At 62.5% G+C, this 113,981-nt stretch carries 103 protein-coding genes (1 of these 103 cut by a window edge); 45 read left to right on the top strand and 58 right to left on the bottom strand.

The features are described 5' to 3' along the window. Positions 1-182, top strand: the 3' portion of a protein-coding gene (locus AC0L3C_RS04030; protein WP_473259389.1) for an antibiotic biosynthesis monooxygenase family protein. 136 nt of this gene lie to the left of the window's left edge; only the last 182 of its 318 coding nucleotides appear in the window; its start codon lies beyond the left edge, outside the window; the stop codon is at positions 180-182. 30 nt (positions 183-212) lie between these two features. Here the strand turns inward: AC0L3C_RS04030 and AC0L3C_RS04025 are convergent, their stop codons facing one another. Continuing rightward, positions 213-656, bottom strand: a complete 444-nt coding sequence (locus AC0L3C_RS04025) for an RbsD/FucU family protein (protein ID WP_473407247.1) — start codon at positions 654-656, stop codon at positions 213-215. Between the two features lie 164 nt (positions 657-820). Between AC0L3C_RS04025 and AC0L3C_RS04020 the strand changes: the two genes are divergently transcribed. After that, the gene (locus AC0L3C_RS04020) at positions 821-2,623 is read left to right on the top strand and encodes a caspase family protein (protein WP_473407246.1); all 1,803 of its coding nucleotides are present in this window, start codon (positions 821-823) and stop codon (positions 2,621-2,623) included. Between the two features lie 74 nt (positions 2,624-2,697). Here the strand turns inward: AC0L3C_RS04020 and AC0L3C_RS04015 are convergent, their stop codons facing one another. The 4 genes from AC0L3C_RS04015 to thiD form a co-directional block, all read right to left on the bottom strand. Further along, positions 2,698-3,681 (bottom strand): threonine/serine dehydratase, encoded by a 984-nt coding sequence (locus AC0L3C_RS04015; RefSeq protein WP_035994560.1) that lies wholly within the window; start codon positions 3,679-3,681, stop codon positions 2,698-2,700. Between the two features lie 63 nt (positions 3,682-3,744). Further along, entirely contained in the window at positions 3,745-4,788 is a 1,044-nt protein-coding gene (locus tag AC0L3C_RS04010; protein ID WP_473407245.1) for a glycosyltransferase family 4 protein, read from the bottom strand. 13 nt (positions 4,789-4,801) lie between these two features. Continuing rightward, positions 4,802-5,614 carry a UDP-2,3-diacylglucosamine diphosphatase gene (locus tag AC0L3C_RS04005; protein ID WP_007602023.1) on the bottom strand — a complete coding sequence of 271 codons (813 nt, stop codon included), beginning with the start codon at positions 5,612-5,614 and terminating at the stop codon, positions 4,802-4,804. Between the two features lie 184 nt (positions 5,615-5,798). After that, complete coding sequence (gene thiD / locus AC0L3C_RS04000) at positions 5,799-6,599, bottom strand: bifunctional hydroxymethylpyrimidine kinase/phosphomethylpyrimidine kinase (RefSeq protein WP_473407244.1); 801 nt, start codon at positions 6,597-6,599, stop codon at positions 5,799-5,801. A 129-nt stretch (positions 6,600-6,728) separates the two neighbouring features. Here thiD and AC0L3C_RS03995 point away from each other — a divergent pair, with 129 nt between their 5' ends. Beyond that, positions 6,729-6,974 (top strand): Lrp/AsnC ligand binding domain-containing protein, encoded by a 246-nt coding sequence (locus AC0L3C_RS03995; protein WP_007602021.1) that lies wholly within the window; start codon positions 6,729-6,731, stop codon positions 6,972-6,974. 23 nt (positions 6,975-6,997) lie between these two features. On the opposite strand, the gene AC0L3C_RS03990 is transcribed toward AC0L3C_RS03995, so the two are convergent. Continuing rightward, the gene (locus tag AC0L3C_RS03990) at positions 6,998-7,927 is read right to left on the bottom strand and encodes a c-type cytochrome (RefSeq protein WP_473407243.1); all 930 of its coding nucleotides are present in this window, start codon (positions 7,925-7,927) and stop codon (positions 6,998-7,000) included. A gap of 154 nt (positions 7,928-8,081) precedes the next feature. On the opposite strand from AC0L3C_RS03990, the gene AC0L3C_RS03985 reads away from it, so the two are divergent. After that, the gene (locus AC0L3C_RS03985) at positions 8,082-8,498 is read left to right on the top strand and encodes a CHRD domain-containing protein (RefSeq protein ID WP_473407242.1); all 417 of its coding nucleotides are present in this window, start codon (positions 8,082-8,084) and stop codon (positions 8,496-8,498) included. A 78-nt stretch (positions 8,499-8,576) separates the two neighbouring features. On the opposite strand, the gene AC0L3C_RS03980 is transcribed toward AC0L3C_RS03985, so the two are convergent. The 11 genes from AC0L3C_RS03980 to AC0L3C_RS03930 form a co-directional block, all read right to left on the bottom strand. After that, positions 8,577-9,872 carry a cystathionine gamma-synthase family protein gene (locus AC0L3C_RS03980; RefSeq protein WP_473407241.1) on the bottom strand — a complete coding sequence of 432 codons (1,296 nt, stop codon included), beginning with the start codon at positions 9,870-9,872 and terminating at the stop codon, positions 8,577-8,579. A gap of 342 nt (positions 9,873-10,214) precedes the next feature. After that, on the bottom strand, positions 10,215-10,661 hold the full coding sequence (locus AC0L3C_RS03975) for a c-type cytochrome (RefSeq protein ID WP_473262118.1): 447 nt from the start codon (positions 10,659-10,661) through the stop codon (positions 10,215-10,217). Positions 10,662-10,747: 86 nt separating this feature from the next. Continuing rightward, positions 10,748-13,057, bottom strand: a complete 2,310-nt coding sequence (locus AC0L3C_RS03970; RefSeq protein WP_473407240.1) for a xanthine dehydrogenase family protein molybdopterin-binding subunit — start codon at positions 13,055-13,057, stop codon at positions 10,748-10,750. A gap of 114 nt (positions 13,058-13,171) precedes the next feature. Next, positions 13,172-14,107 carry a DUF1152 domain-containing protein gene (locus AC0L3C_RS03965; RefSeq protein ID WP_473407239.1) on the bottom strand — a complete coding sequence of 312 codons (936 nt, stop codon included), beginning with the start codon at positions 14,105-14,107 and terminating at the stop codon, positions 13,172-13,174. A 38-nt stretch (positions 14,108-14,145) separates the two neighbouring features. Next, a complete protein-coding gene (locus tag AC0L3C_RS03960; RefSeq protein ID WP_473407238.1) occupies positions 14,146-14,412 on the bottom strand; it encodes a DUF1127 domain-containing protein in 267 nt (88 codons plus the stop codon). 299 nt (positions 14,413-14,711) lie between these two features. After that, complete coding sequence (locus tag AC0L3C_RS03955; RefSeq protein ID WP_473407237.1) at positions 14,712-15,128, bottom strand: SRPBCC family protein; 417 nt, start codon at positions 15,126-15,128, stop codon at positions 14,712-14,714. Positions 15,129-15,291: 163 nt separating this feature from the next. After that, entirely contained in the window at positions 15,292-16,818 is a 1,527-nt protein-coding gene (gene murJ / locus AC0L3C_RS03950) for a murein biosynthesis integral membrane protein MurJ (RefSeq protein WP_473407236.1), read from the bottom strand. A gap of 226 nt (positions 16,819-17,044) precedes the next feature. Continuing rightward, the gene (locus tag AC0L3C_RS03945) at positions 17,045-18,232 is read right to left on the bottom strand and encodes a DegT/DnrJ/EryC1/StrS family aminotransferase (RefSeq protein WP_473407235.1); all 1,188 of its coding nucleotides are present in this window, start codon (positions 18,230-18,232) and stop codon (positions 17,045-17,047) included. Between the two features lie 9 nt (positions 18,233-18,241). After that, on the bottom strand, positions 18,242-19,246 hold the full coding sequence (locus AC0L3C_RS03940) for a Gfo/Idh/MocA family oxidoreductase (RefSeq protein WP_473407234.1): 1,005 nt from the start codon (positions 19,244-19,246) through the stop codon (positions 18,242-18,244). A gap of 183 nt (positions 19,247-19,429) precedes the next feature. Next, entirely contained in the window at positions 19,430-20,842 is a 1,413-nt protein-coding gene (locus tag AC0L3C_RS03935) for a mannose-1-phosphate guanylyltransferase/mannose-6-phosphate isomerase (RefSeq protein WP_473407233.1), read from the bottom strand. A gap of 96 nt (positions 20,843-20,938) precedes the next feature. Then, complete coding sequence (locus tag AC0L3C_RS03930) at positions 20,939-21,169, bottom strand: hypothetical protein (protein WP_473407232.1); 231 nt, start codon at positions 21,167-21,169, stop codon at positions 20,939-20,941. A gap of 215 nt (positions 21,170-21,384) precedes the next feature. On the opposite strand from AC0L3C_RS03930, the gene AC0L3C_RS03925 reads away from it, so the two are divergent. Both AC0L3C_RS03925 and AC0L3C_RS03920 read left to right on the top strand, forming a co-directional pair. After that, positions 21,385-22,344, top strand: a complete 960-nt coding sequence (locus AC0L3C_RS03925) for a lysylphosphatidylglycerol synthase transmembrane domain-containing protein (RefSeq protein ID WP_473407231.1) — start codon at positions 21,385-21,387, stop codon at positions 22,342-22,344. Beyond that, complete coding sequence (locus tag AC0L3C_RS03920; protein WP_473407230.1) at positions 22,341-23,360, top strand: MraY family glycosyltransferase; 1,020 nt, start codon at positions 22,341-22,343, stop codon at positions 23,358-23,360. The genes AC0L3C_RS03925 and AC0L3C_RS03920 overlap by 4 nt, the downstream gene beginning before the upstream one ends. Positions 23,361-23,518: 158 nt before the next feature. Here the strand turns inward: AC0L3C_RS03920 and AC0L3C_RS03915 are convergent, their stop codons facing one another. From AC0L3C_RS03915 to rfaD, 5 genes are all read right to left on the bottom strand, one after another. After that, the gene (locus tag AC0L3C_RS03915; protein WP_473407229.1) at positions 23,519-24,739 is read right to left on the bottom strand and encodes a glycosyltransferase family 4 protein; all 1,221 of its coding nucleotides are present in this window, start codon (positions 24,737-24,739) and stop codon (positions 23,519-23,521) included. A 2-nt stretch (positions 24,740-24,741) separates the two neighbouring features. Next, positions 24,742-26,655 (bottom strand): SDR family NAD(P)-dependent oxidoreductase, encoded by a 1,914-nt coding sequence (locus tag AC0L3C_RS03910; protein WP_473407228.1) that lies wholly within the window; start codon positions 26,653-26,655, stop codon positions 24,742-24,744. 93 nt (positions 26,656-26,748) lie between these two features. Further along, the gene (locus AC0L3C_RS03905) at positions 26,749-28,038 is read right to left on the bottom strand and encodes an O-antigen ligase family protein (RefSeq protein ID WP_473407227.1); all 1,290 of its coding nucleotides are present in this window, start codon (positions 28,036-28,038) and stop codon (positions 26,749-26,751) included. Beyond that, on the bottom strand, positions 28,035-29,519 hold the full coding sequence (rfaE1, locus tag AC0L3C_RS03900) for a D-glycero-beta-D-manno-heptose-7-phosphate kinase (RefSeq protein ID WP_473407226.1): 1,485 nt from the start codon (positions 29,517-29,519) through the stop codon (positions 28,035-28,037). The genes AC0L3C_RS03905 and rfaE1 overlap by 4 nt, the downstream gene beginning before the upstream one ends. An 11-nt stretch (positions 29,520-29,530) precedes the next feature. Further along, on the bottom strand, positions 29,531-30,511 hold the full coding sequence (gene rfaD, locus AC0L3C_RS03895) for an ADP-glyceromanno-heptose 6-epimerase (RefSeq protein ID WP_473407225.1): 981 nt from the start codon (positions 30,509-30,511) through the stop codon (positions 29,531-29,533). A gap of 159 nt (positions 30,512-30,670) precedes the next feature. Between rfaD and waaF the strand changes: the two genes are divergently transcribed. Together waaF and AC0L3C_RS03885 are read left to right on the top strand one after the other, a co-directional pair. Next, positions 30,671-31,741, top strand: coding sequence for a lipopolysaccharide heptosyltransferase II (gene waaF / locus AC0L3C_RS03890; RefSeq protein ID WP_473407224.1), 1,071 nt, complete (start codon positions 30,671-30,673; stop codon positions 31,739-31,741). Beyond that, a complete protein-coding gene (locus tag AC0L3C_RS03885; protein ID WP_473407223.1) occupies positions 31,734-32,264 on the top strand; it encodes a D-glycero-alpha-D-manno-heptose-1,7-bisphosphate 7-phosphatase in 531 nt (176 codons plus the stop codon). Before waaF ends, AC0L3C_RS03885 begins: the two co-directional genes overlap by 8 nt. Positions 32,265-32,486: 222 nt before the next feature. Here the strand turns inward: AC0L3C_RS03885 and AC0L3C_RS03880 are convergent, their stop codons facing one another. Continuing rightward, positions 32,487-33,524: a glycosyltransferase family 4 protein gene (locus tag AC0L3C_RS03880; protein WP_473407222.1), complete on the bottom strand. Its 1,038-nt coding sequence runs from the start codon at positions 33,522-33,524 to the stop codon at positions 32,487-32,489. 125 nt (positions 33,525-33,649) lie between these two features. On the opposite strand from AC0L3C_RS03880, the gene galE reads away from it, so the two are divergent. The 3 genes from galE (at position 33,650) to AC0L3C_RS03865 (ending at position 37,321) form a co-directional block, all read left to right on the top strand. Next, complete coding sequence (gene galE / locus AC0L3C_RS03875) at positions 33,650-34,663, top strand: UDP-glucose 4-epimerase GalE (protein ID WP_007612473.1); 1,014 nt, start codon at positions 33,650-33,652, stop codon at positions 34,661-34,663. 118 nt (positions 34,664-34,781) lie between these two features. After that, entirely contained in the window at positions 34,782-36,584 is a 1,803-nt protein-coding gene (locus AC0L3C_RS03870) for an ABC transporter ATP-binding protein (RefSeq protein ID WP_473407221.1), read from the top strand. Between the two features lie 35 nt (positions 36,585-36,619). Then, a complete protein-coding gene (locus AC0L3C_RS03865; protein ID WP_473407220.1) occupies positions 36,620-37,321 on the top strand; it encodes a fumarylacetoacetate hydrolase family protein in 702 nt (233 codons plus the stop codon). Positions 37,322-37,398: 77 nt separating this feature from the next. Here AC0L3C_RS03865 and AC0L3C_RS03860 read toward each other — a convergent pair whose 3' ends face one another. Further along, positions 37,399-37,857: a YybH family protein gene (locus AC0L3C_RS03860; protein ID WP_473407219.1), complete on the bottom strand. Its 459-nt coding sequence runs from the start codon at positions 37,855-37,857 to the stop codon at positions 37,399-37,401. Positions 37,858-37,987: 130 nt separating this feature from the next. Between AC0L3C_RS03860 and AC0L3C_RS03855 the strand changes: the two genes are divergently transcribed. Then, positions 37,988-38,527 (top strand): hypothetical protein, encoded by a 540-nt coding sequence (locus AC0L3C_RS03855; RefSeq protein WP_473407218.1) that lies wholly within the window; start codon positions 37,988-37,990, stop codon positions 38,525-38,527. 33 nt (positions 38,528-38,560) lie between these two features. Beyond that, positions 38,561-38,725, top strand: a complete 165-nt coding sequence (locus tag AC0L3C_RS03850; protein WP_473407217.1) for a hypothetical protein — start codon at positions 38,561-38,563, stop codon at positions 38,723-38,725. A gap of 89 nt (positions 38,726-38,814) precedes the next feature. On the opposite strand, the gene AC0L3C_RS03845 is transcribed toward AC0L3C_RS03850, so the two are convergent. Together AC0L3C_RS03845 and AC0L3C_RS03840 are read right to left on the bottom strand one after the other, a co-directional pair. Beyond that, positions 38,815-38,970 carry a hypothetical protein gene (locus AC0L3C_RS03845; RefSeq protein WP_007612486.1) on the bottom strand — a complete coding sequence of 52 codons (156 nt, stop codon included), beginning with the start codon at positions 38,968-38,970 and terminating at the stop codon, positions 38,815-38,817. Between the two features lie 146 nt (positions 38,971-39,116). Beyond that, entirely contained in the window at positions 39,117-40,040 is a 924-nt protein-coding gene (locus AC0L3C_RS03840) for a LysR family transcriptional regulator (protein WP_473262048.1), read from the bottom strand. Positions 40,041-40,254: 214 nt separating this feature from the next. Here AC0L3C_RS03840 and AC0L3C_RS03835 point away from each other — a divergent pair, with 214 nt between their 5' ends. Both AC0L3C_RS03835 and AC0L3C_RS03830 read left to right on the top strand, forming a co-directional pair. Next, a complete protein-coding gene (locus tag AC0L3C_RS03835; RefSeq protein WP_473407216.1) occupies positions 40,255-40,965 on the top strand; it encodes an SDR family NAD(P)-dependent oxidoreductase in 711 nt (236 codons plus the stop codon). Between the two features lie 31 nt (positions 40,966-40,996). Further along, positions 40,997-42,232: a YbfB/YjiJ family MFS transporter gene (locus tag AC0L3C_RS03830; RefSeq protein WP_473407215.1), complete on the top strand. Its 1,236-nt coding sequence runs from the start codon at positions 40,997-40,999 to the stop codon at positions 42,230-42,232. 19 nt (positions 42,233-42,251) lie between these two features. Here AC0L3C_RS03830 and AC0L3C_RS03825 read toward each other — a convergent pair whose 3' ends face one another. From AC0L3C_RS03825 to AC0L3C_RS03810, 4 genes are all read right to left on the bottom strand, one after another. Further along, positions 42,252-43,712 (bottom strand): flavin-containing monooxygenase, encoded by a 1,461-nt coding sequence (locus AC0L3C_RS03825; protein WP_473407214.1) that lies wholly within the window; start codon positions 43,710-43,712, stop codon positions 42,252-42,254. Positions 43,713-43,872: 160 nt separating this feature from the next. After that, a complete protein-coding gene (gene ahcY, locus AC0L3C_RS03820) occupies positions 43,873-45,294 on the bottom strand; it encodes an adenosylhomocysteinase (RefSeq protein WP_473364329.1) in 1,422 nt (473 codons plus the stop codon). Between the two features lie 120 nt (positions 45,295-45,414). Continuing rightward, entirely contained in the window at positions 45,415-46,611 is a 1,197-nt protein-coding gene (gene metK, locus AC0L3C_RS03815; protein WP_247290184.1) for a methionine adenosyltransferase, read from the bottom strand. Between the two features lie 60 nt (positions 46,612-46,671). Next, on the bottom strand, positions 46,672-48,027 hold the full coding sequence (locus AC0L3C_RS03810; protein ID WP_473407380.1) for a hypothetical protein: 1,356 nt from the start codon (positions 48,025-48,027) through the stop codon (positions 46,672-46,674). A 170-nt stretch (positions 48,028-48,197) separates the two neighbouring features. Between AC0L3C_RS03810 and AC0L3C_RS03805 the strand changes: the two genes are divergently transcribed. After that, positions 48,198-49,916 carry a caspase family protein gene (locus AC0L3C_RS03805; RefSeq protein ID WP_473407213.1) on the top strand — a complete coding sequence of 573 codons (1,719 nt, stop codon included), beginning with the start codon at positions 48,198-48,200 and terminating at the stop codon, positions 49,914-49,916. A 177-nt stretch (positions 49,917-50,093) separates the two neighbouring features. On the opposite strand, the gene AC0L3C_RS03800 is transcribed toward AC0L3C_RS03805, so the two are convergent. The 6 genes from AC0L3C_RS03800 to AC0L3C_RS03775 form a co-directional block, all read right to left on the bottom strand. Next, the gene (locus AC0L3C_RS03800) at positions 50,094-51,212 is read right to left on the bottom strand and encodes a cobalamin-independent methionine synthase II family protein (protein WP_473407212.1); all 1,119 of its coding nucleotides are present in this window, start codon (positions 51,210-51,212) and stop codon (positions 50,094-50,096) included. A gap of 19 nt (positions 51,213-51,231) precedes the next feature. Continuing rightward, a complete protein-coding gene (locus AC0L3C_RS03795) occupies positions 51,232-51,948 on the bottom strand; it encodes an ABC transporter ATP-binding protein (RefSeq protein ID WP_473407211.1) in 717 nt (238 codons plus the stop codon). Beyond that, the gene (locus AC0L3C_RS03790; RefSeq protein WP_473407210.1) at positions 51,941-52,696 is read right to left on the bottom strand and encodes an ABC transporter ATP-binding protein; all 756 of its coding nucleotides are present in this window, start codon (positions 52,694-52,696) and stop codon (positions 51,941-51,943) included. The genes AC0L3C_RS03795 and AC0L3C_RS03790 overlap by 8 nt, the downstream gene beginning before the upstream one ends. Next, the gene (locus AC0L3C_RS03785) at positions 52,693-53,721 is read right to left on the bottom strand and encodes a branched-chain amino acid ABC transporter permease (RefSeq protein ID WP_473407209.1); all 1,029 of its coding nucleotides are present in this window, start codon (positions 53,719-53,721) and stop codon (positions 52,693-52,695) included. Before AC0L3C_RS03785 ends, AC0L3C_RS03790 begins: the two co-directional genes overlap by 4 nt. 8 nt (positions 53,722-53,729) lie before the next feature. Further along, positions 53,730-54,599 (bottom strand): branched-chain amino acid ABC transporter permease, encoded by an 870-nt coding sequence (locus tag AC0L3C_RS03780; protein WP_007612509.1) that lies wholly within the window; start codon positions 54,597-54,599, stop codon positions 53,730-53,732. 164 nt (positions 54,600-54,763) lie between these two features. Then, positions 54,764-55,954, bottom strand: a complete 1,191-nt coding sequence (locus AC0L3C_RS03775) for an ABC transporter substrate-binding protein (protein ID WP_473407208.1) — start codon at positions 55,952-55,954, stop codon at positions 54,764-54,766. A 524-nt stretch (positions 55,955-56,478) separates the two neighbouring features. On the opposite strand from AC0L3C_RS03775, the gene AC0L3C_RS03770 reads away from it, so the two are divergent. Then, positions 56,479-56,763, top strand: a complete 285-nt coding sequence (locus AC0L3C_RS03770) for a hypothetical protein (protein WP_473407207.1) — start codon at positions 56,479-56,481, stop codon at positions 56,761-56,763. A gap of 39 nt (positions 56,764-56,802) precedes the next feature. On the opposite strand, the gene purU is transcribed toward AC0L3C_RS03770, so the two are convergent. Then, positions 56,803-57,666, bottom strand: a complete 864-nt coding sequence (purU, locus tag AC0L3C_RS03765; RefSeq protein ID WP_085348724.1) for a formyltetrahydrofolate deformylase — start codon at positions 57,664-57,666, stop codon at positions 56,803-56,805. Positions 57,667-57,822: 156 nt separating this feature from the next. On the opposite strand from purU, the gene AC0L3C_RS03760 reads away from it, so the two are divergent. Both AC0L3C_RS03760 and AC0L3C_RS03755 read left to right on the top strand, forming a co-directional pair. Then, the gene (locus AC0L3C_RS03760; protein WP_473407206.1) at positions 57,823-58,662 is read left to right on the top strand and encodes a uroporphyrinogen-III synthase; all 840 of its coding nucleotides are present in this window, start codon (positions 57,823-57,825) and stop codon (positions 58,660-58,662) included. 127 nt (positions 58,663-58,789) lie between these two features. After that, positions 58,790-60,052, top strand: a complete 1,263-nt coding sequence (locus AC0L3C_RS03755) for an MFS transporter (RefSeq protein ID WP_473407205.1) — start codon at positions 58,790-58,792, stop codon at positions 60,050-60,052. Here AC0L3C_RS03755 and AC0L3C_RS03750 read toward each other — a convergent pair. Then, positions 60,049-60,723 (bottom strand): Crp/Fnr family transcriptional regulator, encoded by a 675-nt coding sequence (locus tag AC0L3C_RS03750; protein WP_473407204.1) that lies wholly within the window; start codon positions 60,721-60,723, stop codon positions 60,049-60,051. The genes AC0L3C_RS03755 and AC0L3C_RS03750 overlap by 4 nt on opposite strands. Positions 60,724-61,055: 332 nt before the next feature. On the opposite strand from AC0L3C_RS03750, the gene AC0L3C_RS03745 reads away from it, so the two are divergent. After that, the gene (locus AC0L3C_RS03745) at positions 61,056-61,877 is read left to right on the top strand and encodes an ABC transporter ATP-binding protein (protein WP_007601963.1); all 822 of its coding nucleotides are present in this window, start codon (positions 61,056-61,058) and stop codon (positions 61,875-61,877) included. Then, positions 61,874-63,805, top strand: coding sequence for an AMP-binding protein (locus AC0L3C_RS03740; protein ID WP_473407203.1), 1,932 nt, complete (start codon positions 61,874-61,876; stop codon positions 63,803-63,805). Before AC0L3C_RS03745 ends, AC0L3C_RS03740 begins: the two co-directional genes overlap by 4 nt. Before the next feature lie 68 nt (positions 63,806-63,873). On the opposite strand, the gene AC0L3C_RS03735 is transcribed toward AC0L3C_RS03740, so the two are convergent. Continuing rightward, the gene (locus tag AC0L3C_RS03735; protein ID WP_473407202.1) at positions 63,874-64,239 is read right to left on the bottom strand and encodes an endonuclease domain-containing protein; all 366 of its coding nucleotides are present in this window, start codon (positions 64,237-64,239) and stop codon (positions 63,874-63,876) included. 83 nt (positions 64,240-64,322) lie between these two features. Between AC0L3C_RS03735 and AC0L3C_RS03730 the strand changes: the two genes are divergently transcribed. From AC0L3C_RS03730 to AC0L3C_RS03715, 4 genes are all read left to right on the top strand, one after another. Further along, a complete protein-coding gene (locus tag AC0L3C_RS03730) occupies positions 64,323-65,216 on the top strand; it encodes a branched-chain amino acid ABC transporter permease (protein WP_473407201.1) in 894 nt (297 codons plus the stop codon). Positions 65,217-65,219: 3 nt separating this feature from the next. Beyond that, the gene (locus AC0L3C_RS03725; protein ID WP_473407200.1) at positions 65,220-66,293 is read left to right on the top strand and encodes a branched-chain amino acid ABC transporter permease; all 1,074 of its coding nucleotides are present in this window, start codon (positions 65,220-65,222) and stop codon (positions 66,291-66,293) included. Positions 66,294-66,339: 46 nt separating this feature from the next. Further along, complete coding sequence (locus AC0L3C_RS03720; protein WP_473407199.1) at positions 66,340-67,623, top strand: ABC transporter substrate-binding protein; 1,284 nt, start codon at positions 66,340-66,342, stop codon at positions 67,621-67,623. Between the two features lie 160 nt (positions 67,624-67,783). Next, on the top strand, positions 67,784-68,626 hold the full coding sequence (locus tag AC0L3C_RS03715) for an ABC transporter ATP-binding protein (protein WP_473407198.1): 843 nt from the start codon (positions 67,784-67,786) through the stop codon (positions 68,624-68,626). Here AC0L3C_RS03715 and AC0L3C_RS03710 read toward each other — a convergent pair. Then, positions 68,623-69,777 carry an AGE family epimerase/isomerase gene (locus AC0L3C_RS03710; protein WP_473407197.1) on the bottom strand — a complete coding sequence of 385 codons (1,155 nt, stop codon included), beginning with the start codon at positions 69,775-69,777 and terminating at the stop codon, positions 68,623-68,625. The two genes, AC0L3C_RS03715 and AC0L3C_RS03710, sit on opposite strands and share 4 nt — an antisense overlap. 86 nt (positions 69,778-69,863) lie before the next feature. On the opposite strand from AC0L3C_RS03710, the gene AC0L3C_RS03705 reads away from it, so the two are divergent. The 4 genes from AC0L3C_RS03705 (at position 69,864) to AC0L3C_RS03690 (ending at position 74,933) form a co-directional block, all read left to right on the top strand. Then, positions 69,864-71,090: a phenylacetate--CoA ligase family protein gene (locus tag AC0L3C_RS03705; protein ID WP_473407196.1), complete on the top strand. Its 1,227-nt coding sequence runs from the start codon at positions 69,864-69,866 to the stop codon at positions 71,088-71,090. A 215-nt stretch (positions 71,091-71,305) separates the two neighbouring features. Then, complete coding sequence (locus AC0L3C_RS03700) at positions 71,306-72,274, top strand: NAD-dependent epimerase/dehydratase family protein (RefSeq protein WP_473407195.1); 969 nt, start codon at positions 71,306-71,308, stop codon at positions 72,272-72,274. Between the two features lie 125 nt (positions 72,275-72,399). Further along, positions 72,400-73,836: an MBOAT family O-acyltransferase gene (locus tag AC0L3C_RS03695; protein ID WP_473407194.1), complete on the top strand. Its 1,437-nt coding sequence runs from the start codon at positions 72,400-72,402 to the stop codon at positions 73,834-73,836. After that, complete coding sequence (locus AC0L3C_RS03690) at positions 73,836-74,933, top strand: hypothetical protein (RefSeq protein WP_473407193.1); 1,098 nt, start codon at positions 73,836-73,838, stop codon at positions 74,931-74,933. The genes AC0L3C_RS03695 and AC0L3C_RS03690 overlap by 1 nt, the downstream gene beginning before the upstream one ends. Positions 74,934-74,951: 18 nt before the next feature. On the opposite strand, the gene AC0L3C_RS03685 is transcribed toward AC0L3C_RS03690, so the two are convergent. From AC0L3C_RS03685 to AC0L3C_RS03675, 3 genes are read right to left on the bottom strand one after another with little or no spacing between them, the layout of a single operon-like run. Beyond that, positions 74,952-76,049, bottom strand: a complete 1,098-nt coding sequence (locus tag AC0L3C_RS03685; RefSeq protein ID WP_473407192.1) for a DegT/DnrJ/EryC1/StrS family aminotransferase — start codon at positions 76,047-76,049, stop codon at positions 74,952-74,954. Positions 76,050-76,061: 12 nt separating this feature from the next. Further along, a complete protein-coding gene (locus AC0L3C_RS03680) occupies positions 76,062-76,529 on the bottom strand; it encodes an acyltransferase (protein ID WP_473407191.1) in 468 nt (155 codons plus the stop codon). Then, on the bottom strand, positions 76,526-77,587 hold the full coding sequence (locus AC0L3C_RS03675) for a Gfo/Idh/MocA family protein (RefSeq protein ID WP_473407190.1): 1,062 nt from the start codon (positions 77,585-77,587) through the stop codon (positions 76,526-76,528). Before AC0L3C_RS03675 ends, AC0L3C_RS03680 begins: the two co-directional genes overlap by 4 nt. A gap of 432 nt (positions 77,588-78,019) precedes the next feature. Here AC0L3C_RS03675 and AC0L3C_RS03670 point away from each other — a divergent pair, with 432 nt between their 5' ends. The 5 genes from AC0L3C_RS03670 (at position 78,020) to AC0L3C_RS03650 (ending at position 83,680) form a co-directional block, all read left to right on the top strand. After that, positions 78,020-78,976, top strand: a complete 957-nt coding sequence (locus AC0L3C_RS03670) for a hypothetical protein (protein ID WP_473407189.1) — start codon at positions 78,020-78,022, stop codon at positions 78,974-78,976. Positions 78,977-79,034: 58 nt separating this feature from the next. After that, the gene (locus AC0L3C_RS03665) at positions 79,035-80,366 is read left to right on the top strand and encodes a hypothetical protein (protein ID WP_473407188.1); all 1,332 of its coding nucleotides are present in this window, start codon (positions 79,035-79,037) and stop codon (positions 80,364-80,366) included. Positions 80,367-80,575: 209 nt separating this feature from the next. Beyond that, a complete protein-coding gene (gene rfbB, locus AC0L3C_RS03660) occupies positions 80,576-81,688 on the top strand; it encodes a dTDP-glucose 4,6-dehydratase (RefSeq protein WP_473407187.1) in 1,113 nt (370 codons plus the stop codon). 7 nt (positions 81,689-81,695) lie between these two features. Next, positions 81,696-82,889, top strand: a complete 1,194-nt coding sequence (locus AC0L3C_RS03655) for a CgeB family protein (RefSeq protein WP_473407186.1) — start codon at positions 81,696-81,698, stop codon at positions 82,887-82,889. Positions 82,890-82,978: 89 nt separating this feature from the next. After that, a complete protein-coding gene (locus AC0L3C_RS03650) occupies positions 82,979-83,680 on the top strand; it encodes a class I SAM-dependent methyltransferase (protein ID WP_473407185.1) in 702 nt (233 codons plus the stop codon). A 29-nt stretch (positions 83,681-83,709) separates the two neighbouring features. On the opposite strand, the gene AC0L3C_RS03645 is transcribed toward AC0L3C_RS03650, so the two are convergent. The 4 genes from AC0L3C_RS03645 to AC0L3C_RS03630 are packed head-to-tail and all read right to left on the bottom strand — an operon-like array spanning position 83,710 to position 87,548. After that, complete coding sequence (locus tag AC0L3C_RS03645; protein WP_473407184.1) at positions 83,710-84,408, bottom strand: NDP-hexose 2,3-dehydratase family protein; 699 nt, start codon at positions 84,406-84,408, stop codon at positions 83,710-83,712. After that, entirely contained in the window at positions 84,408-85,577 is a 1,170-nt protein-coding gene (locus AC0L3C_RS03640; RefSeq protein ID WP_473407183.1) for a DegT/DnrJ/EryC1/StrS family aminotransferase, read from the bottom strand. Before AC0L3C_RS03640 ends, AC0L3C_RS03645 begins: the two co-directional genes overlap by 1 nt. Then, positions 85,508-86,488, bottom strand: a complete 981-nt coding sequence (locus tag AC0L3C_RS03635; RefSeq protein WP_473407182.1) for a Gfo/Idh/MocA family protein — start codon at positions 86,486-86,488, stop codon at positions 85,508-85,510. The genes AC0L3C_RS03640 and AC0L3C_RS03635 overlap by 70 nt, the downstream gene beginning before the upstream one ends. Before the next feature lie 28 nt (positions 86,489-86,516). Beyond that, positions 86,517-87,548 (bottom strand): hypothetical protein, encoded by a 1,032-nt coding sequence (locus AC0L3C_RS03630; protein WP_473407181.1) that lies wholly within the window; start codon positions 87,546-87,548, stop codon positions 86,517-86,519. 308 nt (positions 87,549-87,856) lie between these two features. Here AC0L3C_RS03630 and rfbA point away from each other — a divergent pair, with 308 nt between their 5' ends. Beyond that, entirely contained in the window at positions 87,857-88,735 is an 879-nt protein-coding gene (gene rfbA / locus AC0L3C_RS03625; RefSeq protein ID WP_473407180.1) for a glucose-1-phosphate thymidylyltransferase RfbA, read from the top strand. Between the two features lie 10 nt (positions 88,736-88,745). Here rfbA and AC0L3C_RS03620 read toward each other — a convergent pair whose 3' ends face one another. After that, positions 88,746-89,876 (bottom strand): polysaccharide biosynthesis protein, encoded by a 1,131-nt coding sequence (locus AC0L3C_RS03620; RefSeq protein ID WP_473407179.1) that lies wholly within the window; start codon positions 89,874-89,876, stop codon positions 88,746-88,748. 621 nt (positions 89,877-90,497) lie between these two features. On the opposite strand from AC0L3C_RS03620, the gene AC0L3C_RS03615 reads away from it, so the two are divergent. The 6 genes from AC0L3C_RS03615 (at position 90,498) to AC0L3C_RS03590 (ending at position 97,773) form a co-directional block, all read left to right on the top strand. Further along, positions 90,498-91,853 carry a hypothetical protein gene (locus tag AC0L3C_RS03615; RefSeq protein WP_473407178.1) on the top strand — a complete coding sequence of 452 codons (1,356 nt, stop codon included), beginning with the start codon at positions 90,498-90,500 and terminating at the stop codon, positions 91,851-91,853. A gap of 93 nt (positions 91,854-91,946) precedes the next feature. Next, positions 91,947-93,059 (top strand): acyltransferase family protein, encoded by a 1,113-nt coding sequence (locus AC0L3C_RS03610; protein WP_473407177.1) that lies wholly within the window; start codon positions 91,947-91,949, stop codon positions 93,057-93,059. A 55-nt stretch (positions 93,060-93,114) separates the two neighbouring features. Further along, positions 93,115-94,557, top strand: coding sequence for a MaoC/PaaZ C-terminal domain-containing protein (locus AC0L3C_RS03605; protein WP_473407176.1), 1,443 nt, complete (start codon positions 93,115-93,117; stop codon positions 94,555-94,557). A gap of 67 nt (positions 94,558-94,624) precedes the next feature. Further along, entirely contained in the window at positions 94,625-95,515 is an 891-nt protein-coding gene (locus AC0L3C_RS03600; protein WP_473407175.1) for an AAC(3) family N-acetyltransferase, read from the top strand. A 15-nt stretch (positions 95,516-95,530) separates the two neighbouring features. Further along, positions 95,531-95,797 (top strand): acyl carrier protein, encoded by a 267-nt coding sequence (locus tag AC0L3C_RS03595; RefSeq protein ID WP_473407174.1) that lies wholly within the window; start codon positions 95,531-95,533, stop codon positions 95,795-95,797. After that, entirely contained in the window at positions 95,794-97,773 is a 1,980-nt protein-coding gene (locus AC0L3C_RS03590) for an HAD-IIIC family phosphatase (RefSeq protein ID WP_473407173.1), read from the top strand. The genes AC0L3C_RS03595 and AC0L3C_RS03590 overlap by 4 nt, the downstream gene beginning before the upstream one ends. A gap of 92 nt (positions 97,774-97,865) precedes the next feature. On the opposite strand, the gene AC0L3C_RS03585 is transcribed toward AC0L3C_RS03590, so the two are convergent. Further along, positions 97,866-98,849: a class I SAM-dependent methyltransferase gene (locus AC0L3C_RS03585; RefSeq protein ID WP_473407172.1), complete on the bottom strand. Its 984-nt coding sequence runs from the start codon at positions 98,847-98,849 to the stop codon at positions 97,866-97,868. 204 nt (positions 98,850-99,053) lie between these two features. On the opposite strand from AC0L3C_RS03585, the gene AC0L3C_RS03580 reads away from it, so the two are divergent. Further along, entirely contained in the window at positions 99,054-100,832 is a 1,779-nt protein-coding gene (locus tag AC0L3C_RS03580) for a hypothetical protein (protein WP_473407171.1), read from the top strand. Positions 100,833-100,877: 45 nt separating this feature from the next. On the opposite strand, the gene AC0L3C_RS03575 is transcribed toward AC0L3C_RS03580, so the two are convergent. Then, positions 100,878-101,438, bottom strand: a complete 561-nt coding sequence (locus AC0L3C_RS03575; protein WP_473407379.1) for a class I SAM-dependent methyltransferase — start codon at positions 101,436-101,438, stop codon at positions 100,878-100,880. Between the two features lie 330 nt (positions 101,439-101,768). Here AC0L3C_RS03575 and AC0L3C_RS03570 point away from each other — a divergent pair, with 330 nt between their 5' ends. Then, complete coding sequence (locus tag AC0L3C_RS03570; RefSeq protein WP_473407170.1) at positions 101,769-102,644, top strand: glycosyltransferase family 2 protein; 876 nt, start codon at positions 101,769-101,771, stop codon at positions 102,642-102,644. Between the two features lie 8 nt (positions 102,645-102,652). Here AC0L3C_RS03570 and AC0L3C_RS03565 read toward each other — a convergent pair whose 3' ends face one another. The 6 genes from AC0L3C_RS03565 to asnB form a co-directional block, all read right to left on the bottom strand. Then, positions 102,653-102,991, bottom strand: a complete 339-nt coding sequence (locus tag AC0L3C_RS03565) for a hypothetical protein (protein WP_473407169.1) — start codon at positions 102,989-102,991, stop codon at positions 102,653-102,655. Positions 102,992-103,003: 12 nt separating this feature from the next. Continuing rightward, complete coding sequence (locus AC0L3C_RS03560) at positions 103,004-104,059, bottom strand: radical SAM/SPASM domain-containing protein (RefSeq protein WP_473407168.1); 1,056 nt, start codon at positions 104,057-104,059, stop codon at positions 103,004-103,006. A 12-nt stretch (positions 104,060-104,071) separates the two neighbouring features. After that, entirely contained in the window at positions 104,072-105,112 is a 1,041-nt protein-coding gene (locus tag AC0L3C_RS03555; protein ID WP_473407378.1) for a radical SAM/SPASM domain-containing protein, read from the bottom strand. Between the two features lie 158 nt (positions 105,113-105,270). Beyond that, positions 105,271-106,410, bottom strand: a complete 1,140-nt coding sequence (locus AC0L3C_RS03550) for a DegT/DnrJ/EryC1/StrS family aminotransferase (protein ID WP_473407167.1) — start codon at positions 106,408-106,410, stop codon at positions 105,271-105,273. Continuing rightward, positions 106,407-106,922 carry a GNAT family N-acetyltransferase gene (locus AC0L3C_RS03545; RefSeq protein WP_473407166.1) on the bottom strand — a complete coding sequence of 172 codons (516 nt, stop codon included), beginning with the start codon at positions 106,920-106,922 and terminating at the stop codon, positions 106,407-106,409. Before AC0L3C_RS03545 ends, AC0L3C_RS03550 begins: the two co-directional genes overlap by 4 nt. Before the next feature lie 40 nt (positions 106,923-106,962). Continuing rightward, positions 106,963-108,795: an asparagine synthase (glutamine-hydrolyzing) gene (asnB, locus tag AC0L3C_RS03540; RefSeq protein WP_473407165.1), complete on the bottom strand. Its 1,833-nt coding sequence runs from the start codon at positions 108,793-108,795 to the stop codon at positions 106,963-106,965. Between the two features lie 96 nt (positions 108,796-108,891). Between asnB and AC0L3C_RS03535 the strand changes: the two genes are divergently transcribed. Continuing rightward, positions 108,892-109,575 (top strand): WbqC family protein, encoded by a 684-nt coding sequence (locus AC0L3C_RS03535; RefSeq protein WP_473407164.1) that lies wholly within the window; start codon positions 108,892-108,894, stop codon positions 109,573-109,575. Here AC0L3C_RS03535 and AC0L3C_RS03530 read toward each other — a convergent pair. Beyond that, entirely contained in the window at positions 109,567-110,604 is a 1,038-nt protein-coding gene (locus AC0L3C_RS03530; protein WP_473407163.1) for a lysylphosphatidylglycerol synthase transmembrane domain-containing protein, read from the bottom strand. The two genes, AC0L3C_RS03535 and AC0L3C_RS03530, sit on opposite strands and share 9 nt — an antisense overlap. A gap of 96 nt (positions 110,605-110,700) precedes the next feature. On the opposite strand from AC0L3C_RS03530, the gene AC0L3C_RS03525 reads away from it, so the two are divergent. Continuing rightward, on the top strand, positions 110,701-111,735 hold the full coding sequence (locus AC0L3C_RS03525; protein ID WP_473407162.1) for a dTDP-glucose 4,6-dehydratase: 1,035 nt from the start codon (positions 110,701-110,703) through the stop codon (positions 111,733-111,735). Positions 111,736-111,779: 44 nt separating this feature from the next. Here the strand turns inward: AC0L3C_RS03525 and AC0L3C_RS03520 are convergent, their stop codons facing one another. Further along, positions 111,780-113,825, bottom strand: a complete 2,046-nt coding sequence (locus AC0L3C_RS03520; RefSeq protein ID WP_473407161.1) for an NF038122 family metalloprotease — start codon at positions 113,823-113,825, stop codon at positions 111,780-111,782. Positions 113,826-113,981 lie beyond the last annotated feature (156 nt).

Below are 113,981 nucleotides of genomic sequence, written 5' to 3'. Positions count from 1 at the left end.
AGGCCGACGACGGCGAGGAGCTCACCGTGTTCCGTTTTGCCTCGGAGCAAGCGCTCGAAGCCTGGCGCACCCATCCCGAACATGTCGAGACGATGAAGCGGGGCCATGCCGAGTTCTACGCCAGCGGCTTCCTGCAGATCTGCAAGGTGATCCGCGAGGTCGGACCGTTCGAGCACGCGTGACGCAGTACCGCATCGTTCGTTCGTGCGCTTCTAGTTGATCACACCCTTCCTGATCAGGAAGCATCCGTACCCCCGGCTGTCGCCGACCTGCACGATTCCAAAACTCGCCGCCGCCGCGCGATAAAAATCCGGCCGGGAGAGTTTTCCGGGCGTAACGGGGCGGCCGGCGGCGCGTTCGATCTCCGCGAGCACCGCGCGCTGCACGTCGGGGACGCCGTCGGGATCGTCGACCGGCATCATCACGCGCACCGGATCGGGATCGAAATCGTCGAGCGGATAGACCGACATGATGGCGCGGATCGCGGTCTCCATGCTCATGCCGGGCAACTGGATCAGGCGCCGCGAATGCGTGCTCTGCGCGATGCGTGCCGCCGGGTGATTGGCATCGACGAAAACGAGGTCGTCGCCATGGCCCATGGACGCCAGCAGCCAGAGCAGGTCGGGCGTGAGGATCGGATCGATCGATTTCAGCATGTGACGGACTGTCCTCCCATCGTGCACCCACCTTGGCAGGTTCCAAACGTGATTCAGATCACGCAGCCTACCATGGTGATGGCGATCACGGACCTCAAACTCGAACGCGGCCAAGCTCCCCGGCAACCAATCTCGTATCGAGATCAGTGCCAAAGGAGCACGCCATGTTCCGCCTAAAACCTTTCCTGATGACGGCCAGCCTGCTGGGAAGCCTGTTCGGCTTCGCCTGCGGCCCGGTTTCCGCGCAAGTCGCCCCGGTGGAGCCCGCCCCCACCGCGCTGCAAGGCCCGGAGCAGCGCGTCGCGCTGGTGATCGGCAATTCGAACTACCAGAACGCGCCGCAGCTCGCCAACCCCGACAATGACGCGGAGTCCATGGCGAAATTCCTGAATTCGGCCGGGTTCGAAGTGGTCGCCGCGACCGACCTGACCCAGAACGACATGCTTCGCGTGGTGCAGGACTTCTCCGCCAAAGTGTCAGCGCGCGGTCCGAACACGGTGGCGATGGTCTACTACGCCGGTCACGGCGTGCAGCTCGCCGGCGAGAACTACCTCGTTCCCGTCGACGCCAAGGTCTCCAGCCAGACCGAGCTCGTCAACAACTCCGTCCGCCTGGTCGACGTGATGTCGACGCTGGAGACGATCCCGAGCCGCATGCGCATCGTGATCCTTGATGCCTGCCGCAACAACCCGTTCCCGAACGTGAATGATGCCGGCCGTGGCTTGGCCATCGTCGATGCGCCGAACGGTTCGATCGTCGGTTACTCGACCGCGCCGGGCGCGGAAGCGCAGGACGGCACCGGCGGCCACAGCCCCTACACGCAGGCCTTCCTGAACGTCGCGCGCGAGCCCAACGTGCCGATCGAGCAGCTGTTCAAGCGCGTGCGCCTCGAAGTGAACCAGACCACCAGCGGCGCGCAAATCCCGTGGGAGAGCTCGTCGCTGACATCCGACTTCACCTTCTTCGGCGACACCGCTGTTGCCGCCAACCGCGCGCCGGTGAATGCGCCTGTGGTGCAGATGGCCTCCAACCTGCCGAGCCGCTCGACCCGCCAGGCCTATGACTACGTCGTGTCCGAAGCGCGGCCGGAGTACTATCAGGAGTTCATCACGATGTATCCGCACGACCCGCTGTGCGATCACGTCCGCTGGCTGCTCAACAACCTGCTGCTCACGCAGGCCTGGCACAAGGCGGTGCTCGCGAACTCGCCGCTCGGCTACAAGAACTTCTACGATAGCTACGGCAACACGCCCTATGCACAGGTCGCGCTGAAGCTCCAGATGCAGCCGAAGCAGATCCCATTGATGCAGGCGACCAAGTTCCTGGCGCCGCAGAATATCGCCCCGACCTTCAAGATCGGCAATCTCGGCCAGCCCAAATACATGCCGCTGCAGCAGGGTAATGGCGGCGCGCAAGTGAATGGCAATTTGCCGATCGTGCAGAAGTCGGGCGACAACAACGGCATCGGCAAGCTCGGCAATAGCGGCCAGATCGTCAACCTGCCGGCGGGCAACAATCAGCCCAACCCGCAGAACGGCACGCCGTCGCAGACCCCGGGCAAGATCGTGACCCTGCCCGCGCCGACCAATAGCACCAACAACAATGGCGGCATCGGCAAGATCGTGACGCTGCCTGCGACCAACAAGACGCCGAATGGCACTGCCAACGGCACAACCAGCGGCAATCCTGGCAAGATCGTGAGCATGCCGGTGAATGTCGGCAAGGGCGGCACGACCATCGAGACGAAACCCGTCAACGTTCAGACCCAGAACAACCCGATCCGCATCAACAACGGCGCGAAGATCAGCAACAACCCGGTGAACAAGGTGCAGGTGCAGAACAACAACCGCCCGCAGTTCAATGAGACCAATCGCATGGTCAACAATGGCGGCAACAACTTCCGCCAGTCGATGAACCAGAGCCAGGGTGGTAACGGCGGCAACAACCACCGCGGCTTCATGCACTGATCGCGATCAGCCACACACGACAAAGGGCAGAGCGGCGACGCTCTGCCCCTTCTTCATGTCAGAAGATTAGAATATCAGGCCACGAGCTCCGCAAACAGATCGGCGTCGACATTGCCGCCGGAGAGCACGATGACGACGTTCTTGCCGGCAACATCGAGTCGTCCCGCAAGCAGCGCGGCCAAGCCCACCGCTCCGCCCGGCTCGACCACCAGCTTCAGCTCGCGATAGGCAAACGCGACTGCCGCGCCGACTTCCTTGTCCGAGGCGGTGACGCCGCGCGCAAGCAGCTTGCTGTTGATCGCGAATGTCATCTCACCGGGGATCAGGGCCATCAGCGCATCGCAGATGGTGCGGCCTGCCGGCCCATGCGGCTCGCGGTGACCTGCGGTCAGCGACAGGCCGTGATCGTCGAACGCCTCAGGCTCGGCCACGACGATTTGGGCCAGCGGATAGCGTGCCTTCACGGCGGTGGCGACGCCCGCGATCAGGCCGCCGCCGGAGGCCGGCGCCACCACGATGTCTGGGGCGAGACCGAGCGCCGCCATGTCCTCGGCGATCTCGCGGCCGGCAGTGCCCTGGCCGGCGATCACGAAGGGATCGTCATAGGGCCTGACCAGCGTCGCGCCGCGCTTCTCGGCGATGCCGCGCGAGATCGCCTCGCGGTCGTCGCGGTCGCGGTCGTACAGCACGACCTCGGCACCGTAGGATTTGGTGCGCTCGCGCTTGGACAACGGCGCATCCGCCGGCATCACGATGGTCGCCTGCATGTCGAGGATCTTTGCCGCCGCCGCCACGCCCTGGGCATGATTGCCGGAGGAGAACGCGACCACGCCGCCGGCGCGCTTGTCCTGCGGGATCGAGGCGACCTTGTTGAAGGCACCGCGGAACTTGAACGAACCGGTGCGCTGGAGCATCTCCGGCTTGAGATAGACCTTTGCGCCGACGCGTTCGTTGAGCACGGGAAAGGACAACAGCGGGGTGCGGACGGCGAACGGTGCGATCACGCGTGCTGCGGCATCGATATCGGCAGGGCCGATCGGGAGGAGCTGTTCTGTCATGCCTGATGTTATCGCGGCGGATGAGGCGCGGGCAAGGCATCTCCGCGCGAGGGCTTCTTCCCCTCAGGCGACGAATCGCGCCGGTTCTGCCCCGTTCCGGCCGGGCAGCACCGCGCCGACCGCCAAAATGCTGTCAATAAAGGCCCGGGCCGAGGCCTCCCAGGTGTAGTTGGCGGCGAATTCGACGCAGTCCTGCCGGGAGATGTCCAGCGCGGCGAAGCAGGCGCGGCGCAGATCGTGATCGAGCGCGCCGACCGGTGCATCGCCGATCACGTCGCGGGGCCCCTTCACCGGAAACGCCGCGACCGGCAGGCCGCTCGCCAGCGCTTCGAGCAGGACCAGGCCGAAGGTGTCGGTTTTGCTCGGAAACACGAAGACATCGGCGGCAGCGTAAATGTCCGCCAGTTCCTCGCCGTGCTTCTCGCCGAGGAAGATCGCGTCCGGATAGACCTCCTCCAGCGCGACACGCGCCGGACCGTCGCCGACGATCACCTTGGTGCCGGGCAGGTCGAGGTCGAGGAACGCCTCGAGATTCTTCTCCACCGCGACCCGGCCGACGGAGAGGAACACCGGTGCCGGCAGACACAGATCGATCGCCCGGGGATGGAACAGATGGGTGTCGACGCCGCGCGGCCACAGCACGACATTGTCGAAGCCGCGCTCGGTCAGCTCGCTGGCGAGCGCCGGCGTCGCCGCCATCACGGCGCGGCTGGGGCTGTGGAATCGGCGCAGCGCCCGCCAGATCAGCGAGCCCGGCACCGGCACGCGGGCGCGGACATATTCGGGAAAGCGGGTGTGGAAGCTGGTCGTGAAGGGCAGCTTGCGCTGGCGGCAATAGCGGCGGACCATCAGGCCGATCGGCCCCTCCGTCGCGATGTGGATGCTGTCCGGGTGCGCCTCCTCGATCAGCTTTGCGATTCTGCCCGGCCGCGGCATGGCCAGCCGCACGTCCCGATAGCTCGGCATCGCAAAGGTGCGGAACGATTGCGGCGTCAGGAACGAGAATTCGACGTCGAGGCCTTTGGCGGCGTCGGCAAGCTTGGTCAGCGTCCGAACCACACCGTTGACTTGCGGGTGCCAGGCGTCGGTCGCGACCAGGATGCGCATCAGGCTGCCTTTGTCATGCAGCTCTGGCTGCAACCTGCGGGACCTGTGCCGGCTTCTCGGCCTGATCCGCCCAGGTGATGATCTCGAAATGGCCGTCGTCGTGCTCGACCAGCGCCGTGCAGCTCTCCACCCAGTCGCCGCAATTCATGTAGCGGATGCCGCCCTCGTCGCGGATCACCGCATAATGGATGTGGCCGCAGATCACGCCGTCGGCGTCGTGGCGCCGCGCTTCGGCGGCGAGCGCCTGCTCGAACGCGCCGATATAGTTGACCGCGTTCTTGACCTTCTGCTTGGCCCATTGCGACAGCGACCAATAGGGCACCTTGAACATGCGCCGGAAGAAGTTGACGAAGCGATTGAGCTGGATCGCGAAATCGTAGGCCTTGTCGCCGAGATGGGCGAGCCAGCGTGCGTTCTGCACCACGAGGTCGAAGATGTCGCCGTGGATGACGAGATAGCGCTTGCCGTCCGCGCCGGTGTGAACGGTGTTCTCGACCACATCGATGCCGCCGAAATGCGTGCCGTAATAGTTGCGCAGGAACTCGTCGTGATTGCCGGGGATGTAGATCACCTTGGCGCCCTTGCGCGCCTTGCGCAAAAGCTTCTGGACGAGGTCGTTATGCGATTGCGGCCAGTGCCAGCTCGATTTCAGCGCCCAGCCGTCGACGATATCGCCGACGAGATAGATCGTGTCGGCATCATGGAAACGCAGGAAGTCGAGCAGAAGGTCGGCTTGAGAACCGCGGGCTCCGAGATGAACGTCGGAGATGAACAACGTGCGAAAGCGCCGCTCCGGGCTCTCGTCACTCACATCGTAACTTCCCATGCGCCAGCCTGTAACAATGTCCCGTGACAGGGGGATGACCAATTGAACCTTTGAGGCACCTTCGGATACGAATCGCGCTTGCCTCGCCCACCCCGCGAATATCAGTCGCATGCGACAATCAGGCGACATGGCGTCGCAGCGGCCTCCGCAAGAACCCGGAACCGCGGCGCGCTCGCGAGCGGCCTCAGTAGAATTTCTGGAAATGATGGATCGGGCCGTGGCCGTGGCCGACGCTGAAGCGATCGGCAGCCGCGATCGCGGCGCTGATCCAGGTCTTGGCGTTGCGCACGGCGCGCTCGAGATCCTCGCCTCTGGCGAGCCCCGCGGCAACCGCCGAGGACAGCGAGCAGCCGGTGCCATGGGTGTTGCGAGTGGCAACGCGCGGCGCGGCGAGTGCGATCGTGGTGCTGGCATCGACGAGATAGTCGATGCTCTCGGCGCCCTCGCCGTGCCCGCCCTTGATCAGGACTGCCCGGCAACCGAGCGCCAGCAGCCGGCGCCCCTGGCCCTCGATCTCGGCCTCGCTGGCCGCGACCGGTTCGTCGAGCAGAGCCGCGGCCTCCGGCAGATTGGGTGTGATCACCGAGGCCAGCGGCATCAGTTTGACGCGCAGGGCGTCGACAGCTTCGGACGCGAGCAGGCGATCACCCGATGTCGCCACCATCACGGGATCGAGCACGATATGGCGGGGCGCCCAGCGCGACAGCGCGGCCGCGATCGCATCGATGCTGGCGGCTTGCGCCACCATGCCGATCTTGACCGCGCCGACCTCGAGATCGGAAAACACCGCGTCGATCTGCGCGGTGACGAATTCGGCCGGCACCGCATGAATGCCTGTGACGCCGCGGGTGTTCTGCGCCGTCAGCGCCGTGATGGCGGACGCGCCAAAAACGCCCAGCGCGGCAAAGGTCTTCAGGTCGGCCTGGATGCCGGCGCCGCCGCTCGAATCGGAGCCGGCAATGGTCAGCGCGACGGGCGTCGTCATGGGGCGATTTTCCGCATTTTCGAAGCCATGGCCCGTCCTAGCGCGCCTCCCCCAGCCCAGCAAGTTCGCTTGCTAAATCCGGCCGGGTTTGGCCTATTAGCCGTCAGATATGCTTTCGGAGTGACCGCGATGGTTCCCTTTTTCGTCCAGATCAAATGCAAGCTCGGTCAATCCTATGTGGTCGCCAATGCGCTTGCCGAAGCCGAGATCGCCTCCGAGATCTATTCCACGGCCGGGCAATACGACCTTCTGGTGAAGTTCTACGTCGACAACGACACCGATATCGGCCACTTCGTCAACGAGAAGGTGCAGGTGCTGCCCGGGATCCAGGACACCCTCACCATCATCACCTTCAAGGCGTTTGGCGCGAGTTGATCGTCCGGAAAAGTGCCGGCTGATCAGGCGCCGCCCGCCTTGCGCTTGGGGCGCGGCGGACCGTCCACCGGCGGCAGCGATTTGAGATAGTCCGCCATCGCCGCGAGATCGTCGTCCGGCAATTGAGAGGTGTTCTTGATCACCCGCGTCATCGCGCCGCCGACGCTGTCGCCGTCGGGCAATTCGCCGGTCTTCAGAAAATAGGCAATATCCTTCGCGCTCCACTCGCCAATGCCCTTCTGGGTGATGTTAGGGACCCATCCCTCGCCTTCCGGATTGGGACCGCCGGCGAAGCGTTGTCCGGCCATGATGCCGCCGAGCGCGTTGCGCGGGCTGTGGCATTCCGCGCAATGGCCAAAACTGTTGACGAGATAGGCGCCGCGATTCCACTGCGGCGACTTCCCGCTGTCGGCGACGAAGGGCATGCCGTCCAGAAATAAGAATTTCCAGATGCCGACGTTGCGGCGGATGTTGAACGGAAAGCGCACGTCGTGGTCGCGCACCTTGCCTGCAACGGCCGGTAGCGTTTTCAGGTACGCAAAGAGATCGAGCACGTCCTCGCGCCTGGCGTGCTGATAGGACGTGTAGGGAAAGGCCGGAAAATAATGCCGTCCATCCGGCGAGACCCCGTGCATCACCGCGTTGACGAATTCGGCCTCGCTCCATTTGCCGATGCCGTCGGTCGGATCGGAGGAGATGTTCGGCGCGTAGAACGTTCCGAACGGCGACTTGATCGCGACGCCGCCGCCGAGCCTGAGACGATCGGGCTGGTCGGGAACGGCATGACATGAGGCGCAGCCGCCGGCGTTGAACATCACCTGGCCATTGGCAAGATCAGGCACGCGGACAGGCGCGGTGCCGGCGGCCGCCACCACCGGCGCGCTGAGCCACCAATAGACGCCGGCTGCGGCGAGTGCGGCGAGCAGCGCCACGGAGATTGTTCGTCGCAACATGCGGTCCTTTCGTCGTCGCGGCGAGCTTATGAGCGATGTCCTCGCGGCTCCAGCCACGAAGAATTTAGCCCACCGCGGCCGGAAACGGGAATAAACTGAAATGCCGGCTGTTGGAAGTTTGGCAGCCCAAACGGGTTCAGCAGGGAGAAAAATCATGAACAAGATGGTCATCGCCATGTCAGTGCTTGGCGCCGTTGCTTTTGCGGGTTCGGCCAGCGCGGAAAAGCTGAAAGCAACGCTCGACGCCAAGTCCGAGGTCCCCGCAACGACCAGCAGCGGCACCGGAACGGCCGATCTGGACTACGACGCCGCCAGCAAGAAGCTCTCCTGGAAGGTCACCTATTCCGGCCTGTCTGGCCCCGCCACCGCGGCGCATTTCCACGGACCTGCCGAGCCCGGCAAGAACGCCGGCGTCGCGATCCCGATCCCAGGCGCGGCCACCAGCCCGGCCGAGGGCTCGGCGACACTGACCGACGCGCAGGCCGCCGATCTGCTCGGCGGCAAGCTCTACGTCAACATCCACACCGCGGCCAATCCGGGCGGCGAGATCCGCGGTCAGGTGACGAAGTAAACTTTCGAACGATCCAACAAAAGGGGCGGCTGCTTGCGCAACCGCCCTTTTCGATTCCGCGTGGCGCTGGCGCAGGCGTCACACGTCAGGTTCGGCCGCGTTCAGCGCCTGCGCGAGGTCGGCGATCAAATCCGACGGGTGTTCGATTCCGATCGACAGCCGGATCGTGGAATCGAGCACGCCGATCTTGCGGCGGATGTCGGCGGGAACGCCGGAATGAGTCATGGTGGCGGGCAGGCTCGCAAGCGACTCCGTTCCGCCGAGACTCACCGCCAGCTTGAGGATCTGCAGCGCGTTGAGGAATTTCATGGCGGCGGCCTTGCCGCCGATGATGTCGAACGAGAACGTGGATCCCGCCCCTGTGCATTGCCGCGCAAACACAAGTCCGTCCGGCGACGCCGCGTCGTGATGACCGAGATAGTGCACCTTCGCCACCTTGGGATGATCGCGCAGAAAATCCGCCACGAGGCGCGCATTCGCATCGGCCTTTTCCATGCGCAGGCTCAGCGTCTCGAGCGAGCGGTTGATCATCCAGCAGGAATGCGGATCGAGCTGGGTGCCGATGGCGCCCCGCAGCGCCTTGATGCCTTTCACGACCGCCTTCGCGCCGAGCGCGGCGCCCGCGATCAGATCTGAATGACCGCCGACATATTTCGTGAGCGAGTACAGCGAAATATCGGCGCCGTGCTCGATCGGCCGCTGAAACACCGGCCCGAGCAGCGTATTGTCACAGGCGATGATCGGAACGTGTCCTTGCGTCTTTCCGATGGTCTCGGCGACGCGCCGCATCATCGCGATGTCGACCAGCCCGTTGGTCGGGTTCGCCGGGGTTTCGATCAGGATCATCGAAACCCGGCCCTTGCGCATGGCCTCCTCCGCGGCCTGGCCGACCACGGCTTCGTCGACGCCATCGGCGAAGCCGACGGCGCCGCTCGCCAGCCGCGCCAGCGTATTCGTCAGCAGGGTTTCCGTGCCGCCATAGAGCGGCTGGGAGTGCAGGATGACATCGCCGGGGCGGACGAACGCCAGGATCGTGGTTGCGATGGCCGCCATGCCGGACGAGAACAGCGCGCAGCTCTCGGTACGCTCGTAGATCGCGAGCCTGTCCTCGACGATTTCGCTGTTAGGGTGATTGAATCGTGAATAGACCAGGCCCGCGCCCATTCCTTCCGGCGGCTCGCGCCGGCCGGAGACGAAATCGAAGAAGTCCTGGCCGTCCTCGGCCGTCTTGAACACAAAGGTCGAGGTCAGGAACACCGGCGGCTTGACGGCGCCTTCCGACAATTGCGGATCGTAGCCATAGGTCAGCATCAGCGTTTCCGGATGCAGCATATGGTTGCCGATGTGCGTCTTCGACGGGAACGGTTTGACCATGGCTTGTCTCGCTGTTGCTGATTGAGCTGCTCGCCGCGGGTTGGAACTCCTGATGTCGCAACGCAGTCAGGAGCAGGATGCATCAGCGTCGAAAAGCTCACGCCGATGCCGCGGCGGCTGCAGCCAAGATAACTGCTTCGGCGGCGATCCGTCAGGCCTTGCGGATAGAATTTCCAGCGGCGCCACGAGACGCAATAAAAAGGGCGGCTGCTTTCGCAGGCCGCCCTTCTGAAACTCTGGTAGCCCGGATGGAGCGAAGCGCAATCCGGGGCAGTCTGTCAGCTCGGATGGATTTCCCGGATTGCGCTGCCCTCCATCCGGGCTACTTGCTTCTTGTGCGCCTCAACCGTTCTTCACACGAAACGTCTCGTGGCAGCCGCCGCATTCCTTGCCGACCGCGGGGAAATTCGCCTTCAGCGAGTCGATATCCTTGATCTTGCCCTTGGCCTCGGCGACGACCTTGGCGAAGCTCGCGACCTTGGCGTCGAAGCCGGCCTTGTCCTCCCAGACCTTCGGCGAGGCGCTGTAGTCGCCCTCGGGCTTCATGCCCTTTGCGCTCGCCGGAAACAGGTTCGGCAGCTTCTTGGCGGTGTCCTCGAACTGCGCCAGCGCGCTGTCCACCGTGGCCTGATCGTAGGGCTTCTCGCCCTTGACGATCGCCGCCACCGCGCCGGCGTTCTTGCCGTTGGCCTTCATCAGCATCTGGACCTCCTTGACGGAGTCCTGCTGCGCCCAAACCGCGCCCATACCGAGCAAAAGCGCGCCCCCAACAACCAACACTCGCTTCATTCGCAAAATCCCTTTCCTTGATGCAGGATCGTGCTGACCCTCAATGGGCCAACACCGCTCGGCAGATTTCATTCCGTGAAAAATTGTCACAGGCTGTGACGGCGATGGTGCTCGTTGACGGCGATCCACACCCGCTCCGGCGTTGCCGGCATGTCGATGTGGTCGATCTTGTACTCGCGCCAGAGCCCGTCGACGATGGCATTGACGACCGCCGGGCAGGACCCGATCGCGCCCGCCTCGCCCGCCCCCTTCACCCCCAGCGGATTGGTCTTGCAGGGAACGTTGGCCGTCTCGAACACGAAGTCCGGCCCGTCCGCCGCGCGCGGCAGCGCGTAGTCCATGAACGTCGCGGTGACGAGCTGGCCGTCGCCCGCGCCATAGACCGCCTGCTCCATCAACGCCTGCCCGATGCCCTGCATGGCGCCGCCATGGACCTGGCCGGCCAGCAGCAGCGGATTGAGCGTCATGCCGAAATCGTCGACGATCACGTAGTTGACGATTTTGATGATGCCGGTGGCCGGATCGATCTCGACCTCCGCGACATGGGTGCCGTTCGGATAGGTGCCGTCGGCACTGGCAAACGTCGCGCTGGCGTTCAGCTTCGACGAATCCGCGCCGGGTCGCTTGGCGAGATCGGCGAACGAAATCGAACGGTCGGTGCCGGCGATGCGCACGATGCCGTCGGTGATCTCGAGGTCGCCGGCGCTGGCTTCCAGCGCCTGCGCCGCGATCTCCTTCAGCTTTTGCCCGAGCTCGCGCGTGGCGCGCTCGACGCTGACGCCACCGGAGGGGATCGAAGCCGAGCCGCCGGTCCCGAGTCCGGTGGCGATCATGTCGGTGTCGCCCTGGTGGACGTGCACGCGCTCGGGCGCCACGCCGAACTGCTCGGCAACGATCTGCGCATAGGCGGTCTGATGGCCCTGCCCGCTCGACTGCGTGCCGATCAGGACAGTGATATCGCCATTGGGATCCATCCGCACATTGGCGGTCTCCTCGCCCATGGTGCCGCAGACCTCGACATAGCTCGCAAGTCCGATGCCGCGGATCAGGCCGTTCTTCTTGGCCGCCTTGGCGCGCTTGCCAAACTCCTTCCACTCGGCGATCTCCATCGCGCGCTTCAGATGCGCGGCGAAGTCGCCGGAATCATAGACCTTGCCGGTCGCGGTCTTGTACGGCAGCGCCTTCGGCTGAATGAAATTCTTGCGGCGGATGGCATCCACCGTCATGTCGAGTTTTCGCGCGCAGGCGTCCACCAGACGTTCGATGACGTAAGCAGCCTCAGGCCGCCCGGCGCCGCGATAGGCATCGACCGGCACGCTGTTGGTGAAGATGGTGCGCACCCGGCAGTGGAACGCCTGGATGTCGTAGAGGCCCGGCAGCATGCCGGCGCCGCCATGCGGGATATAGGGTCCGAAGGTCGACAGATACGCGCCCATGTCGCCCATCAGGTCGCAATCCATCGCGAGGAACTTGCCGTCCTCGGCCAGCGCCATCCTCGCGGTGGTGACGTTGTCACGGCCCTGCGCGTCGCCCATGAAATGCTCGGTGCGGTCGGCCGCCCATTTCACGGCCTTCTTCAGCTTTCGCGCGGCGACTGCCAGGAGGGCGTATTCCCGATAGGGAAACAGCTTCGTGCCGAAGCCGCCGCCGACGTCGGGGCAGATCACCCGCATCTTGTCGGTCGGAATGTTGAGCACGTTCTGGCAGAGGATATCACGCAGCCGATGGCTGCCTTGGCTGCCGACGGTCAGGGTCAGATGGTCGCGCTTGGCGTCGTATTCGCACACCGCCGCGCGCGTCTCCATGAAGTTCGCGACCACGCGCGGATTGACGATGGAGATCTCGGCCACCGCATGCGCCTTGGCAAAGGCCGCTTCGGTCGCTTTCTTGTCGCCGATCGAGACATCGAACAGCACGTTGCCGGGCTTGTCCGGCCAGACCTGCGCGGCGCCCTTCTTGACGGCGTTGACGACGCCGGTCACCGCTGGCAGCGGGCTCCATTTGACGTCGATCGCCTCGATCGCGTCTCGGGCCTGGTCGATGGTCTCGGCGACGACGAAGGCGATGGAATCGCCGACATGGCGCACTTCATCCTTGGCGAGGATCGGGTAAGGCGGACCCTTGAACGGGTCGGTCTCGAGATTGAACAGGCACGGCAGGTCGCCGAGATCGGCGACGTCGGCCGCGGTCAGGATCAGCGCGACGCCGGGAAGGGTGCGGGCGCGGCTCGCATCGATGGTGTATTTGGCATGCGCATGCGGCGAGCGCAGCATCAGGCAGCGCAAAGCGGCCTGCGGCGCATAATCGTCGGTATAGCGGCCCTTGCCGCGTATGAGCGCGTCATCCTCCTTGCGCAACACACTTTGGCCAACGCCGAACTTGATGGGAGCCGCCATTTTCTCGTCCCGTTTCTCATGGTTGTTTTGCCGGCATATTGCCGTGGAAAAACTGGCAAGGCAAACGGCTTTAGCTGGACGCAGTCCGCGAAAATTGTCCGGCACCCTTGTATTTCAGAGCGGGATACGACGGAAAGGCCGCGGCTCACTCGTCTCCCTGTGAAGATCGATGATCCTGCGGACGTCCTCGGCACGCTCGGTCGCGGCCAATTGGCTCGCATAGGCCATGCGGCGAACCACCGCTGAGGATTGAAACGTCCAGTATTGCGTCATCAGCGGGTTGATGAACAGCTCGTTCCCACTGGTCCGGTTGGTGGCATGATAGTTGCCGAACTTACCCCGCAGTGCACTCGCGATCGAATTGCAGACGATGCTCGGGTGCTGGGGCTGACGCTGGTTGGCGTAGTCAACCAGATCGAGGAATGCATCGGCCTCCTTACTGCCCTGCGACAGCGAAAACATGCCGAGAAACCCACCATCGCGAATCAGCCGGGCCGTGTTCTCCAGGAACGCATGATGCGAGACACCGTGATAGTGATCCACGCCGAAGCCGATCGCAGCGAGCAGCACGCGTTCGCCCGCGGCCTGATCGGCGGCGATGAGCGAGACCGCGTCCTCGACGACGCTGCCGACGCCGGGCTCGTCGCCGAACACGAGACTGTCCGTTCCGCCATCGACCAGGACGACCATGTCGATGTCGTGGCGGTCGATAATCGCGCGATACGCAGCTGCGAGCGGACGAACGCCGCTCTTGGCAAAAGCGTAGATCGGCACGAGCTGCTCGCGGCGGCCGAGCCATTCAGCCAGCCACTTCTCCGGAAAGTACGGAATCTCGGCGGCGCGCTGATCGACGCGCCAAATCGTCTCCCCGATACGCTCACCGCCGCACAGCCACAAATTCGTGAAGGAGAAGCTGGCGAACACCACCTGCTTACCCTGCGCCGTCAGATGCTGGGCGAGCGGAACCCCGGCGAAAACGTCGAAGCCGCCGCCACAGCCAGCAACAAGCACTTTGCTTGCGTGATCGAGTCGCTCAAGAAACGGAATCATGCTTGAAAAACCGTACGTTTGATCATTTACATCCCCGCTCAGCTCCATAGAGCCGTGGCGCGATCTCTCAGCCTGTCGATTGCGCGTTCCGGCGTGAGGTAGTCAATCTCGCCACGCGTCAGGCCGATATCCATCAGCTCCCTGTCACTCAGGTCCTGCAAGGCGATTTGTGGACCCTGCCGCCAGCGCCAGTCCTGGAGCGCACGCCAGTATTGCGCGAGCAAGCCTGGGATGCTCCACGTCGAGGCAAGTTCGAGAGGGAGCCTCTCGGTCTCGGATGTCATGTTCGTCTGTTGGGGTGGCATCGGACGCTCCTGCTGTTGTGCCGGCAGGGAGCGTGGCCAAACAAAAGGCCCCGTCCGATGCCGGCGGGGCCTGGTGGAAAGATGTCGTCGTTGAATTCTTAGCGCACGACTCCTTCCACGGCCCAGCCGAAGCGGGTCATGTGAATGCAGTTGAGTTTGCGCACTGATTTGATCATCCGCTGCGATTACCACAGCAATCGCGCAAAATCAAGAGATGTGTAGAGGTTCGCTGCATCCTGGAGGCGAGTTCCTACCTGAGGGTGCCGGGCGCCGAAGCCGACGACGCCCGTCAAAGCCCTTCACGACTTCGTCTGCTTCGCTTCCACGTATCGTGCGAAGTTTTCGAGGATGGCCTGCCAACCGCCTTGCTGCTGCTCGACCGAGTGCGTCGATTCGCCATCGAAGACAACCCGGATCAGAACGCCCTTCGGGCCGGGCACAAACTCGACTTCGGCTTTTCGCTCGCCGAACGCGTATTCGATCCGCTTGTGCTCGATGATTTTCGTGTAGGTACCGGCGAAGTCGAAGCCCATGCTGCCGTCCTTGGCCTCCATGCGCGATGAGAAGACACCGCCTTCTCGCAGGTCGACGGTCGCCTTGGTCGTATGCCAGTCGTCGGACGCGGCGTTCCACTTCATGATGTCGGCAGGCGTCGTATAAGCGCGCCAGACCTGATCGATGGGGGCTGCTACGTTGGTTTCGACGGTGATCCTCATAAACAGTGCTCCTGGTTCGATTTTTGCCGGCTCAAGGTGACGGCATCACGTCAATTGTGCGGGGTCCATCCGCCGCACTTCCGGGATGTGTCCATCCAAGGACGATCGAGACTGGCCCATGCCGACAGGGTCGAGCCGTCAATGCGTTGAAAATATGAAAAAGTTAACCCCGCACCAGCGAGACCAGCCAGCGGCGGCCGAACAGCGCGAGGATGGCGAGCGCATAGACGATCGTGCCCCCGACGGCCAGCAGAAGCAGCGTCAATTCGTCCCGGAAGTGCATCGACCCCAACGAAGGACCGCCAAAGCGCGCGATCAGCCAGAAGGCAGCGGCCAGGATGATCCCGGTCAGCAGAAATTTGGCGAGCGACAACAGCCAGGCGCGGTCCAGCACGAGAAAGCCTCGCCGCACCGCGAAGAACAGCACCAGCATCAGATTGGTCCAGACGCCGACGGCAGTGGCCAGCGCAAGCCCGATCTGGGCCAGCGATCCCATCAAGGCGACCTTGAGGGCGACGTTGACCGCGATGCCGGTCAGCGACGCCCGCACCGGCGTCGCCGTGTCCTTGCGCGCATAGAAGGTCGCGACCGCGCTGCGGATCAGCACGAAAGGAATGAGGCCGATGGCATAGGCCGCGAGCGTGGCGCCTGCGGCGGCGGCATCGGCTTTCGAGAACGCACCACGGGCGAACAGCGCGCGCATGATCGCGTCGGGCACGGTGAGGAAGGCGGCGACGAACGGCACCGAGAACAGCAGCGTGAAATCGAACGCACGGCGCTGCGCCTTCATCGCGCCGTCATGGTCGTTGGCCGTGATCCGCCGCGACATCTCCGGCAGCAGCACCGTGCCGATGGCAATGCCGATCACGCCGATCGGGAGCTGGTTGAGCCGGTCGGCATAATACAGCGCCGACAACGCGCCGGCGGGCAGGAAAGTCGCGATGATGGTGTCGGCGAACAGCGCAAGTTGCGTGCCCATCGAGCCCAGCGTCGCAGGTCCCAACGCCCTGAAGAAAGCGCGGACGTCTTCGTCGAGCTTGAGTGGTGCAAAGCGCGGCAGGCCGCCATGGCGGGCGAGATCGCCGGCGAGCAGGACATACTGCAAAAAGCCGGAGATCAGGACGCCCCAGGCGGCGGCGTGGCCCGCGCTGGGAAACCAGGCGGCAAGCGCCAGCGTCATCATCATCGAGATGTTGAGGAAGATAGACGCGGCTGCGGCGCTGGCGAAGCGCTGCATCACGTTGAGCATGCCGCCATAGAGCGTCACCAGCGTGATCAGCAGCAGATAGGGAAAGGTGATCCGGGTCAGCTCGATCGCGAGCTTGCGCTGTTCGGCGTCATCGGAAAAGCCGGGCGCCAGAATGCTCATGGCCTGCGGCATGAACAGCCAGGCCACGATCAGCAGCAGAACCTGCGAGCCCAGCAGCAGCGTGAAAATGCGGTCGGCGAACAATCTTGCCGCCCCCTCCCCGCGCTCGCCATGGACGTGCGCATAGGCCGGCACCCAGGCGGCGTTGAAGGCGCCCTCGGCGAAGATCGCACGGAAATGATTGGGCAGCCGCAGCGCCACGAAAAAGGCGTCGGCCACGGGCCCGGCGCCGAGAATCGCCGCAAGCATGATGTCGCGGGCAAATCCCGTCAGCCGCGAGAGCAGCGTGTAACCACCAACCGTGAAGATACGTCCGAGCATGCGTCTGTTTTAGAGACTTATCGAACAGAGGTCGATTGCATCTTGCGATGCGCATTGCTGTGCCCTCTCCCCTTGTGGGAGAGGGCAGCGCCGCAAGTAGACACAAACTCGATAGGGTGAGGGGTCTCTCTCCCAGCTTTCGATGCGGAGAGAGACCCCTCACCCGTCTCGCCGCTTTGCGGCGAGCCACCCTCTCCCACAAGGGGAGAGGGTAAGAACGGTGAACTCAGCCCGCGATCGCGCCGCGCACGGCCGCGATGATTCGCTCCTGATCGGCCTCGGTCAGATAGGCATGCATCGGCAGGCTGATGACGTCCTGCGAGAGGCTCTCGCAGCCCGGCAGGCCGCCCTCGGCAACCGGGTACTGCTTGTAGGCCGTCTGCTGATGCATCGACTTGCCGTAGTAGATCGCCGTCGGCACACCCTGGGCCTTCAACGCGGCGGCAAAGCCGTCGCGGTCGGTGCCCTCAGGAAGGCGGATCGTGTACTGCGCCCAGACCGACGTATTGCCGGGAGCCACGCGCGGCACGGTGACCACATTGCTGAGACCGCGCGCGTAGCGCTCGGCGACCTTGTTGCGGGCGGCGATCTCGTCGTCGAAGATCTTCAGCTTCTCGATCAGGATCGCGGCCTGCATGGTGTCGAGCCGGCCGGTCAGGCCGAGACGGACGTTGTCGTATTTGTCGACGCCCTGCCCGTGCACGCGAATGCTGCGCAGCGTCGCCGCGAGCTCGTCGTCATCGGTGAAGATCGCGCCGCCGTCGCCGAAGCAGCCGAGCGGTTTTGCGGGAAAGAAGCTGGTCGCGGTGGCGAGCGCCAGGGTGCCGAGCTTGCGGCCCTTGTAGCTCGCGCCAAAGCCTTGCGCGGCGTCGTCGAGCACGAACAGGCCTTCGGCCCTGGCGATCTCGGCAATGGCGTCGTGATCGGCCGGCTGGCCGAACAAATCGACCGGAATGACCGCGACAGGCTTGAGGCCGGCCTGGCGGGCAGTCGCGATGCCGCGCTTGAGCGATCCCGGGCTCATGTTGAAGGTGGCTTCGTCGACGTCGACATAAACCGGCGTCGCGCCGGTCCGCGCCACCGGCGAAGCCGTCGCTATGAAGGTGAAGGACGGACACAGGACGGCGTCGCCCGGCCCGACATTCTTCGCCATCATCACCATCAGGATCGCATCGGTGCCGCTGGCGCAGCCGATGACGTGCTTGGCGCCGCAATATGCCGCAAGCTGCTTCTCGAGCTCGGCGACCTCAGGGCCGTTGACGAACTGACAATGGTCGAGAACGCGCTTCACGGCTGCATCGAGCGAATCGCCCAACCGGCGGCGCTGCGAGGCGACATCGATGAAGGGAATGGGGTCGGAACGCAAATGCTGGTTCATGGCCTGGTTCTTGGCGCCTTCTTGGCTGGTCGACATGGAAAGAGTTCAGCCGGCGACGCGGCGCGGACCCTTGCGGGCCGACGACGTGGCCGCGGGCCGTGACGGCGTTTCCAGGCACTGCGTCGCGATCTCGAGGCTGGCGACGCCTTCGTCGCCGGTGACCGCCGGCGTCTCGCCGTTGCGCACGGCCTTGAGGAACGCGATCAGTTCGGCGCGGAGCGGCTCGTCATGGCCGACCGGCAGATGCCGCATCGAATAGCTGCCGTCAGGCTTGAAGCCGAAGCATTCGGTGACCTGGCGCGTCAGGAGATCGCCCATCACGTATTTGCCGCGGGTCGCGACCGTGACGCTGCGCGCCTTGAACGGGGTCAGCCAGTTGGTGTTGATGTGCGCGAGCACGCCGTTGGCAGTGCGGAACTGCAAGAGCGCGATGTCCTCGCGCTCGGCGACCGCACTCGACAATTGCGGCTGCACCTCGACGATGTCGGATTCGGTGAACCAGCGGATCAGATCGATGTCGTGCACGGCGAGATCGATCACGACGCCGACATTGGACATGCGCGGCGGGAACGGGCCGACGCGCGTGATCGCGATCGACAGAATATCCTCGCCCGCGATCGCCTGCTTGACGGCCGCGACCGCCGGATTGAAGCGCTCGACATGGCCGACCATCAGCGTCACGCCGGCCTTTTGCGCAGCCGTGACGATCTCGCGGCCTTCCGCGACCGTGGACGCAATCGGCTTCTCGACCAGCACGTGGATGTTCTTGGCGATGCAGGCGAGCGAGACCTCGTGATGCAGATGAGTCGGCGCCGCAATGGTGACGGCATCGACGCCTTCGGCCAGCAGCTGGTCGAGCGTCTCGAAGCTCGCGCAATTGGCAAGCTCCATCGCCCGGGCGCGATGTGCCGGCGAAGGATCGACGACGCCGACGAGGTTGACGCCGGGAAGACCCGCGAGCACGCGTGCGTGGTTGCTGCCCATCACGCCGGCGCCAATGACGCCGACGCGCAAGCCGGCCTTTGCCGGTGCCGATCCTGTGGAACTCATGTGAGCAAACCCCGATTCAACGCAAATCCCCGAGGCGCTTCTAGCACGGTCGCCACATTTGTGGCGAATGCGGAGCTAGCGGTCCGGACACGATTTGATTCAAAAAGTTACACGTTTCCCGGGCCTTAAGCCTCTGAAGAGACCAAGCTTTTGGCCCGGGTCGCGTGATTCGGAGTGTGCTGGTTACGACCTTTGGTAGTCGTCTTCAATCCGGATGATGTCGTCTTCCCCGAGATAGCTTCCAGTCTGGACCTCGATCAGCTCCAGCATGATTTTACCGGGATTCTCCATCCGGTGCACCGCGCCCATCGGGATGTAGATGGACTCGTTCTCGTGCACACTTTTGACGGTCTCGTTAACGGTGACGCGGGCTGTGCCGCGAACGACGATCCAGTGCTCGGCACGATGATGGTGCTTCTGCAGCGACAGACGCCCGCCCGGCTTCACCACGATGCGCTTGACCTGGTGGCGCTCGCCATTGTCGACCGATTGGTAGCTGCCCCAGGGCCGATGCACCTTGAGGTGCTCCTCGGTGACCTTCGGCGCGACCGCCTTGAGTTTCGTGACCAGCCGCTTCAGCCCGTTGGCATCCTTTTGACGCGAGACGAGAACCGCGTCCGCAGTCGCGACCACGATGAGATCGTCGACGCCCTCGAGTGCGACCAGAGCAGAGTCTGTGGTGACGTTGCAGTTGCGGGAATCCTCGAACACGGCGGTGCCATGCGAAGCATTGCCTTGCGCGTCCTTGTCCGACAATTCCCACACCGCGTGCCAGGAGCCGACGTCGGACCAGCCGCACGACACCGGCACGACCGCTGCGCGCGCGGTCTTCTCCATCACCGCATAGTCGATCGAGATCGCCTTGGCCGCACCGAACGCCTCGGGCTCCAGCGTCACGAAGCCGAGATCGCGGCCGGCATTGGTCACGGCATTGGAAATCGCCTCCACGCTCGCCGCATCGACCTTGCGGTATTCGTCCAGCAATACGCTGGCCGGGAACATGAAGTTGCCGCTGTTCCAGAGATAGCCGGAATTGACGTAGTCGGCCGCCTTCACGGCATCCGGCTTCTCGACGAAACGCGCGACCGCGTGCACCTCGCCGGAGATGACCTCGCCCGGGCTGATATAGCCGTATTCGGTCGCCGGCCGCTCCGGCTTGACGCCGAACGTGACGATGCGCCCGGCGCTCGCGGCGGTGAGGCCTTGGCGGCACGCTGCGACGAACGCGGCATTGTCCTGCACCACGTGGTCGGCGGCGAGCGCGAGCACGATCGCTTCACTCGCGCGGTTCTGCGCGAACACCGCGCCGGCGGCGATCGCCGGGCCGGAATCGCGCCGCATCGGCTCGAGGATCACGTCGGCCTCGATGCCGATCTCGGCGAGCTGCTCCAGCACCATGAAGCGATAGGAGGCGTTGGTGATGACGATCGGGCGATCGAACAGCGAGGCCTCCGAGACGCGCAACAGCGTGTCCTGGAACGTCGAGCGCGTGCCGAACAACGGCAGGAACTGCTTGGGGCGCACCTCGCGCGAAGCCGGCCATAGCCGCGTTCCGGCACCGCCGCACATGATCAGGGGGATAATGCGTTTGTCCATCGTCATTTCAAACCTTGAACTCGTCCCGATACCAGGTGACAAAATTACGAACTCCGTGCGCGCTCGGCGTTGACGGTGCAGCGCCGGTGTCGCGCATCAGATCATCGACATCCGCGAACGTTTCCAAAAGGTTCTCGGCAGCAATTCTTTGATCGCCGTCCGGGTCAGCCCCTGCTCCAGAAATCCGACGCCGTGCGTCAGCTCTTCCGGATGGTGGTTGCCGACATTGTAGACCTTAGACGGCGCATTTGCGGCAGCCGGGTCATCCGCGGGCGCCAATCCGATGAAATCGGCGGCACCCGTGACCAAAATCGCCTGATCCCTCATCCTGTTCCCAACGTCTGCTTCGCCCGATCCGTCACTCGATCGTTCGCCCGCGTCGCCTCTTTAGCCTCCGCCTCGACGGGGTCGCAATAGCTCCGCTGCCCCCATGAGGGCTCTCGATCACCGCTATTGCAAGATCGACGCCAAAACCATACCAAAGCGGCCGAATTCGGCGCCTTGCGTCGGGTTGCTTCAAAACCCTGGTTCATGCGGGCGAAATGCGCCGAATCCTGCTGTCGACGGCCAAGATCCTGATTTCCGGAGCGCTGCTCTACCTGGCGCTGCGCAAGGTCGATCTGTCCGAACTGTTTTCGCGCTTCACCGTGACCAGCCTGTTCTGGATCGGCTTGGCGATCGCGGTCGCGTTCCTGCAAATCTTCGTCGGCGTGTTGCGCTGGCGCGAGGTCAGCGACACATGCGGCGCCCCGCTCGAGCTCGGCCGGGCCATGCGCTACAACGTGATCGGATCGTTCTTCAACCAGACCCTGCCCTCGGCGATCGGCGGCGATGCGGTCCGGCTGTGGCTCGTCGCGCGCGCCGGCGCCGGCTGGCGCGCTGCGACCTACTCGATCTTCGTCGATCGCGCGATCGGTTTGATCGCGCTCGCGATCATCATCGTCGCGAGCCTGCCCTGGAGCTACAGCCTCATCGCCGATCCACACGGGCGCTCGGCGCTGCTGCTCGTCGACCTCGCGGCGCTCGCGGGTGGTCTCGGCTTCCTGGTCTTCGGCGCGCTGAAATGGCACTGGCTGAGAACCTGGTGGGCCACGCATCACATCCACGCCTGTGCCGTGATCGCCAACCGCGTGATCTTCAGCCGCTCGCGCGGACCAGCCGTCGTGATCCTGTCGCTCGCCGTGCATGTGCTGGCCGTCGTGGTCGCCTGGTGCGTCGTGCAGTCGATAGCGGCGCCGGTCGGCTTCAGCGACGTCTTTATGCTGGTGCCGCCGGTGATGCTGATCACGATGATGCCGATCTCGATCGCCGGCTGGGGCGTGCGTGAAGCCACCATGAGCCTCGCGTTCGGCTTCGCGGGGCTGGCCGCCAACGAGGGGGTCAACGTCTCGCTGCTGTTCGGCGTCGTGTACTTCATCGTCGGCGCGATCGGCGGCCTGGTCTGGATCCTCAGCGCGGAGAAAGCCGCGCAGGGATCGGCGCCGCTCGGGGTACCGGAGTGAACGCGGCCGTTGACGCGCTCGGCGCCGTACCCTCGCTGCTTGCCGTTGCGATTGCCGCGCTGGTGTCGGGCGTCATCACCTGGACCAGCCGTCCCCTGCTCCAGCGTTACGCATTGGCGCGGCCCAACGCGCGGTCCTCTCATCGCATCCCGACCCCGCAGGGTGCGGGCATCGCCGTGATATCAGCGACGCTGCTGGTCGCATCATCCTGGGCAGCCTGGGCGAACATCGCGATTCCGCCGGCGCTGATCGCTGCAACGGTCTTGATCGCCGTGGTCGGATTTGCCGACGACATCAAGTCGCTGCCGGTGCTCGTGCGCCTCGTGCTGCAGGCCGCAGCTGTCGGCGCCGTCGTGTTCACCACGCCCGAGACCGCGCGCATCGTGCCGGCGCTGCCGCTCGCGCTGGAGCGCGGACTCATCCTGCTGGCGGGCGTGTGGTTCGTGAACCTCGTCAATTTCATGGACGGGCTCGACCTGATGACGGTGGCGGAAGTGGTGCCCGTCACCGCCGCGCTGCTGCTGCTGGGACTGCTCGGCGATGTGTCGTGGCCGGCCGCGCTGATCGCCGCGGCGCTGTGCGGCGCCATGCTCGGCTTTGCGCCGTTCAACAAGCCGGTCGCGAAAGTCTTCCTGGGCGATGTCGGCAGCCTGCCGATCGGCCTTTTGCTCGGCTGGTGCCTGCTCGAGCTCGCCTGGCGCGGGCAGCCCGCCGCGGCGCTGTTGCTGCCGGCCTATTACCTCGTGGATTCCACCATCACGCTGTTCCGGCGCATCGCAAGGCGCGAGCAATTCTGGTCGGCGCATCGCTCGCATTTCTACCAGCGCGCCACCGACAATGGTTTCACGGTCCCGCGGGTGATTGGCGAGGTCTTCGCTCTCAATCTCGTGCTTGCCCTGCTTGCCGTTGTCACGATTCGTGCTAGTGCGACGGCGATCACGATCGCAGCGGCGCTGGCCGGTGCAATCGCAGTCGGATTCGTGCTGCGACGATTCGCGCGGCCTCAGGCGTCCTGAACCGTCAGTGCGAGGCACGGGCGTTCGTCGAGCGTAACCTGCGGTAGTGCGAATGCCTTGGCGCTGCGCCACGGAGCAGCGCCAGGCCGATCATCGAGATCTTCATGTCGCTTTCGTTCGCGGGCTGCGCAATGCGCCAGCACGACCGATTCGCGCGCTCATCGTTGCTCCGCCATTTCGGGGTTGCGCAACAATTCCTCGATCAGGGCGGCATAGGCGTTCATCGCTTTGGTCCGATCGAATCTCGCTGCGGCCTTGACCGCGCGCTCCGCCATGGCACGGTCGCCGCAACTGGACGCCGCACGGATCACTGCGGCCAGATGGTCGGAACGGCCCGGCGGCACGACCCAGCCGAGCCCGCTTTCCACGACGGTCAGCGCGGCCTCGGCCTCGGGTTCGGAGACCAGCACGACGGGACGACCAACCGCCAGCAAATTGTAGAAGCGGCTCGGCACCGACACCCCGGCAACATCCTTTCGATACGGAATGATCCAGACGTCGGCAGCCGCCAGAAACGTCTCGAGCTCGGCATCCTCGACACGCGCCACGAAGGTGATATTGGGCAGATTCGAGGCCCCCTGCAACTGTTTCAGGCGCTCGAAGCCGATGCCCCAGCCGGAGAGCAGGAAGTGAATGTCCGGTTCGTCCCTCAGCAGGCGCGCCGCCTCGAACACGATCTCCGGATCGTGCGTGAAGCCGAGATTTCCGGACAGGCCGACGACGAAGCGGGCCGCAAGCTTCTTGCGAAATGGATTGTCCTCTGTCACCGGCCGCACCGCGGGAACGAGTGTCGCCCAGTTCGGGATGAAACGGATCTTGTTTCGCGTCATGCCGCGATATCTCAGCAGCGGCCGCTCCGCATCGCGCCCGATGGTGATGACGGCATTGAGCGCGCGGAACATCAGGGCGTTGGCAGCGCGCATCGCTCGGGTCACGATCGAACCGGGCTTCAGAATCCCCGCCGTCACGAGCACGTCGGGGAACAGGTCGTGCAGGATCAGCGCCGAGCGCGCGCGCTTCAGCCGTGCTGCCGCTGCGACCGCGTAGGGCAGCATGAACGGCGCGGTGACGGTGACCACGACGTCACCGGGCCGCAGCTCGCGCATCAACGCAAGGAAGATGCGCGTGACGAACAGCAGTTCGGCCGCGCCGCGACGCAGCAGCGCCGCCTTGCCCGCCATGCGGTTCTTGATGGCGACGATGCGCGGCTTGCCCGGTCCGGTCTGCGAGGACGGCAACACGCCGGGCGAGCCCGACAGCACGACGACCTTGTGCTCGCTGGCGAGACGGTAGGCAATCTCGGCCATGATCGCCGCTGTCGTGCTGGGATCCGGTGGATAGTGCTGGCTCGCGACCACGATCTTGCCTTCGGATTGCATGGTCAGGCCGCGGTCGACCCGAATTCCGGGACCGCATCCTTCAGGATGGTCCTGATGGTGGCCCGGTCGTCGCGCGCGATCGCCTGCTCCAGCGCGGTGATCCATTTGCGCAGGGTCTGCATCGGCGGCTCGTTCGGCTGCGCGGCCATGATGCCGGCGACGCCGATCTCGCGGGTCGGCTCCTCCGAGGCGAACAGGATCTCGTGCAGGCGCTCGCCCGGCCGCATGCCCGTGAACACGATATCGACGTCGTAGCCGGGCTGCAGCCCGGAGAGGCGGATCATGCGCTCGGCGAGGTCGACGATCTTGACCGGCTGGCCCATGTTGAGCACGTAGACCGACACGTCGGGACGCTGCGTTCCGAGCGCATGCGCCGCCGCGGTGATGACGAGGTCGCAGGCTTCGCGGATGGTCATGAAGTATCGGACCATGTCGGGATGCGTGACCGTCACCGGCCCGCCGGCCTCGATCTGCGCCTTGAACTTCGGCACCACCGAGCCGTTCGACGCCAGCACGTTGCCGAACCGGACCGAGATCAGCCGCATCGGCGGCTTGGCGCCGCCGGCCGCGGCCGCAAGATCGTGGTCGAGCGCCTGACAATACATCTCGGCGAAACGCTTGGTCAGGCCGAGCATCGACACCGGTTCGATCGCCTTGTCGGTCGAGATCATCACCATGGCCTCGGCGCCGGCAGCAAGCGCTGCATCGGCGACGTTAATCGAACCGAAAATGTTGGTCTTGACCCCCTCGCTCCAGTCGCGTTCGAGGATCGGCACGTGCTTGAGCGCCGCGGCATGGAACACGATGTCCGGCTTGAACTCGGCCATCAGGCGCACGATGCGCTCACGGTCTCGGATGTCGGCGATCCGCCCTTCGATCGAAGCAGCGCTGCCGAGCACCGCGAGCGCTTCCGTGATCGCGTAGAGTGCCGGCTCGGAATTTTCCACGATCAGAAGGCGCGCGGCGCCGAACGCGACGACACGCTCGCAGATCTCGGAACCGATGGAGCCGCCCCCGCCGGTAACGATCACCGCCTTGCCCTCGATCAGGGCCTCGAGCCGCGCATAGTCGATCTTTTCGCTCGGCCGCAGCAGCAGGTCCTCGACGGCGACGGCCATGAGCCGTGGCGTATCGCCACTCTCGAGCGAGGGCATGCGGCTCACGATCACGCCGAGCTTGCGCGCCCGCATCAGGATCGATTCGGGGTGGGCCTCCGGCTCGAACGCCGTCGGCGTCATCACGACGCGCGCGATTCCCTTGCCGCGCTTGGTGAAGTCGGCGATGACATCCTCGATGTCGTCGACGCCGCCCAGGACAGGGACGTTGCGGATGGACTGGCCGCGATCGGAACTCGACGGCGAGAGCACACCGACCGGCCAGATGTGCTTGATCGCCCCGCTCTCGATTCCGCGCAACAGCACCTCGGCGTCCGCGGCGCGGCCGATCAGCAGCGTCGGCGCGGCATCTCCGGTACGGGCGTGACGCCGAACCCGCGTATAGCGGAAATAGCGGTAGGCCATGCGCAATGCGCTGAGGAAGGTGATCTCGAGGAACCAATAGAGGACGATGGTCACCTTGCCGAGGAAGAAGGCGCCGCGGACGTTGGGGGCGACAAAGATGTAGTCGAGCACCAGGAGTGCAACCGTCAGCACGGTGGCGACGCGGATGATGTTCAACGCGTCGGGCAGCGAGATGAAGCGCCATTTCGTCGTGGTCAGGTTGAAGACGAAGAACACGACTACGCTAAAGGCGAGGAAATAGGGCAGGATCTGGATCAGCAGCGGCAGGCGATCGAAGAAGCCGTCGCCGCCCTCGAAGCGCACATATAAGGCGGCAAACAGCGCCGCCGCGGTCGCCAGCAGGTCGTGGAGCGCGATCAGGAGATTGCGCAAAGTGAGATGCGAGAGCCGCGTCACGACCGATGAAAATCCAGTTAGGTTCAACCTGACCGCGCTGATAGCCCATCTCGGCAAGAGTTGCCAGTCAGGCCTTGCCGGCCGTGCGGCGGCTCAGGAACCGTTTTCCCCCACCTCGCCGCGCCGCGCCGCGCCGGCCCGGATCGCCATGCCGCCGGCAACGCCAACGCCGATGACGTACATCCAGCCTTCGTGAAAATCGAACAGATGGGAGTTGAATAGGGAGGTGAAGACGTTCTGGATCACGACCAGCAGGCCGATCCAGTTGGCAATGCCATGGCCGCGAAACAACAGCAGGTGCGCGATCCAGATCGTATAGAGAACCGCGATGCCGATGACGCCCCATTGCACGGCGACATGCAGCGTCTGGTTATGCGGATTGGGAAAGACCCTGACCCCCTGGACCCATTCCTCGCCCTTGGAAACCTTCTCGAACAGCTCATAACCGGACCCCGTGCCGTGCCCTGCGACTGGAGCTTGCGCAAAAAAATGAATTGAATTTTGCCAGTACACAAGTCGCTCGCCCATGGAGGTCGGGACTTTCTGCTGGGTGAAAAGCCGATAGTCCCTGGAAAACGTGTCCGCGGTCTTGCGCAATTGCGGCGAGGCCTGCCAGGCGAGTGCGGCACCGGCGAGCAGGACGGCGGAGATGATCGCGATGCTGCGCCGGGTCAGGTGCAGCAACGCGAACACGGCGACCATGATCGGTACGGTGAGGAGCGCGGTACGGGACACCACCACGAAGGCCATATTGACGAAGAAGCTGAGCGCCAGGGCCGTCACCCCCCCCGCGAGCCAGTAGCGCTTGTCGCGCAGCAGCGCCACGACCGGATAGGCCAGCGCGATCGCGCAGAGGGTAAATTCCTGGCTCTGGTCGATGTAGTTCTTGACGAAGATGCCACGCTCGAGCGGATCACCGGGTTTCAGCGACAGGCCGGGGTAGAAGGCCACCAGCCACGACATCACGGACAGCAACGCACAGGATACCAGGAAGGCGATGAAGACCCAGTGCCCGCGCGCCGAACGCTCGAAATGATACAGCAGGACGGGAATTACGAGTAGCTTGACGGTTGGACCGACGGCATAGAAGCGCGTGCCCCAGGCGACATCCGACCACAGCGTTCCCAGCAGCGCGAGGAGGAACAGCGCGATCGGCGCTGCCGAGATCGGGCGCTTCAGCGACTGCAGAAATGCCCTGACATCAAGGAAGGGCACCATGCAGATCAGCATCAGGACATTGAATATCGCCGCAAGCGACGTCGACCATGGCAGCGAGGCCGCGGTCAGGATCGCAAACAGATCGACCGTCTCGGACCAGGCCGCCGGACTGCGCAGACGCCGCCACAGCACCTGGCCGGTCGTCTCCCCCGCGAGCGTCGTCACTTGCCCCCTCCCCGCGCGCGATGAACCAGCGCCGTCGTGCTGAAGCCCTGGAGAATGTCGACCAGCACGACCGTCCCGCCCGCGGCCTCGACGACCTCGTGGCCGACCACCTGCTCGCGGCTGTAATCGCCCCCTTTGACCAGCGCGCTCGGCTTGATGCGGATGATCAGGTCGATCGGCGTATCCTCATCGAAAATAACCACGAGATCGACGGCTTCGAGTGCCGCCAGCACTTCGGCACGCGCTCGCTCGTCCTGAACGGGGCGGTCGGCGCCCTTCAGCCGCCGCACCGAGGCATCGCTGTTGAGGCCCACGATCAGGCGGTCGCAGGCGGAGCGCGCCGCTGTCAGCACCTTGACGTGGCCGGGATGCAGGATGTCGAAGCAGCCATTGGTGAAGCCGACGCGCTGGCCTTGCTTCTTCCATTCCGCGAGCTGCGCGTCGAGCGCACCAGGCTCGAGCACGATCTTCTCTTCGGCCGCGAGATAGGCATGCGGCAATATCTTTCGCTTCAGCTCGGCCGCACTCACGCTTGCGGTGCCCTGCTTGCCGACGGCGACGGCGGCCGCGGCACTGGCCATGCGAAGCGCCGTGTCCCAGTCCGCGCCCGTGGCCAGCGACACCGCGAGTGCCGCGGCGACGGTGTCGCCGGCGCCGGAAACGTCGCGCACCTTGACCGGGAACGCCGGAACGTGAACGGCCTCGCCGTTGCGCGGCACCAACGTCATGCCGTGCTCACCTTGGGTGACCAGGATCGCTTCGCAGTCGGCGAGCCGCATCACGTCCTCGCTGGCATCGACGATGCTCTGCGGCGTGTCGGCGCGGCTTCGGGTCGCTTCCGAAAACTCCTTGCGATTGGGCGTGAGCAGCGTGGCGCCGCGATAGATCGCCCAGTTCAGGCTCTTGGGATCGACGATCACGGGCTTGCCGAGTTTTCGCGCGGCGTCGATGGTGTGGCGGATGACGCGGGCGGTCAGCACCCCCTTGGCGTAGTCGGACAGCAACACGACGTCGGCGCGCGCGATCTGCGGCAAGATCGCTTCAATCAGCTTGGTCTCGATCGTATCGGAAGCAGGCTGTGCCTGCTCCCAATCCGCACGCAGCATGTGCGTGGAAAAATGCTCGGAGACGAAACGGACTTTTCGCGTGGTCGGACGCGAGGGATCACACACCAGAACGCTTTCGATTGCGCCCTGCTCCGCAAGCGTCGAGGCGAGCTGCCTGCCCGCATCGTCCTCGCCGACGAGGCCGACGAAGATGCAGCGCGCGCCGAGCGCGGCGACGTTGCGCGCGACGTTTCCGGCACCGCCGACATGGATCTCGCTGCGCTGTGCCGCGATGACCGGCGCCGGCGCTTCCGGCGAGATCCGCGACACCTCGCCATAGACGAACTCGTCCAGCATGATGTCGCCGATGCACAGGACCGTGCGGCCCGAGATGGCTTGCGCGAGGGCATCGAAATCGAGAATGGGCGTCGGCATGATGATGGGCCTCAGCGGAAGCGGTCGGGCCGGTCGAGATAATCCCCGACATAGGCCTTCACTGCGTCCTCGAGCGTCGTGAAGCCGCCATTATAGCCGGCGCGGTGGAGGCGATCGACCTCGCTCTGGGTGAAGTACTGGTAGCTGCCGCGGATCTGCTGGGGCATGTCGATGTATTCGATGTTGGGGCTGGCGCCGAGCGCGGCATAAGCCGCCAGCATCAGATCCCTGAAGCTGCGCGCCTTGCCGGTGCCGACATTGAAGATGCCGGACACCGAGGGCGTTGCCAGCAGCCACATGATCACGCGCACGACGTCGTCGACATAGATGAAATCGCGGCGCTGGTCGCCGTCCGCGATGCCCTCGCGATGCGACTTGAACAATTGCACGACGCGGCCCGCTTTGACGTCGTAGAAGCGCCGCGCCAGCACGCTCATCATCGAGCCCTTGTGGTATTCGTTGGGGCCGAACACGTTGAAGAATTTCAGCCCGGCCCATTGCGGCGGCAGCTTCTCGCCCTTCGCTGCGCGCTCGGCGACGGCGAGATCGAACAGGTGCTTGCTCCAGCCGTAGAGGTTCATCGGCCGCAGTTTCTTCAACGCAGCGACCGAGACATCGTCGTCAAATCCTGCCTCGCCGTCGCCATAGGTCGCCGCCGAGGAGGCGTAGATCAACGGCACCGCATTCGCCGTGCACCAGTCCAGGAGGCGCATCGACAGGCGGAAATTGGTCTCGAACACCAGGTCGCCGTCGGTCGCAGTGGTCGCGGATATCGCCCCGAGATGGATCACGGCATCGAGCTTGCGGCCCTTCAGCCAGTCCGGCAGTTCAGCCGGCGGCACGATATCCACAAGCTGCCGCTTGGCGAGATTGCGCCATTTGCCCTCGGTGCCAAGGAGATCGCAGACGACGACGTCGCTGCGGCCGGCCTCGTTCAGCGCGGCGAGGACATTCGATCCGATAAAACCGGCCCCGCCGGTCACCAGCAACATTTCACCTAGCCTGCCCGATGTTTGCGACCCGATCTTGCCCTAGCGCATGATCCTCTAAAGTGTAAGCGGTTTTGGGATGGCCGCTCAGCCGGCTTTACCTGCCGGCCCGGAGCGGCTAACCGAAGCGCCACATCAGCGCACCTTCGGCCTTATTAACGAATGAACCAAGATTCGCAACTTAGTGGCGAGGCAGATCGGAGCGACACGCGCCCGATCCTGATCGTGCCCTACATGTGGATCGGCGATTTCGTCCGGAATCACACCGTCGTGCGGGTCCTGAACGAGCGCTGGCCGAACCGGCCGGTCGATCTGCTCACGACCTCCCTGTGTGCCCCCCTGGTCGATTACATGCCCGGCGTGCGCGATGCGATCGTCTGGGACCTGCCGCGCGGCCGGCTCGCCGTGGGCCGCCAGCTCGGCCTGGCGAAGCTCCTGCGCGAGCGGAACTACGGCACCGCCCTGGTGCTGCCCCGGACCTGGAAGGCCGCCATCGCGCCCGCTTTGGCCGGGATTCCGGAAAGGGTCGGCTTCGTCGGCGAATTCCGGTTCGGCCTGCTCAACCGCTGGCGCTGGGGCGAAAAGAAGCTGCCCCGCTTCATCGACAAGAACGCCGCCCTCGCCCGGCCCGATGGCGCCCCGCTGCGGCCGGAATGGCCGGTGCCGCAGTTGCGGGTCCCGGCCGAGGACATCGTCCGCTGGCGGCAGGCTAACGGCCTCAGCGCAGGCGCTGCGGTAGCGCTCGCCCCCGGCTCGGTCGGGGTCTCAAAGCGCTGGACCTACTATCCCGAGGCCGCCCGCTTGCTCGCCGAGCGCGGCCTCGAGGTCTGGGTGGTCGGCGGCCCCGGGGAAAAGGGCTTGGCCCAGGAGATCGTCGGGGCCGGCGGCGCCGGGGTCCGGGACCTCACCGGCAAGGATCTGCGCAACGGCGTGCTGGCCATGGCTGCGGCCGGCGTCGCGATCTCCAACGATTCCGGCCTGATGCACATCGCAGCCGCCCTGGGCACGCCGACCATGGGCATCTTCGGCCCGACCAGCCCCTATCTCTGGGCCCCCCTTAACGGCCTCGCCGCGACCGTGGTGCAGCACAAGAGCGTGCTCTCCTGCCAACCCTGCCAGAGCACGATCTGCAAGATGAACGACCACCGCTGCATGCGAGATATCCCGGCGCAAGACGTGGTCGAGATCGCAAGAGACGTGCTGGCGAGGACGCAGGGACTTGGAAATGTCTGACGGCCGCGCGGCGAAGCCCGCCGCATTCCTCGATCGCGACGGCGTCATCAACCGTGACGATGGCTATATCGGCACGCAAGACCGCATCCGCTGGATGCCCAACGTTGCCAGGGCCATTCGCCGCCTCAACGAGGCCGGCTATTGGGTATTCGTCTTCACCAACCAGTCCGGCGTCGCGCGCGGCCTCTTCACCGACGCCGACGTGAACCGGCTGCACGGCTGGATGTGCGCCGAGCTCGCCCGTGACAGCGCGCGGATCGATGACATCCGCTTCTGTCCATACCATCCGCAAGGAACGGTCGCCGGCTACATCGGAGAGCATGATTGGCGCAAGCCCGCACCCGGTATGTTGCACGATCTCATCCAGCACTGGCCGGTGCAACTCGACGGAAGCTTCGTAATCGGAGATCAGGCTCGGGACATCGAGGCCGGCAAGGCGCTTGGACTGCCGGGCTTTCTCTTTCCAGGCGGCGACCTCGACGCGTTCGTGACCGAGGTGCTCGCCCGGACCACGCGACCGTAGACCGCGGCGATCCGGCGGGACATCGAGCCGAGAAAGAACGTCAACGGGTGCCGTGCCGGAGTGTATCCGAGGGGGTCGCGCACAATCTACAATGCCATCTACTTGCAGTGTCTCGTCCGACGGCTCAAACAAGTTCGAAAATCCGCATTTGCATTGCGCAGGCCGCCAAGCCATGGATTCCGCTGCCCGACTAGTGCATGGGCATATATTTTCTCCGCTCGCTCAGAGCAGTGGCCGATAGACCTCACCGATCCGGGCTGCCTCGGCATCGAGGCTGAATCGTTCGAGCACCCGTGCCCGCCCGCGCTCACCCATAGCGTTCGCGGCGGCCACGTCACGCATCAACGGCTCCAGCGCTGCAGCCAGCGCATCCGCATCACCGGTCGGGATCAGCACGCCGGTCACACCATCCTCGACGACGAGTTCGGCCGCGCCGGCGCGCGCGGCGACCAGCGCGCTGCCGGCCGCCATCGCCTCGATCAACGTCAGGCCAAAACCTTCGTTGCGCGAGGTGAAGGCGTAGATGGTCAGCCGCTGATACCAGCGCTGCACGTCTTCGATCGGCAGCTCGCCGGTGATGACGATGCGCGATTGCAGGCCGGCGGCCTCGATCCGCTTCTTCAGGTCGTTTGCAAAAGCGGTTTGCTCGGGTGTGACCTGGCCTACGATGACAGCGGTGAAATCCGGATAGCGCGGCAGCAGGCGGCACATCGCATCGACGAACACATCGGTGCCCTTCTGCGCACGTACACGGCCGAAGCAGCCGATCGCGTAGCGGCCCGGCAGCGCGGCTTCCGCGAAGGCCGCAGCGCGATCCGCCGGCGGCGCATAGACGGCGGTGTCGACGCCGTGCGGAATCACCGTCGCCTTCACTTTCAGGAACGAAGCCGAAAGATCTGATGTCGCGATGATCGCCTCCATGCGCCGGATCAGCGAGCGCGTGATCCAGCTATGATGGCGTTGCGCCGCCGAGGTGAAGACGAGCTTGAGCGGCCAGCCGAGCGCGCGCAACAGCACGCCCGCGATCATCTCGTTGTTGCGGCGCGCGTGCCAGATCACCGGCGCCTTGCGGCGCCACAATCTCAGGAGATCGGCACCGCCCAGGCGCGCGATGCCCTCCGGCGCGTCGGAGCCGAACCACGCGGCGCGATAGAGCTTTGCCAGCCGCGGCGCCACCATCCGGTTGGTCGCGGTGACCCCGGAATAGCGCCTGTGCAGATTTGGCACGATCACTTCGAGATCGCTTGGGGAATTCGCCACGCCACGCTCCGTTTCGAAAGTCCCTATACGCAACATTAAGCATAGTGACCAGTTCAGCCGCGCCGATACCCACTCTTCACCACGTAAACGTTAGCTTGGAGCGTTGATCGAAGACGGGTGAGATCATGACTGTGCTTGTCACCGGCGGTGCCGGCTATATCGGGAGCCATACGGTTCTGGCGCTGGCGGAAGCTGGCGAGGACGTCGTCGTGATCGACGATCTCTCCACCGGTTTCTCGGCCTATCTGCCCGAAGGCGTGCCGCTGTTCATTGGCGATGCCGGCGACGAGAACCTGCTCGAAGGCGTGATCGCCCAGCACAACATCGAGAGCATCATCCATTTCGCGGGCTCGGTGGTCGTGCCGGATTCGATGCGCGATCCGCTCGGCTATTACCGCAACAATTTCACGACCGCGCGCAACCTGCTCAACGTCGCGGTCAAGCGCGGCATCGACCGCTTCATCTTCTCCTCGACCGCGGCGGTCTACGGCGATCCGGACCAGGTGCCGGTGCCCGAGCATGCGCCGACGCGACCGCTGTCGCCCTACGGTTCGTCGAAGCTGATGACCGAGATCATGCTGCACGACGTCGCCGCCGCCTACGGCATGCAATACGTGACCCTGCGCTATTTCAACGTTGCGGGTGCCGATCCGCAGGCCCGCATCGGCCTTGCCACCGTCGGCGCCACGCATCTGCTCAAGATCGCGGTGGAAGCCGCGACCGGCCAGCGCGCCAAGATCGACGTGTTCGGCACCGACTATCCGACCCAGGACGGCAGCTGCATCCGCGACTTCATCCATGTCACGGACCTGTCGCAGGCGCATCGCTCGGCGCTCGCCTATTTGCGCAACGGCGGCGCCTCGACGACGCTCAATTGCGGCTATGGCCGCGGCTACTCGGTGCTGGAGACCATCGACGCGGTGCGCCGTGTCTCGGGCCGCAGCTTCGCCGTGCAATACGCCCCGCGCCGGCCCGGCGACATCATGACCATGGTCGCCGACACCAGCCGCATCCGCGGCCTGCTCGACTGGAAGCCGCAATACGACGACCTCGAGACCATCGCAGCCCATGCGCTGGCCTGGGAGGACAAGCTGTTCCGCGAGCGTCACGGCGAGCTCCGCCACGCCGCCTCGGCCTAGATTCCATCCGGGCGCAAGCCCTTAATTGGGCTTGAAAAGCGCTGGCTTAGCGGGCACAGAGGCCGTTCGATCCCTGACGCGCGGGCAGGCTTATTCCTGTGCCGTCAATGGACTGCGGATGGCTCAGTTTCCAAAGAAAATCACCGACGATCCCTATGCGGCAGCGGTCCTGATTCGCCGCCTGGTCACGGAACAGGGGATCATCTACTGGCGGCGCTACCTCGTCGCCTTCGCGCTGATGGCGCTTGCCGCCGGATCGACCGCGGGCGCGACCTACGTGCTCGGCCAGGTCATCAACCAGGCCTATGTCGACAAGAACATCCCGGGCATCGCGATGTTCTCGGGCATCACGGTGATCCTGCTCTTCATCAAGGGCGTGGCGACCTACGGACACATGGTGATCCTGACCAACATCTCCAACGCGATCCTCGCCACCAACCAGCGCCAGCTGTTCGCCAAGCTGATGCGCGAGAGCGTCGGATTCTTCTCCGAGCGGCATTCGTCGGAATTTCTGGCGCGGCTGACAGCTGGCGCAAAGTCCATCACCGATGTCCTCAACATGCTGGTCAATGCGGTCGGGCGCGACCTCATGATGCTGCTCGCCATGATCGGCGTGATGGTGTGGCAGGATCCGGTGATGTCGTTCATCGGCCTCGTCGCGGTGCCGCCGGCGATGCTGGTGCTGCGCAAGCTGGTCAAGCGCATCAAGGGGCTCGCCTACAACCAGTTCACCGGCACCGCCGACATCCTGGAGACGATGCAGGAGTCGCTGCAGGGCATCCGCACGGTGAAAGCGTTCACGCTCGAAGACACCATGCAGAACCGCATCGACGAGAATATCGCGATCGTCGAGCGCAACGCCAACAAGATGGCCCGCGTCGCCAACCGCTCCAATCCGCTGATGGAGATGCTCGGCGGCTTCGCGGTCGCTGGCTGTTTGCTTTACGGCGGCTATAGCGTGGTCGCGCTCAACGCCACGCCCGGCGCGTTCTTTTCCTTCATGACCGCCTTCCTGATGGCGACCGAGCCGGCCAAGCGGCTGGCGCGGCTCAACATCGATCTCAACAGCCAGCTCGTCGGCGCCCGCATGCTGCTCGAAGTCGTCGACAGCCCCGCGAGCGAGCATTCCGACGACGACAAGCCGGCGCTGAAACTCTCGAACGCACGCATCGAGCTGCGCGACGTCAGCTTCTCCTATCGCAACGGTGAGACCGTCCTTAACCGCATGAGTTTTGTTGCCGAGCCCGGCAAGGTCACCGCATTGGTCGGCCCCTCCGGCGGCGGCAAATCGACCGTGCTGGGGTTGCTGCTGCGCTTCTACGAGGTGACGCAAGGCGACATCGTGATCGACGGCCAGTCGATCGGCGCCGTCTCGCGAAAATCGCTGCGGGCCCAGACCGCCTATGTCGGCCAGGACGTCTATCTGTTCCGCGACACCATCCGCAACAACATCGCCTTCGGCCGCGCGGGCGCGACCGAAGACCAAATCATCGATGCTGCGAAAGCAGCCTGTGCGCATGATTTCATCATGGGCTTCCCGCTCGGCTACGACACGCCCGTCGGCGAGCACGGCACGCAGCTGTCCGGCGGCCAGCGCCAGCGCATCGCGGTCGCGCGCGCGCTGATCAAGAACGCGCCGATCATCCTGCTCGACGAAGCCACCGCCGCGCTCGATTCTGAGTCCGAGCGGCAGGTGCAGGAGGCGATCGAGCATCTCTGCCAGAACCGCACCACCATCGTGATCGCACATCGCCTGCACACCATCATGCACGCCGATGCGATTCTGGTGGTCGAGGGCGGCGAGATCGTCGAGCAAGGCCGGCATGACGAGCTGCTCCGCCGCGGCGGGCGCTACGCCTCGTTCTTCCGCCTGCAACATCACGTCGCCGGCGCTCTGGCGCCGATCAGCGCAACCGCATAGAGTTCCCTTCACCTTAAGAGCAGCGAGATCGCACCATGAACGCCGCCTCCTACGTCATCCCGCTTCCGGCCCAGGCTTCTCTTCCCGTCGTCGGGGAAAGCGGGCGTTATCCCGTGCGCCGCATCTGGTGCGTCGGCCGCAACTATCTCGAGCACATCCGCGAGATGGGCAATGACGAGCGCGCCCCGCCGTTCTTCTTCGCCAAGCACGCCGACATGCTGGTGCCCGACGGCGCCACCATTCCCTATCCGCCCCTAACCAAGGATTTGCATCACGAGGTCGAGCTGATCGTCGCGATGAAGAGCGGCGGCCTCAACATTTCCGCCGACAAGGCGCTCGACCATGTCTACGGCTATGCCGTCGGCATCGACCTGACCCGCCGTGACCTGCAGATCGCCTCGCGCAAGAAGGAGCGTCCGTGGGAGGTCGGCAAGTCGTTCGACTATTCGGCGCCCTGCTCCGCGGTGCAGCCGGCATCGAAAATCGGCCATCCCACCAAGGGCAAGATCTGGCTCACGGTCAACGGCAAGGAAGCGCAGAAAGGCGACCTCACCGAGCTGATCTGGAACGTGCCCGAGATCATCTGGCAGCTCTCGCAGCAGGTGAAGCTCGCCGCCGGCGACATCATCATGACGGGCACGCCGGCCGGCGTGTCGCAGCTCCAGCCCGGCGACAAGCTTGAATGCGGCGTCGACGGCGTCGGCACGCTGAAGGTCTCGATCGGCCAGCCGGAGTAAGGCTCACGACGGCTCTAACTAAGAAGGCCTCGGGCATGTCCGGGGCCTTTTGCATTTCGCTGGCGGACGATGCCGATCTACCAGGCCTTCACCGGCCGATCGGCGTGGCTTGTCTGCGGCACACCCCGATTGAGCGACATGTGCGAATGCGCGCAGAGCCAGCTATCGCCATATCTTGAAAACACCATCGTGGCCCGGCCGGGGCGCGGAAACGCGCTGCCGTCGGGATGATAGCCCGTGCTCGTCCACGGCACGATCACGGTCGCCATCGTGCCATCGGACGATGCCAGGATCGAGGCCTGGTCGATGACGAAACGGAAGTCGGCCGTCTTGGGCCAGACGTTGTCCCATTGCGTGGTGACCCATTGGTCGAGGCCGGGAATGATGTCGTTGCGCGTGCCGAAGGCCAGCACATCCGGATGGAAGAGCGGCCGCGCCGAAGCATAGTCGACCTCGCGGACATAGCCCGCGAAGGTCTCCAGCCAGTGACGAAAGAACTGCGTGATCTCAGCATTCGCGGTCGGCAAGGAGGCCATCGCCTGCTCCATGTTCGGCAACTCAATCGTGGCAATCTTGTTGCCATGAGGCGAACCGTCCAGCAAGATATGTGGAGAGCACCGGTGGAGATCGATCGACGAACCGGGCCGATTTCATGGAGCCAGACTCATGAGACGCCTTCTCCTTGCGGCCGCACTTGTCGTTTCGTGCAATGCAGCCAGCGCGCAGTCCGGTCAGCCCTATGCCGGCCTTGAGCAGCGCCCCATCAAGGCGCTATCGCACCAGCAGATCGACGATCTTCGAGCCGGACGTGGCATGGGCCTGGCGCTTGCCGCCGAGCTCAACGGATATCCCGGTCCGAGCCATGTTCTTGAGTTCGGTGACCGGCTTGACTTGACCGCGGATCAGCGCATCCGGGTTCAGCGCCTGTTCGAGGCCATGAAGCAAGAGGCGGTCCCGCTGGGTAACAAGCTGGTCGAGCAGGAAACGGAGTTGGACCGGCTCTTCTCTGCCCGCGTCGTGACATCGGAGTCACTCAAGGCGACCCTCGTTGCCATTTCGGAAACCCAGGCACTGCTCCGCGAAAGCCACCTCAAATATCATCTGTCGACAACCGCCTTGCTCGATCAGAGCCAAATGCAGCGATACGCGGAGCTGCGCGGTTACCAACGCCCCGATAGCTCCGAAGCACACAAGCACCATCACTAGACGCGATCATCGCAGCGCCGACAGCACGACCGCGTGATCGCGCTTCAGGTCAGCGGGCCGGCACCCGCTCCCGGCTACAGCTTCAACCACATCAATCTCGGCGACAGCACCGAGAAACTGATGGCGCAGTTCGGCGGCCCCTTCCATGTCGGGCCGAGCGGGCTGGAGAAGACCGAGCTCTGGACCTATCACCCATAGCCCTTCTCATTCGAAGTGCAGGCGGACCGTGTCACGTCAATCCGGATCAGCGATCCAACCGTCCAGTAATAGATCGTACGGGGCCCTGATCACGCCCGTGACAGGGCCTGGAGACCCTTGAAGGTCAGGCGCTTGGGGTCGGTGACGCCGGCGAGATACAGGCGGCGGATAAACGCGATGACGGCGTCGCGGTCGCAATCGGTCAACGCGACGACGGCGTCGACCGCGATTCTCTGGGCTTCCATTGGGCTCACCTCGGCCTTGCAAGTAACCCCGGCCGAGACAGGCTAGGACTCCGCGGTTAATCCGGCGTTAACCGTTCGGGCAATATGGCTGATTCAGCCTAGCGGCCGTATACGCAAAACAACGCATTGCCCGTGCGCGCAGCGGCTCACCGCGCAGTGATGCCCTTCTTGAGCCGAGCAAACTGCTTCTTCAGCCGCGGCACCGCAAAGTCCGTGAAGGTCCGCACCTTCGGCACCGAGAGCCGGCCCTGCGGACAGATCAAATGCGCGGGCATCTCGGGATCCTCGTCGCCGGGCAGCACGATCTCGAGCTCGCCGCGCGCGACCTGCTCACCCACCTGGTACGAATACATTCGCGCCACACCGCGGCCGGCGACGGCCGAGGCCACCGCCGCATAGGTGCTGTTGACGACAAGGCGCGGCGTGAACTGTACCGTGCGGGCTGCCGACGACCCGGCCTGCGGTGCAAAGGTCCAGGAATTGGGGAGATGGGCCATCGCGACGATCTGGTGCTTGGCGAGATCGCCGGGCTCGGTGATGCGCGGGTGCTGCTTCAGATAGCGCGGTGATGCCACCACGACGCGGCTGATCTCGCCGACCCGCATCGCGACCATCGCTGAATCCGCGAGATGACCGATGCGAAGCGCGACGTCGACCCCCTCCTCGATCAGATTGACCGCACGATCGAACAGCAGGAGTTTTGCCGACACGGTCGGATAGGCATCGAGAAACGCATCGAGGATCGGCCGCAGCACCATCTCACCCGACACCACCGGAGCAGTGATCGTGAGCAAACCGCGGGGCGCCGTGCGCGGCCCGGCTGCGATGTCGTCGGCCTCCTCCAACTCGGTGAGCACGCGCCTGCAGACCGCGACATAGCGCTCGCCCTCCTCGCTCAGCTTGATGGAGCGTGTGGTCCGGTGCAGCAGCTCGGCACCGACCCGCTGCTCCAGGAAAGCAATGGCGCGGCTGACCGCCGCCGGCGAACGGCCGAGCTTGCGGCCCGCAGCGGCAAGGCTTCCCTCGTCCACCGCAAGGACAAACACCTTCATCGCATCCAGACGATCCATGCGTTTCCCACCAGCCCATCGAGCTCCGAATGCAAGCTAGGCGTTCGCTCCCGCTGCGACAACCACTGCCGGGCGTCGGCCCGGCATTCGTTCGCGCCGCGAAAGAGTGTCTGCCGGACAGCGCATATTCGCAGCCGGCCCGCTGCGGCGTACCTCATCCGCCAAGCCAGCCGTCGCTGGCGCAGGTTCTGAAAGCCAACAACAGGAGCCAATCATGGGTATCGAGCAGAAGGTTGCCATCATCACCGGTGCCTCGCAGGGCATCGGTGCCGCCCTGGTCCAGGGTTTTCGCGATCGAAATTATCGCGTCGTCGCGACAGCGCGCTCCATCAAGCCGTCGGGCGATGACGAAGTCCTCGCCATTGCCGGCGACATCGCCGACCGGAACACTGCCGAGCGGGTGGTCTCGCAAGCCGTCGCCCGCTTCGGCCGCGTCGACACGCTGGTCAACAACGCCGGCATTTTCGTCGCAAAGCCGTTCACGCAGTACACGGCGGAGGACTATGCGGCGGTGATGGGTACCAACGTCGCGGGCTTCTTCCACGTCACGCAGCTCGCTATCGCCGAGATGGAGAAGCAGGGGTCCGGCCACGTTGTCCAGATCACAACCACGCTGGTCGACCAGGCCAATTCGAACGTGCCCTCGGTGCTAGCCTCGCTGAGCAAGGGCGGGTTGAGCGCCGCGACCAAGTCGCTCGCGATCGAATATGCCAAGCGCGGTATCCGCGTGAACGCGGTGTCGCCCGGCATCATCAAGTCGCCGATGCATCCCGTCGCGACGCACGCCCAGCTCGATGCGCTGCATCCTGTCGGCCATATGGGCGAGATGTCCGACATCGTCGATGCCGTGCTCTATCTCGAGGGCGCCTCCTTCGTCACCGGCGAAATCCTGCATGTCGACGGCGGCCAGAGCGCGGGCCACTGAACGCTAGCGCCTTCGCGCGCACGAGGACGACATGACAGACGCAGATGCCAAGCAGCAAGTTCATCCCCGACCGCATCAGCGGTCGGGTTCGACATCAGACATTTCTTCACAGCAAACCTGGCGATATGCGGTAGCCGGATTGTCAGCATCGCTGGTCGGACTTGGCCTCGCGCGCTTTTCCTACACGCCGCTGATCCCGGCTCTGATCGCCGCAAAATGGTTCGACCCGTCCGACGTCGTCTATCTCGGTGCAGCGAACCTGGCCGGCTATCTCGCCGGCGCGCTCGCGGCGCGGACCGTGGCCGCGCGCATCGGCGCCGTTCGCGCTTTGCGGGCGATGATGCTGCTCGCGACCCTCTCTTTTTTTGCCAGCTCAACCCCGGTGTCGTTCACCTGGTTTTTCGCCTGGCGCTTCCTGTCGGGGCTCACCGGCGGAATCATCATGGTGCTGGCGGCCTCCGTCATTCTGCCCCATACCTCGGCCGCGAAGCCCGGCGTGGTCGGCGGCGTGATCTTTGCCGGTGTCGGGCTCGGTGTCGCCGCATCGGGCACGCTGGTGCCGCTATTGCTGCAGCAAGGCTTGCAACAGAGTTGGTATGGTCTTGGCGTGGTCTCGGGCACGCTCACGCTGGTGAGCTGGTGGAACTGGCCTGCCGAGGCCAAGACCGATACCGTGTCGTCGCAGCGGGCGAAGCACGCTTCGCCCGCCATTCGCGGCTTGCTCGTCCAATACGGCCTCAACGCGGTGGCGCTGGTGCCGCACATGGTCTTCATCGTCGATTTCGTCGCGCGCGGCCTCGGCCAAGGTATTGCCGCGGGATCGCACTACTGGGTGCTCTACGGCCTTGGCGCAATCGTCGGCCCCCTGGTCACAGGTCATCTCGGCGATCGCGCTGGGTTTGGACCCGCGCTACGCGCCGCCTTCCTGATCGAAGCGGCCGCCGTGTTGCTCCCGACCGTCAGTACCGCGCCTCTCTCGCTGATCGTGTCGAGCGTGGTGGTCGGCGGCTTCACACCCGGCATCGTACCGCTCGTGCTCGGACGTATCCATGAGCTGGTCCCCCATTCTGCCGAGCAGCAGCGCAGGACGTGGAGCCATGCCACGACCAGCTTTGCGCTGTTCCAGGCGGCCGCGGCCTACGGCTTCTCCTGGATCTACGCGCAGACCGGCGGCGATTATCTCGTCCTGTTCGCGCTGGGCGGTGGCGCCGTGGTGCTCGCACTCGCGATTGATCTTGCCCTGCCGCTTACCACGCGCAACGCTTAGAACGCTGAGGTCGTCGCGATCAGGAATATTGCATCACGCCGTCGTCGATCCGGCCGAACCGCAAGGAGACGATGTCGAGCGCGTAGTTCTGGTAGAGCCGCCACGGCTGCTTCGAGCCTTGCTTCGGCATCTTTGTGACCGAGCGCTGCACATAACCCGAGGTGAAATCGAGCGACGGCTGCGCCGTGATCGTGGGATCGTCATTATGCGGCATGCACTGCCGAAAATTGTGCCGGTCCATGTAGTTGACGAGCCGACAGACATATTCGCAAGTGAGGTCGCATTTCAGTGTCCATGATGCGTTGGTGTAGCCGAAGGCGGAGGCCATGTTGGGCACGTCGGCATACATCATGCCTTTGTAGGTCAGCGTATTGGCGAAATCGACGGCGCGGCCGTCGACGCTCACCTCCAACCCACCGACGACCTGGAGCACCAGTCCCGTCGCGGTCACGATGATGTCCGCCGCAAGCTCGCTGCCGTCCTTCAGGCGGATACCGCCGTGGGTGAACATGTCGATCTCTTTGGTCACCACGGAGGCGCGCTGCTCGCGGATCGCCTTGAACAGGTCGCCATCCGGCACGAGGCAGAGCCGCTGGTCCCAGGGATTGTAGCGCGGCGTGAAATGGGTCGCGACGTCGTAATCGGGGCCGAGCGCCATCTGCACGCCCTTGAGAACCAGCTCCTTGACCTTCGCAGGGCGTCGCCGACTGAGCTGGAAGAAGAACATCCCCCACATCACGTTTCGCCAGCGGATCAGATGATAGGCAAGCCGCGTCGGCAGATTGCGCCGCAATTTGTTGGCGACGGGATCCTGCGCCGGGCGCGATACCACATAGGTCGGCGAGCGCTGCAGCATGGTGACCTGCGCGGCGGTCTTGGCGAGCTCAGGCACCAGCGTCACCGCGGTCGCGCCCGAGCCGATCACGACGACGCGCTTGCCCGCGCAGTCGATGTCGTCGGACCATTTCTGCGGATGCACGATGCGGCCGGCGAAATCGGCGACGCCCGGAAACTCCGGCGTGTATCCTGCCTCGTATTTGTAATAGCCCGAGCACATGAACAGGAAATTGCAGGAGAAGCGCACGATTTCGGTAGCGCCCTCGCCGGTGATGCGCTCGGCCTCGACGGTCCAGCGCGCCTCACTCGTCGACCACGCCGCACGCTTGACACGATGGTGGAAGCGGATGTGCTTCTCGATGCCGTTCTCGGCTGCGGTTTCGCGAACGTAGTTGAGGATTTGCGCGCCATCGGCGATCGCCTTCGGATCGGTCCACGGCTTGAAAGAATAGCCGAGCGTGAACATGTCGCTGTCGGAGCGGACGCCCGGATAGCGAAACAGGTCCCAGGTGCCGCCGATGCAGTCGCGCCCCTCGAGGATGACGTAGCTCTTGTCCGGGCATTTGGTCTGAAGGTGATAGCCCGCGCCGATGCCGGACAGGCCGGCACCGACGATCAGCACGTCGAAATGGTCTTGAGCCATTGTTTCCTCCGCTGTCAACGATTGTCTGACCGGGACGATCCCTCGTCAACTAGCAATCGGCTCTAACACAACCGCGAGGAAACACGTGCGTCGCACTCAACAACAACAAAGCCCCGGATCGCTCCGGGGCTCTGCGTCGATGATCGATGTGATCAGCGGATCAGTAGCGGTAATGGTCCGACTTGTACGGACCTTCCTGCTTGACGCCGATGTAGTCGGCTTGGTCCTTGCGCAGCTCAGTCAGCTTGACGCCGATCTTGGCGAGGTGCAGGCGCGCCACCTTTTCGTCGAGCGACTTCGGCAGCACGTAGACTTCCTTCTTGTACTTGCCGTCCTTGTTGTTGGCGAAAAGCTCGATCTGCGCCAGCGTCTGGTTGGTGAAGGAGGCCGACATCACGAAGGACGGATGGCCCATCGCATTGCCGAGGTTCACGAGGCGGCCTTCCGACAGCATGATGATGCGATGCTTGTCGGGGAATTCGATCTCGTCGACCTGCGGCTTGATGTTGGTCCATTTCAGGTTACGCAGACCCGCGATCTGGATCTCGTTGTCGAAGTGACCGATGTTGCAGACGATGGCGCGATCCTTCATCGCGCGCATGTGCTCGATCGTGATGATGTCCTTGTTGCCGGTCGCGGTGACGAAGATGTCGGCGCGGGGCGCGGCATCTTCCATGGTCACGACTTCATAGCCTTCCATCGCCGCCTGCAGCGCGCAGATCGGATCGACTTCGGAAACCAAGACGCGGCAGCCGGCCTGGCGCAGCGAGGCGGCCGAACCCTTGCCGACGTCGCCGAAGCCCGCGACCATCGCGATCTTGCCCGACATCATCACATCGGTGCCGCGGCGGATGCCGTCGACCAGCGATTCACGGCAGCCATAGAGGTTGTCGAACTTCGACTTGGTGACGCTGTCGTTGACGTTGATGGCCGGCCATAGCAGCGTGCCGGCCTTCTGCATGTCATAGAGACGATGCACGCCCGTGGTGGTCTCTTCGGAAACGCCCTTGATGCTCTTGGCGATCTCGGCGAAGTAGCCCTTCGGCTTCTCCTTGAGCTGCTTCTTCAAAAGCGCGAAGAAGACTTCCTCTTCTTCCGAACCCGGCTTGTCCAGGAACTTGGTGTCGCCGTTCTCGGCGCGCAGGCCGAGGTGGACGTACATGGTGGCGTCGCCGCCGTCGTCGAGGATCATGTTCGGGTGACCGCCGCCGTGCCAGTCGAACAGCTTGGCGGTATAATCCCAGTACTCGGTAAGGCTCTCACCCTTGACCGCGAACACCGGAATGCCGGCGGCTGCGATCGCCGCCGCGGCGTGGTCCTGCGTCGAATAGATGTTGCAGGAGACCCAGCGGATGTCGGCGCCGAGCGCGGCCAGCGTCTCGATCAGCACGCCGGTCTGGATTGTCATGTGCAGCGAGCCGGCGATGCGTGCGCCCTTCAGCGGCTGCTTCGGGCCGTACTCCTCGCGGGTGGCCATCAGGCCGGGCATCTCGGTCTCGGCGAGGGAGAGCTCCTTGCGGCCGAAATCGGCGAGCGAAATGTCCTTGACGATGTAATCGGTGAAGCCGGGCTTCGCGTTCATTGCGGGCGTCCTATTGTTAAATTGGTCGTTCCGGGTCGCCCTGGAGGGGCGGGCCCGGAATCTCGATGGAAGAATTCCGGGTTCGCCGCTGTGGCGGCGTCCCGGGAATGACGTCGGCGATCAGACCGCGCGCTTGAGCGCTTCGACGAGATCGGTCTTCTCCCAGGAGAAGCCGCCCTCGTTGTCGGGGGTACGGCCGAAATGGCCATAGGCGGAGGTGCGCGCGTAGATCGGGCGGTTGAGATCGAGATGGCTGCGGATGCCACGCGGGGTGAGATCCATTGCCTTAGCGGCGGCCTTCTCGAGCTGATCCTCCGACACCTTACCGGTGCCGTGGGTGTCGATGTAGATCGACAGCGGACGCGCCACGCCGATGGCGTAGGCGAGCTGCAGCGTGCATCGGTCGGCAAGACCGGCCGCGACGATGTTCTTGGCGACGTAGCGGGCCGCGTAAGCTGCGGAGCGGTCGACCTTGGTCGGATCCTTGCCGGAGAACGCGCCGCCACCGTGCGGAGCCGCGCCACCATAGGTATCGACGATGATCTTGCGGCCGGTCAGGCCGGAATCGCCGTCGGGACCGCCGATGTAGAACTTGCCGGTCGGGTTGATGTGCCAGATGGTCTTCGCCGTGATCCAATCCTTCGGCAGCGCCTCGCGCACATAGGGCTCGACGATGTCGCGAATCTGCTTGGACGAGATGTCCTCGACCAGATGCTGATGCGACACCACGATCTCGCGCACGCCGACCGGCTTGCCGTTCTCGTACTGCACGGTGACCTGGCTCTTGGAGTCCGGGCCCAACACCTTCTCGCGGCCGGAGTGGCGCGCTTCCGAGATGAGGCGCAGGATCTTATGGGCGTAGAAGATCGGCGCCGGCATCAGATCTGGCGTCTCGTTGGTGGCGTAGCCGAACATGATGCCCTGGTCGCCCGCGCCCTCTTCCTTGACTTCGCCCGGCTGCAGCGCATCCACGCCCTGCGCGATGTCGGCGGACTGGGGATGCAGCAGGATCTCGATGTCGGCCTTCTGCCAGTGGAAACCTTCCTGCTCGTAACCGATGTCCTTGATCGCGGCGCGCACGACACCTTCGATCTGCTCGTTGGTGACGGATGCGGGACCGCGGGTCTCACCGGCGATCACGACCTTGTTGGTGGTCGCGAGCGTTTCGCAGGCGGCACGGATTTGCCAGGGATCGATGCCTGCTTTCGGTCCTTCGCGGTAGAACAGATCGACGATCTCGTCGGAGATCCGGTCGCACACCTTGTCCGGATGGCCTTCGGACACGGACTCGCTGGTGAAGAGATAGGACGCGCGCATCAGTAACCCCTTGTTCCGCCGCTAGCTGGCGGGCGTTGCGATATTTAGCTTTGAATGATGTCAATCACGCCGGCGCGAGATGACGTAGGATTCGTCGAGAAACCAGAGCCCATTGTACTTTCGCAGCACGTCCCTGGCGGCATCCAGAGTGCGGCCGTTTTGAGTCATTTCCGTCAACCGGTCGTCCTCAATCTGAGCCACATACACCGCCGCATTCCAGGCTGCAAAGGCCGTCGAGGTTCCGATAGTGCCCGTCACCTCGTTGGGCAGCGCTTCCATATCATACCTGAAGATCGAGCGGTTATCTGCATAAGCATTAAAATTTAGGTCGCGGCCCACCGAGCCGAGCTCGTACTTCACCGCGCGCAATAGCTCATGACGGCTCACCGAGAAAGGATTTTCTCCGGGCCAGATCGCCTGGATCATCTCCATGCCCGGATCCTGGCCATGGGAGTGAATCCCGATCAGGCGGCCGCCCGCCCGCAAGGCCCGGGCTAGGGGCGCAATGATCCGTTTTGCCCGAAAATTGACCGAGGACAGCGCGCGGTATGGCTGGGATGCAATAACGAGGTCGAAATTGGCCTCGGCCTGGCCCGGCCGTGGAATGGTCGAATCGAGCAGAAATCGCTGGTCTTCACGGTAGAGCACCAGCACGACAGGCCGCTCATAGAGCGGCATCCCCGTGCGCGGGCTGACCGCCGCGCGCCAGTTCTGCTCCAAAAACGGCTTCAGCTCCGCAATTTGCGTCTCGAACTCGCCCGAGGAAGCCCCCCGCAGGGGAACCTCATGCCAGACGGTCGCGGCGGCTGCCCCAGGCGATGCCGGCGTGAGCCAGGGCGCCTCCGCGTAGAGCATGTTGGTAAAAACGAACACCGAGGCCGGATGCTCGAAAATGCGATCCGGCACCTTGTCCAGCGTCAGGCGGAGGTCCTCGAGACTGAGCTCCTTGCCGGCGACATAGAACGGCATGTGCGGAAAGCGCTGATGCATCGAGCGCAGCACGCGCGCCAGCACCGTGCCGTCGCCAACGCCGGCATCGAACACGCGCAGCGCCGGCGGCCGGGGATGGATGCTGGCGAGCTCCAGCGCCACGCGCTCGGCGACGACCCGCTTCTCACTGCAAGTGTGGACGAACAGCAGGTATTTCTGGCGGTTCTCGAAAAAGCGGAAATTGCCGCGGGGATCGCGCTTTTCGGGCGGCACCTGAAGCCCCCGCGGCGGCGGCACGCCGCCGGCCATCGATGCGGCCATGTAGGCCTGGATCCGGTCCAGCGTGTCGATGGTGATGCGCTTGCCCTCGCGCAGGCGGTGCACGAGCTTCCCATCGTTCACCGCGCGCCGGCCGAACGTCGATTCCGCCATGTCCGCCTTACGGCAGAACTCGGTGATTTGGCTTAGGATTTCGTCGTTCTTCATGAAGTGGGACGCAGTGGGCAGAAGGGTTGGGTAACGCCTCCTAGCAAAATCTGCCCACTGAGGGAATAGGGATAGAGCCCCACCGTTTGCCATGTGCACGAAAGCGAGGCCGTGAACCACCTTCCCCTGCCGGGCAACCAACAGACGCCTCCTCAACGGGACCACCGCCAATGCGTCGCCCGCTCGTCGCGCTCTGCCTGCTCGCCGCAATCCTGTGGTCGGCGCCCGCTTTTGCGCAGGCGCGCAACCAGCTTGGGCCGCTCTGCACCACCGACACGACGCCCGCAGACCAGATGATCGACGCCTGCAGCAAGATCATCGCGCTGAAGGTGTTCAAAGGCGAGCAGCTCGCGACGGTCTACTTCTGGCGCGCGGTGGGCTGGAACAAGAAGGGCGATTACGCCAAGGTCATAACCGACGCCACAGAAACGATCCGGCTTCAGCCGAACCAGGCAGCCTATAATCTCAGGGGATCGGCTTACTACGACAGAGGCGAGTACGAGATCGCGATCACCGATTTCGACGATGCGCTGAAGCTGGGTCCGCCGAGCGGTACCATCTTCCATAATCGCGGCAATGCCTGGCGCGGCAAGGGCGACTACGCCAAAGCCATTGCCGATTACGATATGTCGATCAAGGCCGATCCCAGATCGGCGTTCTCGTTCCAGAACCGCGGCATCGCGAAGGAGGCACTCGGCGATCTCGACGGCGCGCTGGCCGACATCAACCAGGCGATCCGGCTCGACCCGACACTGCCGCAGCCGCTGATCAACCGGACCGCGATCTGGCGTGTCAGAGGCGATTACGATCGCGCGATTGCCGACGGCAGCGAAGCGATTCGGCTTGCGAAGGAGAAGCCGCCCGTCAACATCATGACGCCGCCGAACAGCGTCCTGATCTCGGGCTACACCCATCGCGCACTGGCCTATGAGGCGAAAGGCGATTACGCGCACGCGAGCGACGACTACAAGGCCACGCTGGCGATCGCGGCGTCCGATGCCGGCAGCAAGGCCAATCAAGCCACCGCAAAGGTGCGGCTGTCGCTGGTCACCGACGCAAGTGCACCGATCCCGCGCGATGCGCCGTCACCGACGACCGAGCCGGCAAAGACACCGGCTCCCCAGCAGACGGGGGCCGCGCCGCTCCCCTCGCCTGCTCCCGCCGCGCGCGGCACGCGCATGGCGCTGATCATCGGCAATGGCGCCTATGCGCATGTCAAGGCACTGCCCAATCCGCCCAACGACGCGCGCGCTGTCGCGAAGAGCCTGCGCAACATTGGCTTCACTGTGTCGGAAGGCGTCGATCTCGACCGCGCGGCGATGCAGAAGATGACACGTGACTTCTTGCGGGAGGCGGCGCGGGCGCAGGTCGTGGTGGTCTACTATGCCGGCCACGGCGTGCAGGTCGAAGGCCGCAACTATCTCATTCCCGTCGACGTCGAGCTCAAGCCGGGCGCGAGGATGACGGACGCAATGATCGATATGGACACGATCATGTCCGGCCTCGACGACCAGGTCCGCACCAACATTTTGATCTTCGATGCCTGCCGCAACAATCCGATGGCACAGCAGGTCGCATCAGTCGGCACTAACCGCGCCATCGAAGCTGCCTCGGGCCTCGCAGCGCCAACGAGTCTCGGAGCCGGCGCGACGCTCGGCGCCGGCACGCTGATCGCTTTCGCCACTGCGCCGGGCCAGGTCGCACTCGACGGCGAAGGCGCCAACTCGCCGTTCTCCGCCGCGCTCTCCCGCCATCTCGGCACGCCCGGCCTGGAAGTCCAGCAGATGCTGACGCGGGTGCGGGCCGAGGTGGTCTCGACCACGAAGAACAAGCAGGTGCCGTGGTCGAACTCGTCGCTGCTCGGCGAGGTTTATCTGGCGGACAAGTGAGATAGTCTCGTGCCCCGGACGCAGCGCAGCGCTTCTTCAGCGGTGCGCTGCAGAGCTGGGGCCCATGTCTCCGCAGTGCAGTTCGTGCCCTTCCGGGTCTCGGCTCTGCGCCGCAACGCTAAAGCGTTACAGGGCGTCCGGGACACGAGCGAGGCCAGGGTCGCACTGATCTGTGCGTCAGTTGCCCCACACTTCCTTCGCGATCTCCACGGCGAGGCTGAGCTTGGCCCACTGCTCCTCTTCGGAGAGGACGTTGCCCTCCTCCGTCGAGGCAAAACCGCACTGAGGAGAGAGTGCAAGCTGCTCCAACGGCGCGAACTTGGCGGCTTCCTCGAGACGGCGCTTGATGTCATCCCTCTTCTCGAGTTCACCGAACTTCGAGGTGATGACGCCGACCACGACAACCTTGTTACCCTTGGGCAGGAAGCGCAGCGGCTCGAAGCCACCGGCACGGTCGCTGTCGTATTCGAGGAAATAGCCGTCGTAATTGGTGCCGGCGAGCATGGTCTCGGCAACCGGCTCGTAGCCGCCTGACGAAATCCAGGTCGAACGGAAATTGCCGCGGCAGACATGCGTCGTCACCACCATGTCGGCGGGCTTTTCGGCCAGCGCGTAGTTGATGATGCGCGCATAGATCTGCTGGAGACCCTCGGGATTGTCGCCCCGCTCGCGCGCCTTCTGCAATTCGTCCGGCGAGCAAAGATACGCCCACACGGTGTCGTCGAACTGGAGATAGCGGCAGCCGGCGTCGTAGAACGCCTTCACGGCCTTGCGATAGGTCTTGCCGAGGTCTTCGTAGAAGGCGTCGAGATCGGGATAGACGTCCTTGGAGATCGCCTTGCGGCCGCCCCGGAAATGCAGCACCGCCGGCGACGGGATCGTCATCTTGGCGGTGACGTGGGCCTGGTCGGCGACCTTCTTCAGGAAGCGGAAGTGGTCCAGCATCGGATGGTCATCGGGGAAATCGAGCTTGCCGATCACGCGGACCGCGTCGTGCCGAGTCTGCACGCCTGCGAACTGAATGCCGGAGTCAGGATGGAACAGCTCGCAGCCGGTGAGCTTGGCCAGGAAGTCGAAATGCCACCAGGAGCGGCGGAATTCGCCGTCGGTTGCGAGCTTCAGGCCGAGCGAGGCCTGCTTGTGCACGACCTTCTCGATCTCCATGTCCTCGATCTTGCGCAGATCGTCGGCCGAGATCTCGCCCTTCTCCAGCCTCGCGCGGGCTTCCTTGATCTTGGCGGGGCGCAAGAGGCTGCCGACCTCGTCGGCGCGGAAGGGGGCTTTGGTTCGTTGCATTTCTTACTCCCAGTTATTTTTAGTGGGCCGCCGCCCCTGCAACGCCGAGGTGGCGCTCGAGGACCGACGGGTCGGCCTTCAGCGCGGCGCTCGGGGCGTCGTGGACGATCGTTCCGCGCTCCAATATCACAACACGGTCGGCCAGCCCCAGAATCTTTTGGGCATTCTGCTCGACGATGATCGAGCAGATGCCGCCCGCCCGGGCAATGGCCCCGATCGCCTTCAAGAGCTCCTCGACAATGATGGGGGCAAGGCCCTCGGTCGGCTCGTCCAGGAGAAGCACTTTCGGATTTAGGGTCAGCGCGCGGCCGATTGCCAACATCTGCTGCTCACCGCCGGAGAGCTGGTTGCCAAAATTGCTCCGCCGCTCCTTCAACCGCGGGAACATCTCGTAGACCCTCTCGACGGTCCAGGGACCGGGCTGGGCCACTGCGGACATGTTCTCCTCCACCGTGAGCGAGCGGAAGATATTGCGCTCCTGCGGCACCCAGCCGATCCCGGCGCGCGCCCGCTGGTCCGGCCGCAAGATCGTGACGTCGGTGCCAGCCAGCCCGACGGTGCCGGAGAAGCGACGGGTGACGCCGACGATCGAATTGATCAGCGTTGTCTTGCCGGTGCCGTTGCGCCCCAACAGCGCCAGCACCTGGCCTTCGGCGAGACGCAGGGACATGTTCGGCAGCACCACTGCCTCGCCGTAGCCGGCGCGAAGCGAGTCGATCGCGAGCAGGTCAGACATTGACCGCCTCCTCGCCGAGATAGACCGCCTTGACCTGCGGGTCGCGCGCGACCTGCTCGGGCGGGCCTTCTGTGAGCAGCGCACCGGAGACCAGGACAGAGATGCGGTCGGCAAAGGAGAACACGAGGTCCATGTCGTGCTCGATCAGTAGCACGGTGACGTCGCGGGGCAGGCTGCCGACGACGGCGAGAATGTCGTGGCGCTCGCTCTCGGGCACGCCGGCGGCGGGCTCATCCAGCAGCAGCACGCGCGGCTTGGCGGCGATCGCGACCGCGATCTCGAGCAGGCGCTGCTTGCCGTAAGGCAGCGTCACGGTCAGTTCGTTCATGACGTCGAGCAGGTGGAAGCGCGTCAGGAGGTCGGCGATCTCGCCGTTGACGTCGCTGCGCGTACCCATCCGCCGCCACCAGTCGCCGCCATGGCCGAGGCGCTCGGAGACAGCGAGACCGATGGTCTCGAGCGGGGTCAGGTCGGGATAGAGCTGGTTGATCTGGAAGGTACGCGACAAGCCGCGCAACACGCGCTTGTGCACGGGCAGATCGGTGATGTCCTGGCCTTCGAGCAGGATGCGGCCCGAGTTCGGCTTGAGCACGCCGGTGAGCTGGTTGATGACCGTGGTCTTGCCGGCGCCGTTCGGGCCGATCAGCGCGTGGCGGGCGCCTTGTTCGATTTTTAGCGACAAGTCGCGGGTGACGCGCAGACCGCCGAACTGCTTTTCGAGATTCTGGGTTTCGAGCGCGATGGTCATGCGTCGCTCTCCGGCACGGCGACGACGGCCTTGCGCCCGGCTATCTGCCTGATGACCAGATTGGGCACATACAGCATCCAGCGATGCAGGCGCTGGCGACCGACCAGGACGATCACGACCAGCACGAGGCCGATCCAGAACTGCCAGTATTGCGGAGTGATGGTGGAGAACAATTCCTGGAGCATGCGGAACAGCACCGCGCCAATCAGTCCGCCGTAGAGATAGCCGGTGCCGCCGATCACGAGGACCAGCATCAGGTCCGCGGAGCGCTCGAAGGCGAACACGTCGAGCGAGGCGATTGCGGTGGTCTGGGTGAACAGTGCGCCTGCGATGCCGGCATAGAACGCCGCGAGCGTGTAGATCGCAATCAGGCGGCGGTTGACGGGAATGCCGATCGCAGCCGCGCGCAGCGGATTGTTCTTGATCGCCCGCAATGACAGGCCGAACGGCGAATGCACGACCCGGCGGGCGAACAGGAACAACAGGAACAGAACGGCAAGCGAGTAGAAGAAGCCGGTCTTGCCGAACATGTCGAACGGGATCTCGCCGAAGATCGGCTGCATCTCGATACCCTGCAGACCGTCAGTGCCGCCGGTGATGTTGGAGAAGCGTTCGGCCAGCGCCTCAAGCAGCAACGCGATGCCAAGCGTCACCATCAGCCGCGTCAGGTCGACGCCGCGGATCACCAGGAAGCTGGTGGCGAAGCCGAGCACCATCGCCACAAGCCCGGCGACGACAAGCGCAAGCACGGGCTCGTTGATGATCCCGTGCAGCGCAAGAAGCCCCGCCGCGTAAGCGCCGACGCCGAAGAAGGCGGCATGGCCGAGCGAGACGATGCCGGCGTAACCGAGGATCAGATCGAGCGACATCGCAAACAGCGCGAGCCGCAGGATGTCCGTCATGATCAGGTAGCGCGAGGGAAATGCGAAGCCGCAGGCCAGCACGATCAGCCAGAAAGCGGCCTCGCCAAAGTGCCAGCGTGCCTGGCGCTGAGCGTGATAGCCGACGTCGGAGGAGGCGCTCATCGGCGAACTCAACGCGCGGCCGTGCGGCCGAACAGACCGTTCGGGCGCCAGATCAGGATCACGATCATCATGGTGTAGATCACGAAAGGTCCCATCTTCGGCACGTAATATTTTCCGGCGACGTCGCCGATGCCGAGCAGCAGCGAGGCGAGAAACGGGCCGGTGATCGAGGACGAGCCGCCGACCGTGACCACGATCAGGAAGTAGATCATGAACTTCAGCGGAAAGTACGGGTCGAGGCCGAGGATCTCGGCGCTCAGCGCGCCGCCGAGCCCGGCCAGGCCGCAGCCAAAAGCAAATGTGAAGGCGAAGACCTGCGGCACGTTGATCCCGAGGCCGCTCGCGGCGCGGGGATCGTCGACCGCGGCGCGCAGGCGGCTGCCGAACCGCGTCTTCGCCAGCACCATCTGGAGACCAATCGTGAGCAGCCCGCAGATCACGATGATCATCAGCCGGTAGCGGCCGATGCCGACGCCGAACACGTCGAACTGGCCCTGGAGCGCCGCCGGCAGGTTGATGAAGACCCGCGAGGAGCCCTGGATGTAGTCGACGGCCGCGACCGACATGAAAGTGAGGCCGATCGTGAACAGCACTTGGTCGAGATGGCTGCGCGCATAGAGGTGTCGGTACAGCGTGCGCTCGAGCACGATGCCGATCGCAGCAGAGGAGACGAAGGCAAGCGGCAACGCAGCGAAGAACGGCCAGCCCATCCGGTTGACCAGCACCATGCAGACATAGCCGCCGGCCATGGCGAAGGCGCCATGGGCGAGGTTGACGAAGTTCATCAGGCCGAGCGTGACCGCGAGCCCGCAAGCCAGCACGAACAGCAGCATGCCGTAGGCAACGCCATCGAACAGGTTAGTGAGGATTGAGGTCATCGTCTCAGCTTGGAGTTGGGCGTCATGGCCGGGCTTGTCCCGGCCATCCACGTTCTTGGTTCGACTCTCGCGTGGATGCCCGAGTCAGCCCGGGCATGACGAGAGTGGCGGGCGAGATCCCCGATGCGCGCCAATGCGCGCTCGGGATGACGCGCTTTCGTGCGTCACTTCTTGGTCTTGCCGAGATCCTTGACGGCCTCGAAGGTCGCGAACTCGACGTTGTAGAGCTCGCCGTCAACCTTCTCGACCTTCCGGATGTAGATGTTCTGCACGATGTCGCGGGTCTCGGGGTCGATCGAGATCGGGCCGCGCGGGCTCTCCCACTTCTGGCCCTTCATGGCCTCGACCAGCTTGGTGCCATCGGTGTCGCCATTGGTCTTCTTCAGCGCTTCGTAGATCAGGTGAATGCCGTCATAGCCGCTCACGGCCATGAAGCCCGGCCGGTTTCCGTAGGCCTTCTTATAGGCCGCGACGAAATCCTTGTTCATCTGCGAGGGATGCGCCGCGGAATAGAGGTGCGCGGTGACCGTGCCCAGCACGGCGTCGCCCATGTTGTTGAGGAGATCGTCGTCGGTGACGTCGCCCGGTCCGATCACCTTGATGCCGGCCTTGTCCAGCCCGCGTTCGGCATACTGCTTCATGAAGTTGCCGCCCTGGCCGGCCGGCACGAACACGAAGATCGCGTCAGGCTTGGCGTCCTTCATACGCTGGAGGAACGGTGCGAAATCGGGATTGGCAAGCGGCGTCTTGACCTCTTCGACCACTTCGCCGCCACCGGCGGTGAAGTTCTGCTTGAAGAAGTTGAGCGCGTCATTGCCCGGCGCGTAGTCCGAGGTCAAGGTCGCCACCTTCTTGATGCCGTTCTTCACCGCCCAGTCGGCGATGATGGTGGAGGACTGCGCCAGCGTGAAGCTGGTGCGCACGATGTAGGGCGAGCGCTCGGTGATGATGGAGGTGCCGGCGGCCATCACGACTTCCGGGATCTTGGCTTGCGTGGCCAGCGGCGCCGCCGCGAGCGCGGCCGGCGTCACGCCGAAGCCGGCGATGAAATGGACCTTGTCGTTGACGATCAACTCCTGCGCGGCGGTCTTGGTCTTGTCGGGAATCGCCGCATCGTCCTTGAGGATGATCTCGATTTTCTTGCCGGCGACGGTGTCGCCCTTCTGCTGCATGTAGAGCTTGATCGCGTTCTCGATCTGCTTGCCGGTCGAGGCTTGGCCGCCGGTCATCGGCAGGATCAGGCCGACCTTGACGCTGTCCTCGGCCTTGGCCGGAGCGATGGCCGCGAGGCTCGCGATGGCGGCAGCTGCTGCGGCCCAAGCAGTCTTATGAGACAGTTTTTTTCGTTCGAACATCAGATGTCCCTCCCCTTCATTCCTGATCTCTTGTGCGCCGGACCGAGTCCCCGGTCCTTGCCTTAAGTCTAGCTCACGCACGCGTGATGTCGCGCGCAACATGGCGTCTTTCGCGCCCTTATTGTCAATCGGACGTTTGGCGACCATTCGGCGCAAGCCGCGCGTTCCGATTGCCGACGGCGGAAGCGATGTCGGGTTACGCTTGAGTAACCCCGGCATCGTGATTGCGGTCGCCATCATTTGTACGATTGTACAAATAAAATGGACCTGTCAACGAAAAAGCCTCTTTGCTGATCAAGCCACTTTGTCGCGAACCCTTTGCCGCAGTCTACAAACGCAGGAGGCCGGGTGGATGGAGGATTTCGTCTTTTGTTTGCAGAATTTGAACACGGCACGGCTTGGGGCCAGGCAAGACTCGGTAGCTAATTACCTACCTCGAATAAGTCTATTTTACCTTGTTGAAGGCTACTCTCCCGGCGACAGCCTGACCTGGCGTCCAACACGACTGACCTCGCCTCCGTACAATGCCCAGATCCTCTCGTTTCCTCCTGATCCTCCTCGCCCTCTCCGCGGGCCTGTCCGGCTGCGGTACCGTCAACGAAAAGCTCTCGTCGGGCATGGGCGACTACGTCCCGCAATGGGCCGGCGGCTTGCCGGCGGACGCCCCGCCGCGAGCGGGCACCCCGCAATACGATGCTTACATGAAGGAGCGCGAGCGCAGGCGGCTGATGCCGGCAGCGGATCGCGAAAAGGAAGAGCAGGCGCAGAAGGGCGTGACGGGCTCAGCGTCCGGCAGCGCGGTGCGCTAGGACGCGCCCCTCGCCGCTTGCGGCGAGAGGTGAAGCAAATCAGTCCACGAACACGACGGTCTTGCGGCCGTTGAGGATGACGCGGTCGTTGAGATGGTAGCGGATCGCGCGCGCCAGCACGCGGCGCTCGATGTCGCGGCCCTTTCGGACAAGATCCTCAGGCGTGTCGCGATGGCTGATGCGCTCGACGTCCTGGTCGATGATCGGGCCCTCGTCGAGGTCGCGCGTGACGTAATGTGCAGTGGCGCCGATCAGCTTGACACCACGCTCATGGGCCTGGTGATAGGGTTTTGCGCCCTTGAAACCCGGCAGGAACGAGTGGTGGATGTTGATGCAGCGTCCCGACAGGTTAGCCGAGAGATCGTCAGACAATATCTGCATATAGCGGGCGAGCACGACGAGATCCGTCCCGGTCTTGGCGACGAGATCGAGGATCTGCGCCTCCTGCTCGCGCTTGGTCTCTTTTGTAACAGGCAGATAGTGGAACGGAACCCCGCCGAAATCGAGCCCATCATAAACCTCGCGCGGATGATTGGAGACGATTGCCGCCAAAGTCATCGGCAGCTCGCCCGTGCGCCAGCGATAGAGGATGTCGACCAGGCAGTGATCGGACTTCGACACCAGCAGCATCACCTTGCGATGCGCAGCCCGATCGCGCATCTGCCATTCCATTCCGAAGCGCTCGGCGATCGCGGCAAAGCCGGTCTGGAGTGCCGAAAGCTCCACGGCGAGATCGGCAGCGGTGAACACCACCCGCATGAAGAACTTGTTGGTCTCGGTGTCGTCGAACTGTTGGGCGTCGAGGATGTTCTGTCCGGAATTCGCCAGGAAGGTCGACACCGCCGAGACGATGCCGGGACGATCCGGACAGGACAGGGTCAGGACATATTGATGATCTGGCATGGTCTTTGAAACAATGGGCCTTGATGAAGGTTTGGGCAGCGGCTGCGGAACGACCCGCGATTTGCGCCCTGCTCTATCACCGACCCCACCTTGCGCCAATCCCGACCGTGGAGTCAGGATGAACATACGATTGCTTTGACTGACCGGAGTAGGCTCATGGCCGACCGCTTGAACGGCACCCGCATCCTGATCCTGGAAACGCGCGAGGAGGCGCAGTTTTCGAAGCTGCTGGCCGAGCAAGGCGCCGAGGTCGTGCAATGCCCGATGTTCACCATCCAGGATGCACCGGACCCCGCCCCGGTCGAGGCCTGGATCCGCCGCGCCATCGACAAGCCCTTCGACGATCTCGTGCTGATGACCGGCGAAGGGCTGCGGCGGATCATGAAGCTCGCCGTCGCACGGGGTCTCGATCAGGCCCTCGTGGCGGCGCTTGCCAGATCGCGAAAATTCACCCGTGGCCCGAAGCCTGGCAAGGCACTGCGCGAAGTCGGGCTCGAGGCGCAGCAGACCACGGAGAAGCCGACCACCGAGGGCGTGATCGAGATGTTGCGCAAGCTCGACCTGAAGGGGCATCGCCTCGGCCTCCAGCTCTATCCCGACAAGGATCACAGTGCGCTTATCGATGCGCTTGCCGCACAAGATGCCGATGTCGATGCCGTGCTGCCTTATGCCTACGATTCAAAGGCGGCGGATGCCAACATCGTCACCGCGATCGACGAGATGGCCGAAGGGCGAATCGATTCGATCGCGCTGACCAATCTCGGCCAGGTCCGACGGCTCATCGAAGCTGCGAGAGCCCACGGCAGCGAGGCGAAGCTGCGCGCGGGGCTCGATCGGACGCTGATCGCGTCCGTCGGGCCGGCGGTCTCGGGCGAGCTTACCGCACTTGGTTTGCGCACGGACGTCTCGCCGGCGGACGAAGCCTATTTCATGCGGCCCCTGATCTCGGCCATGGCTGCGGCACTCGCGGAGCGGAAGCGAGCTTCCGCGCGTTGATCGCGTCCTCGGCGAGCATGGCACCATGCGGCAGCGCCGATTGACACGGACATCGCCGAGGTTACCCTGCGATCAGAAAAAACGAATAACAAGGGCAGGGAATCGCCGTGATACCCGTCGTCGAGACTTGAGCACGACCATACGCCTTTCCGCGCTCGCGCCATTTCGCATCCGCAATTATCGCTTCCAGTGGCCGTCCGATCTGCTCACCTCCTGGGCATTCGAGATCGAGACGCTGGTGCTCGGCTGGTACATCATGGTCGAGACCGGCTCGGTGCTGCTGCTCACCGTGCTTGCGTCGCTCCAGTTCGTCGGGACATTGGTGGCGCCGGTGTTCGGCATGATCGGCGACCGCATGGGTCATCGCGATCTCCTGGTCGCGATGCGTCTTGCCTATATGGTGCTGGCATCGACCATCATGACCCTGGCGCTGACCGGTCACCTGACACCGCCAAGCGTCATGATCATCGTCGCGATCATGGGCCTGATTCGCCCTTCGGACCTCGGTGTTCGCGGTGCGCTGCTTGCCGAGATCATGCCGAGCGAGCAACTGGTGGGCGCCATCAGCGTTGCGCGCACGACCCAGGACAGCGCGCGCATCGCCGGCGCGTTGACAGGGGCCGGACTGTTTGCCGTCCTCGGCATTGGCCTCGTTTACGTGGTGATCGTCTGCCTCTATCTCGCGGCCGCGCTGCTCATGCTCTGCCTGACCCGGCCGGAAAGGACCATTGCCACAACTCATCTTCCGGCAGACAGTCGTGCCGTTTCGAGATTGCTGGGCGATCTGAAGGAAGGGATCGTCTACGCCTGGAATGGCCCGGGAATGCGCGCGGCGCTGTGCGTCGCCTTCCTCGCCAACCTGACCGCATTTCCTTTCACCGGCGGATTGCTGCCCTACATCGCGCGGGAGATCTTTCACACCGACCAGACCGGCCTCGGTTATCTCTCCGCGAGCTTCGCCGTCGGCTCACTGATCGGCTCCATCACGCTCAGCCTCGTCAGCGGATTGCGCATCGCCCGGCTTCTGATCGGCGCGACGCTGGCCTGGTACGCCATGCTGCTGGTATTCGTCGAGATCAGGACCATGCCGGTGGCGATGGCCTGCCTGGTGCTCGCCGGCATCGCCCAGAGCATGTCGATGATATCAGCTGCCGTCATCCTGATGCGCACGGCCAGCGCACACCTTCGCGGTCGCGTGATGGGCGTGCGCATGATGGTGATCTACGGTCTGCCGCTCGGATTACTCGCGGCCGGCAGCCTGATCGACGTCATCGGCTATTCCGCGACGGGGGCGCTCTATGCCGTATCGGGGTTCACCGCAATGATGGCGATCGCGGTGCGCTGGCGCGCCGACCTCTGGCCGGTGCACGCCCCCGCGAATGCGCGCTAATCCCCGTACCCGCGCAACCGCTCGATATCGAGGATGGTGACGCCGCCATATTCCAACCGGAGCAAGCCCTCTTTCTCCAGCCGGTTCAGCGCGCGGTTGGCATTCTGGCGGGACATGCCGGAAAGCGCGCCGATCTCTTCCTGGGTGATCTCCAGATGCGCCGTGGACTCCGGATAGAGGATCGGATTGAACAGCGAGGCAATGCTGCGGGCAAGCCGCGCAGTCGCATCCAGTGTGCGATTGACCTCGAGCATCCCGATGAACTGGCCGAGCCGCTCGTTGAGCTGGCGCACCAGGAAACGGTTGAAGCCGACGCTGTTCTCGAACAGCCACATGAAGGCGCTGCGTTCCATTAGCGCGACGCGGCTGTTGCGCAGCGCGACCACGTCATAGCGGCGCGGCTCGTTCTTGAGCACGCTGCCTTCGCCGAACCAGGCCCCCGCCGTCAGCCCGGCAAGACTCGTCTCCTTGCCGTCGCGTGAGACTCCGCCCATCCGGGCAAGGCCGAAGACCATGCCGGCCCAATAGTCGAACGTATCGCCGCGCATGAAGACGGTCTCGCCGGTGCCGTAAGACCGCTCCGTGATCCCGCCACGAGCGACCGCGATCTCTGCTGGCGTGAGCTCGCGCGACCAGGCAGCGACGCGCTTCAGTTGATCCTCTGAAATCATGAACCCGAAGCCAGCCGCACCGTTCGTTACTCCTGTTCTGCTGCAACGCAGCATGACCGTTTCGACTACCATCCGACGAAAGACGGAGATTGCTTCCACCCGAAAACTTTGTCGCAGAATTGTCAGGCGGGAGACATTTCAAAATAGCGCTTTCCCCTATTGAGGACCACCTCGGGCGATGCGGCTTTTGATCCCAAACGGGAACGAGAGTGGCGCGGCTCCGGTCGAGACCATCTGCTGCATGGCCTCACCGGCACGGTCGTACTAGGATCGCCCGACAGAACGGACGAAGAGCGCCACTGAATGCGCCATCACCGGGAGGGATCTGTTTGGTGGCTACCAGTCTTGAAGTGCGCGGCGTGTCCTTGCGATTCGGCGGCGTTCGTGCGCTGACCGATGTCGGCTTCGCCATCAGGGAAGGCGAGCTGTTCTCGATCATCGGTCCCAACGGCGCCGGTAAGACCTCGATCGTGAACTGTATTTCCGGCCGCTACAAGCCGACCGAAGGCCAGTTGTTCTACCAGGGCCGCGACATCACCGGCCTGACGCCAAACGCGCGCGCTTCGCTCGGCATCGGCCGCACCTTCCAGAACCTGGCGCTGTTCCACCACATGAGCGTGCTCGACAACATCATGGTCGGCCGCCATCACCTCCTGAAGAACAATTTCCTCACGGGCTCACTGTACTGGCTCACCGGCGCGCGCAAGGAAGAGCTCGAGCACCGCCGCAAGGTCGAGGAGATCATCGATTTCCTCGACCTCCAGTCGGTGCGAAAGGCGCCGGCCGGCACCCTCTCCTACGGCTTGCGCAAGCGCGTCGAGCTCGCCCGTGCCATGGCACTGGAGCCGCGCCTCATTCTCCTCGACGAGCCGATGGCCGGCATGAACTTCGAGGAGAAGGAGGACATGGCCCGCTACATCGTCGATCTCAACGAGGAGTTCGGCATGACCGTGGTGATGATCGAGCACGACATGGGCGTGGTGATGGACATCTCCCACCGCGTCATGGTGCTGGATTTCGGCCGCAAGATCGCCGAGGGCGATCCGGCCGCCGTGCTCGCTGATCCCCACGTCAGGCGCGCCTATCTCGGCGAAGAGGACGAGGTGCTGGTCGACCCTGACGATGCGCCGCCAGCGCAGGAGAGCGCGGCATGATGGATTACGCAGGCCGCGTCGCGCAGGCCGACACCTATCCGAAGATGCTCCGGCTCAATGCGAAGGAGTACGGCAACGAGATTGCGCTGCGCGAGAAGGATCTTGGGCTGTGGCGCCCGTTCACCTGGAACGCCTACCAGAGGCGGGTGCGCGATTTCGCGCTCGGTCTCGTCGAACTGGGCCTTGGGCGCCAGGACGTCATAGGCATCATCGGCGACAACCGGCCGGACTGGGTCGCGGCGGAAATCGCCACTCATGCGGTTGGAGGCTTGAGCCTCGGGCTCTACCGCGACGTGCTCGACGAAGAAGCCTCGTATCTCCTCAATTATGGCGAGGCGCAGCTCGTTTTCGCCGAGGACGAGGAGCAGGTCGATAAGCTGCTCGCGCTCGCCGACCGCGTCCCAAAGCTGAAGCACATCATCTATTCCGATCCACGCGGCATGCGGAAATACGATGATCCGCGTTTGATGTCGGCGGAGACGTTTGCCGAACTCGGCCGGGCGCGGGCTACGCGCGAACCGGAACTTTACGACCGGCTGGTGGACGCGACCAAGGGCGAGGACGTCGCGATCCTCTGCACGACGTCAGGCACCACCTCGCATCCAAAACTCGCGATGCTCGCCGCCGGCCGCGTGCTCGGCCATTGCGCGACGTATCTCGCTTTCGACCCGAAGGGGCCGGATGACGAGTACGTGTCGGTGCTTCCGCTGCCCTGGATCATGGAACAGGTCTATGTACTCGGCAAAGGCCTCTTGTGCCGGATGAAGATCAACTTCGTCGAAGAGCCCGAGACCATGATGAACGACCTGCGCGAGATCGCACCGACGTTTGTCCTGTTTGCGCCGCGCGTGTGGGAATCGATCGCCGCCGACGTCCGCGCCAGGGTGATGGACGCAACGCCTTTCAAGCAAAGGCTGTTCGACATCGGCATGAAGAGCGGGCTTGCCGCGCTCGAACAGGGCGAGCGTTCCGGCTTTGCCGACGCGATCCTGTTCCGTGCATTGCGCGACCGCCTCGGATTCACCCGGCTGCGTTCAGCCGCAACCGGCGGCGCGGCACTCGGGCCCGAGACATTCAAGTTCTTCCAGGCCATGGGCGTGCCGCTGCGCACGCTCTACGGCCAGACCGAGCTGCTGGGGGCCTACACGCTGCATCCTGCAGGCAAGGTCGATCCCGACACCACCGGCGTGCCGATGGCCGACAGCATCGAAATCCGCATCGACAATGCCGACGTTCACGGTGTCGGCGAGATCGTGGTGCGGCATCCCAACATGTTCCTCGGCTACTACAAGAACCCGGAGGCGAGCGTCGCTGACCTCAGGGATGGCTGGATGCTGTCCGGCGACGCCGGCTATTTCAACGCGAATCGCCAGCTCGTGGTCATCGATCGCATCAAGGATCTCGCCGAGACCTCGCGCGGCGAGCGCTTCTCGCCGCAATTCATCGAGAACAAGCTGAAGTTCTCGCCTTATATCGCGGAAGCCGTGGTACTCGGTGCAGGCCGCGACGCGCTCGCGGCTATGATCTGCATTCGCTACTCCATCATCTCCAAATGGGCGGAGAAGAACCGGCTCTCGTTCACGACTTACAGCGACCTCGCCTCACGGCCCGAGGTCTACGCGCTGCTCCGCAAGGAGGTCGAGACCGTCAACGTCACACTGCCGCCGGCGCAGCGCATCTCCCGTTTCCTGCTGCTCTACAAGGAGCTCGACGCCGACGACGGCGAGCTCACCCGCACGCGGAAAGTGCGCCGCAGCGTCATCAACGAGAAATACGAAGGCATCATCGACGCGATCTACCGCGGCCAGGCCGACATCCCCGTGGACACCGTGATCCGCTTCCAGGACGGCACCACGCAGCGCGTACGTACAACGCTGAGAGTTGTGGACCTGGGCGGGCACGGGCACATGGCGGAGGCCGCAGAGTGAGCCAGTCTACCGTCGCAAACGGTGCTGCCCTTCGCCTCTCCCCGCTTGCGGGGAGAGGCCGGAGCGCGTCAGCGATCCGGGTGAGGGGGAGCCTCCGCGAGGGCGGTGACGATCGTTTCGAGAACGCTGACCAAATTGCTCGAAACGTCGTTATTCCAGAACCGCAGGATCCGGTAGTTGCGGTCGACCAGCCATTTATCCCGCACTGCGTCGTGCGCACTGTCGGCGTGTTGACCACCGTCCACTTCAATGACCAGGCGAGCTTCGCGGCAAATGAAGTCGACGGTGTACGGCCCGATCGGCTCCTGCCGGACCAATTTGTAACCGTTCAGCCTGCGGGCGCGCAGTCGATACCAGAGTTTTCCTTCCGCGTCCGTCAACGCGGCTCGCAGGCTTCTCGCGCGCCCGGTCTTGGACTCATTGGCACCGCGCATGCGGAGGCTCCCCCTCACCCGCCGCGCGTAACGCGCGTCGGCCTCTCCCCGCAAGCGGGGAGAGGCGAAGGACAGCATATCACATGAACACCGCCTTCCTCATCCAGCTCCTGGTCAACGGCCTCGTGGTCGGCACGCTCTATGGCGTGGTCGCGATGTCGTTTGTGCTGATCTACAAGGCTAGCCAGGTCGTCAATTTCGCGCAGGGCGAGCTCTTGCTCGTCGGCGCCTGGGTGTGCTGGACCTTGCTCGCGAAGTACCAGGTGCCGTTCTGGATCGGCATGCCGATGACGCTGGTGTTCATGTTCGTGTTCGGAATCGCGGTGCAAGTCCTGATTCTGCGGCCGATGATCGGCGAACCCATCATCTCAGTCATCATGGTCACGATCGGCCTGTCCACCGTGCTGCAGGCGACGCTGAAATGGATGTTCGGCGTCAATCCGCAGCCATTCCCGCGCGTGTTCGAGAGCCAGTCCGTCAGCCTGTTCGGGCTTCAGATCCAGACCGTCTATGTCATGAGCCTCGTGGTCTCGATCGCGATGATGATCGGCATGGCCTGGTTCTTCCGCGCCTCAAAGTACGGCCTCGCGATGCGCGCCACCGCGTTCAACCAGCAGGTCGCGCAATCGCTTGGCATTTCCGTGAAGAGCGTGTTCGCGATGGCTTGGGCCATCTCCGCAACGGTGTCGGCGGTGGCAGGCGTCGTCGTCGCCGTCGTGAACGGCGTATCCTCGGGCCTTGCCGCTTACGGCATAAAGGTGTTTCCGGCTGCGATCCTCGGCGGGCTCGATTCCGTCGGCGGCGCCGTGCTCGGCGGCATCATCATCGGGCTCCTCGAGAACATCGCCCAATATGTCGACAGCGAGTATCTTCACTGGGGCAATCTCTACGAGATCGCGCCGTTTTACGTCCTCATCATCGTGCTGATGATCAAGCCCTACGGCCTGTTCGGCACCCACGACATCGAACGGATCTGATCCATGGCCGGCCCCGCCCTCATCCCTGCTGGTGATTTCCGCACCTCTTACGCGGCCGACACCACGATCTTCCCGACCACGACCAGCCGCAATTTTGCGATCGCCGGCGTGCTGCTGCTCTGCCTCGTGCCGCAAATTCTCGGCGGCTATTGGCTCAGCATCCTGATCCAGATCGGCATTTTCTCGATCGCGGCGCTCGGGTTGAACATCCTGGTCGGTTTCACCGGCCAGATTTCTATCGGGCACGCCGCCTTCTTCCTGCTCGGCGCCTTCACCTCGGCCTATATCTCCAACGAAGCACACGTTCCGGTGTTCTTCGCGATTCCGCTCGCGGGCGTCGTCACCGCGCTGGTCGGGCTGATCTTCGGCATCCCGGCGGCGCGGTTGAAGGGCCTCTACCTCGTCATCGCCACGCTCGCCGCGCAATACATCCTGCTCGACTTCTTCTCCCGCGCGGAGTGGTTCACCGGCGGCTCGGTGCCGGCCAGCGCCAGTCCGTTCTCGATCTTCGGCTACACGCTGCGCGGCGACAGGCAATATTTCTACGTTGTGCTCGCCTATGTGGTTGCAAGCTACGTCCTCGTTACCAATCTGATGCGCACCCGCGACGGCCGCGCGCTGGTGGCGATCCGCGACCATTATCTCTCCGCGGAGATCATGGGCATCAATCTCACAAAGTATCGCACGCTGTCGTTCGGCCTCGCCGCGTTCTTCGCCGGCATCGCTGGCGCGCTCTATGCGCACTACCAGCTCGTGGTATCGCAAGAGGGTTTCGGCATCGAGCGCTCGGTCCTGTTTCTCGCCATGGTCATCATCGGCGGCACCGGTTCGATCATGGGCACGCTGATGGGCACTGCGTTCGTGGTGCTGCTGCCCGAAACGATGGAGTTCCTCAGCGTGGCGCTGAAGGGCGGTGCGATCGACAAGGCGCTTTCGCTCAACAACAACATCACCTTCCTGCGCGAGATCGCGATCGGGGTGATCATCATCGCGTTCCTGATGTTCGAGCCCGACGGGCTCGCCCATCGCTGGCGACAGATCAAGGCATACTGGAAACTCTACCCGTTCTCGCATTGAGCGCGGGCAACTCGCTAACCAACAAATAAACAGGAGGAGGCAACCAATGAAGACAAAATCCCTTTTGAGCACCGCGTCACTTGCGCTGGCGATCGCCGCATTCGCGTCAGGCGCGCAGGCGCAGATCGCGATCGGGCATCTCGCCGACTATTCCGGCGGCACGTCCGACGTCGGCACGCCCTACGGCCAGGCCGTCGCCGATACCTTCGCCTGGGTCAACAAGAACGGCGGCGTCGGCGGCAAGCAGCTCAACGTCGACACCAACGATTATGGCTACCAGGTACCGCGCGCGATCGCGCTCTACAAGAAGTGGTCGGCGCCGGATTCCAAGGTCGCGGCGATCATGGGCTGGGGCACTGCAGACACCGAGGCGCTGACCGGCTTCCTCGCACAAGATAAAATCCCCGATCTCTCCGGCTCCTACGCCGCCGCCCTCACCGATCCCGAAGGTGTCAGCGGCAAGGCCAAGCCCGCACCCTATAATTTCTTCTATGGTCCGAGCTATTCGGACTCGCTGCGCGCGATGCTGATGTGGGCAGCCGAAGACTGGAAGGCCAAGGGGAAGTCTGGCAAGCCGAAATTCGTCCACATGGGCGCCAACCACCCCTATCCGAACGCGCCGAAGGCCGCCGGCGAAGCCATGGCGCAGGAGCTCGGTTTCGAGGTGCTGCCGCCGCTGGTGTTCGCGCTCGCGCCGGGTGACTACAGCGCGCAGTGCCTGAGCCTGAAATCCTCAGGCGCCAACTACGCCTATCTCGGCAACACCGCCGCGTCCAACATCTCGGTGATGAAGGCCTGCAAGACCGCCGGCGTCGACGTCCAGTTCATGGGCAATGTCTGGGGCATGGACGAGAACGCCGCCAAGACCGCGGGCGATGCCGCCGACGGCGTGATCTTCCCGCTGCGCACCGCTGTGAGCTGGGGCGGCGATGCGCCCGGCATGAAGACGGTGATGGAGATCTCGAAGATGTCCGACCCGACGGGTAAGGTCTATCGGCCCGTGCACTACATCGCGGCGGTCTGCTCGGCACTCTATATGAAGGAGGCGATCGATTGGGCCGCCAAGAACGGCGGCGCCACCGGCGAGAACGTCGCCAAGGGCTTCTACCAGAAGAAGGACTGGGTGCCGGCCGGCATGGAAGGGGTCTGCAATCCCTCGACCTGGACCGACAAGGACCATCGCGGCACGCTGAAGGTCGACCTCTACCGCACCAAGATTGCGGGCGCGACCGACGGCGACCTCAACGACCTCATGGCCAAGGGCGCGATCAAACTCGAGAAGGTCAAGACCGTCGAGCTCCCGCGCAAGCCGGAATTGCTGGGCTGGTGAGCTTAGCGCTCACCTCACACACAAATGTCATCCCCCGCCTTGTGCGCAGCGCGCACTGGAGCGGGGGATCCAGTACGCCGGGGCCTCTCCGTGAGTCTCAGGCGTCTCTGGAATACTGGGTCGCCCGATCAAGCCGGGCGACGACAGCGGAGTATGAGGCATGACCGAAATTCACGAAGCAGCAGCTCGTTCTTCCCCCGGCATCGTACCCGCACGGCCTCTCCTTGCCGTGCGCAACATCGAGGTCGTCTATGACGACGTCATCCTGGTGCTGCGCGGCCTCAGCCTTGACGTGCCCAAGGGCGCGATCGTGGCACTGCTCGGCGCCAACGGCGCCGGCAAGTCGACGACGCTGAAGGCGATCTCCGGGCTGCTCAAGACCGAGGACGGCGAAGTCACGCGCGGCGAGATCCTGTTCGAGGGCGAGCGCATCAACGGCATCGACCCCGACAAGATCGTCCGCCGCGGCATCTTCCAGGTGATGGAGGGCCGGCGCATCGTCGCCGACATGACCTCACTGGAAAATCTCAAGCTCGGCGCCTTCACCCGCAGGGACCGCGAGGTCGGAGCCGATCTCGATATGGTCTTCAACTATTTCCCGCGCCTGAAGGAGCGCACCGGGCTTGCAGGTTATCTTTCCGGCGGCGAGCAGCAGATGCTGGCGATCGGCCGCGCGCTGATGGCGCGCCCGAAGATGATCCTGATGGACGAGCCCTCCATGGGCCTGTCGCCGCTGCTGGTGAAAGAAGTGTTCTCGATCATCCACAAGATCAACCGTGACCTCGGCGTCACCATTCTCCTGGTCGAGCAGAACGCCCGCGCGGCGCTGTCGGTGGCAAGCCACGGCTACATCATGGAGCAGGGCAAGGTCGTGCTCGACGGCACCGCGGACGAATTGCGCGACAACGAGGACGTCAAGGAATTCTACCTCGGCGGCGCCGGCGACCAGCGCAAGAGCTTCAAGAACCTCAAGAGTTTCAAGCGGCGCAAGCGCTGGCTTTAGCCTTCCAATACCTGTTCCGCTTCCGTGACTGCGCAGAGAACATGATAGAACGACGACGCAGGAATGGTGTCGATCAGCGATTTGCCGTCGCGCTCGAACTGGTCGTACCAGCCGCCCCGCACGGGATGGCTGAGATAATGGCGTTCGAGCCGCGCCAGCGCCATGCGCGCCTCGTCCGCCGCGCCCGCCTCGCCGGATTCGGCCTGCGCTATCCACGCCTTCGCAATCTCGGTCTGTGGCCACAGCCGGCGCGTAGTGCGGCGAATGTTGCCTGCGTCGTCACCCTCGTCGATCAGGCAGCCGGTGGCCTCGTCGCGATAGCGCAGCGCGGTTTCCAGCAGCTCGGCGCGCCGCTGTCCGGTCGGGCAGCCCGTGATGCGTTCGAACCCCTTCAGCAACCAGACCCATTCCGCCTGGTGGCCGGGCTCGACGCTGACCGGCGCGATCTTCGACCAGTCCTCTTCGAAATATTCGCCGAGCGCGCGCGTCCGCTTGTCGTAGAGATTGGCGAGGAACAGCGCGAAGAACTCGCCGGCGCGGTTCTGGAACGACAAATCGTGAGTCGCGTCGAAGCACGCGATCATCGCCTCGAACAGATGCATATGCGGGTTCTGCCGGCGCGGCAGCGAGACCGGAAGGCTTTCGTGGACGCCGCCGTGCGGCGAGCGCAGATGGCCGTCGAGGAAGGCGAGCAGCGCATCGATCTCGGCGCGAATTTGTGCGTCCTGGTCGAGTGCATAGACGGCCGCGAGCGCAAACAGGATGAAGGCGTGGTCGTAGGCATCGCGGCGGGCGTCCAGCACCGCCCCCTCCGGCGTCAGCCGGTGCACGTAGCCGGGCCGGCCGTCGGGCGCCTTTGCTTTGGCGAGCAGATGCTCGAGCCCCTTCAGTGCGATGGCGCGCCCCTCAGGGTACCAGCCCATCTGCGCAGCCTTGGCGTAGCACCAGATCTGGCGGGCCTGCACGAACACCCGGCGCGGCGCGGCGCTGTCCGCCGTGCCGTCACGGTGCAGCCGATCGATGAAACCACCCGCGCCATGGTCCCAGCCGACCGTCGACCACAGCGGCAGCGCCTCGTCGATCATGCGGCGCTTCAGGCGCGCGACGACGTCCGCAGCCTCATCCGCCGCACTGATTCCCTCGTCCGCCATCGCGTCCCCTTCAAACCTCGTCCATGGCCGTCTGATACCCATGCCGGCGGCGGCGCGCAACGGATGCCAACCCGGAAAGATCAGCCATGACCGCCCATTACGACGCCCTCGAGACGCGCGAGCAAGCCGCGCGCGAGGCCGATCTGTTCGCCCGCCTGCCCGGCGTGCTGCGCGCTGCGATGACCGCGCCCGCCTATGCCGATCGGCTGAAAGCCGTGGATCCGGCTACCGTGACCTCCCGGGCGGCACTGGCGGGCCTGCCGGTGCTGCGCAAGTCGGAACTGCCGGCCCTGCACAAGGCCTCCACGCCCTTCGGAGGGTTCGTCGCGGCCGCGCCCGGCTCGTTCGCCCGTCTCTTCACCTCTCCCGGGCCGATTTTCGAGCCGGAGGGGCGGCAGGCCGACCCCTGGCGCGGCGCACGGGCGCTATTCGCGGCCGGGTTCCGGCCCGACGACATCGTGCTCAACACCTTCAGCTACCATCTCACCCCCGGCGGCTTCATCTTCGATGCCTCGGCCCGCGCGCTGGGTTGCGCCGTGATCCCGGCTGGTCCAGGGAATACCGAGCAGCAATTCGAGCTGATCGAGGCCTACCGTCCCGTCGGCTACAGCGGCACGCCGGACTTCCTGAAGATCTTGCTCGATGCTGCCGCAAGCTCGGGCCGCGACGTCTCCTCGATCAAGCGCGCGCTGGTCTCGGGCGCGGCTTTCCCGCCCTCGCTTCAGGCCGAGATCAAGGCGCGCGGCATCGATGCCTACCAAGCCTTTGGCACTGCCGATCTCGGCCTCATCGCCTTCGAGACCAGCGCGCGCGACGGCATGGTCGTGAACGAAGATCTCATCATGGAGATCGTCAAGCCCGGCACCGGCGATCCCGTGGCGCCAGGCGATGTCGGCGAGATCGTCGTGACCTCGCTCGACCCGCACCATCCCTGGATCCGGCTCGCGCTCGGCGACCTCACCGCGGCACTGCCGGGCACCAGCGCCTGCGGGCGCACCAACATGCGCATCAAGGGCTGGATGGGCCGCGCCGACCAGACCACCAAGATCAAAGGCATGTTCGTCCGTCCCGAGCAGATCGTCGAGATCGGCAAGCGCCATCCGGAACTCGGACGGCTGCGTCTGGTCGTGACGCGCCAGGGCGAGACCGACGCCATGACGCTGATGGCAGAAGCAACAAATCCGGACGCGGCGCTGTGCGATGCCGTCAACGCCACGTTACGCAGTGTCACCAAGCTTGGGGGCTCCGTGATCTGGGTGGCGCCTCAGTTGCTGCCGAACGACGGCAAGGTCATCGCGGACGAACGCACCTAGTCTAGCTCGCTGCCATCGGCCCGGAACCGAGACGATCAGCATCGAGCGCGGTTGGTCTTGCAGGTTTCGCGGCCGATGGTCGGGATATCGGGCTAAGCGTGCGCAAACCACCGCCATCGGGGTACATTGGATTGGCCCTGTGGGTGTTGGCCTTGGCAAGAAACCAGCGCCTCGCTAAAGCGCCCTTTGCGTAGCGCGGCGAGCGGAGCCTGCAAATGAGGGACGGTCGACTTGTGGTTTTGCTGACGGGCGCGAATGGCTTCGTCGGTCGAAACGTGGCGCCCGCGCTGGCCGCCAGCGGCATGATCGTCCGGAAAGCCATGCGCAAGCCTTCGTCCGAGCCCAATGCGGTCGTCGTCGATACGATCGGCCCCGGCACCAATTGGGATGAAGCGCTGCGCGGCGTCGATGCGGTGGTGCATCTGGCCGCCCGGGTGCATCATCCGCGCGAGGAACATGCGAGTGAGATCTATCGGAGCATCAACACCGAGGGAACATTGCAGCTCGCCCGATGCGCCGCCAAAGCCGGCGTGCGTCAGTTCATCTATTTGAGCACAATCCTGGTCAACGGCGCCAGTACCGACGGTCGCCGTCCGTTCCGCGAAGATGACCCTGTGACCCCGCGCGGCGTTTACGGGCTGTCGAAGGCCGCCGCCGAGACGGGCCTCGAAGCGTTGGCGAAGTATGTTGACATGAGCGTCACCGTCATCCGGCCGCCCCTGATCTATGGCCCCGGCGCGCTGGGCAATTTCAGGCTGCTGGTCAAAGCGGCCGAGCGCGGCGTTCCGCTACCATTCGGCTCGATCCACAACCGGCGGGCGTTTCTGGGAGTCGAAAACCTGGCATCATTCATCGTCCACCGGCTTACCCATCCCGGCGACAAGTTCGAGGTGTTCCTGGTAGCCGATGACGAGCAGGTATCGACGCCCGAATTTATCCGGCGGATCGCCGGCGCCATGGGCAAGAAAGCGCGTATTCTGCATTTTCCCGTATTCGCGCTGAAAACGCTGTTTAGAATGACCGGCCGATCCGAAGCTAGCGACAGCGTTGCCGGATCTCAGGAGCTCGACACTTCCAAGGCATTGAAGACGGGCTGGCATCCATCTGTCAGCCTTGATAAAGGTCTTGGGAACGCTCTCAAAGCAACTACATCAGTCATCCCTTATATCGGCGATAAGGCATAGAACATGCCCAGAAGTTTTCGAGTTTGTGAACTCAGAGCCTCGAACTACACGAGAGAGTAGCCGTCGCAGTTGGACTCTCGAAGAGCGTAATTCAAAAATTTCCACCTGTTCGCCAGTACGAGGCCATGCTCTTCAACTCTTATCCCTTCATCTTCCTTTTCCTGCCGGTTGTCGTGATCGGCTATTTTGTGTTGGGACGGTTCAGCAACCTGGCGCCCGTGGTCTGGCTGGCGGTGGCGTCGCTGGCCTTCTACGCCGTCAGCAACTGGCAATTCGTGGCCCTGCTGCTGGCGTCGATCGCCTTCAACTACGTCATCGGCCTGTTGCTGATCACAAGCCGGCTGCGCGCCGGACCACGTTTTGCGGTGCTCACGCTTGGCGTCGCCGGCGATCTCGTAGTGCTCGGCTATTTCAAATATGCCGGCTTCCTTGCCGCCAACCTCAATGCGCTGTTTTCTGCCGGCCTCACGGTCGATGTCCTGCTCCCGGTCGGGATATCCTTCTACACCTTTACCCAGATCGCCTTCCTGGTAGACGCCTATCGCGGCAAGGTCGTGGGCTACCGGCTGCCGCATTACGCGCTGTTCGTCACCTATTTCCCACATCTGATTGCAGGGCCGATCCTTCACCACAAGGACATGATCCCGCAGTTCGAGCGCGCGGAAGCCAAGCGGCCGGATATGCATCTCATTCTGTGCGGCCTGATCATCTTCGGGATCGGCCTGTTCAAGAAGTCCTGCCTAGCCGACGGCATCCAGCCGTTTGTCGCGCTCGCGTTCGGTGCGGATACACCGTCCTTCGCTCAGGCTTGGATCGGCGCACTGGCCTACACGTTCCAGCTCTATTTCGATTTCTCCGGCTATTCCGACATGGCGATCGGCATTTCGCTGATGTTCGGCGTGTTCCTGCCGCTTAATTTCAATTCGCCGTACAAGGCCACGAACATCATCGATTTCTGGCGGCGCTGGCACATGACGCTGTCGCAGTTTCTGCGCGACTATCTCTATATCCCGCTCGGCGGCAATCGCCACGGCACGGTTCTGCGCTACATCAACCTGATGGTCACGATGGCGCTCGGTGGGCTCTGGCACGGCGCGACCTGGAGTTTTGTCGCCTGGGGCGTCTTGCATGGCCTGTATCTCTGCATCAATCACGCCTGGAACCGTTTTGGTCCAGCAATCGGGCCGCGTTTCGCGCCTGCGGCCAATCTTGTCGCATTTCTCCTGACCTTCCTCTCGGTCGTCATTGCCTGGGTGTTCTTCCGCGCTGACAGCATGGCGTCGGCGATGTCAATCCTGTCGAAGATGGCAAGCCCGGCTCACAGCGACCTAAGTTACCGCGACATGTTGGCTGCCGCGATGGTCGGCGCTTATGCGCTGCTGGCGTGGTTCGCGCCGAACACGCAAACCATCGTGGGCTATGATCACGACAACAGAACCGTGGGCCAAGCCGTCGGCGCGTGGCAGCAACGGCGGTCATTCATTTATGTGAGCGCGGCGCTGCTGGCCTTTGCGGTCCTCGGAATCCAGCAGCACAGCGAATTCATCTATTTCAGGTTCTGATGAGCGCAGCTGCTAAAAATTTGGTCCTGTTTCTCGCTACCGGCTTGACGATCGCGGTCCTGATCGCGGCGTTCAATTTCGTCGTCGATCCGCTGCAGCTATTCGGCGTTTTCCAGTTGGGCCGTCATTGGTATACTCCCGACAGCCGGTTGCAGGACGCAGGCCTTATTCGAAGCCAGGACTTCGATACCGTCTTCATGGGCACGTCGCTTGCGGTTCACTTCCGCCAAAGCGAAATCGACAAGCAACTCGGCGTACATTCCGTCAAGCTGGCGATGTCGGGATCAACCTCTGTCGAGCAAAGGTTCGTGCTCGACGCCGCACTTCGCCGTCATCCCAGGCTGGTCATCTGGCAGATGGACGACTGGATCTTCCGTGATGCTCCGGATGTCGGCTCCGACGTGTATATGCCGGCCGATCTCTATCTGATGAACGCGAAGGGAATTGCGGGATATCTATTCAGCCTCGAGACAGCGCGCGAGTCGCTGTGGATCGCGCTTCGCGGGGTCAGACGATTGGACACGATCGCACACGGGCTGTCCGCGGCCCAGTATCTTAAATTTCAGCAAGACGATCTGAACGAGCTGAACGCCTTTCCCGCCAATATCGAGCTTTCAACCACGTACAATTCCGCCAAGGCTCGTGCCTCTTTTAGACACTTCCTGAATGCTCCGGGCGAGATAGCCGCGGGCTATAATTATGCGGCAATGGTCCGCAATTTCGAGCGCGATGCAGTCGGCATGATCGTTGAGCATCCGGACGTAACCTTCGACATCTTTTTTCCGCCCTACTCAATCCTGCAATTCGTGTCGATGCGCGAGGCTTCCCCGGCGACGCTGAAGATAGTTTATGACTTCTCCGCCTATGCCAACCGGCGGCTGACGGCACTGCCCAATGTCCGGCTGTTTGATTTTCGCGAAGCGAAGGAAATAACCCACGATCTGAACAATTATGCAGACGTGATCCATCATGCGCACACGATTGATTTGAAGCTCTTGTCCTATTTGGCGGCGGGCAACTACCTCGTCAGCCGCGACGCGCCCACCGCATCAATTGAGCGGCTCAAGGCGCAGGTCGATGTCTATCAGCTAAACTGAAAGAACGGACCGGCTGAGCTAAAACTCACGAATGAGTTCAACCACCGCGCGCTGCTGATCCTGTGTGATCTCGGCGAACATCGGCAGCGACAAGATGCTGCCCTGATCCCGATGCGCGTACGGAAACTGCTCGGGACGATGCTTGAGGCGGCTATAGGCGGCGAGAAACGGCAATGCGGTCGGATAGTTGATCGCGGTCTGAACGCCGTTGGCGTTGAGATGCGCGGCCAGTGCGTCGCGGCGCGGATGCTTAATGGTATAGAGGTGATAGACGTGGGTGCGGCCCGCGGCGACGTGGGGAACAACCACATCCTGGATCTGATTGAGGCCTGCGTCATATACCTTGGCGGCATCCTGTCGCGCCTTGGTCCAGTCCGGCAGATGCGGCAATTTGGCGGACAGGATCGCCGCCTGCATGCCGTCAAGCCGGCTGTTGATGCCCTCGATGTGGTGCTGATGCTTGACCAAGCCGCCATGGCGCGCGAGCATTGTCATGTGCTCGGCGAGCGCACCATCGTTGGTGACAACCGCCCCGGCATCGCCCATCGCACCCAGATTCTTGCCTGGATAAAATGAATAGGTTGCCGCAGCGCCGAAAGTGCCGATCTGCCGACCCTTGTAGCGCGCCAGATGCGCCTGCGCGCAATCCTCAATTACCCAGAGCTTGTGCTTGTGCGCGATCGCCATGATCGCATCCATATCCGCCGGCTGTCCGTACAGATGCACCGGAATGATGCCAACCGTGCGCGGCGTGATCGCCGCCTCGATCGCCGCCGGATCAATCGTAAAGGTCGCGCCGTCGGTATCGCAGAACACCACGGTCGCGCCGGCGTGGGTGATCATCGCGGATGTCGATATCCACGAATGCGCCGTCGTGATGACCTCGTCGCCTGGTTTGACGTTCAGCGCGGCCATGGCGAGATAAAGCGCATCGGTGCCGTTGGCACAGGACACACAGTGTTTGACGTCCACGGCGCTGGCGAATTCCCGCTCGAAAGCATCGACATAGGATCCGCGGATGAACGCGTTATCGCGGATCACGGCGGCGATCGCGGTGTCGATCTCGCCCTTGATGGTTTGGTATTGAAGTTGCAGATCTGCGAAGGGTACCGGCATCCTTGATCTTCCTTATCCGCGCGACGGCAGCCTGCGCGCCGGGTTGCCCGCATAAGTGCCGGCAGTGGTGATGTCCCTGGTCACGACCGCGCCCGCCCCGATCACGGCACCGTCGGCAATGCGGACCGGCATGATCGTGGCGTTGGAGCCGATCGAAACCCGATTACCGATCACGGTCTCACGCCATAATTCCTTGCGTCCGCCCGCAGGGCCGCCGGTCGAAAACGTGTCATTGATGAACATCACCCCATGACCGACAAAGCAGTCATCACCGATCGTCACCAGTTCGCAGATGAAGGCATGCGACTGCACGCGAGTGCGCGCGCCGATCTGCACGTCCTTCTGGATTTCGGTAAAGGGACCTACAAAGCAGTCATCGCCGATCTTGCAGCCGTATAGATTGCACGGTTCGACGATCTTGACCCGCGCGCCGAATTCGACGTTGCGCACGCCGGCATGATGCACGACGGGCTGGTTCACGACGCCACACCGAGCCGGCACAGCCGGGGCGTAAAATGCAACGCGACCTCCTGGCCGGTCTCGATCGACTCGTAAAGGGCGGAAATCAGCTCGAGGCTCTTGCGTCCCTCAAGACCATCCACCAGCGCCGCGCGCTGATGCACCAGGCAGTCGATGACGTGCTGATAGTAGGCTTGATGGCCAAAGCCATAGACGTTGGGCGGATTGACCGAAAATTTCTCGACCACGTCGTTGTCCGACGCAAGCTCATCGACAAAACGCCAATGCCTGATCTGATTGACGGCAAAGCCGGCGATTTCGACCGTGCCCTTCTCTCCCAGGATTGACAGAGATCCTTCGAGATCGGTTGGTCGGGCGGCGGTCGTCGCTTCAATAATCCCCAGTGCACCGTTGCGGAACTTCAGGGTCGCCACAGCGGTATCTTCAGTTTCGATCTTTGCGAGTGCGGTGATCGCGCGCGCATGAACGCTCACTACGTCGCCAAAGAACCACTCCAGCATGTCTACATGATGACTGGCCTGATTGGTGAGCACGCCGCCGTCATAGGCCCACGTGCCACGCCAGTCATCCTGATCGTAATAGGCCTGGTCGCGGCACCAACGCACGCGTACCGTGCCCAGAACAAGCCGCCCGAATCGGCCCGCGTCCAGGGCCTCGCGCGCCTTAACGACCGGAACGTTGAAGCGATTTTGCTTGACGACGAACAGCTTGACGCCGGCCTCGTCGCAGGCGCGGATCATGTCGTCCGCATCCTGGAGCCGCAGCGCCATCGGCTTTTCCACAACCACATGCTTTCCCGCCCTGGCGCAGGCGATGACATGCTCGGGATGCATTCCGCTTGGCGTCAGGACCGCAACCGCGTCGATGTCTTTTTGCGCCAGAAAGTCATCGATATCGTAATAGGCCGGGACGCCGAACTTCGACGCGATCGCATCGGCGCGCGAACGAATCGGATCGCAGACCCCAGCAAGACCGGCCCGATCGACGTGGTGGCCGCCCAGCAGATCGGAGTGACGCTTCGCGATGCGCCCGCAACCGAGCAAGCCGAACTTGATCATAGCGGTTCCCTTTTGCGGAGCGGCGGCAAGGCCAGAGGAAAGGAGCCGCACTGGGCGCGGGGCGGCTGGTGACATGCCAGTCTATATTCGCGAAAGCCCTTATAAATCAAGTCTGAAAGCCTGATTCGGGGGCCGAAACACGGAGGATGATTGGGGAAACAACGCGAATCGCAAGCCGGAAACGCTTCCCGGAACTTGGGAAAGCTCTCCGGAGAGAGCCGGAACGGCTTCGGACAATTCAACGGCTTCCGGTTCGCCCCGCGTTACATTTTGCACGTTGTCCGCCGAAAAGAGCAGCCTTTTGGGCACGCGGCGGGCGGGTGATGGACTTACCGCATTGCTTCCCCTAAACTTTGGCAGTCCCGCAGTCTCGCTATCGGAATATTCAACCGATGCCCATTCGGCTCCTGATGGATTATTGAAGCTAGAATCATGACTGCTCCCATTTTGCAGATCCTTTGGTCACACCGATTTTCATTTCTTTTTGCGGTGTGTTTAACCTTCGTCGCTGCCGCCCTCGTCGTTTTCACGCTGCCCACGCGGGCAACGGTCCGGTCGTCGATAGAAATTGGCTCTGTGGTTGTCGGCGACAAGCTGGAGGCGATTGAGCCACCGGAGAATGTCGCAAGACGGATACCCAGCGTCTACGGTCCAGCAGCGCTACAGGCGATGGCAAACAAGGGCGTTTCGCCCGTAATCCTGGCCGCGCTGCAAAATCCAAGCGCCGACAGCATCGGGCGCTCCGTGTCGATGGTGAGCACCATCGACCCAGGTCTTGAAAACGAGGCAAAGGAATTTCAGAAAACCACCGCCGATCTCGTCGTGAAGGAGTTGGCGCCACGCGCGACGGCTTTGCGCCAGCGCATCGAGACCCGAATAGCCCTGGCGATCAAGGCGGGCGACAACTTCGAACAACAGATCAAGGACGAGTCAAATGAGATCGATCGCATCGGCGTTCTCACGGACGATCTGCGCAGCCAGTTCCAGAAACAGCGGGAAAATCTGGCGGCACTTTATCAGCGCACCGCCACAGCGCCGCCAGCCGCCGGCGAGGGCGCCACGCTTGAAGCCGAAATTCGGGAGTTGCACGAGCAAATTTCAAGCCTGACAAATCTGATGGGCAGATTGACCCTTGAAAGGTCTCGACTCATCCGAGAACTTACGGACACGCAGCGCCTGCGCGAAGCGCAAGACGCGACGATCGCCAATGCGCAGTTTGAGAAAAACGGCTTGATGGAGACGTACATATCGTTGCCCGCGATGCTGATGCCCGCAATGGAGCCGACCAAGCGCCGGCTCCTCTTGCTGCTTGTTGCGTTGGCGGTATCGCTTCTGGTTGGCTTTGGAACCATTGTCATGTCTCACAATATGGCCACCAGAAAGACTTGAGCATCAGGCGAATTTTGCAATCCGCAGTCGCCGAAACACCGTTTTTGGCACAATGCGTATGACCGAGCTATCCGATAACGCGCCGCATCCGAACACCAGGCTAGGACCAGCCTTCCTGATATACCTTCACGTCGCCGTCTGCTGCCTCTCGCTCGTCTACGTCGCTGAGTTCTACGCGAATATCAAGGTCGCCATGTTCGACCAAGTCAGGCTCTATGAGGCCGCCCTCAATATTATCCCCATCGCTCTGGTTTCAGTTCTTTTCGCATTCAGTCGATTCAGCTTCGGTTACGTCTTGGGATTTTATTTCTACACCATGATCCTGGGATACCTCTGGCTCGTTGCCTTTTCGCGATTCAACTACGATCATGCATTGGCGAGTATTTCAGCTTTTGGCTCCGTGCTGGCATTCCTGGTGCCCGCACTGTTCATCACATCGCCGATCAGGCAGACATATACCCTCTCGGGGCGGACGCTCGAGAACCTGCTGTCCTTCATCCTGATCTTTGCGGCGCTTGTCGTCGCGATCGGCGCTTTCTACAACTTTAGGCTGGTTGGCGTCGGCGATATTTACGGCTTCCGCAACGAGCTGCAAATCCCGACTTGGCTTGCCTATCCCATTGGCGTAACGTCTGGCGCGCTGTTACCATTTGCATTTGCCTGCTTCGTCGAGCGTGGTCAGCGGTGGCGCGCAGCGTTGGTTTTGGTGCTCTTGTTGCTGTTCTATCCCGTCACGCTCACCAAGCTTACGCTCTTTGCTCCTATTTGGCTGCTGCTTCTGACGCTGCTTTGCCGCGTGTTCGAAGACAGAACTTCTGTCGTGCTGTCATTGTTTGTGCCGGTATCGGCTGGAGTCATCTTAGCCCTGCTGTTCAAACTCGGCTTGCTTCCATACGAGCTAATCAGGAATTATTTCGGCGCTATCAATTTCAGGATGGTCGCCATTCCATCTAGTGCGCTCGACTTCTATAACGACTACTTTTCGACGCACCACGTCACGCTGTTTTGCCAGATCTCGCTCTTAAAGCCGCTCGCCGGCTGCCCCTACAGCGATCCGCTGTCGATCGTGATGGAGCGGGCCTATCAGTTGGGCAATTTCAACGCATCGCTCTTTGCTACGGAAGGCATTGCGTCGGTCGGACCAATCCTGGCGCCATTTTCCGGGTTTGCATGCGGGCTCGTGATAGCGCTCGGCAATCGATTGTCCGCCGGGCTGCCATCGAGATTCATACTAATTTCAGGCGGCGTTCTTCCGCAGATCTTTCTGAACGTGCCGCTCACAACGACACTATTGACGAACGGCGCCTTCATTCTTTTCCTGCTGTGGTATGTCACGCCACGCGAAATCCCGATCGGTCGGACGATTCGTAAATCGACGACCGCCCACTGACCGATTGGCAGGATCGCATCGGCACCCGTCCCTTGACGGCCCAAATCCGGCGGATTATCAGTTGGGATCGACTAGGTGGTGTCCTGAAGTCACGATTGTTCGTCGTGGGTCGCGTTTTTTTGCTGTGCTGACGCCTTTCCTTCCCGCGCGACGGCAACGTTCCCTCCAACAGAAACACCTTCGGGTGTCAGGCTTGCCAGAGGTTCCCGATGCAGAGCGTTCTGATCACCGGAGGCGCAGGCTTCATCGGCCAGAATCTGGTGCATGCCTGGCACGCGGCCCGTCCGGATGACCGGCTGACTGTCGTCGATGCGATGACTTATGCCGCAAACGTCCGCAGCCTGGAGCCGCTGATCGCCGATCGCAGCATCGGATTCGTAAAGGGCGATATCCAAGACGCGGCGCTGATGCGGCGGCTGTTCGACGAGCATAAATTCACACGCGTCGCTCACCTTGCTGCCGAATCTCATGTCGACCGGTCCATCGTCGATCCCGAGGCCTTCCTGCAAACCAACGTGCTCGGCACCTTCACCCTGCTCAAGGCGGCGCTGGACGCATGGCGCGCTTCGGGTGCAATCGATCGCGCGCGCTTTCTTCACGTGTCGACCGACGAAGTCTACGGCTCGCTAAGGGAGGACGAACCCGCCTTTTCGGAATCCTCGCCGTATCGTCCCAACTCGCCCTATGCCGCAAGCAAGGCGGCGAGCGACCATCTGGTGCGCTCATTCGTCCCGACCTACGGGATGCCTGCCCTGATCACCAATTGCTCCAACAATTACGGCCCGTATCAACACCCCGAGAAATTGATTCCGCTGATGATCATTCATGCGCTGGAGGGCAAGCCGCTGCCGATCTATGGCGACGGCTCCAACGTCCGCGACTGGTTGCACGTCGCCGACCATTGCGCTACGCTGATGAGCGTGATCGAGCGGGGACGCGTCGGGGAAACTTACAATGTCGGCGGCGGCAATGAACGCACCAACCGCGACGTGGTCGGCCTGATCTGCGAGACGATCGACACGGCGTTCGCCGCCGAAAAAAACCTCGCCGCGCGCTTTCCATCGTGTCCGGCGGCGTCCGCGGTGAGCTGTCGCTCGCTGATCTCATATGTAACCGACCGGCCGGGCCACGATCACCGCTATGCGATAGACGCTACGAAACTCACCGAAGAACTCGGCAATCGATGCAGCGTCGGGTTCGAGACCGGATTGCGCCAGACCGTCCGCTGGTACCTCGACCGCGAAGATTGGTGGCGCGACGTGACCAGCGGCGCCTACCGGGCGTGGATCGACAAGAATTACGGCTTCCGGATCGCAGTTTAAAGCAATCATGCGCATCCTCGTGCTCAACGCGGATTATCCGCGCTTCCTGGCTTGGCTGTATCGCCGCTCGCCCGGGCTCGAGAAGGCCTCCTATGCGACGCAAATGGCCGCGCGCAACGCGAGCCTGTTCGGGGTTGCGGATTTCTATTCGAGGAATTTTGCCGCGTTGGGCCACGAGGCGGCGGAAATCCACGTCAACAATCCCTGGCTGCAGTCAGCGTGGGCGCGCGAACACGGCATAGCGGTCGAGCTGCCGGAAGCCGCAAGTCACGCGGAGCCCCGCGCACTGCCCGGCTGGTTGCAGCGCGCCGTGACGCCGTTCAAGCCGATGCTGAGGCCGCTGGTCCGCAAGGTCGGATTGAGCCCTCGGCTCGATGCGCGGACCGAGCAGATCCTGCTGGCCCAGATTGAGGATTTTCGGCCTGACCTGGTGCTCAATCAGGACGTCTTTCACGTCGACACAAGCTTCATGCGACGCGTCAAAGCCGTCGGCAACCCGATCCTCATCGGACAAGTCGGGATCGAGCCGTCGCGGGGCGAGGATTGGAACGTCTACGACCTGATGATCTCGCAATTGCCTGCAACGATAAGGCTGTTTCACGCTCTCGGCGTCTCCGCGAAAGTGAATCATCTGGCGTTCGAGCCGGCCATTCTCGACGCGCTGCCCGCGGCGCCGGTGGTGGATACCGATGTCTCGTTCGTCGGCTCGATTTCGCTTGACCATCGTCAGCGCATCGCGCTCCTGGAAGCGGTCGCCGAGCGCTACGATCTCAAGCTGTGGGGAATCCGTCCGCAGGCCCTGCCCGCCTCCTCGCCACTGCACCGCTGCTTCCAGGGCGAAGTCTGGGGGGCCGACATGTATCAGGTGCTGCGTCGGTCCCGCATCACGCTCAACTCGCATATCGATCTTGCCGGCCGGGAAGCTGGAAACATGCGGCTGTTCGAGGCAACCGGCGTCGGCACGTTTCTGCTGACTGACTTCAAGGACAATCTGCACACGCTGTTCGCCCCGGATCGGGAGGTTGCAACCTGGCGCTCGATCGAGGAATGTGTAAAGCACATCCAGCATTATCTCCGAGACGACGACGGCCGCGCGGAGATCGCGCGCGCCGGCCAGGCGAGGACCATGGCGCAGCACACCTATCACCATCGTGCCGCTGAAATTCTCGGTTTCGCCGAGGGAGCTGGAACTTCGCGATGAAGCTGCCCCGTGTCGTCCGGCAAATCGGCAAGCGTGTCATCAAGGCAACGCCCCTGCGCCGGCACATTTTGCCCTCAAGCGATTATCGCGTGCTCGGCGGCATCGACGAAGCGCGCAGCATGACCACTTCGTCGACCGGATGGCTTGCCGCACGTACGGTGATGCGGCAGGAGCGCGCCTATCGGGGATTGATCGCGGCGATGAAAGCCGGCGAGCCGCGGCTCGACTTCAGGGTCGCGGCGGAGGCCATAGCGGCTACCGGTATGGTCCACCCCAGCCTTGTCGAAGTCGGCTGCGGCAGCGGCTACTATTCGGAAGTGCTGGCCACGCTGCTGCCGGGCGGCGTGCAGTACACGGGGATCGATTACTCCGACGCCATGATCGCCCGCGCCCACGCGCATTATCCTTCGGCGACGTTTGAAGTTGCGGACGCAACCAGACTGCCTTACGCCGACGGCGCTTTCGACATCGTGTTCAACGGCGTATCGCTCATGCATATCGTCGATTATCGGCAGGCGATCCAGGAGGCCGCCCGCGTCGCGACGCGTTACTGCGTCTTGCACACCGTTCCGGTGTTCGACGACTACCACACAACCTTCCTGACGAAATACGCCTACGGCGCGCCCGTAGTGGAGATGGTCTTTGACAAGCAGGAATTGATGTCGCTGTGCGATGAATCGGGACTGCACCTCCAACGTGAATGGGCCTGCATTCCCTATGACGTGTCAGAGATTACGGGCCATCATTCGACGACAGAGACTTACCTGTTCTCGAAGCGCGGAAATTCCTGAGCAGCGGGACCGAGCGTACGATTGACCGGCTATAGCGGCAGAAGGATCGTCTTCACGAATGGACTGACAACGTTGTCCATGAGGGCCAGTTCCTTGATCTGAGTCAGGCTGGTCCAGTAAAACATCGTCATGTCGGTCTCGATCACGCTTTCTTCGTCAAGAAAGGCGATGATGTTTTCGTTCGATTTGCGCCAGAAACGGCCGCCCTCTTCATTGTGTTCGGCCCGGTACACGATGCGCACGCCTTTTTTGGCAGTGAGGACTTCCACCATCGGCGGACGCTTGCCGGCATGTGCGCGACGAATGTTCGACCACGTGCTTTGAATAGTTGGACAGAGCTGAAGCACGCCGATATTGCCCGGCTCCGCCTTCGCCTGCAGAAGGAATTCGACTCCATTTTCCGCGTGCTCGCGCGTGATCAGGCCAAGAATCCCGCCCTCCGGCTGCGTGTAGATCGGCTGGTCCCATGAGGCCACCTCGCGCAGATCGCCGCTTTCGATCCGCACGCCTTCGACACCGAAGAACTGACCGCTCTTGTGCCGCAGATTGCCCTTTTGGTCCCGCGACCAGTCTCGGACGTCGTCGAGGCCGATCAGATCCGCCTTGAACGTGATCGAATTGCGCTGCTGCTCGCGCCACGCCAGTACCGGGGCAGGATCCTTCGGCTCGATCGCCCGGGAGGCTGCCAGCCTCTGACGGAACCAGTCGAGGTGCGCGCGCTCGGCCATCAGATCACTTCCCTCAGTGCATCGATCACGGTGTCCACTTCCTCATCCTTGAGATGCGGATACATCGGCAGGGAAAATATCCGCTTCGCCTTCCGTTCCGCCACTGGGAATTGCCCTTCTCGATAACCCAGCTCGGCACTGCCGCGCATGATATGGATCGGCCAGCGATAGGACACATTGCAGTTGATGTCGCGCTTGGCCAGCCGCTCCAGCACGCCATCGCGGTCAGTGGCGTGCTCCACCACATAAAGATAATAAGTGTGGCGGCTATGTGCGTTCTCGCGCGGCAATACGAGCCCGCTCCCGGCGAGACCTCGATCATAACGCGTAGCGATCGCGCGCCGGCGCTCGATCCAGTCCCCGATCAGCGGCAGCTTCAATGACAATATCGCGGCCTGCACCTCGTCGAGGCGCGAATTGTAGCCGTGCCGTTCGGAATAATACTGGGTTTCCATGCCGTAGAAACGAAGACTGCGCGCCAGATGGGTTACTGCTTCGTCGTTGCTCATTACCATGCCGCCGTCACCATAGGCCCCCAGCACCTTGGTCGGATAGAACGAGAAAGACGAGGCGTGACCGACGCTGCCCGATTGGTGATTCTTGTAGAGAGAACCCTGCGACTGCGCGCAATCCTCCATCACCTTAAGACCGTGTCGCTGCGCTATCGCCATCAGCGGATCGAGATCGACGCACTGGCCATAGAGATGGACGGGGATGATTGCTTTGGTCTGCGGCGTGATCGCCGCCTCGACCTGATCCACATCCATCAGGAAATCGTCTTCGCGTACGTCGACGAACACCGGTCTGGCGCCAAGCGTGCGGATCGCCGAGACCGTTGGCACCGCCGTATTGGGCACCGTGATGACTTCGTCGCCGGCTTTCACGCCCAACGCCGCCAGCCCAATGTAAATGGCGTCGGTACCGCTGTTGACGCCCACGCCGTCGGTGACGCCGAGATAGGCGGCCATCTCGCGCTCGAATTTGACGCCTTCCTGACCAAGAATCAGCCGGCCCGAACGGAACACCCGATCCACCGTCGCGAGAATCTCGTCGCGCAGTTCTTCGTATTCCCGAAGATAGTCCCAAACATTGATTGGCATTATTCCCTCATGGGCGCCGGGGCGCCGGCTCCTTCTTTTGCGAGCGCCTGGGCGATCTGCGCCCGGCACTCGGCGTCACTCAACAGGCGGCGATAGAACCCCTCGTGATCGCCGTTCGCAACCGCGCCCGCGACCGATTCCAGAAAGCGGGCGAATGTATCGGCAACTTCTAACGTCACGACGCTTTCGACGTTGCGGACGCGCCGGCGCCATACCGTTCGATGATCGGCGGGTGGACTGAAGACGCGTTCTATTATCACGGACCCCGAACGCGCCACAATGAGCAGGCGATTCTGATATTCGCCCTCGAAACTGAAATGACCGGAAAATATCCCGCCATTGGCCAGCCGGGCCTGCACCGAGAAGCCCATGTCCACGCCGGTTTCGGGATGCCGTCCGCCGGCCAGCGCCGCGATACGGGACGGCGAACCGCCGCCGAGGATCCGCATCAGCCCGGCGGCATAAGGTCCCATGTCCAATAGGCAGCCACCACCATGTTCGCTGTGATTGCGAAAATTGGCGATCGGCAGCGGTGGAATGATGAACTGCGCATCGACGCAGTTGAGCGGCCCGTTCTCGGCAACGAAATCCGCGAGGGTCTCGAACTGCGGATGATAGCCGAAGACCGTGGCCTCTGCGAGGAGGCGGTTGTTGCGTCTTGCTTCCTGCACCGCGCGTTCGGCTGCCTCAAGCGTGATCATGGCCGGCTTGTCGACGATGACGTGCTTGCCGGCGGTAAGCGCCCTCGTGACCCAGCGCTCATGCATCGCGTTCGGCAGCGAAAGATAGACGATGTCGGCATCGTCTTCGCGCAGCGCCGCTTCATAGTCGCTGAAAAAACGTGCGGCCTTCGGCCAGCCATTCGGCTGGGGCCGGCTCTTGCTGGCAATCGAAACCTGGTCGATGGCCGTGACCACGGCTGCGGCGGGAATCACGCGCCGTTCCGCGATCGAGGAATAGCCGAGGATCAATAACCGCATTCCAGCTCTCGCAAACAGGGATTGAATTTTACCGGGCCGAACTGCTCGGCGAGGCGATGGCGCGACCAGTTACGATGTCGAGACGGCGAAAAGCCAGCGATCGTATCCGGCGCAGCACGTTGAATACATGGTCCACCTGGCTGCCGATCGCCAGCTTTCGAACGATCTTGATCTGGTCATCCTCAAGATAGGGCCTGGCTTCGGATTCGGCGGCGTCGAGCGCGATGACATAGGGCTGATAGATCCGCTGACGCATCAATTCGGGAAATGGCGCATGAAACACGCGGTGGCTGTTGAAATAATAGCGCCCCTCGCGTTTGACTCCGTGAAAATGAAAGAACAGCAGCGGATAGCGGCCCTCGATAAACACTGAGCCGTCGCGCCACTCCACGCGAAGATCGGCGAAGTTCCACGGCGCCAGATTGGCACCGAGATGCTGGATGACGTGGACATGTGGGAACAATCCGGGCAGCCGATCGAGATAGCGTTGGTCGGCGAAGCGGTCGCCGTCCACGTCTACGTAATCGTAGCACCATTCGATGCAGCGCTCGCGCCACCAACGCAGCGCAGCGATCCCTTCCTGGCAGCGACGGACACTGACCCAGCCGACGTTGTAGGTTCCGAAGCGCTGTCTGTAGGCTGTGCGCTTGGTGAAGTGGTGCGGGATAATGCCGAACGACGCGTCCTTCATTTCCGCATAAATCGGTTCGGGCGAGGCGAAGAAGAACAGATCGCTGTCGAGATAGGTTACCCACTCTGCATCCGGCTCGTTCTCGAGCACGTGGAGCTTCCAGGCTGGCGAGCAGGTAAAGTAATATTCGATCAGACTTCGATTGGGCCGGGTCGCGGCGACCTCGGGATCGGCAGCTTCGAAATCCGCCAGCCGCAGCGCTACAAGATTCGGCAGGTCGAGCGCAGTCAGGGCACGGTAACAGGTCTCGCTCAGACACAGCACCCACAGTCGCGCACCGGGCGCGTGCTGCTGGAGTGAATGAAACAGCGCAAGTCCACGCGACAGGTAGTTGTGATCGAAATAGGTGCAGTAGACGCGTTTTGCCATGATGCCTTGTCACTCAGATCGGGGAATGCATCGGGCGAACGCGGAGGTATGGTTGCCAAAGCGTCGCAACGGTTCATTTCTATAGCAGCCGCCCCGGAGTCGCAACCGATCCAACGCGCCTGTTAAACTATTGATTATATTGGATAAACACCAATGCCATCGAGAACCATTCCGGCTACAAGAGGGGTAGCCCCAAACCATGTCTGTATCGGAAGGACCGGACGCCATTCAAGCCGAAAGCGTTTTGAGATGTCGAACGGCGCGTGTTAACGAAACCGCCTCGACAGCCACAGCCAAGAGCAGCGCACATGAATCGCAAGGGAATCATTCTGGCGGGAGGCCGCGGCACCCGCCTCTATCCACTGACCCTGGCAACGTCGAAGCAGCTGCTGCCGATCTACGACAAACCGCTGATCTACTATTCGCTGACAACCCTGATGCTCGCCGGCATTCAGGAGTTCCTGATTATCACAACCCCGGAAGAGATCGCGCAATTTCAACGCCTGCTCGGCGACGGACGGCAATGGGGGATCGAGCTTTCATACGCGACCCAGGATCAGCCGCGCGGCATTGCCGAGGCTTTTCTGATCGGGCGGGATTTTCTCGCAGGCGGTCCAGCAGCGCTGATCCTCGGCGACAACATTTTTTATGGCGACAATTTGCGGGCTTTGTTGCGTGACTCGGCGTACCAGCAACGCGGCGCCACGGTATTTGCCTGCTGGGTCGACGACCCCGAACGCTACGGGGTCATCGAATTCGATCCGGATCACCGTCCCCTGAGGATCGTCGAAAAGCCGAAGGTACCCAAGTCGAACTACGCCGTCACCGGGCTGTATTTCTATGATGAGCGCGTGGTCGATGTCGCCCGCGAGCTGAAGCCGTCGGCGCGCGGCGAACTCGAGATCACCGACGTCAACCAATGGTACCTCGAACGCGGCGAATTGCATGTTGAGCGGTTCGGACGCGGATACGCCTGGCTCGATGCCGGAACGCATGAATCGCTGCTCGAGGCCTCGCAATTCATCCACATCGTCGAGAAGCGGCAGGGCCTGAAGATTGCCTGCCCAGAGGAAGTCGCGTTCGCTCAGGGCCTGATTGATGTCGAACAGCTTTTGCGGCTCGCCGAGCCCATGAAAGGCACCGCTTACGGCCAATATCTCATTCGCCAGGCGAATTTGCTGTCCTGACTGTCGCACGCTAACGCGGCATCGCCGCAATCAGCCGGTTCCGAAGACCCTTGCTCAGCAACGGGCTGACAAGCAGCGCGGCAGCGGCCAGCCAGAGCATGCATTCCATCAGGAAATGCGGGATTCCCGATCCCGGTGACAGGTATCTGATCGCCGCGCCCATGGCCACGCCGGCCGAAACAATGCCGGTCATCGTCGCGAACAACAGCAATACATGCCGTACCGGATGCTTGAGGGTTTCGCGCACGATAATGACGAACAGCACGCCGGACTGCGCAGTGATGTCGCTCGCCACCAGCGCAATCGCCGCTCCCAAGGGACCGAGCCGAGGGATCAGCACGACCGACAGTACCAGGAAAAGCACGAGTTGCAGCGACTTGGTCCAGAGCAGAAGAGGACCGCGGTTACTGTAGTTGGCGTAGCTCAGCGCCAGAATGGCCGGCGCCCCGATGCACATGCCCAGCAGCAGCGTAATGGCCAGAGGCGCATCGTAGGGAATCGCGCCATGGGTCCAGATCGTGAAGAAATCCGGCCAAAAGACCAGCGCACCGGACGTGGTCGCGCTTGCAAACAGCGCCAGCCCGATCGATCCCCTGGCATAGAGGCGTTGCAGGGCATCGTTTGCACCGACCGCGTGATCGTGTCCGAGTTCGGCCGCGAGCGGCAACGTCATCTGAACGCAAAGTCCCCTCAGCATGGTCGCGATCGTGCGCGTCAGCCCCCACTGGGCGATGGCGATGCGATCCGAAACAAAGCCGCCGATCAGCAGAACGGAAATATAGCTGAGCCCGGCCTCGGCGAAATTCATGACGGCGAAGGGAAAAGCGCCGGCGAATTGTCCGACCGTCCAGCGCCAGGAAATCCGCTGACGAACATTCCGGATGAAAGGAAACTGCCGCCGCACATCGACGAACAGGATGAACAGCATCGTCGCCAACTGCCCGGCCACGTAGGCCACGACGACAACCAGCAAACTGCCGGTCGCGATCACGCCGACGATCTGGCCAAGCTGTCCGATCGCCATCCCCCATGACTGCACGGTCACGAGCCGTCCATAAAGTCCGCGGGCCCTGTAGAGCGAGCTCGCCAGGTTCAAGGGCAGCGTGACCACCACACCCAGCGTCATGATGGCAAAGGCCAAGTCGAAACCCGGCTCGGTCGAAAATCCTAGCAGTTTCGAGGGCGCAATCGTTGCGAATGTCGACAGCAGCAGAACGGCGAACAGCGCGGTGAACCAGACGAAAAGCTGGAATACGGCGCCGTAATAGCGAGCCGTCCGGCGATCACAGTCGCTGCGCGACTTGAATGAAAGAAAGCGGTTCAGCGCCCAAGCATGCAGCCCGGCATCGACAGCAAGAACGAGACTGCCTGCGGCAAAAATCGTCAGCCAAGCTGACAAGGTGTCGCCGGTCCAGAATTTCAGAAACAGCGGAATCAGGACGATTTGCTGCGTCAGCGCGAGAAGCAGCTGGACGATATTGGCCGACCATCCGCCGAAAATGCGACGCGCGCGGCTCGAAGCAAGAAGCGTCACGTTTCCTCACAGTGGCTGCTTGCCGGAGACCAGCGACCCTGCCGGCGCGGCGCTCCGAGCAGCGGCTCGATATGTTTTCCTGGCGAATGAGACGCCCTTTTGAAAGTCGCGTCCGACCCGATCGCACTTGATCTATGTCCTCTTGGTCGATACTCGGTATAGATCGTTTATTGTGCCGCGGCTAACCAGACAAGAGGTTCGGCGCCACGAATTTACGGGTGCGAGGGATTGGCAGCCAAGGCATATTCCAGCGAACAAGGGCAGCGTTCGACGAAACTGCTTGCGCGTGCCGCCTCGTGCGACGTGACGCCGCGAGGCCGGCCGGTCCGGCTGGCGGGCTATGCCTCGCGCAAGGCCCCGGTCACGACCATCCTCGATCCGATCGAGATTTCGGCCGTTCTGCTGGAATGTTCCGGGCAGCGCTGCCTGATCTTTAGTTTCGATCTCATGATCGTGGGATCGGAGCTGCAGAACCTGCTCCTCACCAGGCTTCAGCGGATGGGGTTTGAGCCCAATGAACTGATGCTGCTGGCGTCGCACACCCATGGCGCTCCGGCGACCGATCAGGCTTGCGCGCGTCTCGGAATACCGGAACTGGAATTCGTCGAGGAGGCGACTGAGGCCGCGGAAGATCTGGTGCGCCAGATCGAGGGCCGGCAACCTGCCGAGATCAGCCTGGAGATATTCCAGGGGCGGCTGGACCATTCCATCAACCGCCGCCGCTATTGGCCGTTTCCGACCTTTGGACGCACCTATGGGTTCAGGCTGACGAGCATGAGCTTTGCGCCGAACCCGTCAGGTCCCAGGGACGAGTGCGCAACGGTCGTACTGCTCCGCAAGGCCGATGACGGACAAGTGCTCGGCGTGCTCTGGCATTACACCTGTCATCCGACGGCGGTGGTCCCGGACAATGTCATCAGCGCCGATTATCCGGGCGTGGTGCGCCGCGCACTACGAGAGCGCTTCGGCGAAATTCCATGCGTGTTTGCGCAGGGTTTCTGCGGCGATGTCCGGCCGAACATGCCGGCCTCGCAGCGGGCCGGCCTACGCGGGCGGCTTCGCCGGATGATCCGCACCATCGCATCGGGTCCGATGTTTGGATCCCCCTCGGTGAAGGACTGGATGGGCTGGAGCCAAAGCCTGGCCGCCGGAGTGGGCGACATCGTCCAGGGCAAGCCGGCCAAGCGGCTGTCACCCGCCGGCCTGCAAACCGGATCAGCCCGAATTCCGCTCGGCGGGTTCTTTGCGGGCGCTGCTCCCGACAAGCCATTGGCAGTCCAGATCGTTCGAATTGGCGAGGAATTCGAAATCGTGGCGCTGTCAGCGGAAGCCTGCGTGGAATGGGAGCGCATCCTGGACGAAGCCGTGCCGCCCCCGCCGGGCCGGATCAGGCTTTATGCAGGTTACCTGGGCGCGCTGTTCGGGTATCTTCCCACCGCGGCACAGATTCCGGAAGGCGGTTACGAGGTGGAGGGATTCCAGCCGTTGTTTGGTCTGTCCGGCCATTTCGACCCGGCAACGATTACTCCGTCCGTCACCGATGGCGTGCGGCGTGCCTTTGGAGACCTCCACCAGACCAGGTAATTTGCCGGATTGTGCGTGCTGCCCCTCCTTCAAAGCGAGGCCCGAATTCGACGGAGCGTTGCGGACTTCGGAGGCATTCAATAGTCTGAGAAGATGACGAGAATAAAAGAGCTGGACGGGCTGCGCGCGGTGGCAATTCTGCTGGTTGTCGTGTGGCATTATCTCGGTCGACCGAGCGGACCGGAATCGCTGCTCTGGAAGGCAACCCATTTCGGCACCTCCGGCGTTGATCTGTTTTTTGTCCTGTCGGGATATCTGATCAGCAGCATCCTGCTTGCGAACAGAAGCTCCTCAAGTTTCTACTCGGCTTTCTATGGGAGAAGAACGTTTCGCATTTTGCCGGTCTATTATTTGATGATCGCCGTCTTCGTGGTCGGAAGATTGTCAGGTTTTCTGCCCGCGCTGTTCGACGGGGCCATCCCGGCGTGGGTGTATTTCCTCGGGCTGCAGAACATCTGGATGACCATTGGCAAGACGTGGGGCTCGGAGTGGCTCGTCGTGACCTGGTCGCTGGCGATCGAGGAGCAGTTCTATCTGTTGTGGCCGGTCGTTCTGCGATTCTCGCCGGCCGGGTGGCTTCCGTGGATACTGGCGGCCGTCCTGGTCGCTTCTCCCGCCGCGCGCGCCATCGATTTTCTGGCCGGCGACGAATGGGGCTATCAATTCCTGTTGCCGTTCCGTGCCGATGCGCTGGCCGCCGGGGCGATGGTCGCGTGGTATCGATGGTCGGGTCTGCGCAATGTGCCGATAGAGCGGCTCGTCGCGGCGATCCTGCTGTTGTCCGCCGGTTTTTTTCCGGTGTTTGCGTCGGTTTTCAGGAACCCCGATACATCCAGACCGATGGCGCTTTGGGGCTATAGCTATCTCGCCGTCGCCTACGGATCGCTGGTGTTTGTCGTGCTTCAATATCAGGGAATCCGGATACTGAATCCGCTGAGGACGCGCATGGCGGAATTCTTCGCGCGGATTTCCTATTCGCTGTATCTTGTACACATCCCCGTTCTTAGTCTCGTTTTCATCGCGTTCCGGTCGGCCCAGGACCTCGGTAGCTGGAGGGGAATTGGGTTGACGGGACTGGCATTCTTGATCTCGATGGCGGTCTGTGAGCTAAGCTATCGGATCCTGGAGAAGCCGATGATCGACTTCGCCCACAGGAAATTCAAATTCGCTGCTATCAAAGGCTCGGCGCGCTCGGCGCTTGCCTAGCCGCAGGTTGTTGGGACGCAATGCAGACATCACCCCGGACCGGCAGGAAGAGTTGATGGCCGACAAACCGCTCGCCAGCCGCAGCTTCAGCCTGGACGATCAGACCGCATTCGCCCGGCTCTCGTCGGACTGGAATCCGATGCATCTGGACGAGACCTTCGCCCGGCGAACCCAAATGGGTGCGCCGGTGGTGCACGGAATTCACAATCTCGCCTGGGCGGCGGATGCTGTGCTGGATCGCTTTCCGCTCCGGATCGCCAACATCCGCGCCAGATTCCTGCAGCCGCTGTATCTCGACGAAACCGCATCCGTCCGAATTCGCGACCAGAGCGACAGGCAGATCGAATTTGAGGTGCTGGCCGCCAACGCGGTGGTCGCGCTGATCCGGCTGTCATCGGAACCCGGGAAGTCCCCGCGCGCCCTGCCGTCGGTTCAGTCGGCGCCTGTGCAGATGTCGCAGCCTGCCGACGCCAGTTTTGATGAGCTCGCCGATCGGGCCGGCGCCGTTGCGACCGGCGACGGCGACGTCCGCTCGCACTTCCCCGCGCTCTCGGACTCGATCGGCGTGGCGGCTGTCAGGGGTTTGCTTGCGACGTCGCAAATCGTCGGCATGGCGTGCCCGGGGCTGCATTCGCTGTTTGCCGGGCTGGATGTGAGTTGCGTTGCGGATATCGAGCAGAAGGGCGCCCTCGCCTACGCGGTGAGAAAAATCGATGCGCGATTTCGTTCGCTGCAGATCGATGTCCAGGGCTCCGGCATTGCCGGCCGGCTGGACGCCTTTGCGCGGCCGGCTCCGCCGTCCCAGCCCGGCATGGCCGAAATATCGTCGCACATTGCCGGAAGCCCGTTCGCCGGACAGAGGTCGCTCATCATCGGCGGCTCGCGCGGCCTTGGCGAAGTGGCGGCGAAGATCGTCGCCGCCGGCGGCGGGTGTCCCGTCATCACCTACCGGGACAGCCGGCTCGAAGCCGAGCGGGTCGCTGCCGAAATTCGCGGCGCCGGGGGCCAATGCGAAATCCAGCGTTACGACGCGCTTCAGCCGGCGAGCGAGCAACTGCGTCAACTCGGCGCGTTCGATTGCGGCTACTACTTCGCGACGGCGAAGATATTCCAGCGCAAGTCCGCCTTGTACGAGCCGGACAAACTGCGCGCGTTCCTGAGTTTCTATGCCGACGGCTTTTTCGACCTATGTACCGCGCTCGCTCACGACGGCCCGGGAGAGCTGGCCATATTCTATCCGTCGACAGTGGCAATCGACGAGGGGGGCAGCACCACGGCGGAATATGCGATGGCGAAGATGGCCGGTGAAATCCTGGCAAAGTACCTGAACGAATTCATGACGAACATTCACGTCATCTCGCGCCGTCTGCCACGCATCCTGACCGATCAGACCGCGACCGTCGGGGTTGCCAGCGCCGACAACGCGTTGGACGTGATGCTTCCTATTGTATATGAGATTCAAGAAATGGCGCGGCCCGGGCCGGCCCGGCGCGGATGAGGCTTTTCGGCCTGCAGCGTCCCGCCGACAACGGAATCCTCGCCCCAAAACATATTGTGCCTCCAGCATGTCTCGCGCCGTCCGCAGCTCCGTCAAACGCCTTGCCCAGAAAGTCGTTGGGCGGAGCGATGTGCGCGGTTTCCTGCGCGAGCAGAAATTGTGGTTCTCGAAAAAACTCTACCGCCGTCCGGTTTCGATCGCCGAACTGCGGCAACGATTGATCGATCTCGGGGTAACGCCCGGGAGAACGCTCTGGGTTCATTCATCATGGAACGAATTCCACAACGTTCCCCTGCGCCCCAGCGAAATGATCGACCTGTTGCGCGACCTGCTCGGCCCGGACGGAACGCTTGCCATGCCGGCGTTTCCGATCGACCACACCCCCGACAAGGTCTTTCTCGTCGACAGGGCGCCGGTCTACACCGGCCTGCTTTGCGAGGTCTTTCGCCGCACACCTGACATACGGCGAAGCATACACCTGTCTTCATCGGTGTGCGCGATCGGGCCCAACGCCGATTATCTAGTGCGGGATCACCATCACACCTTGATGCCCTGGGGAACGGATAGCCCCTTCTGCCGGCTGGGAGAGATGGATGCGCGCATTCTCGGGATCGGCGCCGGATTCAACTTCCTGACCCACCTGCACACCGCGGAATGCCTGCTGTACGACCAAGTCCCGTTTTTCCACAGTGTTTTCGACGGCACGATCAAATACCGCTGGAAAAGAGCCAATGGCGAGACCGGCGAGCACGAATTCATGCGGCGGATCGGCGATATCCGGCCGCAACGGCTGCGCCGCCATTTTGGCCCGGATATCTTGATCGAAGCGAAAATATCGAATTTGAGGATACTTGCAGCGGATGCTAAGCCCTTTATCGAGCGTGCGGTCGCCCTTGGTCGCAAGGGCATTACGATGTATATCCAGCCCGTTCCGAGGCCGGAACTTTTTGTCACTTAAGGGACCTGCGAGCTGATGGTGAACGCGTCTGAAGGACTGACTTCGTCGGAGGCCATACTGGCCAGGGTTCAGGACGTATTCCGCGCCGAACTCGACGATGAAGGTCTGGTGATCGGGGCCGAAACCAGCCAGAAGAATCTCAGCGCCTGGGACAGCCTGGCGCATATCCGACTGGTGAGCGGTATCGAGAGCGAGTTCGACATTCAGTTCAATCTCACCGAGATCGAACAGATCAATTCGGTGCGCCAGTTTGTCAAGCTGATCGAGGAACGCTCGCGGTGAGTGAACCCCAGGCGCCAACGAACCAGGCAACGAGACTGCTCGTGCAGGCCCTGCCATGGCTCCCGCGCCCTTCCGGCAGGATGCGCGAGCGGCTCGCGTCGATGCCGGCCGAGCCTTTGCAGGCGCTGCAATTCCTGCAGACACTGGCGCAGGCGGCCTGGGGCGAAGCCGATCTTCGAATGCTCGGGCGGAAAATCACCGGTGTCCTCAAGTCGGCACCCGCCACCTTCGCTGCCGAGGCGCGGAAACACGGCTTCGTGCCGGTCCGGATCCTGATTCTGTCGGCCAGCACCGTCTCGCATATGTCCGATGCCCTGATCGGCACCGCGATCCGGTTCAAATTTCTGCTCGAGGTCTCGATCGCGGAATATGAGGAGCCGGAACCATGGCTCGACAGGAACGGCGACGAGCTGAAGAAAAACCCGCCGGACTTCGTACTGGTGGCCTCCGATAATCGCATGCTGAAGCTCGCATCTCCGCTCGGCGACGAAGCGGTGGCGGCGCAGACCGTCGAAGCCGCCGTCGGCCGGATCGGGCGAATTGCCGAAGCGGCCGAGTCAGCTACCGCCCGTCCCGTCATCCTGCAGACGCTCGCCGGCGATCCCGACGCCGTTCAGTTCAACATGGACCTCGGCCTGCCGGGCAGCCCGCGTTATCTCGCCAGCGCGTTCAACCGCGGCCTGGCGCTCAAGGCGCGGCAGGACTCGCGCCTCGTGCTGGACGTCAACGCGCTGGCCGGACTGGTCGGACAGTCCGCGTGGTCCGCCGGACGCTACTGGTATGCCGCGAAATATCCGTTCGCGACCGCCATGATCCCGCTCTACGCCGACAACATCATGCGGATCCTGGCGGCGCAGATGGGACGGTCGCGCCGGGTTCTGGTTCTCGACCTCGACAACACCATGTGGGGCGGTATCGTCGGCGACGATGGCATCGAGGGTCTCGCGCTCGGCAATGGCAGCGCGCTGGGCGAAGCGCATTCGGCGCTGCAGCGGATGGCGCTGTCGCTCAAGGAACGTGGAATCATCCTGTGCGTTTCCTCGAAGAACGACGAGACAATTGCGCTCGATGCGTTCCGCAACCATCCCGAAATGATCCTGAAGGAGGACGACATCGTTGCCTTCCGGGTCAATTGGGAGGACAAGGCCGCCAACATCAAGGCGATATCGGAGGCGATAGACCTGGGGCTCGATTCCTTCGTATTCCTCGATGACAACCCCGCCGAACGCAAACGCGTCCGCGATGCGCTTCCCGGCGTTGCCGTCCCCGAATTGCCCGAGGATCCGGGCGACTGGCTGCCGGTGTTTCAGGCCGCGGGGTATTTCGAGCAGGCCGGCTTTTCGCACGAGGATCAGCAGCGCGCCGGCTTCTACAAGGCGAACGCGCTACGCGCCGCCCAGCTCGAGCGGATCGGCGACCACAACGACTATCTGCTCTCGCTACGAATGACGTTGTCGATCGCGCCGTTCGACAGCGCCGGCCGCAAGCGGATCGTGCAGCTGATCACGAAGTCCAATCAATTCAATCTCACCACCCGCCGCTACAGCGAAGCCGAAATCACCGCGCTGCAGTCGAGGCCCGATGTCTTTACGGTACAGGCGCGCCTTGCGGATATTTTCGGCGACAACGGAATGATCTCGACCGTCATCTGCCGCCAGACCGGGCAGAGCTGGGAAGTCGACAGCTGGATCATGTCCTGCCGCGTTCTCGGCAGGCGCGTGGAGGAAACCATCCTTCAGTACCTGGTCGGGGAGGCCCGCCGGAGGGGGATCACTGCAATCATCGGCCGCTACATTCCAACCGCCAAGAACGGCCTGGTTCGCGATCACTTCAGCCGGCTCGGTTTTGTCCAGACCGGCTCGCAAGCGGACGGCGAAACCACCTGGCAGCTCTCCGTCGGCGACTACATTGAGAAGAGGCTGCCGGTGGAAGTGGAGCAGCAGGAGCACGAACTCGTGTTGGCAGGTAGATCCTGAAAATTGCTCCGTGCCACTCAATACGCTGTATCTCCGGTTACCGGAGGGAGCGCCTGTAAAGCCGGAATAGTTGTAACGGCGGAGAACCGTCACTACTCTGGTTTCTTCTCGGCCAATAGGAAATTGAACGAGATCGCGTACACCCTGATTGGGAGGCCCTGCATCAGGCGCGGGATCGCCAATTTCGTACCCCGCGCGATATGCCCAAGCGTAGTTTGCTGCCACTCGGCACTGCTAGAGCGGATTGAGAATCCGGATTTGTCCATCAGCACCTGCATACTCCTTTCGGAGAGATTGTAGCTTGAATTCCAACTCTGTTTGATGCCGGGAAAAAGTTTCCGTATCGCGTGATCGAAATCCTGAAAATTCATTGCCAGCAATCCCGACGGCTTCAGCATCGAGTTGATTTTGCGAAATCCCTCCAATGGATTCTCGAAATGCGAATCTGTCCCCCATAAGGTAACGACATCGAACAGGCAACCTCTAGGGTCAAACGTTTCAAGTGTCTCGGCTCTCATATCGAGGCCGTATCTAGACCGGCCAAAGGCGCACATAGATTCGTCCGGCTCGACGCAGGTTACATCAAAGCCACGTTGTGCCGCCGCATACCCGAAGAAACCGCTTGCGCTGCCGATGTCCAATAGCGCGCCGCCCGCAATTCCAGCTCTCGACCTGATCAAATCGAGGCGACGACGGCTCTGCACAATTCTCACAGCGTCGTGCTTCGTGTAGTCGTCGTACGCCGACAGGCTGTTGCCCCCGAAGTAAGACGACGCCCTGTAGAGCGTTCTTCGCCCCGCAGGCGATAATTGCGGATTTTGAAAAACCAGAGTGCATGCCAAGCATCTGTCCCATGACAGAACTGCCTCACAAAAATTAAGACTGAACTCTCGACTAAGATCGGCCGAATCGCACAATGGGCAAGATGTGCGGATATTGTCGAATTCCACGATCACTTTGCCAATTGTGCTCGCTGCCGCCGAATCGTCCCCAGCCATGAATCCCCGCAATCCTCGCATCGGCTCTTCCGAACCGGAACACTTCCTGCAACCCGAAGGCGCTACCAGCACTGTCATCAAAAAGATGGTTCACTCCTTACAGAACCATAACGCGCTGCAGGCGCCCAGCAGTATATAGCTTTTCCAGTGACAAAGCCTGGTTTTCGCATCCAATAGCCTGCGTTTCGCGACAATACGAAAACGCGATTGCCATTTTGCGATCGCCTGCTTCTAGGCTAAGTGATTTGGGCGGCGGTTGGACATCAGGCCCGGACCCTCTAGATGCATCAAACTCGAACAATCCGGTTGGCATGGGTTTCTGCGCCGATCATAGCTAGCTTTGTCGCTTGCTGGATCATTCTGTTTTGGGCCATGGGAAGAGGTTACGACTTCACCGACGATTCGCACTATCTTATCTGGATATCCGATCCGTTTATCTATCCCTGGTCGGTGAGCGAGTTTGGCATCCTTTGGCACCCGCTTTACAAACTGGTTGGAGGCGACATCAGAAGCTTCCGATTGGCCGGAGCCGCGACGCTGAGTTTGTCGGCGGCGCTTCTTGGCTGGTCGATATGGCGGATCGTCTCTCAGCGTTTGCACACTCCCCTTGCCCTGCCGGTTATCCTGGCAGTCACCGTGGGCAGTCTGTGGAATTTCGTCTATTGGGTGCCTACGCCCGGCTACAATGAACTGAACCTGTGCGGACTGCTCTTGTTCGCCGCTGGGCTTGCGTTTGCGACGCCGCCAATCGGATCAAGCATCAACCATACGGCCGTCCCGGTGACCGTCGCCCAGGCCATGCTCACCGCTCTCGGCGCGTCCATTGTTGCCTTTGCTAAGCCCACAACCGCCATCGGAGCGGGGCTGATTGCCCTCGGGTGGCTCCTGATCTTTCGATCGCGGCGTTCACTGTTATTTGCAGCTTGCACCGCGGCATTTTCGGTCGTCTTCTTCGCCGCAGTCGTCATGGTGCTGGATGGCAATTTCTACGCTTTTATTCAGCGGAAGCTCACCGGCATGCAGATGCTGGCGATCCACAGTCCCACGCATGGACCGTCCTCAATATGGAGGTCCGTGGCCGACCCAGTCATCGAACTCGTGACCTTCCCGCCTCTTCGTTTTCAGATCTTGGTCATCCTCGGTATCTGGTTCTGCTGGGCGAACATCGTGCTGTGGGTGACCAGGCGTGCGACATGGCTTGTCAATGCTCTCTCTGTTGCGACTGCTATAGGGATCGGAATTACTGTGGGCGAGTGGCGCGCCGCCAGCGGCAGCACGACTGAGTACTATGTCGCTTTGATATCCCCGATGGCGCTGTTGATCGCTTTCGGCCTGGCTCTGGCAATCAAGCGGGCGTTCTCCAGAGAGCAAATGCGCTTTGCATTCGCTGCCCTCGTCATCGCGCTTCCGGCGATCTACTCGCTGGGCTCGGGAACCAGGGTGATCTATCATGCCAGTCAGGCATCCGTCTTTTGGTTTTCCGCCACGATCATTCTGGCGACAGCGGCGCCGGAAGGGTACCGGGATCGATCTGTGGCGGGCGCCACGATGTTTTCGGCGGCACTCACCGTGGCGATCCTGCTTGGAGCCGTAGCAGACCCCTATCGCCTCCCCAGCCCCTTATGGACGCAAACCGAACCCGTGCGGATCGGTGCGCTTGCCTCGGTGCTGCTGGTAGACAAATCCACAGCAACCTACATTACCGACCTGCAAGAGGCTGCCGAAGCGCACGGTTTCAAAGCGGGAACGCCTATCATCGACCTGACCGGCGCCTCCCCGGGCACTGTTTTTGCGCTTGGCGGTGAGGCGCCCGGAATACCCTGGCTCAGTGGCGGTTATGTCGGGAGCGCCGCCTACGTGCGGGAAACGCTTAGCCACGTGCCGCTTGAACATCTGCGCCAGGGGTGGGTCCTAAGCGCCACCGGCACGACAGAAGCTCTCCCCGACTCCATCCTGAGCTCTTTGGGCCTTGATTTTCCCCATGGATATCAGACGGTCGGACACGCTTGCATGGGAACTCCCTGCGTCGAGCACGTCCTCTGGAAGCCACTCGTCGAATGAACATCGCGTCGTCGTAACCACCTGCCGTTGCGGCCATCAAAAGCTCTACGGCCGTGTCGCCTCTACGACGCACACAGAATGCGGAAACGGGAAATGGCTGCCCTCCAGTGACATCCTGGGTTTCGGGAAGAGGGACCCGACCAGTTCTCCATATTGAGCAAAATTTCTGACATTCTGACCGCGATCGTGGGCGACGACAAATCTTATAATCGGACTTTGTCCGGGGTGAAAGCAGGGGTCAGCCGTGATCAGCCGTCCCCCCGGTTTCAGTGTCTTCGCCACGGCCGTCAAAAGCTCTCGCGAGAGGTCATCGTCAAGATGGTGAAGCAAGCCGATGGCTACAGCGACGTCGGCGAGCGGAAATCCAAGGGCACGGAAGTTTGCGACATCATCGCAGACGAAATTACCGCGGTCGCCATGAACACGCTTGGCCTGGGCAATATAGGCTTCATTGCGATCGAGCCCAATATAGGTGATGGGCGGGAGGTAATTCAGCAGAGCTCCCGGTCCGCATCCGATGTCCAGCAGGCATTCGCCGGGAAGAACGTTTATCGTGTCTCGCGCAAATCGACGCAGCCAGCGTCTTGCTCCGGCGAGGTGCTGCACGGCTTCGTAGACTACGGGATGGGTCAATACCCGCCAGACGCCTTTTCTGTCTTCGCTCACGCGTTTGACCAACCCTTCAACAGCGCTTCGGTCGCACTTCGGTGGACCAGGAGGAACGAAACAACCGTCCGGCGCGCGCAGAGTCAAGCCCCCCTCGAATCCAATGCAGCCTTGACTGGACTTGCTGAACTGGGCCTGCGTTGACGTTTCGGTTGCAGTCGCTATCGTAGATCGTGGGAGATTGCCCCCTCATCCTCTTGATGCCCCCGACTTTGGCCGTTGCGGGTTCGTGGCGAGGCATCTATCGCTTGCTGGAAGGGAGCCATCGATTTGGAAAAGTTTGGCCGTGGCGTGTCACTGCTGGCATGGGGGCTGAACGAAGAAGAGCTTGTCGATGCTTTTCTAGATCGCGCCTTCGCGCTGTTGGCGGCAACAGCGATCGATTACGAGATCGTTTTCGTGGACGATGGCTCGACCGACCGCACGCCGGAAATACTCGCGGTATATGCGAAGAAGGAGCCGAGGCTCAAGATCATCCGGCATGACCGTAACTACAATGTAGGCGTTGCGTGCCGCACGGCGGTCGCCAATGCCAGCAAGGAATTCCTGTTCTGGCAAACCGTCGACTGGTCATACGATGTGAAGAACCTCCGGATATTTCTTGAGTTGCTCAATCATTTTGACGTAGTGCAGGGAATCCGCCCGGTGCCGATCCGCCTACTCAGTTATATTCCGGTGCTGCGTTCGATTTATCGGGTCAACAAACGCTCGGACACGTTTCGGAAAGCGGCCGTCTCGCTCGGAAACTACTATCTTCTCCGCCTGTTGTTTGGCGCCAAATTCCACGATTTCCAGAATATCACCTTCTATCCCACCAGCCTCGTCCAATCGCTCGACATGGTCGGCCGCACGTCGTTCGTGAACCCTGAATTTCTGCTGAAGAGCTATGCCCGTGGAGCGAGCATCATCGAGGTACCGATCCGCTTCATCCCGCGCACCCTGGGCGAGGCCAAGGGCACCAAGTTTCGAACGGTCCTGCGCTCCGTGGTCGACACGTTCCGCAATTGGCTGGCATGGGGGATCAAATACCGGCGCGACGCCCGGCAACAAGCGGCCAACCGGAAGATCTGGCGCGTTTCGGAACCTTTCGTGCTCAACCGAGAAGTGCTCAAGATTGTCATCCCCTTGTTCGAGGACTTTCGCTGAAGACCAGATCAGGCCACGTAGTCGTTGGGCGCCCCATAGAGCCCGCGCAATTCCTCGGCAAGGCGCTCGCGGCCGGCCTGACTATGCTCCGACCGAGGCAAATTGAGCATGTACGCTCCCAACGCCTCCCCCTCTGCGCATAGCCAGTTTGGCCGCGACGGGTGGTCCGCAAGGCTGATGCCGCTATCCGGACTGGCGCCCACGTCGATCACGCGAAATCGGGGTGCCCATGACTGGCCACCCTTGGCGATGATCGCATAGACGACCGGCACTTTGTTGGCACGGACCACCACGGAATCGACCGGAAACGGACCCGTGAACAAATGACCGCCCAGCTTGAGGCTCATCGGATCGCTCTCTTATGCGCTGGTCTGAGAGTCCACCATGCCCTGAAAATCTTCGTGCTCGCCGAGCCGCGCCATTTTAGTGCCACGCGCAGCTTCCGCGTTCTTGACGACCTTCCAGTAATTGTGATCCCAGGACCGATATTTCCAGTCGGGACAGCCGGCACACATTGCGATGTCCTTGCCTTGTCCCGCGAGATGCTTCTCACGGTAGAAGCGGAATCCCTCGCCGTGCCAGATGTTCTCGATCGAATCGGTATTGACGTTGCCCATGCTGGTGTTGCCGGAAATGTCGTAGCCGCACACCATTACATTGCCACGCGAATCGATATTGAGACGCTCGAAAATGAACGGGCAAGGAACTTCGTCAGTATTTAGATAGGCTGCGGGATCCGCCGAGCGCGAGGGATCGAGCGTGGTATTGACGCCCCAGGTCAAATACTTTCGCTTAATCAGATAATCGACGCCGATTTCTTCAACCCAGAACTTTTCAACAGCTGACGCGTCGACGCCGGTCTGGGCGACGGCCGAGGCAATGATCTTGGACGGGCTCTTCAGCGCGTTGCGCAATTTGACCATGCGCTTCACGTTTTCGACCAGTTCGTTCCAATCGAGCCCCTTGCGAACCACGGCGTAAGTCTCGGGATCGCGGGCATCAACCGAGAACTCGATCATGTCGACGCCGGCGTTGAGCAAGGCGAGAGATTTAGCTTCATTGAAGAGCGATCCGTTCGTGATCAGGCCGATCTTGCAACCCACCTGTTTGGCATAGACCAGCAGTTCCACCGCCTGTGGGTGCAGCATAGGCTCGCCGCCTCCGGATATCCGCAGATAAGCGCCGTATTTTCCGGCCTCGTCCGCGATCTTCCTGAAGGTCTGCTCCGGCATATGAGGGGCGTCCTGATACTCCTTGCGAATATTTGAGTTGGTATACGGACAGTGCGGACACAATGCGTTGCAAGGATAGACGTAGGACAGCACCAGCATCATCGGAAATTCCGACGCTTCGGGACGAAGTCCGTACTGGCTCGTCGAAACTGCAGCGGTGGCGGATGGGTTGGTCATCGTCATTCCCGTCAATCGTCAGCCCTGGGCTGCCTTCTTTTCCTCGTCGTAATACCAGAATGGCCGCGTTCCCTCGACGGCTTCTTCCGTGTACTCCGCGCCAGCAACCTGCCAGTCGCCGCATCCCTTGCACAGATCCGGAATCTCGTCCCAGCGATGGGCCTTGTGCAGCCGCCTGAGCTGGGTACCCAGCCTGTCCCACGCCTCCTTGACCGAGATGTCGGCGACATTACCCACCTTGAACTTGCCCTCATAGTCGACCGCGCACGCAACGACCGAGCCATCCTGGTGAATCGCCATGGTGTTGTTGCCCCAGGGGCAAGCTATCCGGAAGTCCGTGTCGTGCTTGATGGTATCGGTGCGTACCGTGCCCGTAGCGGTCCATTCCAACATCGGCCGAACCTTCACCTCGGCGCCGCGCGCTTCCCAATATTCGCGATAGGCCTGAACCTCGTGCGCGTTCTGCTTCATCGCCGAGAATTGCGCCGTGATCACCGGGTATGTCTGACCGTTGGCCAGCCGGCGGCGGCAGAGCTCTTCGACGGCCGGATAGACTTCTTCCCACTTCGCCTTCTCGCGGACCAGTTCGAACGTCTCTTTCGACAATCCATCGAGACTTAGGATGAAGCGTCGAAGCGGGGATGCGAGAATCTTGTCGATATTGTCCCAGCGGTTGAGGAGCGTTCCGTTGGAATTCAACACCAGATTGCGACATCCGACCTTGTCGGCATAGTCGATGCGGTCCCAGATTTCACTCTTGTAACCCATAATCAAGGCCTCCCCGTAAAAGGTCGGCCAGATTTCGGTCTGGGGAGAGTTGGCGCCGATTTCTTCGACGATCTTGTCCCACAGCTCGCGCTTCATGTGCCGCTTCTTGCGGATGAGCTCGCCGTGGCTGCAGTGGATGCAGGTCAAATTGCAGACTGAGGTATTTTCGATCACCAACTGCGGGGGATAGCTATGATCCCGCAGCCGCGATTCGATTCCGAGAAGCTGCTGACGCCGAACTTCGTTTTCAAGATGAGGTTGGAGCAGCGCGAAGTTCGTATCGGTCGACATGATCATGAGCCAATCTGTTGAGAACGGGCGATATACCACCTGCCCGAGCCAAACAGACTACAGCAAGCTCTTTTGTCGAGGTGGTATAATCAACTATGTTCCGATTTACCCCAATCGGCAAGCCATGCCCAGTATCAGCTTAGAGGGCCTTGTAAAATCTAGCAATTTCGCCGCAGCGCCCGATCCAGGCTGCCCACAACATAATCCACGTCAGCATGGGGCATCCCCGGATAGAATGGCAGCGAAATGGTTCCATCGCCTATTCGTTCCGCCACGGGAAAGTCGCTCGGCTGATAGCCATATCGCTCCCTGAAGTATTTAAGCAGATGAATTGCGCGATAATTGACGACGCACCCGATTTCGTCCGCCTTGAGCGCCTCGATGAGACGGTCGCGCTTGTCGGCAGCCACCCGCACTGCGTAGACATGCCAAGCGTGCTGGGTGGCGTCCCGCCTCCCCGGCCTGGTCACCCCCGGAACATCAGCCAGCAATTCGTCATATCGCGCGGCAAGCTCGGCCCGCTGCGCGAGTTTCGATTCGAGCCTGGAAAACTGCGGAAGCAATAGCGCGGCCTCGATATTGCTCATGTTGTACTTCCAACCAAGCTCCACCATGTCCCAGTGCGTGTATCCCTCGCGAGAACGGTCGTATGCCGTTTTCGTCATTCCATGGAGGTGCAGCAGGCGCATCCGGTCGTAGAGGACACGGTCGTCGGTCGCTATCGCGCCCCCTTCTCCGCAGGTCAGGTTCTTGGTGGCATAGAAGCTGAAACAAGCAGCATCGCCCAGTTCACCGGGACCGACGCCATCGCGCTTGCCTTCCACGCAATGGGCCGCATCCTCGACGATCTTGAGATCGTAGCGATCGGCGATCGCCCGCAGCGCGCGCATGTCACACATCAACCCGTAAAGATGAACCGGCAGGATGGCCTTCGTCCGCGACGTGATGGCCGCCTCGACCTTGCTTACGTCCATATTCCCGGTGTCGGGCTCGACATCGACAAATATCGGCGTCGCGCCGGCTTCGAGGATCGCCGTTGCGCTTGCAATAAACGTCATCGGAGTGGTTATGACCTCGTCGCCCTCGCCTATTCCAAGCGCCATGAGCGAGACGTGAAGTCCACCCGTGCACGAACTTACCGCTAGGGCATGTCGGCGCCCGAGAAACTCGGCAAACTTGCTTTCAAAGCGGCCTACATACTCGCCCGTAGTCAGAATTTCGCCATCCAGGACTTCGGCGACGAGGTCGAGCTCCGGCTTACCCAAGTCATGACGATAGAATGCAATACGACGCTTCATTTCAATTTCTCGAATTCGGTTCTCAACAGGCCCATCACGAGAAGGTCATGGTATCCGCCATCCAGCGCAACGTGACGACGCAGCCGCCCTTCATGCACGAATCCGGCCTTCTCATAGAGCTGGATCGCGCGATGGTTATACTGAGCAACGTAAAGGTAGATTCGCTCCAGATTGAGGACGAAAAACCCGTGATGAAGGATCAGCTTCAGCGCCCGCCGACCCAATCCGCGTTGCTGCCTGTCTTTCCTGCCGATCATGATGCCGAAACTGGCGTGGCGCGAAATCCAGTCGATGTCGCGCAGGTAAACCAGTCCGCAGAGAGCCTGATCGGATCGATCCACGATGCCGAGCACGCACTGATCGATGCCTTCCCCGGATGTGGCCCGATCGATGAATTTGGCTTCCATGACATGGGTCACGGGAAATCGAAAGCTCAGGATCTGATCACGGATCTCAGGATCATTGCGCCATGCAACCGTCGTCGAAACGTCGTCGGTTTCCAGCGGCCTCAACCAGACCACCTCGTCCTGTAGGGATGGGAATTGTAGCTCCCTATCCGACATATCGCTCCCACCAGAGTTGAAGCATCAGCAGGTTCCAGATCTGGTTTCCACGGTTTGCGGCGCCCGAATAGTGCTCGTCGAGCAGGCCTTGAACGGCCGACCCCCGCAACAATCCATGGCGGCCAAGCCTCTCGGGGGCAAGCGCGGCCTGAACATAAGGGCGAAGCTTGCCGAGAAGCCATTCGTTGACGGGCATGATGAAGCCCTCCTTCGGACGGGCCAGCAGATCGGCGGGCAAGAGGCCTTTTACCGCCTCTTTCAGGATATGCTTCACCCGGCCGCCGCTTATTTTCATGCTGCCGGGCAGCGTCGCGGCAAACTCCGCCAACCGGTGATCCAGAAAAGGTGGCCGCACTTCGACCGAATGCGCCATCGAGAGCCTGTCCACGAACGGCAGAACCTGATCGGGCAACAAGGTCTGCTGATCCAGGAATAGCGAGCGGTTCAAGGGGTCGCCGCTCGGGCAGTCCCTCAATATGGCCCGGATCATACCTTCCGTGCTGGCCTCGCCGATCGCTTCGGACATCATCGGAGAATACAACCCGCGTTTCTGCTCGTCATCGAGCAAATAAAGTCCCATCCGTTGCGCGGCTTCGTCGCCGCGTCCGGCAAGGCCGGCCAGCCGGACGAAGTCGGCGTGAGTCGTCGACCGGGCAGCCAGTTCGATCCGGCCGGCAGTATAGTCGTCGAGCGGTTGCGCGATCCTGTGCGCGAGATAGCTGCCGAACATCTCATCGGCGCCATCCCCCGAGAGCGCAACCTTCACATGCTCGGCGATCGACTGGGTCAGGAAATAAGTGGAAATGACCCCTGAAAACGGCTCATCGAATGCGCTGACGACGTGGTCGAGCTTGTCTGGCAGATCCTCGAACGTGACGAGATGCTCATGGTGCTCGCTGCCGACACGCTCGGACATCTTCCGTGCAAAGATCCGATCGCTCTCCTTGTTCAGAAAATCGTCGTTGTAGACCAGTGTGAAGGTCTTGAGCTTTCTGCCGCCTATCTTCGCGAGCAGCGCAACGATTGTCGATGAATCGACGCCACCGGAGAGATAGGCTCCGAAAGGTACGTCCGAACGCATCTGCAATCGGACGCTATCATGCAGTAGATCGAGGATCCGGCCCGCGGCCTCGGCTTCTCCGAGATCGCTGCACTTGGAAAAATCCGCCCGCCACCAGCGCTGCCGCTTGATATCCCTCCCATCGAACACTGCCAGTTCGCCGCCGCGAAGCTGTTCGATATCCCTGAATGCACTGCCGGGCGCGGGAACGTTCTTTAACGAAAGATAGTGGTGGATGCCTACGAAGTTCGGGCTGCGCGATACATCCGGATGAATAAGCAGCGCTTTCGGCTCGGATCCAAATATCAGATTGCCGGCCGTCAAGGCAAAATACAGTGGCTTGATGCCCAACCGGTCGCGCACCAGAATCAATTTGCGCTGCGTGCAGTCCCACAGCGCGATCGCAAACATCCCGTTGAGATGCTGAACAAAATCGAGACCGAATTCCTCATAGAGGTGGACGATCACCTCGGTATCCGAGTGATCGCTGCTGAACCGGTGCCCTGCCCGCAGCAGGTCCGCGCGCAGCTCCAAATGGTTGTAAATCTCTCCGTTGAACACGACGGCGACCGTTCCGTCTTCGTTGAAGACCGGTTGCTGGCCGGTTTCAACGTCGATGATCGCGAGCCGCCGCATCCCCAGCGAAATGCCGTTTCCCTCCCAGTGGCCGGCGGAATCGGGGCCGCGGTGACGGAGGCTCTCGGTCATCCGCTCGAGCAAAGTTCGACTGGGAAGACCGGTAAAGCCGGCGATACCGCACATTATCTAGGCCAAAACCCTGGAGGAAAATCAGATGCTTGCGCTCACGAGCGTATGTTACTAGGAGCATGATTTGGCCAAGTCAAAAGGTTTTGCCCAGTGACAACCCTGGTCGTCCTGCAGCCCGGATACCTGCCGTGGCTCGGATATTTCGATCAAATGCATCGTGCGGATATTTTCGTCCATTTGGACGACGTCCAGTTCGACAAACACGGCTGGCGCAATCGAAATCAGGTAAAGGGCCCCAAGGGCGCCAATTGGCTGACCGTACCGGTCCTGCACAGCGGTCGTTTCGGACAATGCGTGCTGGATGTCGAGATCGATTACCGTCGCGACTGGCAACGCAAGCATCTGGCGACACTTCGGCAGTTTTATTCGCGCGCCCCGTTTGTCGAAGCCGTTCTCCCCAAGCTGAGCCCTCTTCTCGACCGACATTGGGACCGACTTGTGGATCTCGATCTGGCCATCATCGAATGGCTCGCCCTGACACTGGGTATCACCACTCGTTGTTTCCGCGCGTCTCAGCTCGGGATATCGGGGGAACGCAGCGAGCGTTTGCTGGCGCTCTGCCTCCACTTCGGCGCCACACGCTATCTCTCCGGCAGCGCCGCGCGTGACTATCTGGACGTCGACAAATTTTCCAAGAGCGGAGTGGAGGTGATCTGGCAAGACTACAGCCATCCGATCTACCTGCAGCAGCATGGGCCGTTCGTCGCCTATCTCTCCGCTATCGATTTGCTTCTAAACGAAGGACCGGCCTCACTCGGCATCCTCTCAACCTGATGCTGGGTTTCGAGCGCCCTCCGGGAGGTCGGCATTCCGGTATATGAACAAGGAGACCAGACCCGAGAGCGACGCGACGACTCCCAAGATCCGGAACGCAAAAAAGGCGCTGGAATACGGCACATTTTGCGACGATGCCACGAGCCAGCGGCAGACCTGATCAAATGAAGCCTCGCCGATGCCCAAGCCGTTCGGAGTGAGCGGTAGAGAATTCGCCACGAGCGTGACCGGCACCGCCAGCATATAATCCATCGGCCGCAACGTCTGGATTCCCAGGGCATCGCCAATAACCAGGACAGCCAGGACGGTTACGGCTTGCGACAGCAAAGCGAGCAGAAGGACGCCCAGCAGCGCGAGGGGATTAGCGCGCATCGAGCGCACGGTGCGATTGATCCATCCAAACAGCGAGGACAGTCGCGACCATCCAGACAGCCGCCTTTCGAGCGGCTGGACGAGATTGGGAATTGTCAGGATAGCGCCCGCCACAGCGATCATTCCGGTAAAGCCCAGCGCGACCGAGGTTCCGAGCGCAAACAGCACCGGTATGTCCTTCATCCAGGTCCAGTTGAAGGCGATGTAAATCATCGCGATGCTGAACGCCGAGAACAGGCCGAACAGCCGGTCCAGCGCGATTGAGGAAGCCACGCTGGCGCTGCTGTGACCCACGATCCGCCAGACATAAACCGCTCGCGCGACGTCCCCACCGACAGGTCCGACCAGAAGCGCATTGAAAAGATTGGTGATTGCAATGATATGATAGAGTTTACCGAACGATATTTCCAATCCCAATGCGCGCAGCAGAACCATCCACCGCAGCGCCGCGATCGGAAGGGTCGCGAACACCAGCGCGATGCAGACGACCGCGGCGGGCCGGCTGGAAAGCGCAGCGAGGGCCTTGAGGTCTATCTTTGAAAAAAAGACGAGCGCACAAATAGCGGCCACGCCTACGCCGATTTTGACGAGTGTGGCCGCGCTGGGCCTTCGCCACAATGCCCCGGTGGCCGAGAAGGCTGACGTACTTGACTTCATTGGCGCAAATTCCTACCAAGCTCGGAACTTCTGGGAAGTAGCGGGATATTCAGCCTTTTTTGGCATGCGGCGAGCCGAACCACTGGCGGATTTGATATGCGGACTATTCTGATCACTGGTGGCGCGGGATTCATTGGTGCGAACCTAGTTCATTTCCTTGCCGAGAAGTATCCGCTTGATCGCATCATTGTCCTGGATGCCCTGACTTACGCAGGCACGATCGAGAATCTTCCGCCGGAGATGATCCACTCGCATGACGCGCGCCTGCGCCTTTGGTACGGCAATGTTTGCAACGCGGCACTGGTGGACACCCTTGTGGAGGACGCCGACATCGTTATCCATCTTGCGGCGGAAACGCACGTGACACGCTCGATCTTCGACAGCCTTCAGTTCTTTCAAACCGACGTACTCGGTACCCAGACCGTCGCCAACGCGGTAGTGAAAGCCAAGAACAAGGTCCAGCGATTTATCCACATTTCAAGTTCGGAAGTTTATGGAAACGCCGACACGGCCTCCATGAATGAAGATCATCCGCTAAACCCGATGAGCCCCTACGCGGGCGCCAAGTGCGGTGCCGACCGGTTGATCTATTCGTATTGGGCCACTTACAAGATTCCCGTCGTCATTGTTCGCCCCTTCAACAATTTCGGACCGATGCAGCACCTCGAGAAGCTCGTTCCACGCTTCATTACCAGTGCGTTGCTCAACGAAACACTGACCGTCCATGGCACTGGCGATGCCGCGCGTGACTTCGTTTATGTCGGAGATACCTGTCGGGCGATCGATCTTGTTATGCAAGCGCCCAGCGACCTGGTGAACGGCGAGGTATTCAACGTCGCGAGCGGCGAGCATCGCTCAATCATCGAAATAGCCAACGATATAACGACGCAAATGAACTACCCACGGAATCGGATCGAGTTCATTGGCGATCGGCCCGGCCAGGTCGTACGCCACACCGGCGATTGGTCGAAGATAAAGCGCGTCCTGGGCTGGACGCCAACGCTGACATGGAGCGAGGGGCTGAGCCGCACGATCGACTGGTACCGCGCAAATGGCGAACGCTGGTCCCGGCAACTCTTCTTGCGGAAAATCCCGATCACGACTGCCGAGGGGAAAAAGGAATTTCACTGATCGGAGGAACTGGCTTCGACGCGCCAAGGCCAGACGCAATATCCTCACGACAGAAGATGAAAGTCGCCTTGGTGCGCCAGCAATTGCGCGGTGGTAACGTGCTGGATCGTGATCGTGTCATGTGCTGCATTCGCAATTACGGCATTGCCGAATCCGTCATCGTGGATAGCCGCCAGTACAGCGTTCAGGTTCGCAAACACTGATTGGTTGAAATTTAGAGTGTCGGTTCCTGGCTTGAAATCCGCAATGGTGACCTGACCGAAATTTGGCGCAAAGACAAATGTGTCATGACCGTCGGTTGTCGTCCAGACGGCCTGCGGTGCCGAGCTGGCAGGCGCCGTCGGGAGAGCGCCGATGGTGCCGTCGCCGTTCAGATCCTGATGGAAGCTATTTTCCAGTGAGATCAGCGTAGCACTGCTCCCCGAAATGGCGCCCGTGCTGGATGTCTCGTTAGCGCCGCTATCCGTGGACCAGATGGAATACTGATTAGTTCCGGGGAGCGTCCAAGCCACCTCATAGCCGCTTGCGGTTTGCTCCGCGCCGATTGGCGTCCAGGACCCGAACTGTCCCGCTGCAACTGGCGCGCGGCCATATTGCAGCTCGGGCCCGGACCCGGTGCTGATGCTAGCAAGATAAAAATTGCTGCCAGCTTCAACAAGGCTGGCCGACCCATACGACTCGATCGTCGTCGTCGCAACCACAGTCCCGATGGTGCCGTCGCCGTTCAGATCCTGATGGAAGCTGCTTTCCAGCGAGGTCAGCGTATAGCTGCTTCCCGAGATGCCGCCCGTGCTGGATGTCTCATTGCCGCTGCTATCCGTGAACCAGATGGAATACTGATCAGTGCCGGGGAGCTTCCAGGCCACCTCATAGCCGCTTGCCGTTTGCTCCGCGCCAATTGGTGTCCAGGACCCGAACTGCCCCGCTTCAACTGGCACGCCGCCATATTGCAGCTCGGGCCCGATCCCGCTGCTGATGCTATCAAGATAGAAATGGCTGCCGAGCTGGACCTGCCTGGTCGACCCATACGACTCAATCGTTGTCGTGATAACCACCGGGCCGATGGTGCCGTCGCCGTTCAGATCCTGATGGAAGCTATTTTCCAGTGAGATCAGCGTAGCACTGCTCCCCGAAATGGCGCCCGTGCTGGATGTCTCGTTAGCGCCGCTATCCGTGGACCAGATGGAATACTGATTAGTTCCGGGGAGCGTCCAAGCCACCTCATAGCCGCTTGCGGTTTGCTCCGCGCCGATTGGCGTCCAGGACCCGAACTGTCCCGCTGCAACTGGCGCGCGGCCATATTGCAGCTCGGGCCCGGACCCGGTGCTGATGCTAGCAAGATAAAAATTGCTGCCAGCTTCAACAAGGCTGGCCGACCCATACGACTCGATCGTCGTCGTCGCAACCACAGTCCCGATGGTGCCGTCGCCGTTCAGATCCTGATGGAAGCTGCTTTCCAGCGAGGTCAGCGTATAGCTGCTTCCCGAGATGCCGCCCGTGCTGGATGTCTCATTGCCGCTGCTATCCGTGAACCAGATGGAATACTGATTACTGCCAGGGAGCTTCCAGGCCACCTCATAGCCGCTTGCCGTTTGCTCCGCGGCGATTGGCGTCCAGGACCCGAACTGCCCCACTGCAACTGGCGCGCCGCCATATTGCAGCTCGGGCCCAGCTCCACCGGCGACCGGGTTCATGAAGTAATTGCTGCCGGCCTGTACCAGGCTCGTCGATCCGTAGGACTCGATTGTCGTCGGCGATTTGACCGCCAGATGAAATCCGAGTGCGTCGAGCTGCTTGAGGTCGATTGCCGTCAAGCCCTGAATGGTGGTGCTGGTATAGTATTCGTTGAAAGGGTCGTTGGACCCCTGCACGCCGTTGTTGAGAAAGTCGCTCGGGTCGGAGCTCTGCCCATAATCGGCAATCTTAGTATTGCCCCCGTCGAGTGAGAAATACGCCGCAGGCGCGGTCGCGCTGCCTTGGAAAAGACGGGTACCGGGGCTCGTGAAGCGGTAGAAGTCGAAGATGTCTGGGGCCGAACCATAGGGCACGCGGCCCATCGCGTGGGTCAGCTCGTGCAGTGCGACGCCCACCAGCAGGTTGGAATTGATGTCGGTGGAAAAAGTCGCGCTGGCGTCGTCGGTCGTGGGGGGGGGGGGGGGGGGGGGCCCCCCCCCCCCGCGGCGGGGGGGGGGGGGCCGGCCCGGGCCCGGGGGGGGGGACCAGAAAGGCCGGCGGGGGGGGGAGGG

Source organism: Bradyrhizobium sp. WSM4872, from assembly GCF_055811715.1.
Note: the sequence above shows the minus strand (reverse complement) of the source record. Positions and strands in the feature narration are given on the sequence as shown.

What these genes read in the sequence shown, in the direction of transcription:
- AC0L3C_RS04025 (WP_473407247.1), bottom strand. Translation starts at nt 656, where the DNA reads ATGCTGAAATCGATCGATCCGATCCTCACGCCCGACCTGCTCTGGCTG.
- AC0L3C_RS04020 (WP_473407246.1), top strand. Translation starts at nt 821, where the DNA reads ATGTTCCGCCTAAAACCTTTCCTGATGACGGCCAGCCTGCTGGGAAGC.
- AC0L3C_RS04015 (WP_035994560.1), bottom strand. Translation starts at nt 3,681, where the DNA reads ATGACAGAACAGCTCCTCCCGATCGGCCCTGCCGATATCGATGCCGCA.
- AC0L3C_RS04010 (WP_473407245.1), bottom strand. Translation starts at nt 4,788, where the DNA reads ATGCGCATCCTGGTCGCGACCGACGCCTGGCACCCGCAAGTCAACGGT.
- AC0L3C_RS04005 (WP_007602023.1), bottom strand. Translation starts at nt 5,614, where the DNA reads ATGGGAAGTTACGATGTGAGTGACGAGAGCCCGGAGCGGCGCTTTCGC.
- thiD (WP_473407244.1), bottom strand. Translation starts at nt 6,599, where the DNA reads ATGACGACGCCCGTCGCGCTGACCATTGCCGGCTCCGATTCGAGCGGC.
- AC0L3C_RS03995 (WP_007602021.1), top strand. Translation starts at nt 6,729, where the DNA reads ATGGTTCCCTTTTTCGTCCAGATCAAATGCAAGCTCGGTCAATCCTAT.
- AC0L3C_RS03990 (WP_473407243.1), bottom strand. Translation starts at nt 7,927, where the DNA reads ATGTTGCGACGAACAATCTCCGTGGCGCTGCTCGCCGCACTCGCCGCA.
- AC0L3C_RS03985 (WP_473407242.1), top strand. Translation starts at nt 8,082, where the DNA reads ATGAACAAGATGGTCATCGCCATGTCAGTGCTTGGCGCCGTTGCTTTT.
- AC0L3C_RS03980 (WP_473407241.1), bottom strand. Translation starts at nt 9,872, where the DNA reads ATGGTCAAACCGTTCCCGTCGAAGACGCACATCGGCAACCATATGCTG.
- AC0L3C_RS03975 (WP_473262118.1), bottom strand. Translation starts at nt 10,661, where the DNA reads ATGAAGCGAGTGTTGGTTGTTGGGGGCGCGCTTTTGCTCGGTATGGGC.
- AC0L3C_RS03970 (WP_473407240.1), bottom strand. Translation starts at nt 13,057, where the DNA reads ATGGCGGCTCCCATCAAGTTCGGCGTTGGCCAAAGTGTGTTGCGCAAG.
- AC0L3C_RS03965 (WP_473407239.1), bottom strand. Translation starts at nt 14,107, where the DNA reads ATGATTCCGTTTCTTGAGCGACTCGATCACGCAAGCAAAGTGCTTGTT.
- AC0L3C_RS03960 (WP_473407238.1), bottom strand. Translation starts at nt 14,412, where the DNA reads ATGCCACCCCAACAGACGAACATGACATCCGAGACCGAGAGGCTCCCT.
- AC0L3C_RS03955 (WP_473407237.1), bottom strand. Translation starts at nt 15,128, where the DNA reads ATGAGGATCACCGTCGAAACCAACGTAGCAGCCCCCATCGATCAGGTC.
- murJ (WP_473407236.1), bottom strand. Translation starts at nt 16,818, where the DNA reads ATGCTCGGACGTATCTTCACGGTTGGTGGTTACACGCTGCTCTCGCGG.
- AC0L3C_RS03945 (WP_473407235.1), bottom strand. Translation starts at nt 18,232, where the DNA reads ATGTCGACCAGCCAAGAAGGCGCCAAGAACCAGGCCATGAACCAGCAT.
- AC0L3C_RS03940 (WP_473407234.1), bottom strand. Translation starts at nt 19,246, where the DNA reads ATGAGTTCCACAGGATCGGCACCGGCAAAGGCCGGCTTGCGCGTCGGC.
- AC0L3C_RS03935 (WP_473407233.1), bottom strand. Translation starts at nt 20,842, where the DNA reads ATGGACAAACGCATTATCCCCCTGATCATGTGCGGCGGTGCCGGAACG.
- AC0L3C_RS03930 (WP_473407232.1), bottom strand. Translation starts at nt 21,169, where the DNA reads ATGAGGGATCAGGCGATTTTGGTCACGGGTGCCGCCGATTTCATCGGA.
- AC0L3C_RS03925 (WP_473407231.1), top strand. Translation starts at nt 21,385, where the DNA reads ATGCGCCGAATCCTGCTGTCGACGGCCAAGATCCTGATTTCCGGAGCG.
- AC0L3C_RS03915 (WP_473407229.1), bottom strand. Translation starts at nt 24,739, where the DNA reads ATGCAATCCGAAGGCAAGATCGTGGTCGCGAGCCAGCACTATCCACCG.
- rfaE1 (WP_473407226.1), bottom strand. Translation starts at nt 29,519, where the DNA reads ATGCCGACGCCCATTCTCGATTTCGATGCCCTCGCGCAAGCCATCTCG.
- rfaD (WP_473407225.1), bottom strand. Translation starts at nt 30,511, where the DNA reads ATGTTGCTGGTGACCGGCGGGGCCGGTTTTATCGGATCGAATGTCCTC.
- waaF (WP_473407224.1), top strand. Translation starts at nt 30,671, where the DNA reads ATGAACCAAGATTCGCAACTTAGTGGCGAGGCAGATCGGAGCGACACG.
- AC0L3C_RS03885 (WP_473407223.1), top strand. Translation starts at nt 31,734, where the DNA reads ATGTCTGACGGCCGCGCGGCGAAGCCCGCCGCATTCCTCGATCGCGAC.
- galE (WP_007612473.1), top strand. Translation starts at nt 33,650, where the DNA reads ATGACTGTGCTTGTCACCGGCGGTGCCGGCTATATCGGGAGCCATACG.
- AC0L3C_RS03870 (WP_473407221.1), top strand. Translation starts at nt 34,782, where the DNA reads ATGGCTCAGTTTCCAAAGAAAATCACCGACGATCCCTATGCGGCAGCG.
- AC0L3C_RS03865 (WP_473407220.1), top strand. Translation starts at nt 36,620, where the DNA reads ATGAACGCCGCCTCCTACGTCATCCCGCTTCCGGCCCAGGCTTCTCTT.
- AC0L3C_RS03860 (WP_473407219.1), bottom strand. Translation starts at nt 37,857, where the DNA reads ATGGCCTCCTTGCCGACCGCGAATGCTGAGATCACGCAGTTCTTTCGT.
- AC0L3C_RS03855 (WP_473407218.1), top strand. Translation starts at nt 37,988, where the DNA reads ATGAGACGCCTTCTCCTTGCGGCCGCACTTGTCGTTTCGTGCAATGCA.
- AC0L3C_RS03845 (WP_007612486.1), bottom strand. Translation starts at nt 38,970, where the DNA reads ATGGAAGCCCAGAGAATCGCGGTCGACGCCGTCGTCGCGTTGACCGAT.
- AC0L3C_RS03840 (WP_473262048.1), bottom strand. Translation starts at nt 40,040, where the DNA reads ATGGATCGTCTGGATGCGATGAAGGTGTTTGTCCTTGCGGTGGACGAG.
- AC0L3C_RS03835 (WP_473407216.1), top strand. Translation starts at nt 40,255, where the DNA reads ATGGGTATCGAGCAGAAGGTTGCCATCATCACCGGTGCCTCGCAGGGC.
- AC0L3C_RS03830 (WP_473407215.1), top strand. Translation starts at nt 40,997, where the DNA reads ATGACAGACGCAGATGCCAAGCAGCAAGTTCATCCCCGACCGCATCAG.
- AC0L3C_RS03825 (WP_473407214.1), bottom strand. Translation starts at nt 43,712, where the DNA reads ATGGCTCAAGACCATTTCGACGTGCTGATCGTCGGTGCCGGCCTGTCC.
- ahcY (WP_473364329.1), bottom strand. Translation starts at nt 45,294, where the DNA reads ATGAACGCGAAGCCCGGCTTCACCGATTACATCGTCAAGGACATTTCG.
- metK (WP_247290184.1), bottom strand. Translation starts at nt 46,611, where the DNA reads ATGCGCGCGTCCTATCTCTTCACCAGCGAGTCCGTGTCCGAAGGCCAT.
- AC0L3C_RS03810 (WP_473407380.1), bottom strand. Translation starts at nt 48,027, where the DNA reads ATGAAGAACGACGAAATCCTAAGCCAAATCACCGAGTTCTGCCGTAAG.
- AC0L3C_RS03805 (WP_473407213.1), top strand. Translation starts at nt 48,198, where the DNA reads ATGCGTCGCCCGCTCGTCGCGCTCTGCCTGCTCGCCGCAATCCTGTGG.
- AC0L3C_RS03800 (WP_473407212.1), bottom strand. Translation starts at nt 51,212, where the DNA reads ATGCAACGAACCAAAGCCCCCTTCCGCGCCGACGAGGTCGGCAGCCTC.
- AC0L3C_RS03795 (WP_473407211.1), bottom strand. Translation starts at nt 51,948, where the DNA reads ATGTCTGACCTGCTCGCGATCGACTCGCTTCGCGCCGGCTACGGCGAG.
- AC0L3C_RS03790 (WP_473407210.1), bottom strand. Translation starts at nt 52,696, where the DNA reads ATGACCATCGCGCTCGAAACCCAGAATCTCGAAAAGCAGTTCGGCGGT.
- AC0L3C_RS03785 (WP_473407209.1), bottom strand. Translation starts at nt 53,721, where the DNA reads ATGAGCGCCTCCTCCGACGTCGGCTATCACGCTCAGCGCCAGGCACGC.
- AC0L3C_RS03780 (WP_007612509.1), bottom strand. Translation starts at nt 54,599, where the DNA reads ATGACCTCAATCCTCACTAACCTGTTCGATGGCGTTGCCTACGGCATG.
- AC0L3C_RS03775 (WP_473407208.1), bottom strand. Translation starts at nt 55,954, where the DNA reads ATGTTCGAACGAAAAAAACTGTCTCATAAGACTGCTTGGGCCGCAGCA.
- AC0L3C_RS03770 (WP_473407207.1), top strand. Translation starts at nt 56,479, where the DNA reads ATGCCCAGATCCTCTCGTTTCCTCCTGATCCTCCTCGCCCTCTCCGCG.
- purU (WP_085348724.1), bottom strand. Translation starts at nt 57,666, where the DNA reads ATGCCAGATCATCAATATGTCCTGACCCTGTCCTGTCCGGATCGTCCC.
- AC0L3C_RS03760 (WP_473407206.1), top strand. Translation starts at nt 57,823, where the DNA reads ATGGCCGACCGCTTGAACGGCACCCGCATCCTGATCCTGGAAACGCGC.
- AC0L3C_RS03750 (WP_473407204.1), bottom strand. Translation starts at nt 60,723, where the DNA reads ATGATTTCAGAGGATCAACTGAAGCGCGTCGCTGCCTGGTCGCGCGAG.
- AC0L3C_RS03740 (WP_473407203.1), top strand. Translation starts at nt 61,874, where the DNA reads ATGATGGATTACGCAGGCCGCGTCGCGCAGGCCGACACCTATCCGAAG.
- AC0L3C_RS03735 (WP_473407202.1), bottom strand. Translation starts at nt 64,239, where the DNA reads ATGCGCGGTGCCAATGAGTCCAAGACCGGGCGCGCGAGAAGCCTGCGA.
- AC0L3C_RS03730 (WP_473407201.1), top strand. Translation starts at nt 64,323, where the DNA reads ATGAACACCGCCTTCCTCATCCAGCTCCTGGTCAACGGCCTCGTGGTC.
- AC0L3C_RS03725 (WP_473407200.1), top strand. Translation starts at nt 65,220, where the DNA reads ATGGCCGGCCCCGCCCTCATCCCTGCTGGTGATTTCCGCACCTCTTAC.
- AC0L3C_RS03720 (WP_473407199.1), top strand. Translation starts at nt 66,340, where the DNA reads ATGAAGACAAAATCCCTTTTGAGCACCGCGTCACTTGCGCTGGCGATC.
- AC0L3C_RS03715 (WP_473407198.1), top strand. Translation starts at nt 67,784, where the DNA reads ATGACCGAAATTCACGAAGCAGCAGCTCGTTCTTCCCCCGGCATCGTA.
- AC0L3C_RS03710 (WP_473407197.1), bottom strand. Translation starts at nt 69,777, where the DNA reads ATGGCGGACGAGGGAATCAGTGCGGCGGATGAGGCTGCGGACGTCGTC.
- AC0L3C_RS03705 (WP_473407196.1), top strand. Translation starts at nt 69,864, where the DNA reads ATGACCGCCCATTACGACGCCCTCGAGACGCGCGAGCAAGCCGCGCGC.
- AC0L3C_RS03700 (WP_473407195.1), top strand. Translation starts at nt 71,306, where the DNA reads ATGAGGGACGGTCGACTTGTGGTTTTGCTGACGGGCGCGAATGGCTTC.
- AC0L3C_RS03695 (WP_473407194.1), top strand. Translation starts at nt 72,400, where the DNA reads ATGCTCTTCAACTCTTATCCCTTCATCTTCCTTTTCCTGCCGGTTGTC.
- AC0L3C_RS03690 (WP_473407193.1), top strand. Translation starts at nt 73,836, where the DNA reads ATGAGCGCAGCTGCTAAAAATTTGGTCCTGTTTCTCGCTACCGGCTTG.
- AC0L3C_RS03685 (WP_473407192.1), bottom strand. Translation starts at nt 76,049, where the DNA reads ATGCCGGTACCCTTCGCAGATCTGCAACTTCAATACCAAACCATCAAG.
- AC0L3C_RS03675 (WP_473407190.1), bottom strand. Translation starts at nt 77,587, where the DNA reads ATGATCAAGTTCGGCTTGCTCGGTTGCGGGCGCATCGCGAAGCGTCAC.
- AC0L3C_RS03670 (WP_473407189.1), top strand. Translation starts at nt 78,020, where the DNA reads ATGACTGCTCCCATTTTGCAGATCCTTTGGTCACACCGATTTTCATTT.
- AC0L3C_RS03665 (WP_473407188.1), top strand. Translation starts at nt 79,035, where the DNA reads ATGACCGAGCTATCCGATAACGCGCCGCATCCGAACACCAGGCTAGGA.
- rfbB (WP_473407187.1), top strand. Translation starts at nt 80,576, where the DNA reads ATGCAGAGCGTTCTGATCACCGGAGGCGCAGGCTTCATCGGCCAGAAT.
- AC0L3C_RS03655 (WP_473407186.1), top strand. Translation starts at nt 81,696, where the DNA reads ATGCGCATCCTCGTGCTCAACGCGGATTATCCGCGCTTCCTGGCTTGG.
- AC0L3C_RS03645 (WP_473407184.1), bottom strand. Translation starts at nt 84,408, where the DNA reads ATGGCCGAGCGCGCGCACCTCGACTGGTTCCGTCAGAGGCTGGCAGCC.
- AC0L3C_RS03635 (WP_473407182.1), bottom strand. Translation starts at nt 86,488, where the DNA reads ATGCGGTTATTGATCCTCGGCTATTCCTCGATCGCGGAACGGCGCGTG.
- AC0L3C_RS03630 (WP_473407181.1), bottom strand. Translation starts at nt 87,548, where the DNA reads ATGGCAAAACGCGTCTACTGCACCTATTTCGATCACAACTACCTGTCG.
- rfbA (WP_473407180.1), top strand. Translation starts at nt 87,857, where the DNA reads ATGAATCGCAAGGGAATCATTCTGGCGGGAGGCCGCGGCACCCGCCTC.
- AC0L3C_RS03610 (WP_473407177.1), top strand. Translation starts at nt 91,947, where the DNA reads ATGACGAGAATAAAAGAGCTGGACGGGCTGCGCGCGGTGGCAATTCTG.
- AC0L3C_RS03605 (WP_473407176.1), top strand. Translation starts at nt 93,115, where the DNA reads ATGGCCGACAAACCGCTCGCCAGCCGCAGCTTCAGCCTGGACGATCAG.
- AC0L3C_RS03600 (WP_473407175.1), top strand. Translation starts at nt 94,625, where the DNA reads ATGTCTCGCGCCGTCCGCAGCTCCGTCAAACGCCTTGCCCAGAAAGTC.
- AC0L3C_RS03595 (WP_473407174.1), top strand. Translation starts at nt 95,531, where the DNA reads ATGGTGAACGCGTCTGAAGGACTGACTTCGTCGGAGGCCATACTGGCC.
- AC0L3C_RS03585 (WP_473407172.1), bottom strand. Translation starts at nt 98,849, where the DNA reads ATGACAGTGCTGGTAGCGCCTTCGGGTTGCAGGAAGTGTTCCGGTTCG.
- AC0L3C_RS03580 (WP_473407171.1), top strand. Translation starts at nt 99,054, where the DNA reads ATGCATCAAACTCGAACAATCCGGTTGGCATGGGTTTCTGCGCCGATC.
- AC0L3C_RS03565 (WP_473407169.1), bottom strand. Translation starts at nt 102,991, where the DNA reads ATGAGCCTCAAGCTGGGCGGTCATTTGTTCACGGGTCCGTTTCCGGTC.
- AC0L3C_RS03560 (WP_473407168.1), bottom strand. Translation starts at nt 104,059, where the DNA reads ATGACGATGACCAACCCATCCGCCACCGCTGCAGTTTCGACGAGCCAG.
- AC0L3C_RS03555 (WP_473407378.1), bottom strand. Translation starts at nt 105,112, where the DNA reads ATGTCGACCGATACGAACTTCGCGCTGCTCCAACCTCATCTTGAAAAC.
- AC0L3C_RS03550 (WP_473407167.1), bottom strand. Translation starts at nt 106,410, where the DNA reads ATGAAGCGTCGTATTGCATTCTATCGTCATGACTTGGGTAAGCCGGAG.
- asnB (WP_473407165.1), bottom strand. Translation starts at nt 108,795, where the DNA reads ATGTGCGGTATCGCCGGCTTTACCGGTCTTCCCAGTCGAACTTTGCTC.
- AC0L3C_RS03530 (WP_473407163.1), bottom strand. Translation starts at nt 110,604, where the DNA reads ATGAAGTCAAGTACGTCAGCCTTCTCGGCCACCGGGGCATTGTGGCGA.
- AC0L3C_RS03525 (WP_473407162.1), top strand. Translation starts at nt 110,701, where the DNA reads ATGCGGACTATTCTGATCACTGGTGGCGCGGGATTCATTGGTGCGAAC.